This window comes from Mycobacterium sp. NGS56 (assembly GCF_059812425.1).
The window spans coordinates 170,200-283,766 of the sequence record NZ_JCALCQ010000005.1; the positions used below are offsets into that span (position 1 = coordinate 170,200).

At 67.1% G+C, this 113,567-nt stretch carries 106 protein-coding genes and 4 pseudogenes (2 of these 110 only partly in view); 52 read left to right on the forward strand and 58 right to left on the reverse strand.

The genetic code is table 11. From position 1 onward, the window contains the following. On the reverse strand, positions 1-206 hold the beginning of the coding sequence (locus tag AC5Y4F_RS15505; RefSeq protein WP_499997531.1) for a glycoside hydrolase family 16 protein. The gene continues 616 nt to the left of window position 1, outside the view; 206 of the gene's 822 nt are visible here — the first part of the coding sequence; it begins with the start codon at positions 204-206; the stop codon falls past the left edge of the window. Between the two features lie 313 nt (positions 207-519). Further along, a complete protein-coding gene (locus AC5Y4F_RS15510) occupies positions 520-1,539 on the reverse strand; it encodes an NADP-dependent oxidoreductase (protein ID WP_499997532.1) in 1,020 nt (339 codons plus the stop codon). 57 nt (positions 1,540-1,596) lie between these two features. On the opposite strand from AC5Y4F_RS15510, the gene AC5Y4F_RS15515 reads away from it, so the two are divergent. Beyond that, complete coding sequence (locus tag AC5Y4F_RS15515; RefSeq protein ID WP_067938253.1) at positions 1,597-2,292, forward strand: DUF3060 domain-containing protein; 696 nt, start codon at positions 1,597-1,599, stop codon at positions 2,290-2,292. Positions 2,293-2,304: 12 nt separating this feature from the next. On the opposite strand, the gene AC5Y4F_RS15520 is transcribed toward AC5Y4F_RS15515, so the two are convergent. The 4 genes from AC5Y4F_RS15520 to AC5Y4F_RS15535 all read right to left on the reverse strand — a co-directional run bounded on the left by AC5Y4F_RS15520 (position 2,305) and on the right by AC5Y4F_RS15535 (position 7,754). Then, a complete protein-coding gene (locus AC5Y4F_RS15520) occupies positions 2,305-2,721 on the reverse strand; it encodes an Rv0313 family protein (RefSeq protein ID WP_067938255.1) in 417 nt (138 codons plus the stop codon). A gap of 65 nt (positions 2,722-2,786) precedes the next feature. Next, a complete protein-coding gene (locus tag AC5Y4F_RS15525) occupies positions 2,787-4,247 on the reverse strand; it encodes a DUF7159 family protein (protein ID WP_499997533.1) in 1,461 nt (486 codons plus the stop codon). Between the two features lie 132 nt (positions 4,248-4,379). Further along, entirely contained in the window at positions 4,380-6,371 is a 1,992-nt protein-coding gene (locus AC5Y4F_RS15530) for an Hsp70 family protein (protein WP_499997534.1), read from the reverse strand. 153 nt (positions 6,372-6,524) lie between these two features. Further along, positions 6,525-7,754, reverse strand: a complete 1,230-nt coding sequence (locus AC5Y4F_RS15535) for a hypothetical protein (protein WP_499997535.1) — start codon at positions 7,752-7,754, stop codon at positions 6,525-6,527. A gap of 38 nt (positions 7,755-7,792) precedes the next feature. On the opposite strand from AC5Y4F_RS15535, the gene AC5Y4F_RS15540 reads away from it, so the two are divergent. Together AC5Y4F_RS15540 and AC5Y4F_RS15545 are read left to right on the forward strand one after the other, a co-directional pair. After that, positions 7,793-8,413 carry a TetR/AcrR family transcriptional regulator gene (locus AC5Y4F_RS15540; protein WP_499997536.1) on the forward strand — a complete coding sequence of 207 codons (621 nt, stop codon included), beginning with the start codon at positions 7,793-7,795 and terminating at the stop codon, positions 8,411-8,413. Further along, positions 8,400-8,894: a nuclear transport factor 2 family protein gene (locus tag AC5Y4F_RS15545; RefSeq protein ID WP_499997587.1), complete on the forward strand. Its 495-nt coding sequence runs from the start codon at positions 8,400-8,402 to the stop codon at positions 8,892-8,894. The genes AC5Y4F_RS15540 and AC5Y4F_RS15545 overlap by 14 nt, the downstream gene beginning before the upstream one ends. Positions 8,895-8,897: 3 nt before the next feature. Here the strand turns inward: AC5Y4F_RS15545 and AC5Y4F_RS15550 are convergent, their stop codons facing one another. Both AC5Y4F_RS15550 and AC5Y4F_RS15555 read right to left on the reverse strand, forming a co-directional pair. Beyond that, positions 8,898-9,557, reverse strand: coding sequence for a L,D-transpeptidase family protein (locus tag AC5Y4F_RS15550; protein WP_067932157.1), 660 nt, complete (start codon positions 9,555-9,557; stop codon positions 8,898-8,900). A 99-nt stretch (positions 9,558-9,656) separates the two neighbouring features. Further along, on the reverse strand, positions 9,657-10,334 hold the full coding sequence (locus AC5Y4F_RS15555) for a phosphatase PAP2 family protein (protein ID WP_499997537.1): 678 nt from the start codon (positions 10,332-10,334) through the stop codon (positions 9,657-9,659). Positions 10,335-10,414: 80 nt separating this feature from the next. On the opposite strand from AC5Y4F_RS15555, the gene AC5Y4F_RS15560 reads away from it, so the two are divergent. Further along, a complete protein-coding gene (locus AC5Y4F_RS15560; protein WP_067932119.1) occupies positions 10,415-10,897 on the forward strand; it encodes a hypothetical protein in 483 nt (160 codons plus the stop codon). On the opposite strand, the gene AC5Y4F_RS15565 is transcribed toward AC5Y4F_RS15560, so the two are convergent. Next, the gene (locus tag AC5Y4F_RS15565) at positions 10,881-11,165 is read right to left on the reverse strand and encodes a hypothetical protein (RefSeq protein ID WP_067932121.1); all 285 of its coding nucleotides are present in this window, start codon (positions 11,163-11,165) and stop codon (positions 10,881-10,883) included. The two genes, AC5Y4F_RS15560 and AC5Y4F_RS15565, sit on opposite strands and share 17 nt — an antisense overlap. 69 nt (positions 11,166-11,234) lie before the next feature. Between AC5Y4F_RS15565 and bluB the strand changes: the two genes are divergently transcribed. Then, positions 11,235-11,903 carry a 5,6-dimethylbenzimidazole synthase gene (bluB, locus tag AC5Y4F_RS15570; RefSeq protein WP_067932123.1) on the forward strand — a complete coding sequence of 223 codons (669 nt, stop codon included), beginning with the start codon at positions 11,235-11,237 and terminating at the stop codon, positions 11,901-11,903. Between the two features lie 83 nt (positions 11,904-11,986). Next, the gene (locus AC5Y4F_RS15575; protein ID WP_499997588.1) at positions 11,987-13,393 is read left to right on the forward strand and encodes a sulfatase family protein; all 1,407 of its coding nucleotides are present in this window, start codon (positions 11,987-11,989) and stop codon (positions 13,391-13,393) included. A 60-nt stretch (positions 13,394-13,453) separates the two neighbouring features. On the opposite strand, the gene AC5Y4F_RS15580 is transcribed toward AC5Y4F_RS15575, so the two are convergent. Beyond that, on the reverse strand, positions 13,454-14,239 hold the full coding sequence (locus AC5Y4F_RS15580) for a trans-aconitate 2-methyltransferase (protein ID WP_067932125.1): 786 nt from the start codon (positions 14,237-14,239) through the stop codon (positions 13,454-13,456). A gap of 163 nt (positions 14,240-14,402) precedes the next feature. On the opposite strand from AC5Y4F_RS15580, the gene AC5Y4F_RS15585 reads away from it, so the two are divergent. Then, entirely contained in the window at positions 14,403-15,602 is a 1,200-nt protein-coding gene (locus AC5Y4F_RS15585) for an alpha/beta hydrolase family protein (RefSeq protein ID WP_499997538.1), read from the forward strand. Here the strand turns inward: AC5Y4F_RS15585 and eccE are convergent. The 14 genes and pseudogenes from eccE to mrf all read right to left on the reverse strand — a co-directional run bounded on the left by eccE (position 15,592) and on the right by mrf (position 33,320). Continuing rightward, positions 15,592-16,611: a type VII secretion protein EccE gene (gene eccE / locus AC5Y4F_RS15590; protein WP_499997539.1), complete on the reverse strand. Its 1,020-nt coding sequence runs from the start codon at positions 16,609-16,611 to the stop codon at positions 15,592-15,594. The two genes, AC5Y4F_RS15585 and eccE, sit on opposite strands and share 11 nt — an antisense overlap. After that, a complete protein-coding gene (mycP, locus tag AC5Y4F_RS15595) occupies positions 16,608-18,008 on the reverse strand; it encodes a type VII secretion-associated serine protease mycosin (RefSeq protein ID WP_499997540.1) in 1,401 nt (466 codons plus the stop codon). The genes eccE and mycP overlap by 4 nt, the downstream gene beginning before the upstream one ends. Beyond that, positions 18,005-19,423, reverse strand: a complete 1,419-nt coding sequence (gene eccD, locus AC5Y4F_RS15600; protein WP_499997589.1) for a type VII secretion integral membrane protein EccD — start codon at positions 19,421-19,423, stop codon at positions 18,005-18,007. Before eccD ends, mycP begins: the two co-directional genes overlap by 4 nt. Positions 19,424-19,498: 75 nt before the next feature. Continuing rightward, positions 19,499-20,386 carry an ESX secretion-associated protein EspG gene (locus tag AC5Y4F_RS15605; RefSeq protein ID WP_067932130.1) on the reverse strand — a complete coding sequence of 296 codons (888 nt, stop codon included), beginning with the start codon at positions 20,384-20,386 and terminating at the stop codon, positions 19,499-19,501. Between the two features lie 20 nt (positions 20,387-20,406). Then, complete coding sequence (locus AC5Y4F_RS15610; RefSeq protein ID WP_067128585.1) at positions 20,407-20,697, reverse strand: WXG100 family type VII secretion target; 291 nt, start codon at positions 20,695-20,697, stop codon at positions 20,407-20,409. A gap of 32 nt (positions 20,698-20,729) precedes the next feature. Next, positions 20,730-21,023, reverse strand: a complete 294-nt coding sequence (gene esxG, locus AC5Y4F_RS15615) for a type VII secretion system protein EsxG (RefSeq protein ID WP_007768837.1) — start codon at positions 21,021-21,023, stop codon at positions 20,730-20,732. A gap of 62 nt (positions 21,024-21,085) precedes the next feature. After that, on the reverse strand, positions 21,086-22,543 hold the full coding sequence (locus AC5Y4F_RS15620; protein WP_067932132.1) for a PPE family protein: 1,458 nt from the start codon (positions 22,541-22,543) through the stop codon (positions 21,086-21,088). A 42-nt stretch (positions 22,544-22,585) separates the two neighbouring features. Then, positions 22,586-22,894: a PE family protein gene (locus AC5Y4F_RS15625; protein ID WP_067932134.1), complete on the reverse strand. Its 309-nt coding sequence runs from the start codon at positions 22,892-22,894 to the stop codon at positions 22,586-22,588. Positions 22,895-22,937: 43 nt separating this feature from the next. Then, complete coding sequence (gene eccCa, locus AC5Y4F_RS15630) at positions 22,938-26,921, reverse strand: type VII secretion protein EccCa (RefSeq protein WP_499997541.1); 3,984 nt, start codon at positions 26,919-26,921, stop codon at positions 22,938-22,940. After that, positions 26,918-28,525 (reverse strand): type VII secretion protein EccB, encoded by a 1,608-nt coding sequence (eccB, locus tag AC5Y4F_RS15635; RefSeq protein ID WP_499997542.1) that lies wholly within the window; start codon positions 28,523-28,525, stop codon positions 26,918-26,920. The genes eccCa and eccB overlap by 4 nt, the downstream gene beginning before the upstream one ends. After that, a complete protein-coding gene (gene eccA3, locus AC5Y4F_RS15640; protein ID WP_067932143.1) occupies positions 28,522-30,363 on the reverse strand; it encodes a type VII secretion system ESX-3 AAA family ATPase EccA3 in 1,842 nt (613 codons plus the stop codon). Before eccA3 ends, eccB begins: the two co-directional genes overlap by 4 nt. 417 nt (positions 30,364-30,780) lie before the next feature. After that, a pseudogene (locus AC5Y4F_RS15645) lies at positions 30,781-30,972 on the reverse strand (PPW family C-terminal domain-containing PPE protein); the annotation flags it as partial. Positions 30,973-30,997: 25 nt separating this feature from the next. After that, complete coding sequence (locus AC5Y4F_RS15650; RefSeq protein ID WP_067932163.1) at positions 30,998-31,903, reverse strand: class I SAM-dependent methyltransferase; 906 nt, start codon at positions 31,901-31,903, stop codon at positions 30,998-31,000. A gap of 217 nt (positions 31,904-32,120) precedes the next feature. After that, complete coding sequence (mrf, locus tag AC5Y4F_RS15655) at positions 32,121-33,320, reverse strand: ribosome hibernation factor-recruiting GTPase MRF (protein WP_067932145.1); 1,200 nt, start codon at positions 33,318-33,320, stop codon at positions 32,121-32,123. A gap of 105 nt (positions 33,321-33,425) precedes the next feature. Between mrf and rpmB the strand changes: the two genes are divergently transcribed. Genes rpmB through AC5Y4F_RS15680 form a run of 5 tightly spaced genes read left to right on the forward strand, consistent with a single transcriptional unit; the run spans position 33,426 to position 34,780 of the window. After that, the gene (gene rpmB / locus AC5Y4F_RS15660) at positions 33,426-33,662 is read left to right on the forward strand and encodes a 50S ribosomal protein L28 (protein ID WP_067932146.1); all 237 of its coding nucleotides are present in this window, start codon (positions 33,426-33,428) and stop codon (positions 33,660-33,662) included. Beyond that, on the forward strand, positions 33,662-33,826 hold the full coding sequence (rpmG, locus tag AC5Y4F_RS15665) for a 50S ribosomal protein L33 (RefSeq protein ID WP_067932147.1): 165 nt from the start codon (positions 33,662-33,664) through the stop codon (positions 33,824-33,826). Before rpmB ends, rpmG begins: the two co-directional genes overlap by 1 nt. Positions 33,827-33,828: 2 nt before the next feature. Continuing rightward, positions 33,829-34,134, forward strand: a complete 306-nt coding sequence (gene rpsN, locus AC5Y4F_RS15670; protein ID WP_067932149.1) for a 30S ribosomal protein S14 — start codon at positions 33,829-33,831, stop codon at positions 34,132-34,134. Then, positions 34,134-34,397, forward strand: a complete 264-nt coding sequence (rpsR, locus tag AC5Y4F_RS15675; RefSeq protein WP_067932151.1) for a 30S ribosomal protein S18 — start codon at positions 34,134-34,136, stop codon at positions 34,395-34,397. The genes rpsN and rpsR overlap by 1 nt, the downstream gene beginning before the upstream one ends. Next, positions 34,394-34,780, forward strand: a complete 387-nt coding sequence (locus AC5Y4F_RS15680) for a hypothetical protein (RefSeq protein ID WP_067932153.1) — start codon at positions 34,394-34,396, stop codon at positions 34,778-34,780. The genes rpsR and AC5Y4F_RS15680 overlap by 4 nt, the downstream gene beginning before the upstream one ends. Positions 34,781-34,844: 64 nt before the next feature. On the opposite strand, the pseudogene AC5Y4F_RS15685 reads toward AC5Y4F_RS15680, so the two are convergent. Next, a pseudogene (locus tag AC5Y4F_RS15685) lies at positions 34,845-34,991 on the reverse strand (TIGR03943 family putative permease subunit); the annotation flags it as partial. A gap of 100 nt (positions 34,992-35,091) precedes the next feature. Beyond that, on the reverse strand, positions 35,092-35,475 hold the full coding sequence (locus AC5Y4F_RS15690; protein ID WP_499997590.1) for a PPW family C-terminal domain-containing PPE protein: 384 nt from the start codon (positions 35,473-35,475) through the stop codon (positions 35,092-35,094). Positions 35,476-35,536: 61 nt separating this feature from the next. Between AC5Y4F_RS15690 and AC5Y4F_RS15695 the strand changes: the two are divergent. Then, positions 35,537-35,614: pseudogene (locus tag AC5Y4F_RS15695) on the forward strand (hypothetical protein); the annotation flags it as partial. A 572-nt stretch (positions 35,615-36,186) separates the two neighbouring features. Here AC5Y4F_RS15695 and AC5Y4F_RS15700 read toward each other — a convergent pair. Beyond that, a pseudogene (locus AC5Y4F_RS15700) lies at positions 36,187-36,678 on the reverse strand (PPE family protein); the annotation flags it as partial. 90 nt (positions 36,679-36,768) lie between these two features. Then, positions 36,769-37,677, reverse strand: a complete 909-nt coding sequence (locus AC5Y4F_RS15705; protein ID WP_499997543.1) for an oxygenase MpaB family protein — start codon at positions 37,675-37,677, stop codon at positions 36,769-36,771. Between the two features lie 90 nt (positions 37,678-37,767). Between AC5Y4F_RS15705 and AC5Y4F_RS15710 the strand changes: the two genes are divergently transcribed. Further along, positions 37,768-38,421, forward strand: a complete 654-nt coding sequence (locus AC5Y4F_RS15710; RefSeq protein WP_369829676.1) for a TetR/AcrR family transcriptional regulator — start codon at positions 37,768-37,770, stop codon at positions 38,419-38,421. A gap of 45 nt (positions 38,422-38,466) precedes the next feature. Here the strand turns inward: AC5Y4F_RS15710 and AC5Y4F_RS15715 are convergent, their stop codons facing one another. Then, on the reverse strand, positions 38,467-39,015 hold the full coding sequence (locus AC5Y4F_RS15715) for a hypothetical protein (RefSeq protein ID WP_499997544.1): 549 nt from the start codon (positions 39,013-39,015) through the stop codon (positions 38,467-38,469). Between the two features lie 30 nt (positions 39,016-39,045). Continuing rightward, entirely contained in the window at positions 39,046-39,627 is a 582-nt protein-coding gene (locus AC5Y4F_RS15720; RefSeq protein WP_067931800.1) for a VOC family protein, read from the reverse strand. Between the two features lie 96 nt (positions 39,628-39,723). Here AC5Y4F_RS15720 and AC5Y4F_RS15725 point away from each other — a divergent pair, with 96 nt between their 5' ends. The 3 genes from AC5Y4F_RS15725 to AC5Y4F_RS15735 all read left to right on the forward strand — a co-directional run bounded on the left by AC5Y4F_RS15725 (position 39,724) and on the right by AC5Y4F_RS15735 (position 43,839). Continuing rightward, complete coding sequence (locus AC5Y4F_RS15725) at positions 39,724-40,377, forward strand: TetR/AcrR family transcriptional regulator (protein ID WP_067931798.1); 654 nt, start codon at positions 39,724-39,726, stop codon at positions 40,375-40,377. Beyond that, a complete protein-coding gene (locus AC5Y4F_RS15730) occupies positions 40,374-41,504 on the forward strand; it encodes an alpha/beta hydrolase (RefSeq protein WP_067931796.1) in 1,131 nt (376 codons plus the stop codon). Before AC5Y4F_RS15725 ends, AC5Y4F_RS15730 begins: the two co-directional genes overlap by 4 nt. 133 nt (positions 41,505-41,637) lie before the next feature. Beyond that, positions 41,638-43,839: an acyl-CoA dehydrogenase family protein gene (locus AC5Y4F_RS15735; RefSeq protein WP_067931794.1), complete on the forward strand. Its 2,202-nt coding sequence runs from the start codon at positions 41,638-41,640 to the stop codon at positions 43,837-43,839. 131 nt (positions 43,840-43,970) lie between these two features. On the opposite strand, the gene AC5Y4F_RS15740 is transcribed toward AC5Y4F_RS15735, so the two are convergent. Then, on the reverse strand, positions 43,971-44,267 hold the full coding sequence (locus AC5Y4F_RS15740) for a hypothetical protein (RefSeq protein WP_499997545.1): 297 nt from the start codon (positions 44,265-44,267) through the stop codon (positions 43,971-43,973). Between the two features lie 552 nt (positions 44,268-44,819). On the opposite strand from AC5Y4F_RS15740, the gene AC5Y4F_RS15745 reads away from it, so the two are divergent. Beyond that, entirely contained in the window at positions 44,820-45,182 is a 363-nt protein-coding gene (locus AC5Y4F_RS15745; RefSeq protein ID WP_067931790.1) for an ATPase, read from the forward strand. 34 nt (positions 45,183-45,216) lie between these two features. On the opposite strand, the gene fadD2 is transcribed toward AC5Y4F_RS15745, so the two are convergent. Further along, on the reverse strand, positions 45,217-46,896 hold the full coding sequence (fadD2, locus tag AC5Y4F_RS15750) for a long-chain-fatty-acid--CoA ligase FadD2 (RefSeq protein ID WP_067931823.1): 1,680 nt from the start codon (positions 46,894-46,896) through the stop codon (positions 45,217-45,219). A gap of 57 nt (positions 46,897-46,953) precedes the next feature. Here fadD2 and AC5Y4F_RS15755 point away from each other — a divergent pair, with 57 nt between their 5' ends. After that, positions 46,954-48,234 (forward strand): DNA polymerase domain-containing protein, encoded by a 1,281-nt coding sequence (locus AC5Y4F_RS15755; RefSeq protein WP_499997546.1) that lies wholly within the window; start codon positions 46,954-46,956, stop codon positions 48,232-48,234. A gap of 14 nt (positions 48,235-48,248) precedes the next feature. Here the strand turns inward: AC5Y4F_RS15755 and AC5Y4F_RS15760 are convergent, their stop codons facing one another. After that, positions 48,249-49,655 carry a NarK family nitrate/nitrite MFS transporter gene (locus AC5Y4F_RS15760; protein ID WP_499997547.1) on the reverse strand — a complete coding sequence of 469 codons (1,407 nt, stop codon included), beginning with the start codon at positions 49,653-49,655 and terminating at the stop codon, positions 48,249-48,251. Between the two features lie 196 nt (positions 49,656-49,851). Here AC5Y4F_RS15760 and AC5Y4F_RS15765 point away from each other — a divergent pair, with 196 nt between their 5' ends. The 8 genes from AC5Y4F_RS15765 to AC5Y4F_RS15800 all read left to right on the forward strand — a co-directional run bounded on the left by AC5Y4F_RS15765 (position 49,852) and on the right by AC5Y4F_RS15800 (position 57,669). After that, the gene (locus tag AC5Y4F_RS15765) at positions 49,852-50,436 is read left to right on the forward strand and encodes an acyl-CoA-like ligand-binding transcription factor (RefSeq protein WP_067931821.1); all 585 of its coding nucleotides are present in this window, start codon (positions 49,852-49,854) and stop codon (positions 50,434-50,436) included. Between the two features lie 55 nt (positions 50,437-50,491). Continuing rightward, entirely contained in the window at positions 50,492-51,496 is a 1,005-nt protein-coding gene (locus AC5Y4F_RS15770; RefSeq protein ID WP_067931784.1) for an ABC transporter substrate-binding protein, read from the forward strand. Positions 51,497-51,607: 111 nt separating this feature from the next. After that, positions 51,608-52,282, forward strand: a complete 675-nt coding sequence (locus AC5Y4F_RS15775; protein ID WP_499997548.1) for a 5-oxoprolinase subunit B family protein — start codon at positions 51,608-51,610, stop codon at positions 52,280-52,282. Between the two features lie 66 nt (positions 52,283-52,348). After that, a complete protein-coding gene (locus tag AC5Y4F_RS15780) occupies positions 52,349-53,260 on the forward strand; it encodes a 5-oxoprolinase/urea amidolyase family protein (protein ID WP_499997549.1) in 912 nt (303 codons plus the stop codon). A gap of 442 nt (positions 53,261-53,702) precedes the next feature. Beyond that, positions 53,703-55,133: a nitrate/nitrite transporter gene (locus AC5Y4F_RS15785; RefSeq protein ID WP_067931777.1), complete on the forward strand. Its 1,431-nt coding sequence runs from the start codon at positions 53,703-53,705 to the stop codon at positions 55,131-55,133. A gap of 89 nt (positions 55,134-55,222) precedes the next feature. Next, positions 55,223-56,374: a uroporphyrinogen-III synthase gene (locus AC5Y4F_RS15790; protein WP_499997591.1), complete on the forward strand. Its 1,152-nt coding sequence runs from the start codon at positions 55,223-55,225 to the stop codon at positions 56,372-56,374. After that, the gene (locus tag AC5Y4F_RS15795) at positions 56,365-57,138 is read left to right on the forward strand and encodes a sirohydrochlorin chelatase (RefSeq protein ID WP_499997550.1); all 774 of its coding nucleotides are present in this window, start codon (positions 56,365-56,367) and stop codon (positions 57,136-57,138) included. The genes AC5Y4F_RS15790 and AC5Y4F_RS15795 overlap by 10 nt, the downstream gene beginning before the upstream one ends. Before the next feature lie 78 nt (positions 57,139-57,216). Next, entirely contained in the window at positions 57,217-57,669 is a 453-nt protein-coding gene (locus tag AC5Y4F_RS15800) for a TetR/AcrR family transcriptional regulator (RefSeq protein WP_499997551.1), read from the forward strand. 12 nt (positions 57,670-57,681) lie between these two features. Here the strand turns inward: AC5Y4F_RS15800 and nirD are convergent, their stop codons facing one another. Next, complete coding sequence (gene nirD / locus AC5Y4F_RS15805) at positions 57,682-58,050, reverse strand: nitrite reductase small subunit NirD (RefSeq protein WP_499997552.1); 369 nt, start codon at positions 58,048-58,050, stop codon at positions 57,682-57,684. Positions 58,051-58,060: 10 nt separating this feature from the next. Beyond that, a complete protein-coding gene (gene nirB / locus AC5Y4F_RS15810) occupies positions 58,061-60,640 on the reverse strand; it encodes a nitrite reductase large subunit NirB (protein WP_499997553.1) in 2,580 nt (859 codons plus the stop codon). 228 nt (positions 60,641-60,868) lie between these two features. On the opposite strand from nirB, the gene AC5Y4F_RS15815 reads away from it, so the two are divergent. Continuing rightward, positions 60,869-61,309, forward strand: coding sequence for an Hsp20/alpha crystallin family protein (locus AC5Y4F_RS15815; protein WP_067931765.1), 441 nt, complete (start codon positions 60,869-60,871; stop codon positions 61,307-61,309). A gap of 70 nt (positions 61,310-61,379) precedes the next feature. On the opposite strand, the gene AC5Y4F_RS15820 is transcribed toward AC5Y4F_RS15815, so the two are convergent. Continuing rightward, positions 61,380-62,141: an isocitrate lyase/PEP mutase family protein gene (locus tag AC5Y4F_RS15820; RefSeq protein WP_067931763.1), complete on the reverse strand. Its 762-nt coding sequence runs from the start codon at positions 62,139-62,141 to the stop codon at positions 61,380-61,382. A gap of 106 nt (positions 62,142-62,247) precedes the next feature. On the opposite strand from AC5Y4F_RS15820, the gene AC5Y4F_RS15825 reads away from it, so the two are divergent. From AC5Y4F_RS15825 to AC5Y4F_RS15845, 5 genes are all read left to right on the forward strand, one after another. After that, positions 62,248-62,562, forward strand: a complete 315-nt coding sequence (locus AC5Y4F_RS15825) for an Rv0250c family protein (protein ID WP_067931761.1) — start codon at positions 62,248-62,250, stop codon at positions 62,560-62,562. Between the two features lie 80 nt (positions 62,563-62,642). Then, positions 62,643-63,470 carry a succinate dehydrogenase subunit SdhC gene (gene sdhC / locus AC5Y4F_RS15830; RefSeq protein WP_067931760.1) on the forward strand — a complete coding sequence of 276 codons (828 nt, stop codon included), beginning with the start codon at positions 62,643-62,645 and terminating at the stop codon, positions 63,468-63,470. Positions 63,471-63,513: 43 nt separating this feature from the next. After that, positions 63,514-65,445: a fumarate reductase/succinate dehydrogenase flavoprotein subunit gene (locus AC5Y4F_RS15835; RefSeq protein ID WP_067931758.1), complete on the forward strand. Its 1,932-nt coding sequence runs from the start codon at positions 63,514-63,516 to the stop codon at positions 65,443-65,445. Continuing rightward, complete coding sequence (locus tag AC5Y4F_RS15840; RefSeq protein ID WP_499997554.1) at positions 65,442-66,188, forward strand: succinate dehydrogenase/fumarate reductase iron-sulfur subunit; 747 nt, start codon at positions 65,442-65,444, stop codon at positions 66,186-66,188. The genes AC5Y4F_RS15835 and AC5Y4F_RS15840 overlap by 4 nt, the downstream gene beginning before the upstream one ends. Before the next feature lie 130 nt (positions 66,189-66,318). Beyond that, complete coding sequence (locus tag AC5Y4F_RS15845; protein ID WP_197520478.1) at positions 66,319-66,483, forward strand: hypothetical protein; 165 nt, start codon at positions 66,319-66,321, stop codon at positions 66,481-66,483. A 25-nt stretch (positions 66,484-66,508) separates the two neighbouring features. Here the strand turns inward: AC5Y4F_RS15845 and AC5Y4F_RS15850 are convergent, their stop codons facing one another. Both AC5Y4F_RS15850 and AC5Y4F_RS15855 read right to left on the reverse strand, forming a co-directional pair. Next, positions 66,509-66,997 carry a flavin reductase family protein gene (locus AC5Y4F_RS15850; protein ID WP_067931753.1) on the reverse strand — a complete coding sequence of 163 codons (489 nt, stop codon included), beginning with the start codon at positions 66,995-66,997 and terminating at the stop codon, positions 66,509-66,511. A gap of 83 nt (positions 66,998-67,080) precedes the next feature. Beyond that, positions 67,081-68,112: an isopenicillin N synthase family dioxygenase gene (locus AC5Y4F_RS15855; protein ID WP_499997555.1), complete on the reverse strand. Its 1,032-nt coding sequence runs from the start codon at positions 68,110-68,112 to the stop codon at positions 67,081-67,083. Between the two features lie 200 nt (positions 68,113-68,312). Between AC5Y4F_RS15855 and AC5Y4F_RS15860 the strand changes: the two genes are divergently transcribed. Further along, entirely contained in the window at positions 68,313-70,148 is a 1,836-nt protein-coding gene (locus AC5Y4F_RS15860) for an acyl-CoA dehydrogenase (protein WP_067931750.1), read from the forward strand. Between the two features lie 326 nt (positions 70,149-70,474). Here AC5Y4F_RS15860 and AC5Y4F_RS15865 read toward each other — a convergent pair whose 3' ends face one another. Further along, complete coding sequence (locus AC5Y4F_RS15865; RefSeq protein WP_499997556.1) at positions 70,475-71,809, reverse strand: acetyl-CoA C-acetyltransferase; 1,335 nt, start codon at positions 71,807-71,809, stop codon at positions 70,475-70,477. 149 nt (positions 71,810-71,958) lie between these two features. Here AC5Y4F_RS15865 and AC5Y4F_RS15870 point away from each other — a divergent pair, with 149 nt between their 5' ends. Both AC5Y4F_RS15870 and AC5Y4F_RS15875 read left to right on the forward strand, forming a co-directional pair. Next, positions 71,959-73,323, forward strand: a complete 1,365-nt coding sequence (locus AC5Y4F_RS15870) for a 3-oxoacyl-ACP reductase (protein WP_067931745.1) — start codon at positions 71,959-71,961, stop codon at positions 73,321-73,323. Between the two features lie 19 nt (positions 73,324-73,342). After that, complete coding sequence (locus tag AC5Y4F_RS15875) at positions 73,343-74,185, forward strand: MaoC/PaaZ C-terminal domain-containing protein (protein ID WP_067931743.1); 843 nt, start codon at positions 73,343-73,345, stop codon at positions 74,183-74,185. A gap of 122 nt (positions 74,186-74,307) precedes the next feature. Here AC5Y4F_RS15875 and AC5Y4F_RS15880 read toward each other — a convergent pair whose 3' ends face one another. The 3 genes from AC5Y4F_RS15880 to AC5Y4F_RS15890 all read right to left on the reverse strand — a co-directional run bounded on the left by AC5Y4F_RS15880 (position 74,308) and on the right by AC5Y4F_RS15890 (position 77,462). Next, positions 74,308-75,561 carry a chloride channel protein gene (locus tag AC5Y4F_RS15880; RefSeq protein WP_499997557.1) on the reverse strand — a complete coding sequence of 418 codons (1,254 nt, stop codon included), beginning with the start codon at positions 75,559-75,561 and terminating at the stop codon, positions 74,308-74,310. Between the two features lie 25 nt (positions 75,562-75,586). Further along, a complete protein-coding gene (locus AC5Y4F_RS15885; RefSeq protein WP_499997558.1) occupies positions 75,587-76,237 on the reverse strand; it encodes a TetR/AcrR family transcriptional regulator in 651 nt (216 codons plus the stop codon). Between the two features lie 67 nt (positions 76,238-76,304). Further along, positions 76,305-77,462, reverse strand: coding sequence for a glycoside hydrolase family 3 N-terminal domain-containing protein (locus AC5Y4F_RS15890; RefSeq protein ID WP_499997559.1), 1,158 nt, complete (start codon positions 77,460-77,462; stop codon positions 76,305-76,307). 109 nt (positions 77,463-77,571) lie between these two features. On the opposite strand from AC5Y4F_RS15890, the gene AC5Y4F_RS15895 reads away from it, so the two are divergent. The 4 genes from AC5Y4F_RS15895 to AC5Y4F_RS15910 all read left to right on the forward strand — a co-directional run bounded on the left by AC5Y4F_RS15895 (position 77,572) and on the right by AC5Y4F_RS15910 (position 83,954). Then, a complete protein-coding gene (locus AC5Y4F_RS15895; RefSeq protein ID WP_067931734.1) occupies positions 77,572-77,775 on the forward strand; it encodes a DUF2613 family protein in 204 nt (67 codons plus the stop codon). 84 nt (positions 77,776-77,859) lie between these two features. Then, a complete protein-coding gene (locus AC5Y4F_RS15900) occupies positions 77,860-78,033 on the forward strand; it encodes a DUF2613 domain-containing protein (RefSeq protein WP_007769006.1) in 174 nt (57 codons plus the stop codon). 157 nt (positions 78,034-78,190) lie between these two features. After that, entirely contained in the window at positions 78,191-82,414 is a 4,224-nt protein-coding gene (locus AC5Y4F_RS15905) for a DUF3367 domain-containing protein (RefSeq protein ID WP_499997592.1), read from the forward strand. An 88-nt stretch (positions 82,415-82,502) separates the two neighbouring features. Continuing rightward, the gene (locus tag AC5Y4F_RS15910) at positions 82,503-83,954 is read left to right on the forward strand and encodes a lipase maturation factor family protein (protein ID WP_067931732.1); all 1,452 of its coding nucleotides are present in this window, start codon (positions 82,503-82,505) and stop codon (positions 83,952-83,954) included. A 13-nt stretch (positions 83,955-83,967) separates the two neighbouring features. Here the strand turns inward: AC5Y4F_RS15910 and AC5Y4F_RS15915 are convergent, their stop codons facing one another. Next, a complete protein-coding gene (locus AC5Y4F_RS15915) occupies positions 83,968-85,122 on the reverse strand; it encodes an NAD-dependent formate dehydrogenase (RefSeq protein ID WP_067931730.1) in 1,155 nt (384 codons plus the stop codon). Between the two features lie 103 nt (positions 85,123-85,225). Continuing rightward, positions 85,226-86,137, reverse strand: a complete 912-nt coding sequence (locus tag AC5Y4F_RS15920) for a LysR family transcriptional regulator (protein ID WP_067931818.1) — start codon at positions 86,135-86,137, stop codon at positions 85,226-85,228. A gap of 111 nt (positions 86,138-86,248) precedes the next feature. Here AC5Y4F_RS15920 and AC5Y4F_RS15925 point away from each other — a divergent pair, with 111 nt between their 5' ends. Then, positions 86,249-86,461 carry a hypervirulence associated TUDOR domain-containing protein gene (locus AC5Y4F_RS15925; protein WP_067931816.1) on the forward strand — a complete coding sequence of 71 codons (213 nt, stop codon included), beginning with the start codon at positions 86,249-86,251 and terminating at the stop codon, positions 86,459-86,461. 18 nt (positions 86,462-86,479) lie between these two features. After that, complete coding sequence (locus AC5Y4F_RS15930) at positions 86,480-87,040, forward strand: DUF488 domain-containing protein (RefSeq protein WP_499997560.1); 561 nt, start codon at positions 86,480-86,482, stop codon at positions 87,038-87,040. Between the two features lie 9 nt (positions 87,041-87,049). On the opposite strand, the gene AC5Y4F_RS15935 is transcribed toward AC5Y4F_RS15930, so the two are convergent. Beyond that, positions 87,050-87,523: a DUF309 domain-containing protein gene (locus AC5Y4F_RS15935; protein WP_067931726.1), complete on the reverse strand. Its 474-nt coding sequence runs from the start codon at positions 87,521-87,523 to the stop codon at positions 87,050-87,052. Positions 87,524-87,542: 19 nt separating this feature from the next. Then, on the reverse strand, positions 87,543-89,189 hold the full coding sequence (locus AC5Y4F_RS15940) for an acetolactate synthase large subunit (protein WP_067931724.1): 1,647 nt from the start codon (positions 89,187-89,189) through the stop codon (positions 87,543-87,545). Positions 89,190-89,280: 91 nt separating this feature from the next. On the opposite strand from AC5Y4F_RS15940, the gene AC5Y4F_RS15945 reads away from it, so the two are divergent. Further along, positions 89,281-90,699 carry an NADP-dependent succinic semialdehyde dehydrogenase gene (locus AC5Y4F_RS15945; protein ID WP_067931722.1) on the forward strand — a complete coding sequence of 473 codons (1,419 nt, stop codon included), beginning with the start codon at positions 89,281-89,283 and terminating at the stop codon, positions 90,697-90,699. 16 nt (positions 90,700-90,715) lie between these two features. Here AC5Y4F_RS15945 and AC5Y4F_RS15950 read toward each other — a convergent pair whose 3' ends face one another. The 3 genes from AC5Y4F_RS15950 to AC5Y4F_RS15960 form a co-directional block, all read right to left on the reverse strand. Then, entirely contained in the window at positions 90,716-91,657 is a 942-nt protein-coding gene (locus AC5Y4F_RS15950) for a R2-like ligand-binding oxidase (RefSeq protein ID WP_067931720.1), read from the reverse strand. Continuing rightward, a complete protein-coding gene (locus AC5Y4F_RS15955; RefSeq protein WP_067931718.1) occupies positions 91,654-92,349 on the reverse strand; it encodes a TetR/AcrR family transcriptional regulator in 696 nt (231 codons plus the stop codon). Before AC5Y4F_RS15955 ends, AC5Y4F_RS15950 begins: the two co-directional genes overlap by 4 nt. Positions 92,350-92,474: 125 nt before the next feature. Then, a complete protein-coding gene (locus AC5Y4F_RS15960; protein WP_499997561.1) occupies positions 92,475-93,443 on the reverse strand; it encodes a GlxA family transcriptional regulator in 969 nt (322 codons plus the stop codon). Positions 93,444-93,517: 74 nt separating this feature from the next. Between AC5Y4F_RS15960 and AC5Y4F_RS15965 the strand changes: the two genes are divergently transcribed. After that, positions 93,518-93,976: a tautomerase family protein gene (locus tag AC5Y4F_RS15965; protein ID WP_499997562.1), complete on the forward strand. Its 459-nt coding sequence runs from the start codon at positions 93,518-93,520 to the stop codon at positions 93,974-93,976. A 43-nt stretch (positions 93,977-94,019) separates the two neighbouring features. On the opposite strand, the gene AC5Y4F_RS15970 is transcribed toward AC5Y4F_RS15965, so the two are convergent. After that, on the reverse strand, positions 94,020-95,720 hold the full coding sequence (locus AC5Y4F_RS15970) for an acyl-CoA dehydrogenase family protein (RefSeq protein WP_499997563.1): 1,701 nt from the start codon (positions 95,718-95,720) through the stop codon (positions 94,020-94,022). Between the two features lie 124 nt (positions 95,721-95,844). Here AC5Y4F_RS15970 and AC5Y4F_RS15975 point away from each other — a divergent pair, with 124 nt between their 5' ends. Together AC5Y4F_RS15975 and AC5Y4F_RS15980 are read left to right on the forward strand one after the other, a co-directional pair. Beyond that, on the forward strand, positions 95,845-96,825 hold the full coding sequence (locus AC5Y4F_RS15975) for a phosphotriesterase family protein (RefSeq protein WP_067931710.1): 981 nt from the start codon (positions 95,845-95,847) through the stop codon (positions 96,823-96,825). Beyond that, positions 96,818-98,308: an AMP-binding protein gene (locus AC5Y4F_RS15980; protein WP_499997564.1), complete on the forward strand. Its 1,491-nt coding sequence runs from the start codon at positions 96,818-96,820 to the stop codon at positions 98,306-98,308. The genes AC5Y4F_RS15975 and AC5Y4F_RS15980 overlap by 8 nt, the downstream gene beginning before the upstream one ends. Here the strand turns inward: AC5Y4F_RS15980 and AC5Y4F_RS15985 are convergent. Next, a complete protein-coding gene (locus AC5Y4F_RS15985) occupies positions 98,305-99,537 on the reverse strand; it encodes an acyltransferase family protein (RefSeq protein ID WP_499997565.1) in 1,233 nt (410 codons plus the stop codon). The two genes, AC5Y4F_RS15980 and AC5Y4F_RS15985, sit on opposite strands and share 4 nt — an antisense overlap. 121 nt (positions 99,538-99,658) lie before the next feature. Here AC5Y4F_RS15985 and pgfA point away from each other — a divergent pair, with 121 nt between their 5' ends. Together pgfA and AC5Y4F_RS15995 are read left to right on the forward strand one after the other, a co-directional pair. Beyond that, on the forward strand, positions 99,659-100,963 hold the full coding sequence (gene pgfA / locus AC5Y4F_RS15990; protein ID WP_197520477.1) for a cell envelope lipid trafficking protein PgfA: 1,305 nt from the start codon (positions 99,659-99,661) through the stop codon (positions 100,961-100,963). Between the two features lie 21 nt (positions 100,964-100,984). Further along, entirely contained in the window at positions 100,985-102,703 is a 1,719-nt protein-coding gene (locus tag AC5Y4F_RS15995; RefSeq protein WP_499997566.1) for an MmpA family trehalose lipid delivery protein, read from the forward strand. Here AC5Y4F_RS15995 and AC5Y4F_RS16000 read toward each other — a convergent pair. Then, positions 102,683-103,849, reverse strand: a complete 1,167-nt coding sequence (locus tag AC5Y4F_RS16000) for a glycosyltransferase family 4 protein (RefSeq protein ID WP_499997567.1) — start codon at positions 103,847-103,849, stop codon at positions 102,683-102,685. The genes AC5Y4F_RS15995 and AC5Y4F_RS16000 overlap by 21 nt on opposite strands. 143 nt (positions 103,850-103,992) lie before the next feature. Continuing rightward, the gene (locus tag AC5Y4F_RS16005; protein ID WP_499997568.1) at positions 103,993-105,222 is read right to left on the reverse strand and encodes a TerC family protein; all 1,230 of its coding nucleotides are present in this window, start codon (positions 105,220-105,222) and stop codon (positions 103,993-103,995) included. A gap of 103 nt (positions 105,223-105,325) precedes the next feature. On the opposite strand from AC5Y4F_RS16005, the gene AC5Y4F_RS16010 reads away from it, so the two are divergent. The 4 genes from AC5Y4F_RS16010 to AC5Y4F_RS16025 all read left to right on the forward strand — a co-directional run bounded on the left by AC5Y4F_RS16010 (position 105,326) and on the right by AC5Y4F_RS16025 (position 108,784). Beyond that, positions 105,326-106,099 carry a class I SAM-dependent methyltransferase gene (locus tag AC5Y4F_RS16010; RefSeq protein WP_156749943.1) on the forward strand — a complete coding sequence of 258 codons (774 nt, stop codon included), beginning with the start codon at positions 105,326-105,328 and terminating at the stop codon, positions 106,097-106,099. 107 nt (positions 106,100-106,206) lie between these two features. After that, a complete protein-coding gene (locus AC5Y4F_RS16015; RefSeq protein ID WP_499997569.1) occupies positions 106,207-107,676 on the forward strand; it encodes an aldehyde dehydrogenase in 1,470 nt (489 codons plus the stop codon). A gap of 299 nt (positions 107,677-107,975) precedes the next feature. Further along, entirely contained in the window at positions 107,976-108,107 is a 132-nt protein-coding gene (locus AC5Y4F_RS16020) for a hypothetical protein (protein ID WP_255404998.1), read from the forward strand. Between the two features lie 23 nt (positions 108,108-108,130). Beyond that, positions 108,131-108,784, forward strand: coding sequence for a TetR/AcrR family transcriptional regulator (locus AC5Y4F_RS16025; protein WP_231986290.1), 654 nt, complete (start codon positions 108,131-108,133; stop codon positions 108,782-108,784). A gap of 5 nt (positions 108,785-108,789) precedes the next feature. Here the strand turns inward: AC5Y4F_RS16025 and AC5Y4F_RS16030 are convergent, their stop codons facing one another. The 5 genes from AC5Y4F_RS16030 to AC5Y4F_RS16050 all read right to left on the reverse strand — a co-directional run. Next, complete coding sequence (locus AC5Y4F_RS16030; RefSeq protein WP_067931694.1) at positions 108,790-109,086, reverse strand: hypothetical protein; 297 nt, start codon at positions 109,084-109,086, stop codon at positions 108,790-108,792. 20 nt (positions 109,087-109,106) lie between these two features. Further along, positions 109,107-110,633 carry a class I adenylate-forming enzyme family protein gene (locus AC5Y4F_RS16035; RefSeq protein ID WP_067931692.1) on the reverse strand — a complete coding sequence of 509 codons (1,527 nt, stop codon included), beginning with the start codon at positions 110,631-110,633 and terminating at the stop codon, positions 109,107-109,109. A 205-nt stretch (positions 110,634-110,838) separates the two neighbouring features. Beyond that, positions 110,839-111,630 (reverse strand): crotonase/enoyl-CoA hydratase family protein, encoded by a 792-nt coding sequence (locus tag AC5Y4F_RS16040; RefSeq protein WP_067931690.1) that lies wholly within the window; start codon positions 111,628-111,630, stop codon positions 110,839-110,841. A 140-nt stretch (positions 111,631-111,770) separates the two neighbouring features. After that, complete coding sequence (locus AC5Y4F_RS16045; RefSeq protein WP_499997570.1) at positions 111,771-113,180, reverse strand: WS/DGAT/MGAT family O-acyltransferase; 1,410 nt, start codon at positions 113,178-113,180, stop codon at positions 111,771-111,773. A gap of 44 nt (positions 113,181-113,224) precedes the next feature. Beyond that, positions 113,225-113,567 carry the 3' end of an alpha/beta hydrolase gene (locus tag AC5Y4F_RS16050; RefSeq protein ID WP_067931686.1) on the reverse strand. The gene runs 863 nt beyond the window's last position, so only the last 343 of its 1,206 coding nucleotides appear in the window; the start codon falls outside the window, past its right edge; it ends in the stop codon at positions 113,225-113,227.

Below are 113,567 nucleotides of genomic sequence, written 5' to 3' on the forward strand. Positions count from 1 at the left end.
TCGTCCTGCCAGGTCTGGATGGTCCACTTGCCCGGATCGGGAGCCGAACCCGCCGGACCGTCGAACTCGTCGGCGAAGATGAAGGGCCCGCCCCCGGCGGACGGCGGCGCTTCGGGCGCCGACGGCGTAGCCCAGGCACCCGGCAAGCGCATCGCAGCCCCGATCATGCCCAGGCCCGACATCAACATCATGCTGCGACGATCCATCTAAACCACCAATCGTTTAAAGCCGGCTCGTCAAGCCCGGCGAACTCTCCCCAGGCAACTCTCGCAAACGGTGCTATGAAACCACGCGGTGGGGTGACACGCATCCCGCGGTGGAGCTCGGCGCGCGATGCGCGCACCCGATCCACGCGCGGCGTTCCCGCTCACGACCCGCGCGTCGGTCCGTCGTCGCCATCCCCCTGGCATAAACAAGCGACGATAGCAGCCGCAGGGCGCACTTCCAGGAATTTCACGCCGCAATCATCAATCTGGTTGACATCGACCGGCCCGACGGCATCGAGGAGCTTGGTGGTTCCTAACGCGAACTGGGTTCGCTCAGCCTGACCAGCGTCTTGCCCACGTTGACGCCGGTGAACAGGCCATTGAGGGCATCGACACACGACTCGATGCCCTCAAAGATGGTCTGCCGGTGGTGAAGTCGGCCTTCGGCCTCCCACCGGCGCAGCGCGGCGAATGCCTCGTCGAAGCGGCCCCACTGATCGAGCGCGTTGAACCCCTGCATCAGGGCGGTCTTCGACAGCAGGTTCACGTAATTGGCCGGCCCGGGATGCTCCCCGGTCAGGTAGCTGGAGATGACGCCGCACAGGACGACGCGCGCGCGGGCGGCCAGCCGGCCCAGCACGGCGTTGAGGATGGGCCCGCCCACGTTGTCGAAGTAGACGTCGACGCGTTGCGGGCAGTGCTTTTTCAGCGCCGCCGCGATGTCTTCGTTTTTGTAGTCGATGCACGCGTCGAACCCGAAATCCTCCACCACCGCCCGGCATTTCTGCGGACCGCCTGCGATGCCCACCACCCGGGCGCCGGCGATCTTTGCGATCTGGCCGGCGACCGATCCGGTGGCGCCCGCGGCCGCCGACACCACCACCGTTTCTCCCGGCTGCGGCCGGCCGATGTCGGTCATCCCGAAATAGGCGGTGGCGCCGGTCGGCCCGTAGACGGACATGATCGCCAGCTGGTCGTTCTCGCCCGGGATCGGCGTGCTGAACAGGTCGTCGCGGATGATCGCGTACTCCTGGAAACCGGTCAACGTGGTGACGACGTCGCCGACGGCGTACGCGTCGCACCGCGACGCGACCACCTCGCCGATGCCGGCCGCGCGGATGACCTCGCCCAGCTGTACCGGCGGAAGGTAGCTGGGCTGGTCGTCGAGCCAGGTGCGGGCGGCGGCGTCGATGCCGACGTAGGTGGTGCGCAACAGCGCCTCGCCCTCGGCGGGTTCCGGCGCCGGCGTGGTGACCACTTCCGTGTCCTCCGGTTGGACCAGCCCGCAGGGACGGCGACGCAACAGGACCTGGCGATTCGGCAAATCGGGCACGATCGTAAAAACTACCGAACGGCCCGAAAAGCCAGAAGCGAATGGCATATTCAATGCATGGCAGCAAACGAAGACCCGGAAGACCGGATCCGGGAACTCGAGCGCCCGCTCGCCGATGCGGCGCGGGCGTCAGAGCAGGGCGGCTCGCAGGCCGCCGGCCAGTACTCTCAGCCCGGCACGTCCGGCGCGCCACCCGGGCCGCCGACCCCGTGGACCTACGGCGGACCGATGCCCGGGTTGCCCCAGCAACGCCCCTCGAGTAACCGCGTCTGGTGGATCCTCGGCACCGTCGTCGTGATCGGCGTACTGGCCCTCGCCGGTGGCATCGCGGCATTCGCCGCACACCAGCTTTCCGGCGTGAAGTCGGTCATCGCCTCGCCGCCGACCATCTCCAAAACGTTCAGCTCACCGAACATTTCGACGAGTCCCGGCCCATCGACCACCCGCCGGACATCACCCTCGCCGTCGACCTCGCCCGCCGCACCCCCGGGCTCCGAACTCAGCGTCGCCGGTATCAACGAGAACCGGACCATCGCCTGCAACGACAACATCGTCCGCGTCAGCGGGGTATCCAACACGGTCACCATCACCGGCCATTGCACCCGCCTGTCGGTGTCCGGAGTCCAGAATTCGGTCACGGTCGAGGCCGTCGACAGCATCGAGGCGTCCGGCTTCAACAATAAAGTCACCTACCGCTCGGGCGCGCCGAAGATCAGCAACTCCGGCGGGTCCAACGTGGTGGAGCAGGGCTGAGCTAACCGACTGTTATGCAGGCTCTTCGGTGTCGTCGCCGCCGCGGACGCTCTCGGTGTCGTCGTCATCGAGGACGCTGGCCGCAATGCCGTAGGGCAAGAACCGCACCTTGCGTTTGGGATCGACGTTGTCCTTGTTCGCCCGCAGCGCGTCGAGTTCGGTCGCATAGACCTGTTCGACGCGCGCGCCGCCGTCGGCGTCCACCGTGTAGATGGCCCACACGCCCTCACCGGCCTCGCCCGCGGTTTCGGGGGCACCGCGCGGGCGCCGCGACAGGTCATCGAAAACGGCGGACCACCCCGCGCGGGCGCCGGGAGCGACCACGAACTTGCTGACCCGCTCGAAAATGTCGCGCAGCCCCTCGCTGCCTTCCCTGATCATTCGATCGAACTCTTCGGGATCGAATCCGAATCCACTGTGCTCGCCCACGCGACCTCCCTGGCGCTTGTTCGTAACTGCCAGTGTGCGCTCAGTGGAGGTGGTTTGCCACGTGCTTACTGCCCAGGCGGCGGCGGTGGGGTGATCGGGATCGGCACCGTGACGAACGGGAAGTGCAGATACATCGTCACCGGCGGCTGCTGTGGCAGCTGCGGCGCCGCGGGCGGGGGAGCCGCGGGCGGCGGCGGTGGTGGTGCGGCCGGTGCGGGCGCGGGCACCGCGGCCGGCGGGGGCGCCGCCTCTTGGACGGGCGGCGGCACGTGCTGCGGCGCCGCCTCTTGGACGGGTGGCGGCACGTACTGCGGCACCGACCGGGCGGGGGCACGACGGACCGGTGCCGCGGGCGGCGGAGTGACCGCGGTCTGCGGTGCGGGCTGCTGCACCGTCGACGGTGCGGGCGCCGGGGCGGCCACCTCGGACGGGCTCGGCGGGGGCGCCGGCGGAGGTGGCGCCGCGCTCGGGGCGGGCAGCTGCGCCTGCGGCGGGTTGCTCGGCGGGGCCGCCGGCAGCTGGACGGCCGGCGTGGCGACGCTGACGCCCGGATTGTGCCGACCGTCGGACCCCGGGCGATCCGATGTCAACGTCACCAGCACCACCCCGCCGATCGCGGCAACGATGCCGACCAGGGCGCTACCCGCGAGCAGCATGGACCTGGGCCGGCCTGGAGGCCTCTCGTCGTAGTCCGGGACGGCGCTGTAGGCCCGCGCGTCGGTGCCGACGTCGGCATCGTCCCAGTCGTCCAGGTAGGTCGGGCTGATCGCGGGGAGACTCAGCTCCCCGGTGCCAGGGTCCAGCGCATAGGCCAGGGCGGCGGTCGACGATGCGAACAGCGGGGCGTTCGCCGAGGCCAGCGCCGCGCCGCGGGCCAATGCCATGTCCGGCTCTTCGGGGCCGGTGACCGGGAGTGGGGTGGCGGCCTCGAGCGTGGATTTCAGCGCCACGATGTCGGTTCCGCAGCCGATCAGGAACACCCCGTCGGCCCGGGAGCCACGAGCGTCCAGACCGGAGACCATCGCCGCCAGTTCGGCGGCAAGGCCTCCCGCGCTACCGTCGCCGATCTGGCGCCGGTGCAGATCGACGATGGAGCCGTCGGCGACGTCGACAACGGCCAGCGTCGCATTCGCCGGTTCGACGAACAGCATCGCGAGGCGTTCGTAGCCCAGCGCATAACCCACGGTCTGGGCCAGCACGGCCGCGGCGAGCAACGGTGCGACCAACATCACGCCGTCCAGCTCGTGGCCGGCAATCGCCTCCCGCAGCGCGCCGACGCCGGCAGGATCACTCCAGGTGACCCCGGTGGCGGTCAATCGGTGACCGCCCTCCAACACGCCTTCGCGGCTGCCGATGATCGCATCGATCACCTGATCGACAGCGTCGGCCGGCGAATCGACCGAATTTCCTGCGGCCCCAACCTCGAACTCTTCTTGTTCGACGGTCACGCCGTCAGCATTTTGGCCCTCGATAGCCACCAGGCGGACTGTCCTGGGAGCCATCGACACCCCAAGCACGATGTCCACGTAACGCCTCCAAGGTCCTTTTCAACGCCCTCAGCGAGGGCATGACGGGATGATCCCCGCCCGAACTTGGTGACATAAACGTTACGCGCGTGTGGCTAGTCGCGCAGGCGATGCGCGTAAGCAGGAAGGACGCTAATACCCCGGCCCGAAGTACGGATTCTGCGCGTTCCCCGGGTACTGGGGATACTCCGGGTACTGCGGATACTGCGGGTACTGCGGGTACTGCGGGTACTGCGGATACTGCGGAGTCGCGGGAGCCTGCTGCTGCGGAACCGGAACCGGAATCGGAACCGGCAGCAGCGGAACATGGATCCATTCCGTCGTCATCGGCACCGTCGTAGTGGTGGTTGTCGGCGGCGGAGGCGGCGGTGTGGTGGTTTCCATCGAAGGCGGCGTCACCGTCGTGGTGACCGCCGGTTGCGGCGGCGTGGTCGTCGGCGGCGCGGTCGTCGGCGGCGCGCTCGACGGCGGTGCCGTATGCCTCGGGGTGTAGACGGGCGCCGGCGGCGCGGTGGTGACCACCGCGGGCGGCGGCGGGGGCGGCGGTGACGGCGGCGGGGGCGGGGGCGGCGGTGACGGGGCCGGGCTGGGAATGGGTTGCGCGCTCGGCGGCGGGGGCGGCGGTACCGCGGTGGGCGGCGGGGGCGCGGCCGGATGCGGCGCCACCGAGTTGGCCGGTGGCGCCGGAAGGGGCGCGACCGAGGGCGGTGCGGACGGGGCCGGACGGTTTTCTATCCCGGTCAGCGTGTAGGCCACGCCGCCGATCGCTGTCATGGCGACCACGGCCGACATACCGATGATCAACTGGGAGAACCGAAGGCGCAGCCACGGCCGCCGTTCCCGCGGCGGTTCGATGACATTGAGCCGCATCGACCAGCCCGCCGGACCGTCCTCGTCGTAAGTTTCCCCACCGAACCGCATGCGGAGGTCGCCGGGGTATTCGGTTTGCGACCAAGCTAATTCGCGATCGGTAAGCGCCTCATCATCGATCACCAGCACATCGCCGGCACCCAGGTCGACCACGTCACCGGCGGCGTCGGCCGAGGCGAGCAGCCCGATAGACGTCCGCGTGCGCAGATCCAGCTGGCCGCCGCGCGAAGCCAGGATGAGTGCCCCGCTGGCCGCGGCCAGGGCCGGCTGCGACGGCGTCAGGATCGGCATCCGGCCATGCATCGAAAGCCGTTCGGTGACAAGCGGAATGCGTGCTCCCCCACCGACCGTGACCACTGCGACGAGGTCTGACCAACTCGTACGATAGCGCACCAGCATGTCGTCGAAGGCGTAGATGAAGCCGGTCAGCCGATCCTGAATCATCTCTTCGAGGTCGTCTTGCGTCAAAGTCAAGCTGCAATTGCGCCCGCCCAGCACCGCGATGATTTCGGTGGTCATGTCGGTCGAGAGCCGCTCCTTGCCCACGCGGCATTGTTCCTTCAGTTCCACGAGCTGCCCGACACCGGCGGTGCTGGCCGGGTCGAGGCCGCTGCCATGCCCCAGCTCCTCGAAGGCACGCAGCTGTAACTCCTGATCAATCTCGTCACCGGACAACGCGGCGTAACGCATGGTGGCGCTGACGAGTTCGAAGTCGCCAGCGACATTGACCAAGGTGGCCGAGGCACCGCTGCCGCCGAAGTCGAGCAGACCCACCACACCCTCGTCGGGAAGGCCGAGCTCGGATTTCACCGCGGTCAGTGACGCGATCGCGTCGCTGACCAGCCGCGGCGCCATACCGCTGCGCACGAAGCCCAGATGGGTTCGCAGCGCGTCCCGCAACGCCTGTACCGTCGTGGGTTTCCAATGCGCCGGCACGGCGATGGAAATTTCCGAGCACGCGGCGTCAGCGCCGGCCGCGAGCACCATCGCGTCCAGTGCCTCCACCGTGAGCAGTTCCGGGTCATGCGCGGAACCGTCGGGTGACACCAGCGCAACGGAATCACCGATGCGCTCGATAAAGCCCCTCATCGGTACGCCAGGCTCGGTTAGGTACGGGTTCTCTTCGGGTGCACCGATTTTCGGTGCACAGTGCGGGTAAAGGGTGAGCACAGACCGGCGGCTAACCGGTGGGCTTCCATTACGCGCAGCGACCAGGTTCGTGGTCCCGATCGACAACCCGAGTGGGTCGTACATAGAGCGAAACCTTCGTCTATAGGGGTCGGTGGCCAGCGTTAACCATAGCCGCGGACACGCGGAAAGCCGATGCTTCGCAATGTCATTGGTATCCGCTCGATGCGCTTGCGTCACCGAAGCGGTACCGAAAACCCCTTGACAAAAAGCCTTTCGCTACAACACCGTCAGCGGCAGCGAATGCCTGGGCTCGAACTGGAAGGTCGAGCCCCCACTCACTCTGACCACCGAAACCTCTGGCAGCTCCTCGGTGGCGGTCTCGGTTTCAACCAGTTCGGCCGTCCAGTCGGTGGCCGTTCCGCTAACTCGAACCTCGACGTGCGGGTCCACCGCGGTGGCGATCGCCTGGAGCGGCTGCACGGATTGCGGCGAGCACAGCGAGATCCAGGATCCGTCGTCATGGGCCGGCGATGCGTGCACACGCAGCCGGTTCGATTCCGTCTCGGCGACAACGTAGCCCGCGGGATTCAGCAGCGGGTGCAGTTCGAGGACGCGCAGCACACCGTCGATTCCGCTCGGAAGTTTCAGTGCGCGGTGGATGCGCTCGGCGGCCATGCCCGCGATGCCGATCAAGCCGCGGGTGCGCACGCCGACGGCTTCGTCGTCGCTGGCGGCTCGCGCGGCCACCGCGATCGCGAACGACAGGTACAGCAGGTGCATCTGCAGGCATACCTCGTCGGCCATCCGGACCAGCGCCGAATGCGAGAACGCGGCGAAGTCGAAATCCGAAAGCAACGGCCCCGAGTAATCCGCCTGTCCCTCATCTTCGGGGTCGACGGGATCGAGTTCCCAAGTCGCGGCGCGTGTTCGGCTCACGATGTCGAGTGCCGGGATGCTTTGCGCTTCGGGATGGGACTCGTCGATGATGACGGTCCATGCGCAGTGCGGGTGCCGGTCCGCCGGCGTCCGCGGCGGGCGGTGGATCGGGCGCACCTGGGCACGCGGATTGGTCGCGATCGCGGTGGCGTCGAAGGTCGGGTCCTCGATGGTGTGGCACATGCCGAACACGTACTGCTCGCCCATCGGCTCGACGTCGAGTAGGGCACCGCAGTGGTCGAGGCGGAATTCGCCGTGCCAGCGATCGTGAACGGTGTAGCGGAAGTCCATGAATTGCGGCGGGGCCCCGATGTCGAGCTGTAGGCCCTTGAAGATCGTCACCACATCGTCGCCCTCGTAGTTCAGCGCTTTCTGCATGCGCCGGGTGTAGATCGGGCTACAGCCCGCCCACTCCTCGATGGCGATTTGAATCATCTCCTCGCGGCCGAAAGCGGAGATGCACCAGGCCATTCCGGATCGGTCGATCAGCTGACCGATCAGCAGCAATTCGGGTACCAAGACGACGAGCTCGTCGCGGGACAATTGCGCGTATCGCGAGGGGCCGCTCACGTCCCAAAAATAGACTTGGCTATGTTATAAAGTCAACAATGCACGTAGTCGCCGGTCAGACGCCCGATCGCCGGGTTCGCCCCACCCGGCGGACCACCGCGCCACGCAAGCGCGGCGATGACACTCGGGCGAAGATCATCGATGAGACCGTGCGCTGCATCGTGGAGGAGGGATTCTCCGCGGCCACCGCCAAGCACGTGGCCGAACGTGCGGGCGTGACCTGGGGGGTCATCCAGTACCACTTCGGTGATCGCAACGGCCTGCTGATGGCCGTGGTGGACGACGGGGTGGCCCGGCTCGTCGACAGCCTGTCGTCGGCCGACGTCAGCGAGCTCCCCTTGCGCAGGCGCATCGAGGTGGTCGTGGACACAGCTTGGAGCTGCTACAGCAGCCCGACGTCGATGGCCGCCTTCGAAATCCTGCGCGAAACCCGCGGCGGCTCGGACCCGTCCTCGCGCCGCCACCTGCTCGACATGAATGCCGCGGTCGGCCAGCTGGGGAGGTTGATCAGCACGGATCCCGCGCATGCCGGTGTGGCGGAAGTCATTTGGGCCACGCTGCGCGGTGTGGTGCTGGCGCAGATGGTCACCGGGACCGCGATCGATTGGAGCCTGGAACGACGTGCCCTCGTCGACATGGTCACCCGTGTGCTGCAATGACCTGGTGACCCTCGACGACCTCGCCGACATCGAAGCGATAAAGCAAGTCAAATACCGGTATCTGCGCGCGCTGGACACCAAGCACTGGGACGACTTCACCGACACCCTGGCCGAGGACATCAAGGCCGACTACGGGCCGTCGATCGGCAACGAGCTGCATTTCACCAACCGTGCCGACCTGGTGGAGTACATGCGTACCTCGCTGCCTTCCAACGTGATCACCGAACACCGGGTGACGCATCCGGACATCACTGTCGACGGCGACACCGCAACGGGCAGTTGGTATCTGCAAGACCGCGTTATAGTCGCCGACTTCAACTTCATGTTGATCGGGGCCGCCTTCTACCGCGACACCTACCGTCGCACCGAGGCGGGCTGGAAGATCAGCGGCACCGGCTACGACCGAACCTATGACGCCACAATGTCTTTGGAGGGCCTGAACTTCACGCTCAAACCCGGTCGCGCCGTCGCCGCGGACTGAAGGCTACTTCGTGATGGCGATGACCGCGCCCGGCCGCAGCCATTTCATGATCGACACCAGCTGAGCGTCGTCCACCGCCACGCAGCCCTCGGTGGGCTTCCCGTCGGTGGTGTGAAAGAAGAACGCGGCTCCACCACCCGGGGTCTTGTCCTTGTTGACGCCCATCACGACGGCGTGCTTGTACTGCGGGATCTGCAGGTTCTCGCTGTCACCGGTGTTGAACGGGCACTGCGCCTTCTGGCACACCTGCATGGTGTTGAACGTGGGACTGTGGTCGTCGCCGCTCCACCAGTAATTGGCACCGGACACCTGGGTATAGGGCAACCCGGTGCCTGGATTCGGCGCCGTGCCGAACGCGGAGTCCAAGCTGTACACGCCCATCGGGGTGGCCGGAACACCGCTCTTGGCCTGCGGTGCCATTCCCGCCGAACCGACGTGGGTGGGAATGCCGGACCGCAGCGACTGCCAACCGGTGCCGGTGCGCTGGAAGATCTCCATGGTCGCGTTGGAACCGCCGGTGCTCACCACCGAAACCACTTGGGTCGCATTGCCAACCGAGTTCGCGAACCACGGGGCGCCCGCGGCCGCACCGGTCGGCGCCAGCACCACCGAGGCGAGAATTACGCACGCCGCGACGCACAGCGAAGTGAGCAGTCGGTGCATGCGCTCCATCGTCGAACGGGCACGTCCTCAGGGTCAAGTAAATGTTTAGCCGCGGTTGGGTCACCGCGTCGTGATCAAACATGCACCGGGACGGCGTTGTTAAGGAACTGCGGCGGTTTCGGTCGCACGCCGCGGGCTGACGAGTCGCTTCATCGAAGGCCGGAAAATCAACAGACACAACAGGAAATACAGGTATCCCAGCGACCAGCCGGCCAGCACGTCGGACGGGTAATGCACGTTGAGCGCCACCCGGGCGATGCCGACCGTCACCAGCGCCACCGTCACCACCGCGACCGCGATGCCGCGGGCCATCCGATGCAGCATCGGAAAGAAAAAGCACAACACGGCGAGCAGCGCGGCCATCGCCTCCAGCGCATGCCCGGACGGAAAGGACGTCGAGGGCGCGGCGACCAACATGCTTGGCGGCCGGGGACGGTTGACCAGCGCCTTGGCCGCCGCGGTCACGAACTCGTTGAGCGGCCCGCACGCGAAAGCCAGCACCAGCGCGGCCCGCAGATTGCGCAGCACCAGGGCGGACACCGTCATCACAACGCCCAGCACGGACATCGGGACGGGGCCCACCGCATAGGACACGACTTCCCAAAAGCGAAGCCACAGCGGATGTTTGAGCGCGAGGTCGCGAGCCGCGTTGAGCAAGGACCAATCCGTCCGGTACAGCCAATTCCAGTGTTGGCGGTAGCCGACCCACATCGCCGCATACACGGTGGCGGCCAACGCGGCGATCAAGGCGGCCACCGGTGTCCGGGGGCGAGTCATGACCAACCGATACCAGCACCGCCTTCGCCGTCACCGTGCGGCCCGCCCCCTCGGAGTCGCGGCCGCGTCATACTGTCGATATGGCCGTCTTCGTCCGTAGGTTGTTCGGCATCGGCAAGCTGCCCGACCAGCTGCATGCCGAGGTCGAGTCGGAAGGCCTGATCTACCTCGCCGATTATGTAGCCGTGACCCGCCGATTCAGCGGCACTATCCCGGGCGTGCGGTTGCCGCACAGCGTCGCCAGCTACACGGGTTCGCTGGTCTTCACCTCGGAGCGGGTGCTGGCAACGCTGTCCATGCTGCCCCGGCTGGCCGGCCCGACCGTCAACGTGCGCTGGGACGCGCCGCAGACAGGAGGGGCGCAGGTGGAGATATCGCCGACCGGACTGCAGGTCAACGCCGACGTCTCCCGAGTCGACAAAAAGTTCACCGGCGAACTGTCGCTGCACTACAAGGTGACCATTCCGGACGATGTTCTCAGCCGCCTGCCCCGGCGGTCGCTGGCGTTCGACATGCCGCCGGAATACGTGTTCCGCGCGGTCGGGGTTACCTATAGTCCCTGATCGTGATCCGCGGCCAGGGCGGCTGCCGCAGCACCGCGAGGGTGCCGATTACCGCGGCCAGCAGGCCGGTGATCACCCCGATCAGCGCGATCCGGCCGTTGTCGACGGCCGGCGTCCAGGTGGCCTGCCCGTCACGGATGGCGAACACCCCCAGCGGCTTGGTGACCACGATGACGGTGGTGCCGTCCGGGGTCTGATAGGGCTCGCCGTAACCGCGGCCGGCGCTGGGCTCGGCAGCCAGCTGATCGAGCACATCGGAAGGCTTCACTTCAAAACCACTCCCTTCCCGGGGGCCTTGGGGGCAAGGCACGATCAACGCTAACGCCGATTTCCTACGATGGCAGACGTGACCGGTGACGCATTCAGCTCGCATGAGCGGCGGGCGGTCTATCGCGTCATCTACGAGCGTCGTGACATGCGCCGATTCGTTCCCGGTGCGGCGGTGGACGAGGCCGTATTGGCGCGCCTGCTGCAGGCCGCGCATGCGGCGCCCAGCGTCGGGCTGATGCAGCCGTGGCGCTTCATTCGGATCACCGACGCCTCGCTGCGGCGACGCATTCATGCCCTGGTCGACGAGGAGCGTCCGCGCACCGCGGAAGCCCTGGGCGAGCGATCCGACGAGTTCCTGGCGCTCAAGGTGGAGGGCATCCTCGAGTGCGCCGAGTTGTTCGTGGTGGCGCTGGGCGACGGCCGCGACGCGCACGTCTTCGGTCGGCGAACGCTACCGCAGATGGACTTGGCGTCGGTGTCGTGCGCGATCCAGAACCTGTGGCTGGCGGCCCGGTCCGAGGGCCTCGGGATGGGCTGGGTGTCACTTTTCGATCCGCAACGGCTGGCGGCGCTGCTCGGGATGCCGTCGGGCGCCGAGCCCGTGGCCATCCTGTGCCTGGGACCGGTACCCGAATTTCCCGATCGGCCGGCGCTGGAACTGGACGGCTGGACCGTTGGGCGACCGTTGTCGGAGTTCGTCTGCGAGAACCGATGGGGTCAGTTGCCGACGCCCTGACGCAACAGCACTCAGGAATCCCGCGGGGAGGTTGCGGTAACGTCGCCGGTCGCAAGGCAATGTGAGAGGTGACGCCATTGGAGATAGCGGAACAAAACCGGAATACGGGCTCTTTGGACAACGTGCTGATCGTGCACTGGCACGACCTGGGGCGCTACCTCGGCGCCTACGGCCACTCCGACGTATCGAGCCCGCGGCTGGACCGCCTTGCCGCCGAGGGCATCCTGTTCACCCGCGCGCACGCCACCGCGCCGCTGTGCTCGCCGTCGCGCGGATCGCTGTTCACCGGTCGCTACCCGCAAAACAACGGCCTCATCGGGCTGGCCCACCACGGCTGGGAATACCGTGACGGCATCCGGACCCTGCCTCAAATCTTGTCTGAATCGGGCTGGTATTCAGCGCTTTTCGGTATGCAGCATGAGACCTCCTACCCGAAGCGGTTAGGATTCGACGAGTTCGACGTGTCGAACTCCTACTGTGACTACGTCGCCGACAAGGCCGACGAATGGCTGCGGCAAAGCGCCGAAGGCCTTGTCGGACAGCCATTTTTGTTGACCGCCGGGTTTTTCGAGACCCACCGGCCCTATCCGCACGACCGTTACACGCCGGCGGACAGCGCGCAGGTCGATCCGCCCGACTACCTGCCCGACAGCCCCGAGGTGCGCGGCGACCTCGCCGACTTCTACGGGGCCATCAGCACCGCCGACGCCGCCGTGGGGCGACTGCTCGACGCGCTGGCCGACACCGGTTTGGACGCCAACACCTGGGTGGTGTTCTTCACCGATCACGGCCCGGCGTTTCCCCGGGCGAAATCCACGCTGTATGACGCCGGTACCGGCATCGGCATGATCATCCGTCCGCCCACCAACCGGGCGGTGGGTCCACGCATCTACGACGAGCTGTTCAGCGCCGTCGACTTGGTCCCGACGTTGTTGGGGCTGTTGGGGATTGACACTCCGGTCGATGTCGACGGTGTATCACACGCGTCCGTGCTGCTGGAACCGGATCCGCCGACCACACCACCGGTGCGCGATCACGTCTACACCACGAAGACCTACCACGACTCGTTCGACCCGATCCGCGCGATCCGCACCAAGGACTACAGCTACATCGAGAACTACGTGCCCCGCCCGCTGCTCGATCTGCCGCTGGACATCGAGGAAAGCCCGTCCGGGCGGGCCGTCGCGCCGTTCGTCAAGTCGCCGCGGCCCGAGCGTGAACTCTACGATCTGCGCACCGATCCCAGCGAGACCACCAACCTGCTGGCCGATGACCGAACCGATGCGAATGAGGTCGCAGCTGATCTTGCTGTCAGACTGCACGATTGGCGTCAACGCACCGGTGATGTCATCCCGTCGGAGTTCGCCGGCACCCGCATTTCCGCGAGATACACCGAGACGTATCTGAAGATCCATCGGTCGAAGCCGACCCCCCGCTCGGCCATAGCCGCTGACCGCGGCATCGAAGAAGGCAAGCCAACGCAGCGTTAGTCACCGTTGACCCAAATTCGTTGCCGCGCCGGGGATCGGCGGCCGGTGGGCGCTGCCGGGTTACCCGGCTGAACGGCTCGACCCGCCCACCTCGGCGATGACGAACACCCGCCGGAACGGGAAGATCGTCGCGCCGTCGGACCGCGGTGGGTAGGCGTCCCGCAGCAACGGGATCAGCTCCTCGCGGAACTTCTCCCATGCGTCGTCGTCGAGCCGCTCGCGCACGGGAACCAGCGCGGTGCCGGTGATCCACTCCAGGACTGGATGCTCGCCGGTCAGCTGGTGCAGATAGGTCGTCTCCCAGACGTCGACCTTGCATCCCGCGTCGAGTAGCAGATTGGCGTAATGCGCCGGGGGCTGAACCACCGCCCCAACCCGAAATGGAATGTCGCGCAGCAACTTCGCATACGGCTCCCGGCGGGCGAGCGCCCGCACCGCGGCGTAGGACGGCGACTCGAAGTTGCCCGGCATCTGGACACCGATCCACGATCCAGGCGCCAGCTCCCCCGCCCACCGCAGCAGCAGGTCGGCGTGCTCGGGCACCCAGTGCAGGGCCGCGTTGCTGACCACCACGTCGGTGTCGGGTTTGGGCTTCCAGTCGCGCAGGTCACCGGTGACGGCGTCGATGCCGCGTTCCTTCGCGGCGGCAACCATCTCCGGCGAGCTGTCCATCGCCTCGATCACCGCGTCGGGCCAACGCCGGGCCAGGTACTTAGTCAGGTGCCCCGGACCGCAACCGAGATCGACGACGCGACGCGCGCGCTCGGCACCCACCCGCGACAGCAAGTCGTAGAAGGGGCGGCCGCGATGGTCGGCGAAGGCCAGGTAAACGTCCGGATCCCACATGTCGATCCTCCCGATCCTCGCGCCGCCGCAACCGGCCGATAGCAAACCGTATAACTCCTATGGTGCGCCGACGCGGCCCGGATGGTCCCGGGATAACACCGCGTTGACCGAAACGGACAAAACGCCCAGGAAGCCCGTGGCCGTCGGGCTACCATCGGCGTTCGTGGCGCCCGACTCAGATCCGATCGACCCGCCCATCCCCGTTCCCGACGTTTCCGGCGCCGATCTCCCGGCCGGCGCCGGCGGACTACCCCCTCGCTCGGCGTTGTCGCCCCGCCAGCGAATGGTAGTCGAGGCATCGGCCCTGGGTGATCTGGCCCTGCGCACCTGGGTGGCCTCGCTGCTCTCCAGCACGGTGGCGCCGTTCGTGGTGGCAAGTACGCTGCGGCAATCCCATTCCGCCACCGAGCGCGACAACCTCGACTTCTATGCGGAGATGGGGGCGGCGAAAGACCCGGCGCGATCCTTTCCGCCACCCACCGAGATCCCCCGGGTCGCATCGCGGCGGGCCAGCCCGCTGGCGCAGTGGATCGCGCACGGCACGGTCGACAACATCGCATTTCCCAGCAGCTTCACCGCCGTCAACCCCGCCATGCGCCCGCAGTGGGGCGCCTGGCGGGCCAACAACACCGTGCGGGCGCAGCATTGGCGCCACGACGACGGGCCGCGTCCCACCCTGTGCGTGATCCACGGCTTCTTGGGATCGTCCTATCTGGCCAACGGACGGTTCTTTTCGTGTCCCTGGTACTACCAGTCCGGCTACGACGTACTGATGTACACACTGCCCTTTCACGGCAAGCGGGCCGAAAAATATTCACCATTCAGCGGTTTCGGCTATTTCGCCGGTGGACTCAGCGGTTTCGCCGAGGCCATGGCACAGGCCGTGCACGACTTTCGCTCCATCATCGACTATCTGCGCCACACCGGGGTCGACCGCATCGCGCTCACCGGCATCTCACTGGGCGGCTACACCTCGGCGCTGGTGGCCTCGGCCGACGCTCGGCTCGAGGCGGTGATCCCCAACTGCCCCGTCGTCACCCCGGCGACATTGTTCGACGAATGGTTCCCGGCCAACAAGCTGGTGCGGCTGGGTCTGCGGTTATCCGACATCAGCCACGACGACCTCGCGGACGGGCTGGCGTACCACTGCCCGCTGAACTACCGGCCACTGGTGCCGCGGGAACGCCGGATGATCATCACCGGACTCGGCGACCGGATGGCGCCGCCCGACCATGCCGTCAAGCTATGGCAGCACTGGGATCAATGTGCGCTGCACTGGTTTCCGGGCAGTCACGTGCTGCACATCAGCCAGTTGGACTACCTGCGCAGGATGACCGCTTTCCTGCGGGAGGTCATGTTCTGACCACCTCGACGGTGTCGGCGTTGTCGCCGGTTTGGCCGGGCGAGGCGCGGTGCGCTCCGCCGAGCAGGGTGGGCCAGTGCAGCTGCGCGAGCAGGTTCTGCGGCGCTGCGGCGTGTCCGTCCAGCCGACGCGTGGACAACAGGTCCAGCGCCGTCAACGCCGGCAGGTGGTTTCCGCGTTGCGGGGTCAGCCCACCGACCGGCGGTTTGCCATCCGGGGCGGTCTCGGTCTGGAACGCACACGCCACCGCGACGGTGAACCGGTCTGTGTCACCGGCGATCTCCAACGCCGTGCAGGTTTCGCGCGCGGGATAAGACCGGATCGCCTCCAAGGTCTCCGGCAGTGTGTCGTCCACCCGAATTTCGTATGCTGCAAGATAATCCGAGGCGCCGCGCTGCACTCCCCGCCACCTCTCGCGGGGGTTGGACGTCAGTAGCCGGGGGACATCGTCGGCGGCGACGGTAGTGGCTTCCCAACCGATCTCCCTCAAATGGTCCGCCAGCCGGCGAGCCGCGACCTGAGCGGTCTCGTGCAACGGGATTCGCGGTGAGCGGGCCTGCAGCGCAGCCAGATTATCCCGCGCCGATACCGTGAGACCGATCCAGGTCTCGCGTCGTGACAGGTCGGAGGTGTTGTCGCGGCTGGTGATTCGGATCTTGTCGGCCCGGATGCCGTAACGATTGAGGTAGCTCGCGATCAACGGGAGCGGCAACGCGTCGGAGTCATCCTCCGGTGTGCCGAGGCGAATCAGCGCGGTTGCCGCCGTGTCGGAAGTGCTCGCCGGGACGGCGTTACCGCGTCCGATCATCGCCACTCGGCGGCGCAGGATGGTGGTGAAATGCAGACCGTGCCACCAGCCGAACAACACGATCACGACGGCGGCCGCGATGCCCAGTAACCAGTAGTCACGCGGCGGTCGCCACGGGTAGGCCATGACCGCGGGCACAACGGCCAACAGCGCCAACGTGATTCGACCGCTCCCGGGAGTCGGTATCCGATGCTTGCTCACGGGGTGGGGTCCTTTCGTCGGCGTGCGGCGATTGCGGTGACTGCGCCGGCCACCGCGACCAGCACGGCCAGCGCGGCGGTGCCGGCCACCGCGACGGTCCGTGGTTTGGTGTCCTTGGGCGCGGGGGCCGGCGGCACGGTCACCGGCTTCACCGATGCCGCCCCGGGCTGGTTACCCGCGGGCAGTTCCCAGGTCAGGGCCGCCACCGGATCCACGCTGCCGGTGCCGACCACGTTGGACGGTTCACGCGCGCCGTTGTGCGCGGTTGCGGTGATGCGACGCTGCACTGCGGTGGCGTTCAGGTCGGGATACTTACTGCGGACCAGCGCCGCGACACCGGCCACGTAGCTGGCCGCATACCCGGTTCCGCTGACAGCGGCGAGTTGCTGGTGCCCGTCAGGCAGGCCGTTGGCCAGTCCGCCGCCGTCGGCGTTGCCGATCGACACGATGCGTTCGCCGGCCGCGGCGACACCCACCCACGGTCCCGCCACCGTGAATTTCGACGGCTGGCCGTCCGGGGTCAGCGACGCCACCGACAACACGTACGGCTGCCACCACGAGGGGATGGACACCGACGTGACACCGGCCCAATTTCGCGGATCGTTGGGGCGGCTCAAGTCGGTGAGCGGGTTCGACTCACACGAGGCGCCGCCGGCGCCCGCACCGCTGTCACCCGCGCCGGCCACGAGTACCGCGTCCTTGTCCACCGCCGCGTAACGGACCGCCGCGCCTAAAGCGGCCTGATCAACCGGTCGGTCCACGGGCAGGCAGGTGGCCGACCCGATATCGATCACCCGCGCACCGAGGTCGGCCGCATGCACGATCGCCCGGGCGAGTGTCGACACCTCGGCCGACACTTGCGCCATCAATGGATCACCACCCGGCGTTCGTGGCGAGAACTTGGCCGACGTCGTCCTGATCGACACCACGCGCGCCGCGGGTGCCACGCCGGAGAACCCATCGTCGGGCGAGGGCTGACCGGCGATGAGCCCGGCCACCAACGTTCCGTGTCCGTCGCAGTCGGTCAGCCCATCGGTCGTCTCGACGAAATCGCCGCCCGGTTCGACGTTGGGCAGCCTCGGCCCCGGCCGCACTCCCGTGTCGAGCACCGCCACCAGCTGCCCCTCGCCGCGCGAGAACTGCCATGCTGCAGGGAGATTCAGCATCGACTGACTGGGCGTGATCGCACCGGGGTCGCTGCCCGGCACGACACCGGAGGTGCTGCAGGGTCCGCGCTGCTCCATCGGCTGCCCGGGCCCCGGCGCGCCGCTGGGCGGTGGGGCGCCGGGATCCACCGTCGGCGGGCTGATCGCGGATGCCGGCGCACTCGTCCACGTCGCGGCGGCGGGCAGCAAAGCCAATGCCGCTGCGGCGCAGGCTGATGCCGGCCGAATCATCGATTGAGCACCAGGGCGAACAAACCGACGACGAAAGCCATCGCGGGGATGAGCGACGCGTCGAGTCCGGTCGCGACAAAGCCCACCAGCCGGCGCACCGGCAGCGAGTAGCTCTCCGGCGCGGCGATACCCGGGTTCATCGCCACCACGATCCAGACCAATACGAGCACCAGAACGACCAGTGCGGCGCCCAGGGCGGCGGCGTAGCGTCCGGTGGAGGTGTAGAACACCAGCAGCACGCCGGCGGCCAAGAAGGGCTGGGCGAGCAGCCACGCCTTGCAGGCGGCGGAGTCCCACACCCTGGCGCGCAGCACCGACGTCGCGGCGGTGGCCGCCACTACGTACCAACCCGCGCCGCTGAGCGCCTCGGGCCGCAGGCCGATCACTACCGAACCCAGGACGCTGAGTAGCACTGCGCCGGCGATGAATCCGCTCTGATGTGCGTCGCTGATCCGGACCCGGCGCGGCAGGTCCTCGAGCACCTGCAGCGACGGCGCCGACGGGGTGGGGTCCCCGGGTGCCGGAATGACCGGCAGCGGGAAGCGCGCCCACAGTGCAGACAGTTGAGGCGTCTCGATGGTGACCAGCAATGCCGCCACGATCAGCCCGCAGCCGATGGCGATCGGCTCGAGATGCCAGAGCAATTCGGCGCCGGCGGCCAGCAACACCCCGGCGCCGACCACCGCGGTCGCGGTGAAAAAGCCGGCGATGCGTTCACGCTCGGAGCTGGGCGCCATCAAGGCGATCAGCGACCACGCGGTGACACCGGCCGCGGCCAGGGTCAGTTGGGCGGCGCCGAACTTGCCCGGCACGGCCAGCGCGAGCGCCGCGGCGATGGGAGCGAGTGCGGCGATTGAGAGCGTCATGCCGGTGCGCGCCGAGCGAGCGGTGACCAGCAGTCCGACGGTAGCGGTCACCGCGGCGACGGCGCTGACCGCGACCAGTCCCAGCAGCGCACCGGTGGCTACCCGGTAGGTAACGGACAACCCCGTCACCAGGAACGTCACCGCGATCGCCGCGGCCAAAGCGCCACGCCGGATATGCGTTGTGCCCCATGGCTTGAGCCGGGAAGTCGAGAAGATCATGGCCGCATCGGCGATGTCCTCGACGATGCCGGGCGCCGCCGGACCCAGCGGAAGCGCCTGGAGCGCCAGGAGGTCGCCGTCCACGACTCCGACCGTGTCGAGGCTGGCGTCCAGACTGAACGGCGCACCACCGATCGGGGCCAGGCTCAGTTGGGTCGCCGCACCGACGTCGGCGGCACCGCGCGAGGCGGCGCCGTCTTCCGAACCGCCGTTGGTCGGAACCACCAAACGCTGGACAGCCGGCAGGATTTCGCGCAGCGGCAGCTCCGCAGGCAAGGCCATTTCCGTCAACCTGCTGTCCGCGAGGATTGCCACACGGACGATCGGCATGACGGTTCCGGATGTCACCGGATCTCCGAAAAGTGTTGTGGCCGTTGCTGGAACATCGTTCTCTCTTCTTTCGTATTACGAGTTTTGTACGGAAAAATCTCGGGCCAACCGGTGTTCGCCGAACCATCCGGCATCTGGCAGTAGGGCGGTCAGTTGTTCGATCGCGACGGCGATCGCGAACGGTGTTCCCGGCGCGAAGGTCGAAACCCACTCGCCGTCGAAGGCCAGGGACGGACTGACCAGCACCCGCCCCTCGCGTGCGTCGACAATGCTCATCCCCACCTCGGTGGTGGAGTGCCGGCCGTCGCAGCGGCAGCCGGCGACGATCTCGACGTAGCTGCGTGGTCCTTCGAACACCGATTCCACCACCTTCCGTGCCGATTGCGGGATACCCAAGTAGTCAAGGACTTCAGCGAGCGGGGCACCCGAACGCAGTCGCTCGTCGGCTCGGGCACCAACCCGCATCGGCATGCTGAACTCGTCGAACCGCGCGGGCGCGCGGTTCGCGAGACCGACGGTGAGCACCGGCACGAGCGCGCGCGGATGGTCGATGTCCATGACGGTGAACGTGATGAGCTGCGCGCTGCGCAACGCGACCACTGTGATCGACGGCTTGCCGGCCACACCGGTGCGCTGCGCGACGATGCCCCGCAGCAACCCGGCGTCGCCTTCCGCACCGGTGTCCTTGGCCGGACCGATGTAACGCATGTCCAGCCACCGCTGCGGAAAACACACCACTTTGATCCACTCGGCGACCGCTGGGTTGACCAGGCCGCCTTCTGAGACCAGACCCAGTTCGGTCAGCTCAGCTTTCTGACGGTCGAGGAACGCGCTGCGTTCCGCGGCATCACGATAGGGCGAGGTGATCGCCAATACCCAGGGAAAGCTCCCCGCCCCAATCGTTTCCGCGATGAACCAAGCGTGATCGACCGTCAGCTCGACGGCGTTGGGCGCTCGGTCCATCAGGTTCGTTCAGTCACGACCTAGCCGCCCCACTTGGCGGCTTCGGCCTGGTCGCGGGCCAGCATCGACATGGTGTTCGCCTCGTGGGTGCTCGCCATTGACTGGTAGGCGCGCACGAGGCTTTCCATCGCCTGGTTCCACTGGGCCTGCCACACCTGGTAGGTCATACCGGTGTCACCCTGCCAGGCGTTGGACAACGTGGCCTGCTCGCTGGCGATGTCGGAACCGAGCCCCTGCATGGTGCCGGCGTAGCCCGACATGTCGGCGGCGTGGTTCAACATCGCCGGGTAGTTGTACATGATCTGCGACATGACAAGTCCTTTCGCGGTTGCTAGCGGTGAGATCAGAACGCGGTGTAACCGGACGCGGCGGCTGCATCCGCGGCCACGTAGGTGCCGGCGGCGTCACCGAGGTTGGCCTGGGCGATGTCCAGCAGGGTGTTGACCCGGGCGGCGACCTCGACGAATCGCGCGTGCGCGGCCTGGAAGGCGGCCGAGGACTCGCCCTGGTGGAACGCCTGCGCCGACATCGCTTCCTGCTCGGCCTGGCTGATCGTGCTGCGCATCAACGCCGCCTTGGCGCTGAAGGCCGACTGTGCGGCTACCAACTGCGGAATGTGAGCGTCCAACATACTCATGCTGATTCCTTTCTGTTGCTTCCATTGGGGTTTCGGTAATTCACCTTCACTGGCTGACTGCCTTAACCCCCTTTCCCGGGCTCGGTTGGGTGTGCTCCGTTACCGGCTTCCTGCTCCCACGTGCCGGGCACCATCGGCATGCGTGGGCCACCACCGAAATCGTCCTCGGCCAGCTTGGTCAATCCGGCCGCCTGGAAGGCTTTCTGTCGCCGCGTGGTTCCGGCGAACCCGAGTGGCCCCGCCCCCTGGGCGGATGCGACGGCCGCGGCCAGTTCCTCCTCGTCGCCGAAATCGGGGGGGACACCGAAATCGGAGTCCATGTCCGCGTACTCGTCGGCGTGATCGTGCAGCGTGGCCCGCCGCCTGCGCCGTGCGCGCGACTCGGCGCGGTTCGCCGCTGCGGCACCCGCTGCCGGGATGGTCGCCGCCGGAGCCTTGACCCCGCCGCGGCCGCCCAACGTGGGTCCGACGCCCGCGTCCGGGTCACCGCCCATGGCCACCAGGTAGGCGAAGTTGGTCGCCGCCGCCGCCGGCGCCGGCGCCGCGGGCGCACCGGAGCCCGCGGCAGCCGTGGTGGCCGGTGCCCCGGCCGGAGTCGCCACCGTCGGGGCCAACGCGACCGCCGGCATCATGGTCGGTTTGTTCGACGTCAGCACGGGGGCCACGACGGCGGGGGCGGCGTCGGCATCCGGCTCGACGTCAACGGGTGTGGTGAGCAGGGAACCGAGCCCGATGCCCAGCAGTAGCGGAATCAGCAACGGCGCGGTCAGGATCGCACCCCAGGTCGGCCAGCCGACGGCGTTGAAAAACACTTGGTAGGCAACGAAGAACAGCAGCGGCCCGTTGGCCGCCAGCAGCGCCGGCAGGTTCTGCAACAGCTGCTGGATGTTCTGGAGGAAGTCCTGCAGAGATTTGGACAACTGCTGGAAGAAGTTCTGCAACCAGTCGCCAGGGCTGTTCTGCGCGGCGTTGGCCGCGAGGCTGTTCGTTTGGCCGCCGGGATTGACGATGGGAGGCGCCGGCGTGGTGCGCGGCGACGCGGCCAGGGCCGAGCCCGCGACGGCCTGGTAAGTGCCCATGGTGGTGGCCGCCTGGACCCACATCCGCGCATAGTCGGCCTCGTTGACCGCGATCGGAATGGTGTTGATGCCAAAGAAATTTGTCGCTACCAACACCCCGTGCACGGTGTGGTTGGTGGCCAGTTCCGCGAGCGTCGGCATGGCCGCCAAGGCGGCCGTGTACGCCGTGGCCGCGACCTCTTGCTGTGCGGCCGCACCCGCGCTGTCGGCGCTCGCCTGCTGTAGCCACGCCAGATACGGCAGATGGGCCGCCACATACTGCTCGGCGCTTGGCCCCTCCCAGGCACCGGCCTGGGCCTCCCCCAGTAGCCCACTGAGTTCGGCTGCCGCCGAGGCGTATTGGGTGCTCAGCGCGGTCCACGCGCCGGCGGCCGCCAGTAGCGGCCCCGGCCCAGGACCGGCGCTGAGCAACGCCGAATGCGCCTCGGGTGGCAAAGCCATCCAGATAGTGGACCCTATGGGGGCCAGAGGGCCAGTCATTTGTCAGGCGCCCGCGATTCCGAACGTCGCAGCGGCCGCGGTGTCGCCCGCGAGGTAGCTTGCGCCGGCCTCGCCGACGCCGACGCCGGCGCGGCCCAGCTCTTCGACACCCTGGGCCGCCATGGCGGAGTGCTCCTGGCCCTGAGCGCTGAATCCGGCAGCCGTTTGCAGCGATACCGGGTCTACCGCCGGCGGCACCACCGCGGTGATCGCCGGAGCCGCCGCCGCGTGCGCGGCCGCCAGCCGTGCCGTCAGGGCCTCGACCGCAGCGCTGGTCGCGGCCAGACCTTCGGGAACCACTCGCAGGGTCATGGTTACTCCTTTCCTAGTCCTTCTCTACGGACTTGCGTAAACATCAGTGGGCGAAACCTTCGGTGGCGCCCTCTATCACGGACTCCCCGACCAACGGGTTGACCAACTGCACGTACGTCGGAGCGTCGCTGTCGCCCAGCAAGATCGCCCGCCCGGCAGGCAACCGGCCGAATCGCTGACCGCGGATCTTGCCGCTGTCCTGCGGATTACCCGCCAGCATCAACGTGGTCGCCTGCAAGTCGTTGAACCGGCGCAGCAGCGGATTGGTCATCAAGACGTGCCCCGAACCCGTGGCACGTGCGGTAACGATCACCCGCAGCCCCAGATCGGCCGCCTGCGAAAGCAATCCGATCAGCGGCGTCCACGGGCGCTGCCCGACGTAGGGCCCGCTCATCGCGGGCGAATCCGGTATCTGATCGACGTCGTCGATGATCAGGTAGTGGGTGTGGCCCGCGTAGCGCCAATGGGCCAGCTCCCCGGGTGGCAGTCCGGCCGGCGGTCGGCGCGATTCGATGATATTGGCCAGGCCCAGCATCGCCGGGGTGATCCGGTCGATGTTGGCCGTGTACTCGTTGTCGGCGAACAGCGGCTCGTCGACGAGGTGCAGCCGCCGATCCAGCACCGTGAACGCAACCTGATCGGGCGTGGAGTGTTCGCGCACGGTGCGGATGAGGTGGCGCAGCAGCGTGGTCTTTCCAGACTTGCTGTCGCCGAACACCATCAGTAGGGGGTTCTCGACGAAGCTGATCACGACCGGCGCGAGATCTTCCTCGCGCTGGCCGATCACGACCTGCTCCGGCCCGCGATACAACGACCCGACCGACTCCGGCGCGAGGTTGGTCGGCAGCAACCGCACCGGCGGCGCGGCCAGGCCCGGGTAACGCGCGTTGAGCGCGGCCACCTGGTCCAATTCCGGCGCGGCGAACAGGAAATGCTCTGCGGCCATGGTCAATCCGCGACCAGGCTGATCGTGGGGCACCGCTTCGGCGGGCCGGCGCAGCGCACCGACTACCCGCACGTTGCTGTCCCGTGGATCGTGCAACTTGAGCTCGAGCCGCAATCCGAGGCCATCGCGCATGGCCAGCGGCACCTCCAGCCAACTGGGTGTGGTGATGACGACGTGGATGCCGTACGCGAGGCCGATGTTGACCAGTTCGCTGACCCTGGCCAGCAACGGGTTTCGGGTGTTGAACTGGTCCGTGTTGTCGCGGCCGAAGGCGTAGAGGTTGTCGATGACCAAAAACACCTCTCCGAACCCGTCGTCGGGGGCGGCGCCATGCTTCTCCCGGAACGCCTCTCGCCGCTGCCGCGACAACAGCAGCTGTTCGAGTTCGCCGAAGGTACGCCGGATACGTTCGGGCTCCAGCGCAGAAGCGACGCTGCCGACGTGCGCCAAGTCCTCGAGCGCCCGAAGCTTGCCACCGCCGTAATCCAGGCAGTAGAAGGTGACCTCGCGCGGCGAGTGCAGGTTGGCCGCGGACAGGATAAACGTCTGCAGCGCGGTCGACTTGCCCGATTTCGGACCGCCGTGGATGACCATGTTGCCGGCCGACGAGGCGGCGTCGAACACCAGCGGGTCGCGGCGCATCTCGAACGGCTTGTCGATCTCGCCGAGTGGCCACTGCCACTGCCGCGGCGGAACGCCGGCGCGGGCCAGCATGGCGCTCAACGGAATCGGCTCGTCCAGTGGCGGCAGCCACAGCTGCGGCGCCCGTGGGCCGTAACCGGCCAGCTGATCACCAATGGTGGCGATCAGCTTGCGTGGTGGCCCGGTCAATTCGTCTTCCTCCGGGGTTGTGATCACGGTGTCCTGATCCGGTTCCACCCGGCCGGCCGTGAAGAGCTTGGGCTCCGGAATAGACGGCACCACAAATGATTTAGCCTTGACGGGCGGCTCGTAGATGCCGTCGACATAGGTGCTGCGGAATTTGATCGGCGTCGCTCCCGGGGCGGGTACCAAGAAGCCCACGCCCTTATGCTCCTTGCCGGATTCGATGTGGTAGGCATCCTCCACACCGATGATCTGGCGAGACACGCTGGGGCTGGCCACCTTCAGACCGATGCGGTAGGAGGTGTTCTTGTCGATGTCCTTGATCTTGCCGACGTCCAGCGTCTGCGACGCGAACAGGATGTGGATGCGGAACGAGCGGCCTTTTCGCGCAACGTAATCGAACAGCTCCGCGTATTCGGGGTGATCGGCCAGCATCAGGGTGAACTCGTCGGCGACGACGAACAGCGTCGGGATGGGCGGCAGGTCGTTTCCGGCGGCGATGGCGGCCTCGTACTCCACCACCGAGTTGAACGCGCTGCCCTGCACCTGGCGGCCCGCTTCGCGGAGCAACGTTTCCCGGCGGGCGACCTCGCCGCGCAGCGTGTCGGCGAACCGATCGGCCAGCGACTTCTTCTCGGCCATGTTCGAGATGACGGCAACCACTTGCGGGAAGTTGCGGAAGCTGTCGGCGCCGGCCTCACCCTTGAAGTCGGCGTAGATGACGATCAACCGATCTGCCGAATGAGTCGTCAACAGCGACAAGAGGATCGACATCAGGGTCTGGGACTTACCCGAGCCCGTCATACCGATCATCAGCCCGTGCGGACCCATGCCGCCCTCGGCTTCGTCCTTCAGGTCGAACATCAGCGGCTCACCGGTCGCGGTGACCCCGATCGGAACGCGCAACTCGTCCTCGCGGCGGCGCGGCGCCCACAGCGTGGGCACGTCCAGCTGCGAAGCATCCGGAATGCCCATCATCGTGGTGAAGGTCGCACCGCGGGTGGCCGCCGAGCGCAGGCCGGTGTGGCTTGGGTTGGAGTCCCAGCGCGACAACTGGCGCGCGAGGTGCGCCGCCTCGTCGGCACCCAATTCGTCGGCGTTGTCGATGTAGGGCTGCCAACCGCCGGTCTGCCAGCGCTCGATGGCACCGACTCGACCGCCAGCGCCGGTGATGCGCAGGATCGGCCTTTCCGGATCCGAATACTGCTCACGGTTGGGCGCCGTTGCGCTGCGGTGCACGACGGTGACACCGGCCCGGCCCAGCGCCAGCGTCGACGCGTTCAGGTCGTAGTCGGGGTCGTCGATGATGATCAGCAGGTGACGAAACGCAGCGGCGGGCTCACCGGTGAACGCCGGGCGGTCGGCGAGGGCCGAACCCAGTTTCGCGACCAAGTCATCGGCGTTGGTGAACATGAAGCGGGCGGGTCCGACCCCGTCGAGCTCACCGGGAATGTCGATGTGCGCCAACCACTTCAGCCAGGACCAGTGCGGGCTCTCCAGATTCGGGGTGACCAGTGCGACCCCTAGCACGGTCGGGTCATGCCAGGTCACCGCCTGAGCGAGCCACGCGCGCAGCGCCCCCCGCGCCCGGTCTTCCGCGCCCAGCACGGTGATGCGGGAGACCTTTGCCACGTCGATTCCGGTCGGTACGTCCGGCACGGTCCGATGGGTGTCGAGCAGGCTGCGTAACGCGCTGTGCGACACCGGCTCCAGGTCGATTTCATCCGCGGTGTCGTTGACCCGCAAGGTGGTGGCCAGTGGCACGCGATGACGGCCGGCCCGCAGGACCAGGAAGTCGGGATCGTGGGGGTCGCGCTCCCATTGGCGGCGGGTTCCCGGCACGGCCGCGATCGCGGCGGGCTCCGGGTGGGACCACTGGGCCGCGGCGCGCTGCGCGGTGGCCTGGGTACGGATGTTGTCCCGGACCACCGAGAGGTAGCGCAGGTAGTCGGCGCGTTCGGCGTCGACCTCCTCGGTACGCGTCTTGTTGTCGTTGCCGCGGTACATCGCGGTCGCGGCGAGCAACAGCACGAACGGGAAGAACAATGTCTGCGGCGAGATCAGCCGCATCCCGGTGGCGAACAGGGCGACGACCATGCCGACGATCAGGATCACCAGCACATAGGGCATTGCCCGCCGCAGGAACGACGGCGGAATCACCCGGGGCAGCTCAGGTGGCGCCTCGATGGCGATGGTGCCCTTGCGGGTCACCGGCGGCGCCAGCCGGCGGCGCGCTTCGAAGATCAGTCGGCTCATCGGGGGGCTCCCTCGGCAGATGCCACACGGCCGGGCTTCTGATCGGGGGTCAGCCCGTCATGTGCCAGCAGCGCGTCGGCGCGCGATAACGTCGGACCATTGGCGAACAGCGACAGCACCGACCACGGGACGGGCACCGGTGAACCGCTAAGGCCCAGCGCTTCAACCGTTTTGCCATGCCCGGTGGCCGAGTGCTCGGCCTCGTTGTCGATGCCGTAGCGGACACCGGTGTCAGAAACCCAGAACAACGAGCCGGTGCCCGGTGACTCCGGGGCGCCGCCGACGGTTTGGGTGAAGTAGCCGGTGCCCGGCGCCAGGGCGACACGAGTGGCGGTTGTCGCCGCACCGCCACCTACCAGGTCGATGGTGCGGATCGATTCGGCGATCGGCAGCGCGGAGCCGGACATCAGGTTCAGCGAGCTGGTCGCGGCTCCGGCCGGCTTACTCCAATAGACGCATGTGACAGGGGATTTGGCCGCATCGACCAGGCTGACCTGTTGATCCGGATAGCGCTCGGTGTCCAGCATCCGCGACACTGGCAGCTTGGCCACCGCGTCGGCACCAAGCCGCGGCGGTTGGTCCAGCCCATAGGAATTGGTGTTGCGCAGGATCGCGGCGAGCACGGGTGAAATCTGTTGCAGGCCGTCGGGCATGACCGCGTAGTAGCGCGGTGCGCCCGACGAACTCTGATCCAGGGCGTAGGAAACCACCACCGCGCCGATCGGTGCGGGCACGGTGAACGGCGCCGGGGCACCGGCGTTCGGGATGCCCGGTGCGGCCAGCGGCGGCCCCTCCGGTATCGCGTTGAACAGGCCCAGCGCGATGGGCCGTGGCGCGGGCACCTCGGAGTTGTTCTGCCCCAGGCCGAGTGCGTTCGTGATCGCATGGTCGGTCAGGTTGATCTGCGAACGCCTGCCTTCCCATAACAGCCAGGTAGTGCCGTCCCGGTCGACAAGGACCGCCTGCCGCGACGGGAGCGTGGCCGCGCGCGCACCGCTGCTGTCGGGCCGTCCCGCGATCACCGTGACGCCGGTGCTGTGGGCGGCGTGGCCGCCCTGGGCCGGCTGGCTGACCGAGTCGCACACCGTCCAATTCGCGTCGTGCGAGGGGTTTTGCACCATGCGCTCCGGCGCGCCCGGGATGCCGATCAGGTTGCCGCGCGGAAAGCGGTCCAGCTCACTGCTTTTCACCATGGTGGGATCCACCGCATGGCCGGTGATGAGCCGGGCGGAAGTCAAGTTGAGCACCGGATGCAAGTCGTCGCCGACTCGGACGTACAGAGCGGCGGTCGACCGGTCGGCCAATACGGCGTTGGTGCCCACCGTGCCGCTGGGCCGAATCAGGGAAAACACGAAACAACCCGCCAAGCCGGTGACCAACAGGACCACCCCCATGGCCACCGCACGCGATTGCGTGCGCAGCGGATCGACCAGCATCCTGGTGTCGTGCAGTGCGATACCGGATGCGATCCGGCGCATCACGAACCGCCAGCCGCTGACCTGGTGGCGGGTGACAAAACCGCGGCGGTACTCGACCTGGTCGGGGTTGTCGTTGACCGGCGTGCGAGAGGTGAACGAACGGCGTTCGTCGGACTCGTTGCTCATGCCGGCACCGACAGGCCAAGGCCGCGCAGCAGCGGCTCCACCGACCGTTCGACGTCGTCGTCGGTGATCGTCATCAGCTCCTCGTCACTGAATTCGCCGGTTCCGGCGTGTTCGGAATGGTCGAGCCGGAACTCTCGTTCTTCTTCGGAGCGTTCGACGATGTTTCGGACGAATCGACCGTTACCGGCGATGTCGAGGTTGCGTCGCGAGATTCCGTTGGCATCCGGAGTCGACTCGGATGCCAGCTTGGTGAACAACGCCTCCATGTGTTCGAGCGCGGCCGGTTCGAAGATGCTGTCGCGCTGTTCTGCCATGGTGTTCGCGATCTCGACCAGCTCCGAGGGTGCATAAGAAGGAAAATCGATGTTGCGCGTGAATCGAGAACGCAAGCCCTCGTTGGTATCCAGGAACTTGTCCAGGTCGGCGCGGTATCCGGCGATGATGACCACCAGGCGATCGCGGTCGTTTTCCATCCGCGCCAGCAAGGTGTCGATCGCCACCAGCCCGAAGTCGTTCTTGGCGCCCGTGGCGACCAGCGCGTAGGCCTCGTCGAGGAACAGCACGCCGTCGAGTGCGCTGTCGATGATCGCGTTGGTCTTGGCCTCGGTCTCACCGATGTGCTGGCCGATCAGGTCGGCGCGGTGCACCTCTCGAATGTTCTCCCGCTTCAAAAGCCCAAGGCCGCAATAGATCTTGGCAACCACGCGGGCGATGGTGGTCTTACCGGTTCCGGGTGGCCCGGCGAAAACCAGGTGATGGGCGCGCTGGGCGACGGCGAGACCACGCTGCTTGCGGACCAGCTCCATGGCCACCGAACTCTTGAGCCGCGACACCTGGTTCTTGACCTCATCGAGACCGATGAATTCGGCGAGCTGGCGCTCGGCCTCGTGCAGCAGCACGGCTTTGCGTTCGTGCGCTGCGGGATCGACGAAATCCTCGGCGCTGGGCTCGGTTTCGGGATCCCACGGATCGGTACGGGCTTCGATGCGGGCCGCGGTGGTGGTCACAATCCCGAAACTGGTATCGGTCAGGGCCTGTTCGACTTGCTCGTTTTCGGGATGCGCGGCGTACAGATCCTGCAGCACCTCGCTCGCCGAGTCCTCGTCCACGTGTGCGCGCAGCACCAGCGCCTTGGCCAACGCGCCATCGACCGCAGCCACCGCGACGGGGCCGTCGGGCTCCTCCAGGTACGACAGCGAGGGGGCGAACATGCCAAGCCGGGCCAGCGCGGTGCCCAGGGCGATCTTGGCGGCGTGCGAGAACGCCTCGTCCAGATCCACGTCGTTGACGATCGGCGTCAGCAGCTTGACGACGTCCGACCAGCGCTCGGCGCGGTAGTTGATCACGACGGACACCCAGCGGGCCTCGCGCCAGTTCGGGCGGCGGGCGGTCAGGCCGGCGACGATTTCGTCGGCCTCAGCAAATCGTCCGGCCGTTGCCAGCGAGGCCGCGTAGGCGAGATGGAACTCCTCGGGCGTCGTGGCGCGAAACTGCAAATACAGTCCGGTGTCGTAGCGGAAGCCCAGCGACCCGGGCGCCAAATCGACTTGGCGCTGCAGCGCGCCGGCGGTCGCGACGTTGCGCGATACCGCCTCGAGCACCCGTAGGGACACATCTCCGGCAGCTGCCAGACCCGTCCACGCGTCGCACTGGTCGTGAGCGATGCGGGTCAGCGCGGTGAAGCCGGAGCGCGCGGCGGTCAGATCGGCAGGACGCTGGCGTTGATAGACGACTATTCCCAGTGCTCGGCAACACGTGGCGAACCGGCTGACGACGTCCTCGTCAACCCGAGAGTTAACCGGCTGAGCTGTGAGCATGCCGGTGTCACCGAGTTCCACGGCCGCGCCTCGTCATGTATGTAGCCTCCCCTAACCTAACCCGCCTGAAGTTAGCATTGCATAAGCTAACTGTCGAGGCGTTTGGGTCCGTCCGACTGACCACTGCGCTGCCCTTCTTTTACCGCTGTTGAGGAAGTCTTCGCAGAGATTCTCCGCATTTTCGGCATACTCACAGCCGCGTCGGGGGCGGTCTCACAGCAAGGACCAACCCTAATGAAAATCATTTTCATTATCAACTCGGCCCGCGCACCCCGCGCCGTCCGCTCCGGCCGAGCGGATAGGGATGACACCGTCCGCGCGGGCGCGGTCATAGCAACGACTCCTTGACGATCGGATGAGCTCGACGACCGTCACGACCGGTGGCCGCGGAACGATCACGCAGCCAGTAGTCGGCTGGCGGGCCAACAAAGTTCCCCGCTAGTCGCTGTCCCAACTGCCCGGCAGCATCGGCGCCGGGGGCGCGTTTCCGAACTCGTCACCGGCTAGCGTGGTCAGCCCCGTCGCCTCCGCGCTATCCACGGGCACCGTTCCAGCAAAGCCCAAAAGCCCCGCACCACGATCCGATGCGACCGACAACCCCGGATCGGGTGCGAGAACGTCATCCGGATCTCAATGAAAATCCCGACGCGGCGAGTCAGGCCTTGACGGCGCTGACCAGGGTATTGCGGGCGATCATCGGGCCGGCCTCGGTTTCCGGGCCGGGCACCGGGCGCCCAACCTGCCGAAGGTAGTCGGCCAACGGCGTGCCGACCGCATCCCAGCCGTGCTTGCCGAACCACTCGGTGGCCGGCGCATGCCGCTCGTTGTAAACCAACTGGAAGAACACCCGCCCGTCGCCCTGCGTGGTCGCCGCGCGTTCTTTTGCCACCGCGGCCTCGAAGTCCTCGGGATCCATCGGCGCACCGTCCTCGACGGCGACGTGGCTGCCCCGGCTGGCCAGACCGTCGATACCGGTGAACAGCTGCTCCTCGGCCGCGGCCGGGAGGTAGATCAAAAGGCCCTCGGCGATCCATGCCGAGGGTTTGCTGGGGTCAAAGCCGTTGTCACGCAGGGCTTGCGGCCAGTCTTCACGCAGGTCGATAGCGATCTCACGACGTTCGGCACGCGGTTGGGCGCCGGCACCGGTGAGCACCTCGCGCTTGAAGTCGAGCACCTGCGGCTGGTCGAGCTCGAAGATTGTCGTAGCGGCCGGCCAGTCCAAGCGGTAGGCGCGCGAGTCCAGGCCCGCCGCCAACACGACGACCTGACGCACGCCGTCGGCGGCCGCCCGGCGGAAATATTCGTCGAAGAATTTGGTGCGGGCACCCTGGAAGGTGACGAAATTCTCGCCGAAGTCGGCCGTCTTCAGCTGGTGGTTAGGGTCCTTGCCGTCGAGGACGTCCGCCCACGCACCGCCCACGGCGCGGCAGAAAACCTCCGCGAACGGATCCACGGCCAACGGATCGGGCTTTTGCGCCTCCAATGCCCGCGCCGCTGCCACGAACAACGCGGTCGAACCCACGCTCGTGGTGATGTCCCAGGTATCGCCTTCGCTACGCACCCCGCCCACACTACGCCGCGCCACCGACACACCGTTTCCGGTGGCGCACAACGGTAGTGGCGCATGTCGCGGCTACCTGCCACGATGGCGGCGATGGAACTTCTGCGCCTGGCCCCGCGGGGGTTTGCCACTCGGCGATGCGCGAACTCGTGCGCTGGGGTCAGGAGCATCGCACCGATGGTGACGTCCGGGAACACGACCGGGTGAACGCCGGATTTCACGGCGGATCGCCGTCCTGCCGGATTTGCCGGACCGCGTTGTCGGCGACTTCCGCCCGGTCGGCGCACGGCTCCTCGTGCCAGTCGCCGAACGGGTCGTCGTAGCGGATCCAGCCGCGTGGGCACCGCATCTCCTCCTCGGTCAGCAGCGCGCCGTGCAGCGCGTCCAGGATGTCGGCGGGTTTTGCGCCGCACACCAGGATGACCATCGCTGTGTGCCGATCGCCGTGCCGGTCGTCCCAGCTCAGTTCGGCAAAGGCTCTTCGCTCAGCGTCGATGCCGCTCAGCTCGATGTCGTTGAGGACGGCCAGCCACTTGCCGGCCGAACTCACCCGCAGCCCGGCGCCGGCCGATTCCAACCACATCGCCCGGTCGGGTTGGCTGGCCAGCCAGAGCCGCCCCCGGGTTCTAATCACACCGTCGAGCAACAGATCCAGGCAGGCGTGCAGGCGTTGGGGATGGAAAGGTCGCCGAGAATTAAACTCCACCAGGCTGATTGGTCCGCGCGAGTCCAGTGGCGGCTGCCCGGTCAGCAGCGGGCCGTGCGGGTCGTCGCTGCGGCCGCGGCGCGCGTCGCGATACAGATTGTTGAGCTCGTCCTCGATGCCGTCGGCTCCCACCCGAACACGAGCCCGCGGGGACAGCCGGCGCAGCACGGCCGCGACGAACGGATTGGGCTGATTGAGCACCACCACATCGGCGAATTCGGCCTGGCCGATCACCACCTGCGCCTCTGTGCGCCCGTCGGCCAATTCGTCCTCACCCAGCGCCCGGTTCAGCCACGTCGGCGAATCGACGCAGGTCACCACGGCGGCGATCGACACGTCCAGCGCCGCGGGTCCATCGACGTAACCCGGCGCCACGCGCACCCGAACGTGCTTGATCGCCAGGCAGATTGGTTCGGGCTCCAGCCAGGGGCCCAAGTGCACGACGATCCGGTCGACGTCGTCACGACGGTGCAACTGACGCAACAAGACCAGCAGGTCGTTGCGGATGGTGCATGAAACGCAGCCGTGCGCGAGCTCCAAGCCGGTCTCATCGGACGTCAAGACGCCACCGGAAAGCGTGGCCGTCGTTCGGCGCACCACCTGACCGTCGAACCGGTGCTCGACCACCAGCGTTCCCGGGGTGCGCAGCAATGCACCCGCGACCGGGTCGGTGTCCCTCTGCCCCACGATCAGGATGACGGGCGTCCGCATCGTGCCCCCTTATTGATAATCGTTTTCATCTGGCTCGCACATACGGTACCGTTCGTGCCGAGCCTTGTCGAAAATGATTTTCAATAAGCAGTATGGAGGTGCAGCATGTCCGCCCACTGCCAGGTGACCGGGCGGCGACCGGGTTTCGGTAACGCGGTGTCGCATTCGAACCGCCGCGCGTCGCGGCGCTTCAACCCCAACGTTCAGCTCAAGACGTACTACCTGCCCTCCGAGGGCCGGCGGATCCGACTGCGCGTCAGCGCCAAGGGCATCAAGGTGATCGACCGCGACGGCATCGAAGCGGTAGTCGCCCGGCTGCGCCGCGAAGGACAGCGAATCTAGTGGCACGCAACGAGATTCGCCCCACCGTCAAGCTGCGCTCCACCGCGGGAACCGGCTACACCTACATCACCCGCAAGAACCGGCGCAACGACCCCGACCGGCTGGTGCTGCGCAAATACGACCCCGTCATCCGCCGCCACGTCGAGTTCCGCGAGGAGCGCTGAGCATGGCCAAGAAATCCAAGATCGTCAAGAACGATCGCCGTCGTGCGATCGTGGCGCGCTACGCCGAACGCCGCGCCGAACTCAAAGAGATCATCCGCGCACCGCAGAGCACCGCCGCGCAGCGGGCGGCGGCCCAAAACGAGCTGACGCGCCAGCCCCGCGACGCCAGCGCGGTGCGGGTGCGCAACCGTGACGCGGTCGACGGGCGCCCACGCGGCCACCTCCGCAAGTTCGGGCTATCGCGGGTTCGGGTCCGCGAACTGGCGCACGCCGGGCAGCTACCCGGTCTGCGCAAGGCGAGCTGGTAATGGCCGGGAAAGCCGCGCGCACCCGCCGGCCCGCGCTATTCGCCGGCCGCCCACCCAGAAGGAATCTGCTGCACAGCCTGGGGCTGGATGCGGTCGACTACAAGGACACCGCGACGCTGCGCGTGTTCATCTCCGAACGCGGCAAGATCAGGTCCCGCCACGTCACCGGCCTGTCCGTTCAGCAACAACGACGGGTCGCGAGGGCCATCGAGAACGCCCGTGAAATGGCGCTGCTGCCCTACCCCGGACGGCACGCGCGATGACGCCGCACCGCCCAGGTACCGACCGCCCGTTTACCGTGATCGTCTGCGCCGCTTGCGCTGTCGACCACTTGTCGGTGATCGACGAATTGCGTCCCACCATCCGTCGGTGTCCGCACTCCATGCTGGTCTCGGCCGCCTGCATGCTCGGACACCTCACCTGTGCGTCTCGGCCGACCGGCGGGGGCGTCATGGCCGTGGTGCAACCGTGCACCAACGATCGGGTGGCCTGCGGCCCGGCGCATTGGATAGGCCCTATCACCGACCGTGCCGCGGCCGCCGAACTGCGCGATTGGCTGGAGCTCGGGCAGTGGGAAATCACGCCCCTCCCAAGCCAACTCACCCAGCACGAGCGGTGGACACGCGGCTCAAGCCGATGCAACTGACCGCTCAATACGGGTAGTCATAGGGCTTAGGCGGGGCGTCGATGCGGGTGACCGCGGTGCTCTTTCATATCGGAATCATCGGCGAATTCGGTTGTCTCGGTGCGGGTATGACTAGGCCCTGGACGCGAATCCAGGTGTTGTCCGGTAGACCGGCCGCCCCTGCGACGGCCGGGCCGCGCAGGTGGATGCGGGCCAGCTGAGCGTCGGCCGCACCCCTTCAGCGTGCCCACCGTGTCATTTTCGCAGCGCACACCAGCTCGGAAATTTCGGGACAATTCGACGACGTCGCCATGGCCAACAGGTTCGCGGTGCTAGTCGTCCCCCACATCGCCGCGAGGCGCCCCGCTGCCGGAGCCGTCCGGGCTCCAGGTGGCCGGCATCATCGGCAACGTTGCGCCGCCGCCGGGCTCGTCACCGGCCAGCGTCGTCAATCCGGCCGCCGCCGCGACCGCATCCCGGCGCGCCGTCCCGGCGAACCCCAATGTGCCCGCGCCCCGGTCCGACGCCAGCGAAGCGTCCCAGTCGGGGTCGACGTCGACGTTCATATCCATGACCTCGTCACCATGGCCGCGCAATGTCGCGCGTCGCCGCCGGCGGACCCTGGCTGCTTTCCGCGCTGCGGCCGCCGTCGCGGCCGCAGCGCTATCCGGCTCGGGCGCTTTGCGTTTCGCGCTGGAGCTCGCGCTCGCGCTCATGCCCCAGCCCGTGCCAATCCCCGGGGGGCCGATGACGTAGGGAGGAAAGAACCCCGGCCCGGGGGCAGCCGGGGCCGGCGGTGCCGGTGGCGCACTGGTCACGGTGCTCGTTGTGGGGGTGGGCGCGGGCGCCGGGGCGGAGGCAGGTGCCGCGGCCGGTGCGACGGGGCCGGGGGCGGTGGCGACGACCGGCAAGGCGGGGGGCGCCGGGGCGGGCCCGGGCACGGGCGCCGGGACGACCACGGGGACGGGCATGCCCGCCACGCCGGCTATCGCGGCGAAGCCGCCGACGGCGCCGAAGGGAGCGGCGGCAAGCAGGAACGCGGGCGCCAGCAACTCTGGCATGCTGGTGAAGATCTCGAGGATGTGCGTCGGCCAATCGAACAGCGCGAGCTGGACCAGATACTGGAAAGCCAACGCCGGATTGTGCACCAGGTAATAACCGAACTGCTCGAAATCCTCCAGCAGTTCCAGGGCGCGCACCACCCAGAAGATGGGGTCCCAGGCGTTGGTGTAGGCGTCATAGTCCAGCCCGTTCACCGTGCCCTGGGCTGGGTTCCAGTCGATCCCGAAGTTTCGCAGGATCTTCGCGATGAAGTCGTTGAGCGGATTGTCGATCGTCGGGTCGTGGTCCGGACCCGATGAATCATCGCTGGCATCATCGGATTTCACGATGGCCGGCGCCGGATCTGATTGCGGTGTCGACGCGACGGCCGCGGTCGTCACCGCTTGATAGGTCGACATGGTGGTGGCCGCCTGGGTCCACATTCGCGCATAGTCGGCCTCGTTGACGGCAATGGGAACCGTATTGACCCCAAAGAAATTCGTGGCCAGCAGAGCCCCGTGCACGGCGTGGTTGGCGGCCAGTTCCGGCAGCGTGGGCATGGCGGTCAACGCCGCGGTGTACGCGGCCGCCGCCACCTCGTGTTGACTGGCGGCCGTCGCGCTGTCGACGCTCGATTTCGTCAACCAGGCCAGGTACGGAGCGTGCGCGACGGCGTAGGACTCGCTCGTGGGTCCCTGCCATGCCCCTGTTTGGACTGCCGCCAGCAGCGCGCTCAATTCGTCTGCGGCAGAGGCATATTCGGTGCTCAGTAGCGACCAGGCACCGGCCGCAGCCAGCAACGGCCCGGGTCCGGGGCCGCTGCTGAGCAGCGCGGAATGCAGTTCGGGCGGCGAGGCCATCCAAATTGGCGCCGTCATAAGGCACTCCTCAGGCTGGAAGGGTTACCAGACCGAGGAGCCTAATGAATATGATTATCGTTTTCAAGCCGTGCTTTGCCCTGCCGCGCGCTACACGAGCGGACGGCCCTTCTTGATCCTGCGGTCCAGGTCCCACAGCATCAGGTTGAAGGGGAATTGCCGGATGATTCGCGGCAGCTTGCGGTTCACCGCACCCACCACCGCCATCAGGCGGTCGAAGCGCCGCTGCATGGTGGCGTCCCAGGGCAACCGCATCTCGTCGCGGAACCTCTGCGGCAAAAAGCCGGTGGTGATCAAGAGATTGAAGCTCTCCATCCGTTCCCGTAACCGGCGGGGGAGGCGCAAACCGCGTACCCGGGAGACGGCGATCGGGTAGAGGAACTCGCGCACGGTGTCGTCGATGCGCACCTTGGCCAACGACTCCTGCCAATACCGGTCGAAGGCCGCCCGGTCCGCCGGCCACATCTCCGGCGGCACCTGCAACGTGGTGCCCAGCGTCATCGCCTCGCGGTACAGCCGGTCGGCGTCCGCGTCTTCCATCTCGCCGACAAAAGTGCGGTAGATGTCGATCCCGCCCTTATAGATGCAGGCCGCGACCCACAACTGCAGCTCGGGATCGAACGCGTTGTACTCCACCGGGTCGCCGGGCCGTGAGTAGACCTCCGCATGCGACCGGTTGACGGCGCGGCGATAGGCGGCCTTCTGCTCATCCGTCCCGGCATTGGCGACAGCGATGTAGGTGAACGTGGTGCGGGCCCGCTTGATGGGATGGCGGTCGATGCGGCCGCTCTCGACGCGGCTTTCCGCGACGCCATGGCCGACGCCGGGGCGCGACAACTCCATGATCACGTTGGCCGGGCCGGCCAGGAGCGCGACACCCATCAACCCGTAGTCCTCGGACACTCGTCGGGGCCGTCGAGCCGGATGCGGCCGGGGCGGGTCAGCCATCGGCCGCTCGACGTGCGGGATGAGCGGTTGAATCGTCTCTTGGATTGCCATCCAAAGGCCTCCCCGGCACGGGTGACTAAATCTGATAACGTCTGTTTCCCGATATTGCCCCGGACTGCCGCCGCTGTCAAGATGGAGCACATGTCCGAGGACCCGCGCGAGCGACCGTACGGGGGCGTCGATGCCGGCAGGCGGGTTGCCGACCGCCGCGCCCGGTTGCTGAGCGCCGGCCTGGACGTCTTGGGAACCGAGCAACGGGGCACCGCCGCGTTGACGGTTCGCACCGTGTGCCGCCAGGCCGGGCTGACCCCGCGCTACTTCTACGAAAGCTTCGCCGACAAGGACGAGTTCGTCGCCAGCGTCTTCGACTGGGTGGTGGCCGAGCTGGCCGCTACCACCCAGGCCGCCGTCGCGGCGGCACCAGCCGCGGAGCAGGCGCGCGCCTGCATGGCCGACATCGTGCGCAGCATCACCGAAGACCCCCGCGTGGGGCGACTGCTGTTCAGCACGCAACTGGCCGATCCGGTGATCGTGCGCAAACGCGTCGAGTCCAGCGCGCTGTTCGCCATGCTATCCGGTCAGCACGTCGGCCAGGCGCTACAGGTCCCGGCCAACGAACGCATCAAGGCAGCCGCGCATTTCGTGGTCGGCGGTGTCGGACAAACCATCAGCGCCTGGCTGGCCGGTGACGTCCAACTCGAACCGGACCAGCTCATCGATCAGTTGGCCGCACTGCTCGACGAGCTCGCCGAGCCGAAGCTGTACCGCCTCTTCGAAACTCGTGCGGACACCTAGCTCACCCGGGCTCACACCCTGGCTGAGCCCGAACCGATCGTTCGCTCAAGGAAACAGCGGCAGATCCCAGAGCCGCATGCCGGGATGCAGCAGCCACAACCGCATCATGGTGAGCCGCATGATGCGCACCGCGCTGGTGATCATGAAGATCGCCAACGGCACTTCGACCAGCACCGCCGTGATGACCGACAGCCAGATGTCTTTGGGGCCGGCGGTCATCAGGTCGAACCACGCGTCGCAGATCAGCAGGACACCGGTGGTGAAGGCGGCGAGCACCAGCAGCTGACGACGCAGATACCCGAGTGCGGCCGTCGTCAGCATGAAGGCGACCAGCAGCACGTCGAAACCGATCCAGGTGATGGGCCAGTTGTGCGCGACGTAGTTCTCGGGCAGCGTCACCGCCAGATACACCAGCCACGGCACCATCGCCATTGAGCCACCGACCATCAGACTCAACCGGATCCGCCGCACCCGCGCCAGGAACTCCGGGTCGATCACGTCACCGAGTGGCTGCTCCAGCCGGGTGATCAGTTCCCGCCGTTGCTCGGCCGTCAGCGCCGCGATCTGCGCGTCGGTCAAAATGCCGTCGGTCATGAAAACATCCTGCGGCTCGGCCCGGTGGGATCAGTGAGCGGCACCCACTGGAGGTCGGCGGTCCGCCGCGGTCTTGGGCTCCGCTTGGACGTCGCTGCTTGCGAATTCCTTTACCCAGCAGGCGAATTCGAGGGTGATGCCGTCCGGGTCCTGGAAATAGAATGAGCGCACGTAGACGCCGGGATGCACAGTCGCGGACACCTGCATGGGGCTTTCGTCGTGGTTGAGCACCGGCCCGACCCGCACCCCTTTGTCCTTGAGGCGCTGACGATAGGCGTCGAACTGCTCGGCCGGCACGTGGAAAGCCAGATGGTTCATGGTGCTGACCGCGCTGGTGATGTCGCCGATGCCCGGGATCGCGCCCGGCGACGAAATCCCCGGCACCCTATCGGGAGCGTCGGCGAACCAGAAGAACGCGACGCAGTCGCCGTTGCCGGCGTCGAAGAAGAAATGCTGGCCCGCGCCGTTGGGTAGATCCAGCGATTTGATCAGCGGCATGCCGAGGACATTGCTGTAGAAGTCCACGGTTTTCGCCATGTCGGAACAGACCAGGGCGACGTGGTTGATCCCGCCGAGTTCGAATTCCGTGTTGGTGTTGTGCGGCTTGATCATCTGGTGGCTCCCCTCGGTCCCCGGCTTGACGATCCTGGCCAAGATCCAAATCTGAATCTAACATCAGTTTCAGTTTCGGCCCAGGGAGGTGCGCAGGTGTCGACCGTGGCGTCCCCTGCTGGCCGGGACGGCCAGCCCGCCGAGCTTCCCACCGTTCGGGGCAGGCGCACGCAGGCGGCCATCGACGCGGCCGCCCGGACCGTCATCGCGCGCAAGGGCGTCCTGGCCACGACCATCGCCGACATCGCCGCCGAAGCCGGGCGGTCGGCGGCGTCCTTTTACAACTACTACGACTCCAAAGAGGCGATGGTGCGTCAGTGGGCGCTGCGCTTCCGTGACGAGGCCAACGAACGCGCGCTAGCGGTGACCGAACATGGTCTGTCCGATCGGGAGCGTGCGCACGCCGCCGCTTCCGCGCACTGGCACACCTACCGCAACCGGCTCGCCGAGGTGATCAGCGTGTCGCAGCTGGCGATGATCAACGACGACTTCGCCCGATACTGGGCCGAGATTTGTGAAATACCAATATCTTTCATAGTCGAATCGGTCCGACGTGCCCAGGCTGACGGCTATTGCCCCCACGACGATCCGCGGCTGCTCGCCGAAGCCATCGTGGCGATGTTCAACCAGTTCTGCTACATCCAGCTCGGCGGCGCACGCGCGGTGGAACCCGACGACAAGGCTTGCATCCGCACCATGGCCAACATCTACTACCGAGCCATCTATGCGCGAGAGGGGCCGCTGAATTGACTCGTCGTACCGGTGCCGGAGTCATCCGCGAATTCGTCGGGCTGCCGTCGCGCACCGCGGGGCGCGCGGGCGCGGGTGGGCACCCGTGCCAGGGCCTGTATCACCGGGGGGTGGGACGCAAACCGAAGGTGGCGATGATCGCCACGCACTACCAGATCGACTTCTCCGAGCACTATCTCGCCGACTACATGGCCACTCGTGGCATCGGGTTTCTGGGTTGGAACACCAGGTTTCGCGGCTTCGAAAGCAATTTCCTGCTCGACCACGCGCTGGTCGACATCGGCGTCGGTGTCCGCTGGCTGCGTGAGGCTCAGGGCGTGGATACCGTTGTGCTCCTGGGTAATTCGGGTGGTGGCTCACTGATGGCCGCCTACCAGTCGCAGGCCGTCGAGCCCAACGTGACCCCGCTGGACGGGATGCGCCCGGCCGCCGGGCTGACCGAATTGCCACCCGCCGACGGTTACGTCGCCACCGCCGCTCATCCCGGCCGTCCGGAGGTGCTCACCGCGTGGATGGACGCCGCCGTCGTCGACGAGAACGACCCCGTCGCCACCGATGCCGACCTTGACCTGTTCAACGAGGGCAACGGCCCGCCCTACTCGGCGGAGTTTCTCGCCCGCTACCGCAGCACGCAGACGGCGCGTAACCACGCGATCACCGACTGGGCGGAGACCGAGCTCAAACGCGTTCGCGCGGCGGGATTTTCCGATCGTCCGTTCTGCGTGATGCGGACCTGGGCCGATCCCCGCATGGTCGACGCCAGCATCGAGCCCACCAAACGGCAACCGAACATGTGCTACGCAGGCGTCCCTGCCAAGGCGAATCGCTCGGCGCACGGCATCGCGGCGACCTGCACGCTACGCAACTGGCTGAGCATGTGGAGCCTGCGGGTGGCGCAAACCCGTGCCGAACCGCACCTGGCCCGAATCAGCTGTCCCGCCCTGGTGATCAACGCCGAAGCCGACACCGGGGTGTTTCCCTCGGACGCCCAACGCATTTTCGACGCACTCGCCAGCACCGACAAATCGCGGGCCACGGTGGACACCGACCACTACTTCACCACCCCGGGGGCGCGGGGCGAGCAGGCCGACACCATCGCCCAATGGATCGGCAAGCGGTGGCGCTGAGTGTTTTCGCCCATCTCGTTGCCGGCCGGTGTACGACGGACACCCGCTGGCCCATCTCGTCAACCAACCGACTGGTTGTTAGCTTGGAAAGGACTTGGCCGAGACGGCCTCCTGCAGCAACGGAAGGCGACCAATGCCGATCGCAATAAATCCTGAGCATCATGACCTGGCCGATTCGGTGCGATCGCTTGTCGCGCGCATCGCGCCATCCGAGACGTTGCATGCGGCCATGGAGACCCCTATCGATAACCCTCCGCCGTACTGGCAGGCCGCGGCCGACCAGGGGCTGCAGGGCGTTCATCTCGCCGAATCCGTGGGCGGGCAGGGCTTCGGCATCCTCGAGTTGGCCATCGTGCTGGCCGAATTCGGTTACGGGGCGGTGCCGGGCCCGTTCGTGCCGTCGGCGATCGCCAGTGCCCTGATCTGTGCGCACGACCCGGACGCGAAGGTGCTCGCCGAGCTGGCGTCAGGCGCCGAAATCGCCTCCTACGGCCTGAATTGCTGCGCACTGACCGCCACCCGGCAGGGCAATTCACTGGTGATCCGCGGCGAAGTCCGGGCGGTCCCCGCCGCCGCGCAGGCCACGCTGCTGGTGCTGCCCGTCGCGATCGACAGCGGCGAGGCCTGGGTGGTGCTGCGCGCCGACCAGCTCGAAATAGAACCGGTGAAAAGCCTGGACCCGCTGCGCCCCATCGCCGATGTGCGAGCCAATGCCGTCGAGGTCGGCGACGACGTCGTGCTGACCGACCTGAGCAAGGCGACGGCGCACGCGCTGATGACCACGCTGCTGTCCGCTGAAGCCATCGGTGTGGCCCGCTGGGCGACCGACACGGCCTCTCACTACGCCAAGGTTCGCGAGCAGTTCGGCCGCCCGATCGGTCAGTTCCAGGCCATCAAGCACAAGTGCGCCGAAATGATCGCCGACACCGAGCGGGCCACCGCGGCCGTGTGGGATGCCGCCCGCGCGATCGACGAAGCCCGCGAAAACAATTGGGACACCGCAGGTTCGCACGTAGATTTCGCGGCAGCCGTGGCGGCGACGCTTGCGCCCGCAGCCGCCCAGCGCTGCACCCAGGACTGCATTCAGGTGCACGGCGGCATCGGCTTCACCTGGGAGCACGACGCGGGCGTGTACTACCGGCGGGCACTTATGCTGGCCGCCTCCTTCGGTCGCAGTTCGGATCACCCGCAAAAAGTCGTCGACACCGCCACCACCACCGGCATGCGCGCGGTGGACATCGACCTCGACCCCGACACCGAGAAATTGCGAGCACAGATCCGCGCCGAGGTCGCCGCGCTCAAGCGGATGGAGCGGGAGCAGCGCAAGGTTGCCATAGCCGAGGGCGGTTGGGTGCTGCCGTATCTCCCGAAGCCATGGGGCCGCGCCGCCAGCCCGGTGGAGCAGATCATCATCGCCCAGGAGTTCGCCTCCGGGCGGGTCAAGCGCCCCCAGACGGGGATCGCGACCTGGATCGTCCCGTCGATCGTGGCGTTCGGAACCGAGGAGCAAAAGCAGCGCTTCCTTCCGCCGACCTTCCGCGGCGAGATGATCTGGTGCCAGCTGTTTTCCGAGCCGGGCGCCGGATCGGATCTGGCCAGCCTCACCACCAAGGCCACCCGGACCGACGGCGGCTGGCGCATCACCGGCCAGAAGATCTGGACCACCGCCGCGCAGTTCTCGCAGTGGGGCGCGTTGTTGGCCAGGACGGACCCCAGCGCCCCGAAACACGCTGGCATTACGTACTTCCTGTTGGACATGCACAGTGATGGCGTCGATGTGAAGCCGCTGCGCGAGCTCACCGGCAACGCCATGTTCAACACCGTGTACATCGATGACGTGTTCGTGCCCGACGAGTGCGTGCTCGGTGAGGTCAACCGGGGCTGGGAGGTCAGCCGTAACACCTTGACCGCGGAACGGGTATCGATCGGCAGCAGTGAAGCAAACTTCTTGGCCACGCTGGCACAGTTCGTCGAGTTCGTTCGCGACGGCCACTTCGATCAGATCGCCCAGCATCGGGCGGGGCAATTGATCGCCGAGGGTCACGCGGCCAAGGTGCTCAACCTGCGTTCGACGCTGTTGACGCTGGCCGGCGGCGACGCCATGCCGTCGGCGGCGATCTCCAAACTCCTGTCCATGCGCACGGGCCAGGGATATGCCGAATTCGCGGTCTCATCGTTCGGCACCGATGCCGCGATCGGCGACCCGGATCAACTGCCCGGCAAATGGGGCGAATACCTGTTGGCCAGCCGCGCCACCACCATTTACGGCGGCACCTCCGAGGTGCAGCTGAACATCATCGCCGAACGGCTCCTGGGCCTGCCCCGGGACCCGTAAAGCGTCGCAACAGGGCCCGAACAGGGCCATGCCGACCTGACTAGGTCAGGCCGGCATGGTTCCCCCGGACGCGGTCGGCCATCCCGAGGGTTGGCGTGTCGGCGATGGCCGCTACCGCGCGGAGATGGTGGTTACCACCACCAGTTCCACCGGTGCTGGGGGCCCCAGTAGCCACCGCCACGGCCCCAGTAGCCGTGCCCCCAATCGCCATGTCCCCGACCATCATGGCCGCCCCATCCGCGATCGCCGGGACGATCGGGGATGAAGCCCGGTCCGCTTTGCGGCCCAGCACCGGTGAAACTCGTGGTGAGTGCGGACGCAGGAGCAGCTTGAGCGATGGGAGCGCCGCCGGAGAGCAGCGCGCCGGCCAAGGCTCCGGCGCCTATGACGCCTGCGGCCGCGCCGCGCAATGATCGCGGGGAGATCATCGAAGTCATTCCTTCCAACCACTTGCTTTCGCCAGTAAGAACGTTAGTCGTACATTTACTGGCAAACAAGATTAATTGCTTGTTAGACGTGTGAATTGGATAACTACCGCCGAAAGTTCTGCCGGTTTCGATCCGTATTTACGCTGCGAATCTATCACCAAATACTGATACTTCTCGACGACACTAGTGCTATTTGAGCAGGACACATGCCGTCTACTGAGGTACTGTTCACAGGTCACGTAGCTACTGATGTCAGGTTCTCCACATTAGCGGATACTTTGATTAATGAATATTCAAAAGTAGCCCACCGCGTCATCGTCGACGCTCTTGCAAGGGTTTTCGAGCAAACAGTTGCTTTCACAATTTGCGGCCCGACATGCGGTGGAAGGCGCCATTGTGTCCCGTGACTGCGTTATCAGTTGTGCGGCGCCAGACCGGGGACGGAGGCGGCCGGGCGACGCGACTTACGCCGGCGTCGGTGACAGAATCAGTATTGACACAACGGCACCGAGCGCTGATTTACTGATTCGCACTCACGAGGAAGACACCGAAGTGAATTTCAACAGCAGCCACAGCGGACCCAGCGCCGGAGCCTTTCGCGCCCCCAACTCGGCCGGCGGACCCACGGGAGACGCGGCCCCCACCGAGCGTCTCAGCCTCGGGCAGCCGAGCGGACAGCGGATCGCCAGCCCGCCGCCGGGGGCCCAGGCCGGGCGTACCCAGCGGACGCGTCGAACCGTCGACCTGCCGGCACCCACCCACCGCGCCCTCGACATCTGGCAGCGTGAGGCGGCCGACCGGCTGGGGGTCGCCCGGGTGACCGGGCAAGAGGTCCTTACCGCGCTCATCGACCAGCTACTGGTCGACCCGAAATTGACCGCGCAGATCACCCGCGCCATCAAAGACCGCCGCTGACCCCGTCACCGACGCGGCACCCGCCCGAGCGAGGCTAATCGACGTCCATTTCGCGCAACTCGCGCTTGAGGACCTTGCCCGTTGGGTTGCGCGGCAGCTCGTCGAGGAAGACCACCTCGCGTGGCACCTTGTAGCGGGCCAGGTGGTCGCGGACGTAGTGCTTGACCGTGTCCTCGTCGAGGTCGGCGCCGTCCTTCTTCACCACGAAGGCGCGCAGGCGGTGGCCCCATTCCTTGTCTTCGACGCCGATCGCGGTCGCCTCCACGACGTCCGGATGCCCCGTGAGGAGGTCTTCGACCTCGGCCGGGAAGACGTTCTCGCCACCGGAGACGATCATCTCGTCGTCGCGGCCGCTGATGAACAGCAGGCCGTTCTCATCGAAGTAGCCCACGTCGCCCGAGGACAACAGCCCGTCGATGATCTGCTTCTTACCCCCACCGGTGTAACCCTCGAACGGGAACGCGTTGCCGACGAAGATGCGGCCCACCTCGCCCTGCGGCAGCTCCTTGCCGTTGTCGTCGTAGATCTTGACCTTCACGCCTTTGACGACCGGCCCGACCGTCGACGAGTTGTACTCCAGGTGCTTTGGTTCGGCGATGGTGGCGAACGCGATCTCGGTCGAGCCGTACATGTTGTAGATGACCGGCCCCAGGTCCTTCAGGCCCCGTTCGGCCAGGTCGGCTCCCAGCGCCGACCCGGAGACGAACACGATCTTCAGGCTGGACAGGTCGGGTTTCTTGTCCATCTTCTCGACCGCGTCGAGGATCCGCGACAACATCACCGGGACCACCACCATCGCAGTCACCTTGTGCTTCTCGATGTCTTCGAGCACCAGCGGCGGCTTGAATTTGCGGCGCAGCACCAGCGTCGAGCCCAGGAACATCGCGATCGTGCCATGTAGGAAACCCAGCGCGTGGAACATCGGTGCGGGCAGCGACGTCACCTCGCCGGCCTTGAACGGAACGTGCGACAGGATGCCGCCGATCGGCGCCAGCGTCGGCGGGGTGCTGCGATTCGCGCCCTTGGGGGTGCCGGTGGTTCCGCTGGTCAGGATGATGATCGAGGAGTGCTTGCTCGCCTTGGGCGCGGGCTTCTTGTCGCTGCGCTCGATCAGATCGGCCAGCGTCTCGTCCTTGCTGCCCGACTTCTCGTCACTGTCCGGGTTGGTCCCGAGCGCCCGCAGCTTGCCCAGCTCCGGCTCGGCCTTGCTGACCGCCTTGGTGTACTCGTCGTCGTAAATGATCAGCTTGGCGCCCTCGCGCTCCGACACCTCTTTGATTTGCGGACCCGAGAACTCGCTGTTCAGCAGGATGATGCGAGCCCCCACACGGGCGGCGCCGAAATAGGCGATCAGGAACCAGCGGCTGTTGCGGGCCAGGATGGCGACGCCGTCGCCGGCCTTGACGCCCTTCTCGATCAGCCCGTTGGCCACCGCATGCGCGGCCTCGTCCAGCTCTTTGAAGGTGAATTCGCCTTCTTCGTCGATGCAGGCCGCGCGATCGGGATGGCGCCTGGCGTTGAGAGCCGGCAGCATGCCGAACTCGCCCCACTTATAGATGTCGGCGGCCATCGCGGCGTAGTTCTGCGGCGGCTCGATCCGAAACGCGCCCGACTCGAAGATCTTTCGCACGTAGTGCAGTTCCGCGGAGCCGCGTTCGAGGTACTGCTGAACTTTTGCGGCGGCCTGACCGGGCAGGCCGAGGAGGTTAGGCATGAAATCCACCTTATGTGACGTCCGTCTCAGTCCGGCCGGAATTCCCGGCCAATTAGCATGAACCGCATGACCCGTCCGGTTTCGCTGGAGGTGGCCGGGCGCCAGGTCACCATCACTCATCCGGACAAGGTGGTGTTCCCCCGCACGAGCAGCCGCGAAACCACCAAGCGCTCCGTCGGCCCCTACACCAAGCTCGACCTGGTCCGTTATTACCTGTCCGTGGCCGACGGCGCGCTGCGCGGTGTCGCGGGCCGCCCGATGATCCTGAAGCGCTTCGTCAAGGGCATCACGGAAGAGGCGGTGTTCCAGAAACGCGCGCCGGCCAAACGGCCGGACTGGGTCGACGTTGCCGAACTGCGTTACGCCCGAGGCACTTCCGCCGCCGAGGCGGTGATCCACGACGCCGCCGGGCTGGTCTGGGCGGTCAACCTCGGCTGCGTCGATCTCAACCCCCATCCGGTGCTCGCCGACGACCTGGACCACCCCGACGAACTGCGGGTGGACCTGGATCCGATGCCCGGGGTCTCCTGGCGGGGCATCGTGGACGTCGCGCTGGTGGCCCGGGAGGTGCTCGAGGACTACGGCCTGACCGCCTGGCCGAAGACGTCGGGGTCGCGCGGCTTCCACATCTACGCTCGCATCGCCCCGCGCTGGGAGTTTCGTCAGGTGCGGCTGGCCGCGCAGACCGTCGCCCGCGAAGTCGAGCGGCGCGTGCCCGAGGCGGCGACCAGCCGCTGGTGGAAGGAAGAACGCGAAGGGGTGTTCGTCGACTTCAACCAGAACGCCAAGGACCGCACCGTGGCATCGGCGTACTCGGTGCGGGCGACCCCCGATGCCCGGGTCTCAACACCGCTGCGGTGGGACGAAGTCGCCGGCTGCAACCCCGAGGCGTTCACGATCGACACCGTGCCCGCCCGGTTCGCCGAAATCGGTGACCCCTGGGCCGGAATGGACGACGCCGTCGGCGAGCTCGACCGGCTGCTGGTGCTCGCCGAGGAGATGGGGCCGCCCGAACGGGCGCCGAAGGGTGCGGGCAAGCGCGGAGCGGGAGGCCGAAGGCAATCCACGATGCCGCTGATCGAAATCGCCCGCACCAAGACCAAGGACGAGGCGTTGGCGGCGCTGGATGTCTGGCGCGAGCGCTACCCGGCGGTGGCCCGGCGACTAGAACCGGTCGACATCCTGGTCGACGGGATGCGCGGGCCCAGTTCGATCTGGTACCGGATCCGAATCAACCTGCGGCACGTTCCCGAAGACCTACGACCACCCCAGGAAGAGCTGGTCGCCGACTACAGTCCCTGGGACGGATATGGCGGGAAGCAGAAGCCGTCAAGTTGACGCTTGGCCCCCGCCTAGATTCCCACTCGCGTTACCGCGTTCTGCTTGCGCAGGTAGCAGTACCACGTGACGCCGAGCAGACCGAGGAAGAACACGACGTAGAACCGCAACGCCGGTTCGATGCCGCCGAACTGCGACTTTGACCACGCGTATGCCAGCGGAACCACGAATCCACCGAAGGCACCCACCGCCGAGATGACGCCCAGCGCCCCGGCCGCCTGCCGGCGCATGCCCGCCATGGTGTCGGGATCGCCCCCGGCCAGCTCGCCCTTGATCTTGAAGATTCGCGAAATCATCCGATAGGTCGAGCCGTTGCCGATCCCGGTGGCTACGAACAGGAACATGAAGCTGGCGAAGAACGCCGGCAGGTTGACCGCCTGCACCGACCACAGCGCGGCCGCGGCCCCGATCGCCAGCATCACGAAGCTGGCGGCGGTGATACGAGCGCCGCCGATCCGGTCGGCCAGCCTGCCGCCGAGGGGCCGGATGACCGATCCGATGGCGGCGCCCAAAAAGGCCCACGCCAGGGCGATGTCACCGCGTCCGAAAACCGTCTTGAGCAGGGTCGGGAAGGCCGCCGAGTAGCCGATGAACGACCCGAAGGTGCCGATGTAGAGCAGCGACAAGATCCAGGTGTCGGGATGCCGCAGCGACTCCAGCACCGGCTTCACGTCGGCTCCCCCAGTCTTCGAGGCCTCGGTGAGGTTGTTCATGAACACAAACGCGCAGACCGCGGCGGCCACCGCCAGCGGCACGTAGCACAGTCCGGCGCGTGACAGCGCCATCCCACCGCCGGCGATGACGATGGGCGGAATGATCTTCTGCACCACCGCCACGCCGATATTGCCACCGGCCGCATTCAGGCCCAGCGCCCAACCCTTGTCTTTCTCCGGGTAGAAGAACGAGATGTTAGCCATCGACGAAGCGAAGTTGCCGCCGCCCAAGCCGGCGGTCGCGGCGATCGCCACCAGCGCGCCGAACGGAATGCCGGGATGGCTCACCGCCCACGCCAGCAGCAGACACGGAATGAGCAGCAGCGCCGCCGAGATGGTCGTCCAGTTGCGGCCGCCCAACAGCGGGACCGCGAAGGTGTAGGGCAATCTCAGGAAAGCTCCGACCCCGCTGGGGACCGCGACCAGGCACAGGGCCTGACTGGCGGTCAGCGCCCATCCGGACGCGGCGGGGTGGCCGGAGCCGCCGGGCGCGGTCATCTGAACCACCACGATGCTCCACAACATCCACACGCTGAACCCGACGTGCTCGGCGAAGATCGAGAAGGTCAGGTTCCGGCGAGCGATCTGCTTGCCCGAGGTCTCCCAGAACTCGGGGTCTTCGGGCCGCCAGTCATCGATCCAGTGCCGTCCCGTATGGCGCTCACGCGGGGGCGCGGGCTGCGATACGGGGCTAAGCGTCGTGGTCATCTGGTGGGACTCCTGAGTTGATTGAGGCGCGGGCAGTGACCATTCGACGCTAAAGACGCACTGTTACCGGGCGGGGTGTGCACAGTTACGTGGGCGATACGCAGAAATCGCAGCCGCCCGTACCCGTTTGTCAGAACTCCGCAACGCAAGGACGTCGCGCGCCCACCTCGGGCCGTCGATGGGCGACAATCGGCGCATGCAGGCGACTGAGCCTCCCCTGGGCCTACGGGAGCGCAAAAAGATCAAGACCCGTCGCGCCATCAGGCGCGAGGCGTTTCGCCTCATCGAGCAGAACGGGTACGCGGCCACCACTGTCGAACAGATCGCTGAGGCGGCCGACGTGTCACCGAGCACCTTCTTTCGCTATTTCCGATCCAAGGAATCGCTGCTGCTGGCCGACGACTTGGACCCGCTGATCCTGGACGCGCTCAAGGCCCAGCCGCGCAACCTGTCTTTAGCGCGGGCTTTCCGCCGGGCCTACGAGGCCGTCATGGCCCAGCTGCCCGACGACCAGCTGGAGTTCGAGAGCACCCGGCAGCGTCTGATGTTCTCGATCCCCGAGCTCAAGGCGGCGATGTACGACGAGTACTACCGCACCGTGACCGTCGTCGCCGGGGCGATCGCCCACCGGATCGGCCGTGCCGCAGACGATTTCGAAGTCCGAGTGTGCGCAGGGGCATTGACGGGCGCCATGATGGCCGCCTTCGACGGCGCGCCGAAGACGGCAGACACGATCTATCGCGCGCTGGATTTCATGGACGCCGGCATGCCGCTGGGCTGAAGGGTCTCACGCGCGGCGACGCATCTGCGCGGGGGGAACGCGATACTCTCACGCGATGCGACAGGGATGGAATCGACGAGGATTCTTGCAGTTCGCAGGGGTTGCCGGGGTAGCCGCGATCGGCGGCGCGACCGCGCTCGCTACCGGGTGCTCGTCACGCAAACCGGCTCCGGGGGCCACCCCGGGATCGGTGACGGTCACCCACCTGTTCGGTCAGACCGTCATCAAAGAACCCCCCAAGCGTGTCGTCAGTGCCGGCTACACCGAACAGGACGACTTGCTCGCGCTCGGAGTGGTGCCGATCGCGGTGACCAACTGGTTCGGTGACCAGCCCTTCGCGGTCTGGCCGTGGGCCGCGCCCAAACTCGGCGGTGCGCGGCCGGCGGTGTTGAACCTGGATAACGGCATTCCGGTGGACCAGATCGCCGGTCTCAAACCGGACTTGATCGTGGCGGTCAACGCCGGGCTGGACGCCGACACGTATCAGAAACTGTCCGCGATCGCACCGACCGTCGCGCAATCGGACGGCGACGCCTTCTTCGAGCCGTGGAAGGAACAGGCCACCGCCGTCGGCCAGGCGGTCTTCCAGGCCGACCAGATGAAGTCGTTGATCGACGGCGTCGACCAGAAGTTCACCGACATTGGCAAAAAGAATCAGCAATGGACCGGCAAAAAGGCCCTGCTGATGCACGGCACGCTGACCCAAGGCACCGTCGCCGCAACCATGGCGGGCTGGCGCACGGATTTCCTGAATCAGATGGGACTCGTCATCTCCGACACCATCAAGCCATTCGCCACCGGTCAGCGGGCCGTCATTCCGCGCGATCGGATCAAATCGGTGCTCGAGTCCGCCGACGTGGTGATCTGGACAACCCAGAGCCCGGACGATCAGAAGGCGATACTGGCCGACCCTGAAGTGGCCGGGTCGCTCACCACCGCGCAGAACCGCAACATCTTCACGACGAAGGACCAGGCCGGCGCGATCGCGTTCGCGTCGCCGCTCAGCTACCCCGTCATCGCCGACCAACTCCCTCCGCTGATCACCAAGATTCTGGGCTAGTCACGCTGCTTGCCGTGGCTGTTTGAGCGTTTGCTAAGGCAGCTCTGGCAGTGCTCGAAAATCCGTCTTTACCCCTCGCACAGGCCGCGATCCCGGAGTTACCGTCGAGTAATGAGCGTGACGGACCTTAGCGGCGACCTGGCCCACAACCTGCCGACGGAGCTCGTCGGCAACACGGTTGTGGACTACGGCGACCGCGCGCTGATGGTGCAATGCGGCAGTACCGCCGAGGTATTGGCGTGGACGGACGCGCTGCGTGCGGCGGCGATGCCGGATGTGGTCGACATCGTCCCGGCGGCCCGCACGGTGTTGGTGAAGCTAAACGGCCCCCGCCACCAAGGCGTCATTCGCCAGCGGCTGCGCAAGCTGCGCATCGCGCCCGCCCCGGACGTCCCCTCGGAGCGCCACGCCGACGTGGTCATCGACGTCGTCTATGACGGTCCCGACCTGGCCGAGGTCGCCCGCCACACCGGTCTGACCATCGCTGCGGCGATCGACGCCCACACCGCCACGCTGTGGCGGGTCGGATTCAGCGGATTCGCGCCCGGTTTCGCCTATCTGATCGACGGCGACCCGCGGCTGCGGGTGCCGCGGCACCCCGAGCCGCGTACCTCGGTGCCGGCCGGCTCCGTCGGGCTGGCCGGCGAATTCAGTGCTGTATATCCGCGCCAGTCCCCCGGTGGTTGGCAACTCATCGGCCGCACCGACGCCGTGCTATGGGATCTGCAGCGCCCCAATCCCGCATTGTTGACCCAAGGCATGTGGGTTCAATTCCGGGCAATCTAGCCGTGACGATCGCATGCGCGGCGCAGCCGGGCCAAGCGGGTCACGACCATAACTAAGGAGACAGCCGTGCCAATCCTGGAGATCCTCCGCACCGGACCCCTTGCCGTTGTCCAAGACCTCGGCCGCCCGGGACTGGCCCACCTGGGGGTGAGCCGGTCCGGCGCCGCCGACCGGCGCGCGCACAAACTGGCCAACCGGCTGGTGGCCAACCCCGACGACTGCGCCACCGTGGAGGTGACGTTCGGCGGTTTCGCGGCCAGGGTGCGTGGCGGCGACGTCGACATCGCGGTGACGGGCGCCGACACCGACCCCACCGTCAACGGAATCAAGTTCGGCACCAACAGCATTCAACACGTGCGCGACGGCGAGGTGATCTCGCTGGGAGCTCCTCGCGCCGGCCTGCGCAGCTACCTGGCGATCCGCGGTGGCATCTGCGTGGAGCCTGTGCTGGGCTCGCGCAGCTATGACGTGATGTCGGCCATCGGCCCGTCGCCGCTGCAGGCCGGCGACCGGCTGCCGATCGGCGAACACACCGACGCCTACCCAGAACTGGACCAAGCTCCCGTCGAAGCCATCAGCGCCGACGTCGTCGAGCTGTCCGTGGTGCCCGGACCGCGCGATGATTGGTTCGTCGATCCCGACGCCCTGGTGCACACCGATTGGGTCGCATCCGATCGCAGCGACCGGGTGGGAATGCGGCTTACCGGCCGGCCCCTGCAGCACTGTTACCCAGACCGCCAGCTCCCCAGCGAGGGAGCCACCCGTGGCGCAATCCAGGTGCCGCCCAACGGTTTACCGGTGATATTGGGTCCCGATCATCCGGTCACCGGCGGTTATCCGGTGATCGGCGTGGTGGTCGACGAGGACGTCAACAAGATCGCGCAGGTGCGGCCCGGCCAAACGGTACGATTGCACTGGGCGCGGCCCAGAACTCTGGCGGGCGCCCAGTCCGGTGCCGCGAGTTGGCCGTTCTCCTAACGTAATTCGTGGCAAAACCATCGGCATCTGAACGACAGATGTATTTGAGCTCACACACCGCGGCGTGCATGCGTGAAATCACTTGACGGCGCCGCCGATTCGGGCTGGATGAACCTTACATCCGCGCGGACGTCACTCCTCAGGGATCTACCAGAAAATTGGTAAACAACTAACAGGCGATAATGGCCCGTTCCGGTTGACCCGCTCGCGTCCTAAATGTGAGCATCGGAGCGTACGGCGGGGCATGCCCCATTACTCGGGGCGCCGAAGCGTCGAAAGCCAGTCTCCAAACAGCTCTCCCGATGTCGGGCGAGCGCGATGACCCCTGGCACGGCGGCGGCCGGATGCGGCGATACGTGGGGCCTGACGAGAGGATCTGTATGCACGCCAACCGGTTCGACGCCGTCACGGCACCGGCGATTCGCGCGACGAGCGGACGCGCGTGAACGTCACGCCGAAGAATGGCGGCGCCCGAACAGGCCGCAACCACCGCATCCCCGACTGGAATCCGGAAGACACGGCAGCCTGGGAGGCCGGCAACAACAAGATTGCCCGGCGCAACCTGCTGTGCACCATTGCCGGTGACCACGTGGCGTTTTCGATCTGGACCCTGTGGCCCGTGATGGCGCTGTTCATGCCCGGGTCCGTCTACGGGTTCTCCGCCGGTGACAAGCTGCTGCTGGGCGCGGTCGCCACCCTGGTCGGTGGTTGCGCCCGAATCCCTTACACCTTGGGCATCGCCGCCTTCGGCGGCCGCAACTGGACGACTTTCTCGGCCTTCGTGTTGCTGATCCCCACGGCCGGCACGATCGTGTTGCTGGCCAATCCCGGTCTGCCGCTATGGCTGTTCGCGTTGTGCGCGGCCATGACCGGGCTGGGCGGCGGCAATTACGCGGCCTCGCTGGCCAACGTCAACGCCTTCTACCCGCAGCGGCTCAAGGGCGGCGCGCTGGCCCTCAACGCCGGGATCGCCAACCTGGGGGTCGCGGTGATCCAGCTCGTCGGCCTGCTGGTGCTCGCCACCGCCGGACACGAAGCGCCCTACTGGGTGTGCGCGGTGTACCTGGTGTTGCTCGCCGTCGTCGGCATCGCCGCCGCGCTGTTCATGGACAACGTCAACCACGGTACCCGGCTGAGCACTATGCGTTCGATCCTGTTCGAGCGCGACACCCATGTGATCTCACTGCTCTACATTGCCACCTTCGGCTCCTGGATCGGCTTCTCATTCGCCTTCGGGCAGGTGATGCAGGTCAATTTCCTGGACAGTGGGGAAAGCCCGAAACATGCGGCGCTGCACGCCGCGCAGGTGGCCTTCATCGGGCCTCTGCTGGGCTCGCTGGCGCGCGTCTACGGTGGCCGGGTGGCCGACCGCTTCGGCGGCAGTCGGGTCACACTGGGCATCCTCGCCGGCATGACCCTGGGCGCCGGATTCCTGGTCACCGTCAGCACCCTGGACGATCACCACGCCACGACGCACTCCGCCAGCATGATCGGCTACGTCACCGGCTTCATGGCGCTGTTCATCCTGTCCGGCATGGGCAACGGGTCGGTCTTCAAGCTGATCCCCTCGGTCTACGAGGCGCGCAGTCGCTCGCTGGACAAGAGCGAGGACGAACGCCGTCTTTGGGCCCGCGCGATGTCGGGATCACTGATCGGCATCTGTTCGGCCGTCGGGGCGGTCGGGGGTGTGGGAATCAACCTGGCGCTGCGCCAGTCCTACCTGAGCACCGGCACGGAAACGTCGGCGTACTGGGCGTTTCTGGCCTCATACGTGGTGGCGGCGATCATGACCTGGATGGTCTACGTGCGCCGTCCCGTCTCGGCTCCGAGGCTGTCGGGGTCGGCGCCGGAAACCGAGGCCGCCCGTGTGTGAGCGGACTCGCAACACGGGCAATGCCACAGCAATTGAGCGGTAACGCAACCGAAACGTCGCAGGCATACACAATTCATATGGCCCCCCAACTGGCCCCACCGGGCTCCGCGCCGCTGACCGGCTACCGGATCGCCGTCACGTCGGCGAACCGCGCGGAGGAACTGTGCGCGTTGCTGCGCCGTAACGGCGCGGAGGTGTCCAGTGCCGCGGCCATCAACATCATCGCGCTGCCCGAAGACGCCGAGCTGCAGAGCCACACCGAAGCGGTGATCGCCCAACCCCCCGATATCCTGGTGGCGCACACCGGAATAGGTTTTCGCGGCTGGGTCGCCGCCGCCGACGGCTGGGGACTGGCAACCCAATTACTGGCGTCGCTTGCCAAGTCGCGGATCGTAGCCCGCGGTCCGAAGGCGACCGGCGCGCTGCGCGCTGCCGGTCTGCACGAGGAGTGGTCACCCAAATCCGAATCTTCGCGCGAAGTCCTGCGCTACCTCCTCGAATCGGGCGTCGCCGGCAAGCGCATCGCCGTCCAGCTGCACGGTGCTGCCGACGGTTGGGATCCGTTCCCACAGTTCATCAAAGGATTGCGCGCGGCGGGCGCTCAGGTGGTCCCCATCCACGTGTACCGCTGGAAGCCGACGCCGACCGGCGGCGATTTCGACCAGCTCGTCGCCTCGGTCGCGCGGCGGCAGTTCGATGCCGTGACCTTCACCTCGGCGCCCGCCGGCGCGGCGATGCTAGAACGCGGCCGCGAGCTGGGCATCGAAGATCAACTGCTGCAAGCCCTTCGCAGCGACGTGCACGCGATGTGTGTCGGCCCGGTCACCGCGCAACCATTGATCCGGGCGGGGATCCCGACGTCGTCACCCGAGCGAATGCGGCTGGGGGCGCTGGCCCGCCACATCGCACAGGAGCTGCCGCCCCTGCGGTCGTGCACCGTCCGCGCGGCCGGACACGACATGGAGATCCGCGGAACCTGTGTACTGGTCGACGGCTCGGTGAAGTCGCTGTCGGGATCGAGCATGGCGACCCTGCGCGAGCTGGCGCAACGACCCGGCGATGTCGTCGCGCGCAACGACTTGTTGCGAGTACTTCCGGGAAACAGCAATGACCCCCATGCTGTCGATACCGCGGTGCTGAGGTTGCGAACGGCGCTGGGCGACAAGAACATCGTCGCGACGGTCGTCAAGCGCGGCTACCGGCTCGCGATCGACCATCCGAGTGATTCCCAATGGCATTGATCCTGGTAGCGCACGGCACACGCAGGCCGGAGGGCGTGGCAATGATCGAAACCCTTGCGGCACAGGTTGGTACGCTTGTCAGTGACACGGTGGAGCTTTCCTTCGTAGACGTGGTGGGCCCTACTCCCAGCGAAGTCCTGTCACGGGCAAAGGCCGCCGACCGGCCCGCCATCGTGGTGCCCGCGTTCCTATCGCGCGGATACCACGTTCGGGCAGACCTGCCCTGGCACGTCCAGATCAGCGCCCACCCGAACGTGATCGTCACCCCCGCTTTGGGTCCGAGCGGTCAGATCGCCCGGATCGTCGGCGATCAGCTGTTGAAATGCGGTTGGCGACCGGGTGATTCGGTGATCCTGGCGGCCGCGGGAACATCAGACGACAATGCCCGCACCGATCTGCACACCACCTCGACGTTGTTGTCGGCGCTGACCGGATCGCGGGTGAGCCTGGCGTTCGCGGCCACCGGCGACCCGCGGCTGCCCGAGGCCGTGGATCGGGCACGGGCTCGGGCACACCGCGCCGGCGGGCGGGTCGTGGTCGCCTCATATCTGCTGGCCGACGGCCTGTTCCAACAACGGTTGCACTGTTGCGGCGCCGACCTGGTCAGCGAGCCGCTGGGCACTCACCCCGGATTAGCGCGGCTGGTTGCGAACCGGTTCCGCCGCGCCCTGCCGCCGGTACTCGCGCCCACCGCCCGGCACGCGTCGCGCCGATCGGGTCCGCATCAACTGGCCCATGCGCGCCCCGCGCGTTCCATTCCCTAGCCCAAAACGCCTGCTGGCGAGGCGCGCCGATGTCCGTCGTTCCTTGATCTTTGCTCGCAGACGGGCGATCCTGGCACCATGCCCCGTCGCGAAGAGCCGCCGCATGGGATCCTCGACCCGGTCGCCAAGATGCTGCGGTTGCCCTTCGGCACACCGGAATTCATCGACCGGATCGTCACCGGCGGGGTCAACCAGGTGGGCCGGCGAACCCTGCGCATGCTGATCACGACGTGGGACGCCGCCGGCGGCGGACCGTTTGCGGCCAGTGCCGTCGCGTCGACGGGGATGGCGAAGACCGCCGAAATCGTGCAGGGCATGTTTATCGGCCCCGTCTTCGGCCCACTGCTGAAGATTCTGGGCGCCGACAAGGTGGCGCTACGGGCCTCGTTATGCGCCTCGCAGTTGGTGGGCCTGGGCATCATGCGCTACGGCATCCGCTCCGAGCCGCTGCACTCCATGTCGGTGGACGCACTCGTCGACGCGATCGGGCCCACGATGCAGCGCTACCTCGTCGGCGACATCACCCGCTGAACGCGGTGAGGTTCAGGCGGCCCGCGGCTGGTAGTCGCGCGCGACCTGCACGTAGCCGTCGTCGGTGACTCGAACCGGGTATACCGGCACCGAAACGGCCGGATCGTCCAGGCAGGAGCCGTCTTCGAGCGAGAAAGCCTGCTTCAAGATGGGCGACTGAACCGTGACGCGGCCGTCGCGGTCACCCACGATTCCGCGGGAGAGCACCGCGGCCCCGGAGAACGGGTCGACGTTGCCCACCGCGTACACCGAGCCGTCGTCGAGTCGGAACAGCGCCGCCTGGGAACCGTCGTCGAGCAGCACGCCGACGCCGCGACCCGGAATGAGGTGCTCGTAAGCGCACGCGTTGGTCCACACCGCAATGTCGTTGAGAAGTGTCATGATTCCTTCCTCATTCCTCCGTTGTCGCTGTACGGACCCGCGGCATGCCAATGGACACAGGGATTTTGCGGCCGGCATGCTCGGTGAACGTCACCGTTGAGTCGACGGCGTCCGGGGCGTTGACGAACGACACGAACCGCGACAGCTTGTCCGGGTCGTCCAGCACGCCCTTCCACTCGCACTTGTAGTTCTCGACATGCCGCTCCATTGCGGCTTCGAATTCGCCGGCCAAGCCGAGCGAGTCGTCGCACACGACCTCGCGCACGTGGTCGAGTCCGCCGTCGAGCGATTCGACCCACGGCGCCGTGCGTTGCAGCCGGTCGGCCGTCCGGATGTAGTACATGACGAACCGGTCGACGTAGCGGACCAGGGTCGCGGTGTCCAGATCGCTGGCCAGCAGCTGTGCGTGCTTGGGCGTCATCCCGCCGTTGCCCCCGACGTACAGGTTCCAACCCTTTTCGGTGGCGATGACACCGACGTCCTTCGAGCGGGCTTCGGCGCATTCGCGCGCGCACCCCGAGACACCCATCTTGATCTTGTGCGGCGCCCGCAAACCTCGGTAGCGCAGTTCCAAATCGATGGCCAGCTGCACCGAATCCTGCTGCCCGTAGCGGCACCAGTCGGTGCCCACGCAGCTCTTCACCGTGCGCAACGCCTTGCCGTACGCGTGGCCGGATTCCATGCCGCCGTCAACCAGCCGCTTCCAGATCTCCGGAAGCTGGTCCACCCGGGCGCCGAACATGTCGATCCGCTGCCCGCCGGTGATCTTGGTGTAAAGCCCGAAGTCCTGGGCGATCTGGCCGATCAGGATCAGATGCTCTGGCTTGATGTCGCCTCCGGGCACCCGCGGCACCACCGAGTAGCTGCCGTTCTTCTGGATGTTGGCCAAAAAGTGGTCGTTGGAATCCTGCAGCGAGGCCTGCTCGCCTTCGAGGATGTGGTCCGACCCGGTGGAGGCCAGGATGGAGGCGACCACGGGTTTGCAGATGTCGCAACCCTTTCCGCGACCAAAGCGCTCCAGCAGCCCCGAGAAGGTGCGGATCTCGGTCGCGGAGATGATTTCGAAAAGCTCCGCGCGCGACTGGCTGAAGTGCTCGCACAGCGCCTTGGACTGTTCCACGCCCTCGGCTTCCAGCAGCTGCTTGAGCAGCGGGACGCACGACCCACACGCCGTGCCGGCCGAAGTGCACACCTTGAGCGCGGGGACATCGGCGCAGCCGTCGGCGATCGCACACTTCAGATCGCCCTTCGTGACGTTGTTGCACGAGCAGATCTGAGCCGAGTCCGGCAGCGCGCCAACCCCCAACGCGGTACCGCTGCCCGAGGAGGCCGGCGCGATCAGCGCCAGCGGGTCGCCGGGCAGCTCGCTGCCGACCATGGGACGCAGCACCCCGTAGGACGAGGCGTCGCCGACCAGCACGCCGCCGAGCAGCGTCTTGGCATCGTCGGACAACACGAGCTTGGCGTAGGTGCGATTGACCGCATCGTTGATGACAACTTCGAGGCAGTCCGGTGTCGTCCCCATCGCGTCGCCGAAGCTGGCCACGTCGACGCCCAGCAGTTTGAGCTTCGTGGACAGGTCCGCCTCACCGAATTCCGCCACGCCGTCCAGCAGTCGGTCGGCCACCACCTCGGCGGAGGTGTAACCCGGCCCCACCAGGCCGTAGCACCGCCCGCCGATGGCGGCGACCTCACCGATCGCGTAGATGTCGGGATCGCTTGTCCGACAAGACACGTCGGTGAGAACCCCGCCACGCTCGGCGCGCGTCAGCCCGGCGGCCGTCGCCAGCTCGTCGCGCGGGCGGACGCCCGCCGCGAAGATCACCAGGCCGGCGTCGATGACCTGCCCGTCGGTCAGGCTCACCCGCACCGACGTGGTGGCGTCCGGATGGTCGACCGGCTCGATCGATTCGGTTCCGGTGCCGACGTGCACCGAGATGCCGAGTTCGCCGATCATCCGTGCCAGCAGCGCACCGCCGGCCTCGTCGATCTGCTGGGCCATCAGCCGCGGCATCATCTCGACGACGTGGGTCTGCAACCCGAACTGGCGCAGCGCATTAGCCGCTTCCAACCCGAGCAGGCCACCACCGATCACCACACCCGCGCAGGCGTGCGAGGTTGCGACCGTGCGCTGGGCGTCGGCGCGGATGGCGTCGAGGTCGTCAAGCGTGCGGTACACGTGACATGCGGGTAGCTGGTGGCCCGGCACCGGCGGCACGAAGGCGTACGAACCGGTCGCCAGGACCAGGGTGTCGTAGCCGTGTCGCTGACCGTCGGCGGTCACCACCGTCTTTGCGGCGCGGTCTATTTCGGTGACGCGCTGGTTGAGCACGAGCCGGACCTGATCGTCACCCTCGTAATCGTTGCCGGGCAAGGCCAATAGCTTGCGATCCCAGCTTTCGGTGTAGGAGGTCAGGCCCACGCGGTCGTAGGCCGCGTCAGCCTCCTCGGCGAAAACCGTGATGCGCCACAACCCCTCGGTGTCGCGGGCGCGGAGCGCCTCCACGAACCGATGCCCAACCATGCCATGTCCGACTACGATGATGTGACGAGGCGCACAGCTGGCGCGCGAAATCCCGTCTGCAGACATGGCTTTGAGACTAACGGCCAGAAATTACGTTCTTTTCGCACAATGTGACGGTCCTATGACGAGGATCTCACAACTCACAGGGAGGCCTGTGATTGATCGTTCGCTGCCGGCGAACGGCGAGGTGGAACTTTAGCGGGGTCGACTCATGTTTCTACCAGTAGCCGGTCGCAGAGGCACCGGTCACAGGAATCTCACAATGATGCTCAAGGAAGTAGAAGGGAAAGCACGATGAATACCCTCGCATTGTGGTCGCGACCGGCCTGGGACACCGACCGGTGGTTGCGCGACTTTTTCGGCCCCGCCGCCGCGGCGGACTGGAACACCCCCGCGACCAGCGGTTTCAGGCCTGCCGCCGAGATCGTCAAGGACGGCGACGACGCGATCGTGCGGCTCGAGCTGCCGGGCGTTGACGTCGACAAGGACGTCAACGTGGAGGTCGACCGCGGGCGGTTGGTCATCCACGGCGAGCACCGCGATGAGCGTTCGGAAGAGAAGGAAGGCCGCACGCTGCGCGAGATCCGGTACGGATCGTTCCGCCGGTCATTCCAGCTGCCCGGCCACGTCACCGGCGACGCCATCACGGCGAGCTATGACGCTGGTGTGCTGACGGTGCGCGTCACCGGTGCGTACGCCAACAACCAGGCGCAGCGCATCGCGATCACCAAATAGTGATCGACGGGTTGACGAGAAAAGTCGCTGAATCCGGCCGAGCCACAACGGTTCCGCCGGATTCGGCGCGTCAGCCCCAGCGGGCCAGCAGCTCCTTGGCGCGGGTCGCCAGCGCGGCTTGCAGGAACGGTCCGAAGCTGATTCGCGCCACGCCCAGCGGTGCGAAGGACGCCGGGTCGTCCTGGTCGGGCAGCGCGATCGCGTTGACCGGCAACTCCAGCTCGGCGGTCAAGCGCCGCAAGGTGTCGGGGTCGTGGCGGCCCACCGGATACAGCACATCGGCGCCGGCGGCCGCGGCCTGATTCAGGCGCGCTACCGCCCGCTCGACGCGATCGGACGCCTCGCCGTCCTGGCGAAGGAACAGATCCGTCCGGGCGTTGATGACGACGTGCACCCCGGCCGCGTCGGCGGCCGACCGCAGCGCCCGGACCAACTCCGCGTGTTCGTCGGCCGACCGCAACCGCTTGCCCTCCGCGTGCACGGTGTCCTCGATGTTCAGCCCGACGGCTCCGGCGCCCAGCAGGCCCTCGATCAGCCGGCCGGCCGGCTGCCCATAGCCGGATTCGATGTCCACCGACACCGGGACGTCGACCGCCGCGGTGATCTGTGCGACCCGCGCGAGGACGTCGTCGAACGACATGCCCTCGTTGTCGGGTTTGCCGATCGAGTCCGCCAGCGGGTGACTGCCCACGGTGAGGGCGGCGAAGCCGGCGTCGGTGGCCAGCCGCGCCGACCAGGCATCCCACACGGTCGGCAGGATGACCGGATCGCCCGGCCGGTGCAGTTCCAGCAGCGTGGCGGCCCGCTCAGCCGGTGTGGCGCGTCCCGTCATCAATGTTTGCTCCCTCGGCATCCGGGTTCAACAGACTGACGTCCGGACTGTGCCGTGGATACTATCGAGGGCGTACTGTGATCCAAAACACTGCCGAGGAGATCCGTTGACGAGCACGCCGAGCACAACTGGCACGACCGAATTCGCCGAACTCCACGACCTCATCGGCGGCCTGCGGCGGTGCGTGAGCTCCCTGCGGGCCCGATACGGTGACAGCCCGGCCATGCGGCGCATCGTCATCGACGCCGACCGCATCATGTCCGACGTCGACCTGCTCGATTCCGATGTGTCCGAATTGGATCTGGCCGGAGCCACCGTGCAGCAGTCCGGCGAGAAGATCGTCATTCCAGACACCCAGTACGACACCGAATTCTGGCGCGACGTCGACGACGAGGGTGTCGGCGGTCACCACAGGCCCTGAACAACCCAAGCCCCCCAGAAAAGGGGGGCTTGTATCTGTGTACCCTTCGACAGACAGCCCGTTCGAAGAGGAACAACTAGATGAGCGCACCTACGGCGAACCGTCCTGCGTCCGGTGTCTTTTCACCCACGCGCGCCCGCATCGAACAGCGGACCCTACGCACCGACCGGTGGTGGATATCGCCGCTGCGGATCGACTTGGGCTTCGCCGCATTCCTTATCTATGCGATAGCGCGCGGATTGCAGAAGGACTACTTCTTCGTCCACCAGTACCACTACCTGACGCCGTTCTACTCGCCGTGCATGAGCAAGGCCTGCGGTGCGGCCAGCGACTTCTGGCCCCAGTTCCTGCCGAACTGGTGGTTTGTGCCATACGCGGCGATGTCGCTGCCGTTCCTGCTGCTGTTCCGGTTGACCTGCTACTACTACCGCGGCGCCTACTACCGCACGGTGTGGCAGTCGCCCAGCGCATGTGCGGTGGCCGAGCCCCGCGCCCATTACACCGGCGAGACCAGGTTCCCGCTGATTGTTCAGAACTCGCACCGGTACTTCTTTTACATCGCAGGCATCATCTCGGTGATCAACACCTACGACGCCATCGTCGCGTTCCACTCCGACAGCGGCCCCGGCGGATTCGGCTTCGGTCTGGGCAATCTGATCCTGCTCGGCAACGTCATCATGCTGTGGATCTACACGCTGTCCTGTCACTCCTGCCGCCACGTGACCGGCGGGCGGCTGAAGCACTTCTCCAAGCACCCTGTGCGTTACTGGATCTGGACCCAGGTCAGCGTCATCAACACTCGGCACAAGCTGTACGCGTGGATCACGCTGGGCACCCTGATGGTTACCGATTTCTACATCGCGTTGGTGGCCAGTGGCACAATTCCTGACCTGAGATTTGTTGGCTGACAGGCCATTTCGATATAAATCAGATTTAGCTAGCGAGGGTTTCATGGTTGAGATCGAGCGGCACACGTTCGATGTGGTCGTGATCGGTGCCGGCGGCGCCGGGTTGCGCGCGGTTATCGAAGCGCGCGAACGGGGTTTGCGGGTCGCGGTGGTATGTAAGTCCCTGTTCGGCAAGGCCCACACGGTGATGGCCGAGGGTGGCTGCGCGGCGTCCATGGGCAACACCAACCCGAAGGACAACTGGGAGACACACTTCGGCGACACCATGCGCGGCGGGAAATTTCTGAACAACTGGCGCATGGCCGAGCTGCACGCCAAGGAAGCCCCCGACCGCGTGTGGGAGCTGGAAACCTATGGCGCGCTGTTCGATCGCCTCAAGGACGGCAAGATCAGCCAGCGCAACTTCGGCGGGCACACCTACCCGCGGCTGGCCCACGTCGGTGACCGCACCGGCCTGGAACTGATCCGCACCATGCAGCAGAAGATCGTCTCGCTGCAGCAGGAGGATTTCGCCGAGCTCGGCGACTACGAAGCACGGATCCGGGTGTTCGCCGAAACCACGATCACCGAGCTGGTCAAGGACGGCCCTGAACAAGGGGGGCGAATCGCCGGGGCATTCGGCTACATCCGCGAAAGCGGAAACTTCATCTTGTTCGAGGCGCCCGCGGTGGTGCTGGCCACCGGCGGAATCGGCAAGTCGTTCAAAGTCACCTCGAACTCGTGGGAGTACACCGGCGACGGCCACGCGCTGGCCCTGCGGGCGGGCGCGTCGCTGATCAACATGGAGTTCGTCCAGTTCCACCCGACGGGCATGGTGTGGCCGCCGAGCGTGAAGGGGATCCTGGTCACCGAGGGCGTTCGCGGCGACGGTGGGGTGCTGAAGAACTCCGACGACAAGCGGTTCATGTTCGACTACATCCCGTCGGTGTTCAAAGGCCAGTACGCCGAAACCGAACAGGAAGCCGACCAGTGGCTCAAGGACAACGACTCGGCCCGCCGCACTCCGGACCTGCTACCGCGCGATGAGGTCGCGCGGGCGATCAACTCCGAGGTCAAGGCCGGGCGAGGCAGCCCACACGGCGGCGTCTTCCTCGACATCGCGTCGCGGCTGACGCCGGCGGAGATCAACCGCCGCCTGCCGTCGATGTATCACCAGTTCAAGGAGCTGGCCGGCGTCGACATCACCAAAGAACCGATGGAAGTCGGGCCGACCTGCCACTACGTGATGGGCGGCGTCGAGGTGGACGCCGACACCGGAGCTGCCACAGTCCCCGGACTCTTCGCCGCCGGCGAATGCTCCGGCGGCATGCACGGCTCGAACCGGCTGGGCGGCAACTCGCTGTCGGACCTGCTGGTGTTCGGCCGGCGGGCCGGTCTGGGCGCAGCCGACTACGTGCGGGCGTTGAGCAGCCGTCCGACGGTCGCCGAAGGCGCCGTCGACGCCGCGGCGAAGCGGGCGCTGTCACCCTTCGAGGCACCGGCCAATGGCGCGGCCGCGGAGAACCCGTATTCCCTGCAACTCGAACTGCAGCAGTCGATGAACGACCTGGTCGGCATCATCCGTAAGGCCGACGAAATCTCGGAGGCCCTGGCACGGCTCGACAAGCTGCGTGCGCGGTTCAAGAACCTCCATGTCGAGGGGCAGCGGCGATACAACCCGGCCTGGAACCTCGCCATCGACCTGCGCAACATGCTGCTGGTCAGCGAATGCGTCGCCAAGGCCGCGCTGCAGCGCACCGAGAGCCGCGGCGGGCACACCCGCGACGACCATCCGTCGATGGACTCGTCCTGGCGCAAGGTGCTGCTGGTTTGCGAGGCAGCGGGCGGCGACGAGGCGATTCCCGACATCACCATCACGAAGAAGGATCAGACGCCGATGCGGCCCGACCTGCTCGGGCTGTTCGACATCGCCGAGCTGGAGAAGTACTACACCGACGAAGAACTCGCCGGGCACCCAGGACGGAGTGGCAAATGACCTACAACGCGACGCTGCGGGTGTGGCGCGGCGACGACGTCGGCGGTGGTCTGCAGGACTTCACGGTTGAGGTCAACGAGGGCGAGGTCGTCCTCGACATCATCCATCGCCTGCAGCAGACCCAGACGCCCGACCTGGCGGTCCGGTGGAACTGCAAGGCGGGCAAGTGCGGCTCGTGTTCGGCGGAGATCAACGGCTATCCGCGGTTGCTCTGCATGACCCGGATGTCCACCTTCGCCGAGGACGAGGTCGTCACCGTCACGCCGCTGCGGACGTTCCCGGTGATTCGCGACCTGGTCACCGACGTCTCGTTCAACTACGAAAAGGCCCGCGAGATACCGTCTTTCGCGCCGCCTAAGGACCTGCAGCCCGGGGAATACCGGATGGCGCAGGAGGACGTCGGACGCTCCCAGGAATTCCGCAAGTGCATCGAGTGCTTCCTCTGCCAGAACGTGTGCCACGTGGTCCGCGACCACGAGGAGAACAAGAAGGCGTTCGCCGGTCCACGCTTCCTGATGAGGATCGCCGAGCTGGAGATGCACCCGTTGGACACCCGGGACCGGCGCAACGACGCTCAGGACGAGCACGGTCTGGGCTACTGCAACATCACTAAGTGCTGCACCGAGGTCTGCCCGGAAAACATCAAGATCACCGACAACGCGCTGATCCCGATGAAAGAGCGGGTCGCCGACCGCAAGTACGACCCGGTTGTGTGGCTCGGTAACAAATTGTTCCGTCGCTGAGCTGCCAGGCCGCTCTGATCCAGTCCGATCCCGTCGTCACACGTCAGGCCGTTGCGGCACCCGGGTAACCGAACTGCATCCTGTCGGGCCGCCCCGTGCGGCCGTGTGTGCACGACCGGAAAGGCAGTTCATGGAACCCATGCGAGAAACCGCCAGCATCAACAACATTCGCACCGCGATTCGGCAGTTGTCGGTCCGCGCCCAGCTCGCGAACAAGGAAGGCCGGTACAGCGACGCCGCCGAACTCGAGCGCCGCATCCAGGGCTTTCGAGAAGAGCTGAGCCACCGCCCGTAGCCGGTCCGCGGCCCAGGCGCAGCTGTTACGCACCGAGACGGCGAAAGACGCTCCGATGGAACACGATGGGCGCAACGTCGGCGTCCACCGTCACCTCGCTGACTCGCAACACCACGATCGTGTGGTCCCCGGCCGGGATGAGCTGCTCGATCGAGCTTTCCAGCCAGAGCCCGGTGCCCTTGATGAACACCGCACCGGTGGACCGCGAAACCGTCTCCAATCCGGCAAACCTGTCGCCGGTCTTGGCGGCCAGCGCGCGCGCGGCCTCGTCATGCTCCTCGCCGAGCACACTGATGCCCAGCATCGGCAGGCCCTTGAGCTTGGGCCACGTCGTCGACGTGTTCTGCACGCAGAACGACACCAACGGGGGATCCAGCGATACCGGCACAAATGTGCTGGCCGCCAGGCCTTCCCGGGTTCCGTTCACCTCGGCGGCGATCGCCACGACACCGGACGGGAAATGACCGAAGGCCTCCCGAAGTGACGACGCTGTCAGCTTGTTAGTCGAGTTCACCGGACTGATTCGCCCCTAGAGCCGGAGACGGGATTTATCGGATGTGACCCTACCCGGCGTCGCCCGCTCGGGCACGGCCACCCTTAGCCGTTTTCTAAGCATTCTGTCGAATACCCGTGTGCCGCGGCGACATCCGGATGGGCCCGCAGCCTGCTCTTCCAGGCATTGCGCCCGTAGACCGCGAAGATCGGATCGGATGGATCATCCACGCGCTGCGCGCGCGCCTCGAGTTCGTCGGGCAGTGACAGCACCGGTATCCGCGCGTCCAGGCGGGGGTTGAAGAAGAACGGCACCGAGATGCGGTCGCCGGCGGACCCCTGCAGGTTGACCCGGTGCTGCGTGGCGCGCAGGTACCCGCGCGTCGCCACCTCCAGCAGTTCACCGATGTTGACGATGAACGCGCCCTCGCGCGGTGGCACGTCGATCCAAGCGCCGTTTGAATGGTCCATTCCGGGCGGCAGCACCTGCAAGCCCGTGCTGTCGGGATCGGCCAGCAACAGCGTCAGCACCCCGGAGTCGCGGTGCGCTCCCACGCCCTGCGCGCTTTCCGCGCGGCGGGGGTAGCGGATGATCTTGATCAACGTGGCCGGCGCGTCGGCGAATGCCGCGTCGAACACGCCGGGGGGACTGCCCAGCGAGGCCGCCCAGTGCTGTAGCAGGGTGCGGGCGACCGCGGACAGCGCGGTGTCCCACTCCGCGACGATTCCCGGCAGTTCCGGCAGCGCGGGCGGCCACTGATTGGGGCCCTGCAGCCACCGATAGTCGGACCTGTCCAGCCCACCGATCGGTGGGCGCTGCGGCCCGACGTCGATCTGCTCGCGCCAATCCACCTGTCCGCGGGTCAACTCGCCGCCGAGCCGCGTGTACCCGCGGAAGTGCGGGCTGCGCACCATCGCGACGGCGTCCTTCTCCCGTTGCGGCAGCGCGAAAAGCCGGCGGGCGGCGTCCAGGACCCGCTTCACCAACTCCGGCGGCACGCCGTGACCGGTGAGATAGAAGAAGCCGACCTCGTGCCCGGCCGCGCGCAGCTCACCTCGCAGGCGGCCCGGGTCGGCCCGCAGGTCCACGGTGGGCAGCTCCAAGGGCGGCGCAGTGACGGGACGCGCACCGGTCATGTGGGCATCGTTGCCGCAGGTAAATCGGATTTCAACCCCATGACCTGCAGCTTCCCAACCGGTTGGTTAATTAGGCAATGAAATCTAGCTCACATTGGCTTGCATACTGCTGACGCTAACGATAGTTTGGCGGTGTTACTGGTGGGTAACTTAGACCTAGTACCCAACCACAAGTGGCATTCTCAACGAGGAGGACCGTAGTGAGCCACTACAAGAGCAACGTCCGCGACCAGGCGTTCAACCTGTTCGAAGTTCTGGGCGTTGACCAGGCATTGGGCCAAGGCGAATACACCGATCTGGACGCCGACACCGCCCGCGAAATGTTGAACGAGATCAGCCGGCTGGCCGAAGGCCCGATCGCGGACTCGTTCGTCGAGGGCGACCGCAACCCGCCGGTCTTCGACCCGAAGACGCACTCGGTGACGCTGCCCGAGTCATTCAAGAAGTCGGTTCACGCCGTCATCGAGGCCGGCTGGGACAAGGTCGGCATCGACGAGGCTCTCGGCGGTGTCGCGATGCCCAAGTCGCTGCTGTGGGCGCTGCACGAGCACATCCTGGGTGCCAACCCGGCCGTGTGGATGTACGCCGGTGGCGCGGGCTTCGCCAACATCCTGTACCACCTCGGCACCGAGGAGCAGAAGAAGTGGGCCGTGCTGGCCGCTGAGCGCGGCTGGGGCTCGACCATGGTGCTCACCGAGCCGGACGCCGGTTCCGACGTCGGCGCCGGGCGCACCAAGGCGGTCCAGCAGGAAGACGGTTCCTGGCACATCGACGGCGTGAAGCGGTTCATCACCTCCGCCGACTCCGGCGATTTGTTCGAGAACATCTTCCACCTGGTACTGGCGCGCCCCGAGGGTGCCGGACCGGGCACCAAGGGCCTGTCGCTGTTCTTCGTGCCCAAGTTCCTGTTCGACTTCGAGACCGGTGAGCTGGGCGAGCGCAACGGCGTCTACGTCACCAACGTCGAGCACAAGATGGGCCTGAAGGTATCGGCGACGTGTGAGCTGAGCTTCGGCCAGCACGACGTCCCCGCCAAGGGCTGGCTGGTCGGCGAGGTGCACAACGGCATCGCGCAGATGTTCGAGGTGATCGAGCAGGCCCGCATGATGGTCGGCACCAAGGCCATCGCGACCCTGTCGACGGGTTACCTGAACGCGCTGGAGTACGCGAAGTCTCGCGTCCAGGGCGCCGACATGACTCAGATGACCGACAAGACCGCACCGCGGGTGACCATCACGCATCACCCGGACGTGCGCCGGTCGTTGATGACCCAGAAGGCCTACGCCGAGGGTCTGCGCGCGCTGTACCTGTTCACCGCGACCTACCAGGACGCGGCGGTGGCCGAGGCCCTCCACGGTGTGGACCCCGAGCTGGCGGTCAAGGTCAACGACCTGATGCTGCCGGTCGTCAAGGGAGTGGGCTCGGAGCAGGCATACGCCAAGCTCACCGAGAGCCTGCAGACCTTCGGTGGGTCCGGCTTCCTGCAGGACTACCCGATCGAGCAGTACATCCGGGACGCCAAGATCGACTCGCTCTATGAGGGCACCACCGCCATCCAGGCGCAGGACTTCTTCTTCCGCAAGATCGTCCGCGACAAGGGCACCGCACTGGCTCACGTCTCCGAGCAGATCCAGAAATTCGTCGACAGCGAGTCGGGCAATGGCCGCCTGAAGACCGAACGGGAGCTGCTGGCCAAGGCACTGGACGACGTCCAGGCGATGGCGGCGACGCTGACCGGTTACCTGATGGCGGCGCAGGAGGACGTGACCAGCCTGTACAAGGTGGGTCTGGGTTCCGTGCGCTTCCTGATGAGCGTCGGTGACCTGGTCATCGGCTGGTTGCTGCAGCGCCAGGCGGCGGTTGCCGTGGCGGCGCTCGACGCCGGGGCCAGCGGTGAGGAGAAGTCCTTCTACGAGGGCAAGGTCGCGGTGGCGTCGTTCTTCGCGAAGAACTTCCTGCCGATGCTGACCAGCACCCGCGAGGTCATCGACACCCTGGACAACGACATCATGGAGCTCGACGAGGCCGCCTTCTAAGCCGACTCGAAGACCACGCAAATCCCCCGCTTCGCCCGCGAAGCGGGGGATTTGTCGCTTCGCAGAACCGCTGCAAGATGCTGGACAGCAAAAAGGCCGCCGCTGGATCCCCTCACTCCAGCGGCGGCCCTTCTCGCACGCCAGTCCTCAAGGGGCCGGCGCTCGCATTCGGGGGATGCCCCGTATTGCCGTCGGGGTCGGGGGGTCAGACCACAACACGGGGCCATCCGGTGGGTCGGGTACCCGTTAGCCCGATTCGGCTAACCAGGCGTGAGTCAACTCATTCGGAGTGTCGAGTCGGCATGGACGGCGCGCTGACTGCCCGCTCAGGCCTCCAGAATCGCGGCGACACCCTGGCCGCCGGCCGCGCAGATCGAGACCAGGGCGCGCACTGTGCCGTCGCCCTTCTGCTCGGCCTTGCGCTGGGCAAGCTGTTTGGCGGCCTGAGCCAGGATTCGTCCGCCGGTGGCCGCAAACGGGTGCCCGGCGGCCAGCGAGGAGCCGTTGACGTTGAGCTTGGACCGGTCGATCGAACCCAGCGCGGCATCCAGGCCAAGGCGCTCCTTGCAGTACTCCTCGGATTCCCACGCCTGCAGGTGACACAGCACCACCGACGCGAACGCCTCGTGGATCTCGTAGAAGTCGAAATCCTGCAGGCTCAGGCCGTTGCGGGCGAGCAGCCGCGGCACCGCGTAGGTCGGGGCCATCAGCAGGCCGTCGCGCCCATTGACGTAGTCGACCGCTGCCGTTTCCGAATCCACGTAGTAAGCCAGGGGGGTCAGCGAATGCGCGGCCGCCCACTCGTCGGTGGCCAGCAGTGCCACCGACGCGCCGTCCGTCAGCGGAGTCGAGTTACCGGCCGTCATCGTCGCGTCACCGGCCTTCACGCCGAACACCGGACGCAGCTTCGCCAGCTTTTCCGCCGATGAGTCCGCGCGCAAGTTGTCGTCGCGGTACAGCCCCAAAAAAGGCGTGACCAGGTCATCGAAGAAGCCACGGTCGTAGGCGGCGGCCATGTTGCGGTGGCTGGCGGCGGCCAGCTCGTCCTGGGCGACGCGGCTGATGCCCATCTTCTTGGCGGTCAGCGCCTGGTGCTCACCCATGGACAGCCCGGTGCGGGGTTCGCTGTTGACCGGGATCTCCACTCCCAGCGTCGCGGGCAGAGTGCCCGCCAGCTTCAGCCGCTGCACGTTGGACTTGGCGCGGCGCAACTTGAGCAGCGTGCGCCGCAGGTCGTCGCCCAGACCGATGGGCGCGTCGGAGGTGGTGTCCACGCCGCCGGCAGCGGCCACGTCGTAGCGGCCAGCCGCAATGCCCTCGGCGGCGGTGACGGCCGCCTGCAGCCCGGTCCCGCAGGCCTGCTGCAGGTCGAACGCGGGTGTGTGCGACGACAGCTGCGAACCGAGCACGCATTCACGCGTCAGGTTGAAGTCCCGGCTGTGCTTGAGCACGGCGCCGCCGACCACCACACCCAGCCGTTCGCCGGCCAGCCCGAAACGATCCACCAGCCCTTCGAGCGCCGCGGTGAACATGTCCTGGTTGGACGCCTCCGCGTAGGCACCGTCGGATCGGGCGAAGGGGATGCGGTTACCGCCCAGGACGGCCACGCGTCGACGCTCGGAACTGCGCTGGTTACTTGCCTGAGAACTTGCAGGGGCCACTGTTTTCTCCGTGTTTCTGCGGTCTATCGGTTTGGATCGCCCGTCTGGGGCCATACTACTCACTGTTCTTACTCTGCAGTAAGTTCGTCCTCGATACGGTTGTGCTGTAGGCATACCCCGAATTCGAAAGAACATGGAAGGTAGCTCCGGTGGCTCCCAAGGCTTCATCCGATCTGTTCTCTCAGATCGTCAATTCCGGTCCTGGATCGTTTCTCGCCAAGCAGCTCGGCGTTCCCCAACCCGAGACGCTGCGCCGCTACCGCGCCGGTGAACCGCCGCTGGCCGGGGCCCTGCTGATCGGCGGGGAGGGTAGGGTCGTCGAGCCGCTGCGCGCGGCGCTGGACGCCGATTACGACCTGGTGGGCAATAACCTGGGCGGCCGGTGGGCCGACAAGTTCGGCGGGCTGGTGTTCGATGCCACCGGCATCACCACGCCCGAAGGGCTCAGGGGGCTGTACGAGTTCTTCACCCCCCTGCTGCGCAATCTGGGTCATTCCGCGCGCGTCGCCGTGGTCGGGACCACGCCCGAGGCCGCGGCCAGCCCGCACGAGCGGATCGCGCAGCGCGCCCTGGAAGGCTTCACTCGCTCGCTGGGCAAGGAGCTGCGCAACGGCACCACGGTGGCCCTGGTCTATCTGTCGCCGGACGCCAAACCCGCTGCGACGGGCCTGGAATCGACGATGCGGTTCATCTTGTCGGCCAAGTCCGCCTACGTCGACGGCCAGGTCTTCTACGTCGGGGACGCAGACTCCACGCCCCCCGCCGATTGGGAGCGCCCGCTGGACGGAAAGGTCGCCATCGTCACGGGCGCGGCCCGGGGAATCGGCGCGACGATCGCAGAGGTGTTCGCCCGCGATGGTGCGCGCGTGGTCGCGATCGACGTCGAATCGGCCGCCGAGGCGCTGGCCGAGACGGCCAGCCGGGTGGGGGGCACCGCGTTGTGGCTCGACGTCACCTCCTCCGACGCCGTCGACAAGATCACCGAACACCTGCGCGAACACCACGGCGGCCGCGCCGACGTGCTGGTCAACAATGCCGGCATCACCCGCGACAAGCTGCTGGCCAACATGGACGACGCTCGCTGGGACGCCGTCCTGGCGGTCAATCTGCTTGCACCGCTGCGTCTTACCGAAGGGCTGGTGTCCAACGGCACCCTCAGCGAGGGTGGCCGGGTGATCGGCCTGTCGTCGATGGCCGGCATCGCCGGCAACCGCGGTCAGACCAACTACGCGACAACGAAGGCTGGGATGATCGGCCTCACCCAGGCGCTGGCCCCGGAGCTCTACGACAAGGGCATCACGATCAACGCCGTCGCGCCGGGATTCATCGAAACCCAGATGACGGCCGCCATTCCGCTGGCCACCCGCGAGGTCGGACGCCGGATGAACTCGCTGCTGCAGGGCGGACAGCCCGTGGACGTCGCGGAAACCATCGCCTACTTCGCCAGCCCAGCTTCAAATGCGGTGACAGGTAACGTTATTCGCGTTTGCGGCCAGGCCATGCTGGGCGCATAGGCCGGCGAGGAGGAACGCCATGAACCAGCCAAGCGGCCTGAAGAACATGCTGCGGGCAGCCGCCGGGGCCCTGCCGGTGGTGTCGCGTGGAAGTGAACTGCCCACCCGCACCGTGACCATCGACGAACTGCCGATCGACCGCACCAATGTGGCCGAGTACGCGGGGGTGACCGGTCTGCGCTACGGCAATCATGTCCCATTGACCTACCCGTTCGCGCTTACCTTTCCGGCGCTGATGTCGCTGGTGACCGGATTCGACTTCCCTTTCGCCGCAATGGGATCGGTGCACACCGAAAACCACATCACGCAGTACCGCCCGATTGCGGTCACCGATACCGTCGGGGTGCGTGTGCACGCAGAAAATCTCCGCGAACACCGCAAGGGTCTGTTGGTCGATTTGGTGACCGACGTCAGCGTCGGCAACGACACCGCGTGGCACCAGGTGACGACCTTCCTGCACCAGCAGCGGACCAGCCTGTCCGACGAACCCAAGCCGCCCCCGCAGAAACAACCCAAGCTGGCGCCCCCGTCAACCGTGCTGCGCATCAGCCCGGGGCTGATCCGGCGCTACGCGGACGTCTCGGGCGATCACAATCCGATCCACACCAACTCGGTCGCGGCAAAGCTGTTCGGGTTCCCGACGGTGATCGCGCACGGAATGTACACCGCGGCAGCCGTATTGGCCAATATCGAAGCGCTGATTCCGGACGCGGTCCGGTATTCCGTGCGGTTCGGCAAGCCGGTGGTGCTGCCCGCGACCGCAGGCCTCTACATCGACGAACACGATGGCGGCTGGGATATCGCGCTGCGCAACATCGCCAAGGGCTACCCGCACCTGACCGGAACGGTCCGGCCGCTTTAGACGCCCGGCTCCGCCGCGCTCGCGATCGCCAGAACTGACCGTGGCGACCCGCATCGCCCGGCTCCGCCGCGCTCGCGATCCGCCGCTTTAGTCGCCCGGCTCCGCCGCGCTCGCGATCGCCACTAGCCGGCGTGCGTCGTACTGCGGCCCTGGGCAAGCACTTTCAAACCGTGGGCGGTGGTCGCGGTGAGCAGGAAAAGCAAAAACAGCCACAGGGGCGGCCGGGCCAGTTCCCAGACGAAGATCGCCGCCCAGATCGGTGAGCCCTGCGTCACCGCGAGCACGCCCGCGGCGCCGGCCAGCGACACCGCCGGCACATGCAGGTGTGTCCCGGTCGCCCAATTGATCATCAACACCAGCGCCGCCCCGGCGGCGGCGCCGGTCGCCAGCGAGGGCGTGAGCAATCCGCCAGCCCCACCGGCCCGTAGAAACAGTGCGGTCAGCAGGGGTTTCAGCGCCAGAATCGCCAGCGCCGACAGCAATGTCAAGCCGCTGTCCAGGCTGACCGTCAGGATGCTTCGGCCGTTGCCGGGCAACTCGGGCCACCAATGCGAACAGATCCCCATCACCAAGCCCGCCCCGGCAAGCGCGGGGATCAGCAACGCGGTCCGCATCGGGCGGGCCGGCCGTGCCGCGGCCATCAACCGGTTGAACGCCAAACCCACCGCGAAAGTCACCGGCGCCAGCAACAATCCGTGCGCGGTCAGCAGATACGTCGACTCCTCGATCGGCCACTGCAGGTTGGGCTGATCGCGGGTGGTCGCCGAACCGACCGCCACCGCCAAGCCGGAGGACAGAAGCGCCGCGCCCACCGCGCGCGGCCGCCACGTGTTGAGCAGGATGCGCACCGAGAACAGCGCCCCAGCCAGCGGAACCGCATACACCGCGCCCAGCCCGGCCCCCGCCGCGCAGGCCAGCAGGACCTCACGATCACTCGGAGAAAGGCGCTTGAGCCATCCCGTTCCCAAATCGCTTAGCGCTGTGGCGAATTGACGCGGGGCCCCTTCCCGTCCCAGCGACGCGCCCGATCCGACGAGCAGCACCTGAAGCAAAGCGTCGACGCTCCAGGAAAGCCTCGGCACGGGTTCACGCGCGGCGATGGTCGGCGCAAGTGGCGGCACCTGCGCCCGGCGCCGCAACAGCCACCATCCCAGGCCCGCTAGCGCGGCGCCGATCATCGGGCCGACGATGCGGCGGATCGGGCTGCTGGCGGCCACCCCCGCCAGCAGCGCGCCGAAACTGTAGTTGTAGGTGGCGTGCTGGACGGCGCGCAGCACGAACGTCGTCACCAATCCCGCAACTCCGGCGAGCAACCCGACGATGGTTACCGCGCAAAAGAAGTCGAGGTTGCCGCGGTCCGAGCCGGGCGCGCCCATACCGGCCACCGGAACGAATGCGGGGCTAGTCGGCGGCGGCGGCCGAGCCGCCCGGATCGGGGTGGGCCGCGGCCGCCTCTTGTTCCGCCGGTGAGCCCTTGAGGCCGTACCAGAACAGGTCAGTCATCAGCTGGGCGGCCTCCTCGACGTCGACGTCGCCGGTGCTGAGCCGGTTGGCGACCGCCTCGCCCGCCCCCACTAGGGCCACGGCCATCATCTCGTGCTCTCGCTCGGAGCGTGGGTTGCGGCTACCGGCCCGCATCAGCCCGGCCACCAATTCGATGATCTGCTCGCGTCCCTCGCGGACCATGTGGGCGAACGCTTGCGAGCTGGTGGCCTGGGTGTACATCACGATCCAGGACGCCCGGTTGGCGTCGATGTAGCGCATGAACGACGCAATGGTGTTGCGCAACATGTCCCTGGGGCTCTGCCGGAAATCGACGTCTGCGCGCACCACGTCGATGAACCGGCCCATCTCCCGGTTCAGGCAGGCGCCGAACAGGTCCTCCTTGGAACCGTAGTACAGGTAGAGCATCGGTTTGGAGATCTGCGCCTCGGCGGCGATGGCGTCCATCGAGGTCTCGTGATAGCCGTTGACCGAGAACATCTGCACGGCGGCGTCGAGCATCTGCTGCTCGCGGACGGCACGCGGTAACCGCTTGGTACCACCCGCCATCGCTAACCTCTCCGTCTATCTGACTCAAGAGTAAGCAACGCCCTGCCGCGGCGCTCGCGATCACCGGCTAGTGCCCGCAGGTGGCGCTGCGGCCCTTCATGGTCGCCACCCGCACCAGCGACTCGTCGACCTGCTGAGCCGGCAATTCGCCTGACGCCACAGCCTTTTGCAGCCGGTCCAAGACCGCCGGCACCTCGTCGGTGGTGACCCACAGTGCGACGTCGACCCCGGCCCGCAGGCTGCGCAGCACCGCCTCCGCTACCCCGTACCGATCGGAGATGGCGGCCATGCTGGACAGGTCGTCACTGAACACCGGGCCGGTGAACGGCGGGCCTTTGTAGCCGACGCCGTTGCGCAGCAGTTGCACCGCTTCGGGGCTCAGGCTGGCGGGGACGTCACCGGTGAGTCCGGGAACCTGCAAGTGACCCACCATCACCGCGACCGGCGCCGCGGCCACCAGGGATCGATACGGCACCAGATCGCTGTTCTGCAGATCGTCTAGCGGCGGCGTAACGACGCCGCCGGTGTGCGAATCGCCCGAGCCGTGGCCGTGGCCGGGGAAGTGCTTGAGCACGGGAAGCAGCCCGGCCTCCCGCAGCCCCTGCGCATAAGCCCCGGCGTAGTCGGTGACGGCGGCCGGATCCGCGCCGAACGACCGGTTGCCGATCACGGCGTCGTCGGGCTCGTCGCTGACGTCGACGACGGGCGCGAAGTCCACCGTGATGCCCAGGTCGTGCATTTTCTTGCCGCGGTCGGTGGCCAGGTCATGCACCTGCTGGACGGTCTGCGTCTGCGCCAGCTCGCGAGGCGACGGCGACGTGCCGATCAGCGATTTCAACCGCGAGACCCGGCCGCCCTCTTCGTCGACGCTGACGGCCAGCGGCAGCGGCCCCGCCTTGGCCGCGATGTCGGCCAGCGGCCCCTTGAAGATCGACAAGTCGGTCCAGCTGCCGATGAAAATGCCGCCGACGTGGTAGCCGTTGACGACGGCACGGGCGTCGTCGGCGTTCTTGACGCCGACCATCAACAGCTGCGCGAGCTTGTCCCGGATGTCCAAAGTGGCCGGAACCGCCGACGGGTCGGCGCACACGGGTGGCGCGGGGGCGGCCACCGGCCTGCTCGGCGTGGACGTCGAGGGGCGAGGCGGGTGCGCGGTGTGGTGGCCGCAGCCGGCCACCAGCGCCGACGCGGCCGCGAGCACGGCGAAGGTGCGCGAAAATGCCATCGGGCCATGCTTTCACGACGGGCGTTTCGTGCCCGGCTCCAGGGTGCGTCGGCGGTACCTTGCTGATCAGGGGGCTGCGCGCCCGTTGACTGGCAGGGAGGAGCCAGCGATGACCGGTTTCACGTTGGCCGCCGCGGTCAGCGTCGCGGTGGGGTTGTCCGCCGGGGTCGCGACGACCGTCGGAGTCACGCTTGCCGTGGCCGACCACAGCCGGGTGCAGGTTCCGACCCTCCAGCGCCCCGCCCTCCCCGCCGGTCCCTATCAGGTGGAATACGGCGACCGCTGTGTCCACGGACACTGTCTGCACTGGTGACCAGCGCCCCGGTGGCCGCGCGGGGTTCTGCTAGGTTAGCTAGGTTGAAAGTCCCGACCGCAAGCCGACACTCAGGAGCCGTCGATGAACCGGATCGTTGCGCCCGCCGCAGCGAGTGTTGTGGTTGGCCTGTTACTCGGCGCGGCCGCGATCTTCGGAATCACGCTGATGGTCCAGCAAGACACGAAGCCGCCACTTCCCGGGGGCGATCCGCAGTCGTCAGTGCTCAACCGGGTCGAGTACGGAAACCGTAGCTAGCGGCGATCGCAAGCGCGGCGAAGCCGGGCGCAGCGGGCGCAGCGGGTCGCCGCCGTCGGATCGCGGCGATCGCAAGCGCGGCGAAGCCGGGCGCAGCGGGTCGCCGCCACGGCAATCCGCGCCGGGGGCGGAGACCGGAATGCCGTTCTCATGCTCGATGACTGGGCCGGTGTCGCGCCGGTGGTTATGGCTGATCGGTGCCATCGCGCTGGGTTTGACGTTCATCCAATCCCCCGGGCGGATCTCTCCCGACACCAAGCTTGACCTGACCGCGAACCCGCTGCGCTTTCTGGCCCGGGCGACCAATCTGTGGAACAGCGAGCTGCCGTTCGGGCAGGCGCAGAACCAGGCCTACGGGTACCTGTTTCCGCACGGCACCTTCTTTCTGCTCGGCCATGCGCTGGGGGTGCCCGGCTGGATCACCCAACGGCTGTGGTGGGCGCTGCTGCTCACCGTCGGCTTCTGGGGGCTGTTACGGGTCGCCGAGGCGTTGCGGATCGGCAGCCCGGCGTCACGGGTGCTCGCTGCGGTCGCGTTCGTGCTGTCGCCGCGCGTGCTGACCACACTCGGATCGATCTCGTCGGAGACGTGGCCGATGATGTTGGCGCCGTGGGTGTTGTTGCCCACGATCCTTGCCCTGCGGGGCTCCACGGGATCAACGTCAGCCCGGTCGGTGCGGGCGCTGGCCGCGCAAGCGGGTCTCGCCGTCGCGCTGATGGGCGCGGTCAACGCCATCGCGACACTCGCCGGATGCCTGCCCGCGGTGATCTGGTGGGCTTGCCACCGGCCGAACCGGCTGTGGTGGCGCTACACCGGGTGGTGGCTGGTGGCGCTGCTGTTGGCCACGCTGTGGTGGGTGGTGGCCCTGGTGATGCTGCGCGCCATCAGCCCTCCGTTCCTGGACTTCATCGAATCCTCCGGCGTGACGACGCAATGGTCGTCACTGGTCGAGATGTTGCGCGGTACCGACAGCTGGACCCCTTACGTTGCGCCGACCGCAACCGCGGGCGCTCCGCTGGTGACCGGATCGGCGGCCGTGTTGGGGACCTGCCTGGTCGCGGCGGCCGGACTGGCGGGCCTGGCCAGCCCGGCCATGCCGGCGCGCGGGCGGCTGGTGACGATGTTGCTGGTCGGCGTGGTGTTGATGGCTGCCGGATACAGCGGCGGGCTGGGCTCGCCGGTGGCCCACGCGGTGCAGGCCTTCCTGGACGCAGGTGGCGCCCCGTTGCGCAACGTGCACAAGCTCGGCTCGGTGATCAGGATCCCGGTGGTGCTGGGCATCGCGCAGCTGCTGGGCCGGATACCGCTGCCGGGCAGCGCGCCGACGTCGGCGTGGCTGCGGGCCTTTGGGCACCCGGAGCGCGACAAACGGGTCGCGGCGGCAATCGTCGTCGTGACGGCGTTGATGGTCAGCACGTCACTGGCATGGACCGGCCGGCTGAGTCCGCCGGGCACCTTCACTGCGATCCCGCGGTATTGGCACGAGGCCGCCGACTGGCTCACCGAGCACAACACCGGGACACCGACACCCGGACGGGTACTCGTGGTTCCGGGTGCGCCGTTCGCCACCCAGGTATGGGGCACCAGCCACGACGAGCCGCTGCAGGTGCTGGGTGCCAGCCCCTGGGGGGTGCGCGATTCCATTCCGCTGACCCCGCCCCAGACCATTCGGGCGCTGGATTCGGTGCAGCGCTTGTTCGCCGCCGGCCGCCCCTCGGCCGGCTTGGCCGACACCCTTGCCCGCCAGGGTATTTCCTACGTGGCGTTGCGTAACGACCTGGACCCCGACACGTCGCGCTCGGCGCGCCCGATCCTGGTGCACCGCGCCATTGAAGGATCACCGGGGCTGCGCAAGGTGGCACAGTTCGGCGCGCCGATGGGTCCCGGCACGCTGGCGGGTTTCGTCGCGGACAGCGGACTGCGGCCGCGATACCCGGCGGTTGAGATTTATCGAGTCGGCGGCGACACCGATCCCAGCGACCCCGCCACACCGTATTTCGTCGACACCGACCGGCTGGCCCGGGTCGGCGGCGGGCCCGAGGCGCTGCTGCGCCTTGACGAGCGCAGGCGGCTCCTGGGTCAGCCGCCGCTCGGTCCGGCGCTGTTGACGGCCGACGCGCACGGCGCCGGGCTGCCGGTGAGCGCCGGGGTGACCATCACCGACACCCCGGTGGCCCGAGAGACGGATTATGGCCGGGTTGACCACCATTCATCGGCGACCCGCGCGCCCGGCGATGCGCGACACACCTACAACCGGGTACCCGACTACCCCGTCCCAGGTGCCGACCCGGTGGTCGGCGCCTGGACCGGCGGACGGATCACGGTATCGAGTTCGTCGTCGGATTCCACCGCGATGCCCGACGTCGCACCGGCAAACTCGGCGGCCGCCGCGATCGACGGCGACTCGGCAACCGCCTGGGTGTCGAACTCGCTGCAGGCCGCCGTCGGTCAATGGATGCAGATCGATTTCGACCACCCGGTGACCAACGCGGCGATCACTCTGACGCCCAGCGCCACCGCCGTCGGCGCCCAGGTGCGTCGTATCCTGATCGAAACCGCCACCGGCAGCACCACTTTGCGCTTCGATGAGCCGGGCAAGCCGCTTGCCGCGGCGCTCCCCTACGGCGAGACCCCGTGGGTGCGAATCACCGCCGCGGGCACCGACGACGGATCCGGCGGGGTGCAGTTCGGCATTACCGACCTGTCGATCACCCAATACGACGCGTCCGGATTCGCCCACCAGGTCGAACTGCGGCACACCGTGCGGGTGCCCGGACCGCCACCGGGATCGGCGGTCACCGCGTGGGACCTGGGATCGGAACTACCGGGCAGACCGGGCTGCGCGCAAGCACCCGACGGTATGCGCTGCGCGCCGTCGATGGCCCTGGCCCCAGAGGAACCGGTCAACTTCAGCCGGACGCTGACCGTGCCGACGGCGACGTCGGTGACCCCGACGGTGTGGGTGCGGCCGCGTCAGGGACCCAAGCTGGCCGACCTGATCAACGAGCCGAATACTACAGTCGCTCATGGTGATTCGGATACCGTCGATGTTCTCGGCTCCGCATATGCTGCCGCCGACGGCGACCCGGGCACCGCGTGGACGGCGCCGCAGCGGGTGGTGCAGCACAAGACCCCCCCGACCCTGACCCTGACGCTGCCCCGCCCCACCGAGGTCACCGGCGTGCGACTTGCCCCGAGCCGCTCGGCGCTGCCCACGCACCCGACGATGGTGGCCATCAATCTCGGCGATGGCCCGCAAGCCGCCGCGGTGCGCCGGGACGGGGCGCAGATCGTGCCGCTGAAACCGCGGGTAACCGACACCGTGACCATCAGCCTGTTGAATTGGGAAGACGTCATCGACCGTAACGCCTTGGGTTTCGACCAGCTCAAGCCTCCCGGCTTGGCAGAGGTCGCGGCGTTGGGCGCCGACGGAAAGCCGATCGCGCCCGCCGACGCGGCCCGCAACCGCAGCCGGGAAATCACCGTCGGCTGCGACCACGGACCCGTCATCGCCGTCGCGGGCCGGTTCGTGCACACCGCAGTCCACAGCACCGTGGGGGCCATTCTGGATGACGCGCCGCTGGCCGCGGTGCCCTGCGAGCGCGACCCGATCGCCTTGCCCGCGGGCCAGCAGGAGTTGCTGGTCAGCCCCGGCGCTCAGTTCGTTGTGGATGGAGCCGAGCTGTCCGCCTCCGTCACGCCCGAAGTCGCACGGCCCACGAGTGTTTCGTCATGGCGGAGCTGGGGTCCCGCTCGCCGCGAAGTGCAGGCGCCCGCCTCCGCCACGTCCCGGGTTCTGGTCATCCCGGAAAGCATCAACCCGGGCTGGGTGGCGCACACCAGCAACGGAGCCCGCTTGACGCCGATCGCCGTCAACGGATGGCAGCAGGGCTGGGTGGTGCCCGCGGGCGACCCCGGCACCATCACGCTGACGTTCGCCTCCAACTCGCTTTATCGCGCGGGACTGGCGGTGGGGCTGGCCCTGCTGCCGCTGTTGGCGATGCTCGCGCTTTGGCGAACCCGACGCAAAGGCGACGAAGCCGCGCCCGCGCGGCCATGGCGGCCCGGTGCATGGGCGACCGCCCCGGCGCTGGCCGCCGCCGGGTTGATCGCCGGCTGGGGCGGCGTCGTGGCGATGGGTGTCGCCCTGGGCCTGCGCTACGTGTTGCACCGGCGGCGTTGGGAGCGTGTGAGCGTGGTGTGCAGCGCCGGCGGGCTGATCCTGGCCGGGACGGCGTTGTCGCGGCAGCCCTGGCGGTCCGCCGACGGCTACGCCGGCCATTCCGCCGGTGTTCAGCTGCTTGCCCTGATTTCGGTTGCGGTGCTTGCCGCTTCGGTGGTTGCGGTGCCCGCACGTGCGCGAGGACTCCGCGACCAATAGTCGGCCGGGCTATTGGCTAGCCGTTTACCGGCTGATTGACTGGATACGCGGGTTGGCGTAACCGTCACCAACCGAGGAGTCGAGCGCCATGGATTGGTTTTCCGCACCCGACTATTGGGTGGGCAGACTGGTGCTCGAGCGCGGCGCCGCGGTGATTTACCTGCTCGGCTTCGTCGCGGCCGCGGCCCAGTTTCGTGCGCTCATCGGCGAACGCGGCATCCTGCCCATTCCGCAGTTCTTGGCGCGGCAGTCCTTCTGGCGCACGCCGAGCCTTTTCCATTTGCGTTATTCCGATCCGCTGTTCTCGGCCGTCTCGTGGTTCGGCGCGGCGCTGTCGGCGGCCATCGTTGTCGGGGCGGCCGACGCGGTGCCGCTGTGGGCGGCGATGTTGATGTGGTTGACGCTGTGGGTGCTTTACCTGTCGATCGTCAACGTCGGGCAGACCTGGTACTCGTTCGGCTGGGAATCACTGCTGCTCGAGACCGGCTTCTTGATGATCTTCCTGGGCAATCACGACGTGGCGCCACCGGTGCTGACGCTCTGGATGGTTCGACTGCTGTTGTTCCGCGTCGAGTTCGGTGCGGGACTGATCAAGATGCGCGGCGACCCGTGCTGGCGTGATCTGACGTGTTTGTACTACCACCATGAGACACAGCCGATGCCGGGGCCGTTGAGCTGGTTCTTCCACCATCTGCCCAAACCACTGCATCGGATTGAGGTGGCAGGCAACCATTTCGCGCAGCTGATCGTGCCGTTCGGATTGTTCACGCCGCAGCCGGTGGCCGGCGTTGCCGCCGCGATCATCATCGTCACTCAGCTCTGGCTCGTCGCCTCGGGCAATTTCGCCTGGCTCAATTGGGTGACGATCCTGCTGGCGTTCAGCGCAATCGACGACGCGTCGGTGGCGATGCTCCTGCCGCACGGCCTGGTACCAGCGCATGCCGGTCTGGCGCCAACGCCGCTGTGGTTCGTCGGCCTGGTGGCCGCAATCACCGCCGCGGTGTTGTTCATGAGCTACTGGCCGGTGGCAAACATGCTGTCGTCACGGCAGCGAATGAATATGTCGTTCAACTCGTTTCATCTGGTCAACACCTATGGGGCGTTTGGCAGCATCGGACGGATCCGCCGCGAGGTGGTGATCGAAGGCACCGACGAGACGCTCCTCACCGCTCAAACCGTCTGGAAGGAATACGAATTCAAGGGCAAGCCGGGCGCGCTACGACGGCTGCCGAGACAATGGGCCCCATATCATCTGCGCCTGGACTGGCTGATGTGGTTCGCCGCCATCTCGCCGGGCTACGCGCAGCCGTGGCTGAAGCCGTTCATGCGGCGGCTGCTGGAAAACGATCGAGCGACCCTACGCTTGTTGCGCCACAACCCTTTCCCCGACTCGGCGCCCCGGTTCGTACGGGCTCAGCTCTACCAGTATCGCTTCACCACGCTGGCCGAGCTGCGCCGTGACCGAGCCTGGTGGCATCGCGAACTGGTGGGCGGCTACGTGCCACCGATGGCCCTGTCGAGGGCGACCAGCGCCGGTTGAGCGGCTTTGACACCTACTTCTGGTAGGACAGCGCCCCGGTGCCCGCGAGCCTTCCGCCTTCGACGATCAGGTATTCGGGACGAATGGGCGTGCCGGCGAACCAGCTCTCCAGAATCTCCCGGGTGCCGGCGGCATAACGTGCCTGAGCGGACAGCGTGGTACCCGAAACATGCGGCGTCATCGCATTATTCGGCATCATTCGCCACGGGTGATCGGGCGGCGGCGGCTGCGGATACCACACGTCTCCGGCGTAGCCCGCCAGCTGCCCGGATTTCAGGGCGTCCGCGATCGCCTCCGGAACGGTCTCCTCGGCGCGGGCGGTGTTGACGATGTAGGACCCCCGCCGCATCGTCGAGATCAACTGCTCGTTGAACATCCTGCGGGTGTCGTCGTACAACGGCGAGTGGATGGACACCACGTCGACGGCCTTGACCAGCGACTCGACCGTGGGGTGAAACGTCACGTTCAGTTGATTCTCCACGTCCGGTGCCAGCCGGCGCGTGTCGGTGTAGTGCAGGTTGACGTCGAACGGCGCCAGCCGGCGCAGTACCGCACGCCCGATCCGGCCGGCGGCGATGACGCCGACATCCATACCCTCGAGGTCGTAGGCACGCTCGACGCAATCGGCGATGTTCCAGCCTCCCTCGGCGGCCCACCGATGCGACGGCACGAAATTGCGCACCAGCGCGAGGATCTGCATCACCGCGTGTTCGGCGACACTGATGCTGTTGCTGTATGTCACCTCGGCCACGGTGATGCCGCGCTCTTTCGCCGCGTCCAGATCCACATGGTCCGAGCCGATGCCCGCAGTCAGCGCCAGCTTGAGTTTGGGCGCCTTGGCGATGCGTTCCCTGGTCAGGTAGGCCGGCCAAAACGGTTGGGAGATCACGATCTCGGCGTCGGCCAGCTCACGCTCGAATTCCGAGTCGGGGCCCTCCTTGTCCGACGTCACGACCAATTCGTGTCCGGCATCTTCGAAAAACTTGCGCAGCCCGAGCGCGCCCGAGACGCAGCCGAGCAGCTCACCGGGCGTGAAGTCGATCTTGGACGGAGTCGGCACCGTGCTGCCGTCGGGATATCCGTGAATCGTCGGGATGCTGTCGCGCGCGTAGCTCGGCGGGTAGCCGTCGACGGGGTCTGGGTAGAGCACCATCACACACTTGGCCATTGAAGTCCTCCTTGGACGGAATCCACCCCAGTCTCGGAGGGCGCCACTCGGGTGTCAAAGACGCCTTTCCGACCGGCTGATAGGCAGCGCCGATCACCGGCCGCTAGGGCAGCTCGCTGAGCGTCGCGCCGATACGGGCCTCGCGGGCGGTCCGCCGTAACGCACGAGCCAACAACGAGCCCGGCTCCGCCCTGTTGGTCACCAGCGCGATCAACGAGGTCACCGAGGGACGCCGCAGCCGCAGCACGCTGACTCCACCGGGTACGCCCAGGGTGTGAATCCATGGTTGCGGAACGATGCTCGCCCACCGGGCGGTGCGGACGTGGGCGAACAGCGCGGCCACGGAATCGGTTTCCAGCTGCGGGGTGACCTGCAGGCCGTGGGTAGCCAGCGCGTCGTCGATGAGCCGGCGGCCCCGCATCCCCTGCGTCAGCAGACACAGCGGTAACTGCACGGCGTCGGACCACGCGATGGTTTTCGCCTCGCCACCAAGCAGTTCGGCGGCGGCGATGAGCACCGGCTGCTCGTGGTACAGCGGGGTGACCAGCAGATCGGCCGTGTCCTGCTGGTCCGGATACAGGATGCCCGCGTCCAATTCGAACTTGCGGACCCGCTCGACGATCCCCGCCGAGCGCAGGTTGACCTCGAGCTGAACCCGCACCAATGGGTGCGCAGCACAAAACGGATCAGTAAGCAGCGCAACGGTGGTCGAGGCGGCCGGCACCACGCCGAGCCGCAGTTCGCCGGTCAGTCCGGCCCGCAGCGCGGTGACTTCCTGTTTCAGGGCGTCGCGGTCGGCCAGAATGCGCCGCGCCCACGGCACCAGCCGCTCACCCTCGGGAGTGAGGCCCTCGAACCTCTGTCCGCGCCGCACCAGCGGGACGTTGAGTTCGGATTCGAGCTTTCGGATGGCTTCCGACAGCGCGGGCTGCGATACGTAGCAGATGCTTGCGGCGCGGGCGAAGTGACGCTCTTGAGCGAGCGCGACGAAGTATTCCAGCTGACGGAACAGCATGAGCCATTCGATCATGCCGCCAGCTGTTAGCGGGTACCCGTCTTGGTGGCCGCAGCGGTTCAGCGCCATGGTTGGCGAAACGAGGCAGCCCACACGCGAAGGAGGCGCACCGTGCCGAAACATCTCGAGGTCGGAGATCACGTCAGATGGAACTCGGAGGCGGGCCAGGTCAGCGGCACCATCGTGAAGAAGCACACCCGCGACACCGAGTACAAAGGCCACAAACGGCATTGCACGAAAGACGATCCGCAATACGAGATACGAAGCGACAAAACCGACCACATCGCGATGCACAAGGGCGACGCCCTGGAGAAGATCGACTAGACCGAGCGCGACACCACCATGGGCGATCAACACGAAATCTGGACCATTGGGCACTGGACATGTCCGGTGCCGACCTTCCTAGAACCCCTGGATCACGCCCTCATCAATCTGCTCGCCGACGTGCGCGCGCAACCAGGCTCGCGCCGCAGCCCGCAGTTCGGAAGTGCAGAGATGTCGCGCTGGCTCGGAGACGCCGGTATCCGTTACATCCACCTCCCCGAGCTCGGCGGACGCCGTCGTCAGCAGAACGTCGATCCCAGCATCAACGCGGGCTGGCAAAACGCGAGCTTCAAGAACTACGCCGACTACACCCTTTCCAGCGAATACCGGCGCGGCCTCACCCGACTGATCACTCTCGCCCGCTCCCACCGACTGGCGATAATGTGCGGCGAACCCATGCCATGGCGATGCCATCGTCAACTGATCGCGAACAGCCTTGTCGCGCAAGGATGGACGGTATGGCACCTGATGAGCGGATCCGCCCCGCGTCAGCACCGACTAGGTCAATGGGGCGCCACGCCCGTGATCGACGAGCGAAAGCGCGTGACCTACCCGGCGGCGCCGATGCCGGCCGGCTAGCCGGACCGATCAGAGCAGGAGGCGGGGCCGTAGCCGCGACGCGCTGATGTCGACCCCCGCGACAAGATCGTCGATCAGCGTATCGACGTACTCCACCAACCCGCCGACGTCGATACCGTGCGGTGCCGGCCGATTCGCGTGGGCGAGGTGGCCGGAGGCGCGGCGAAGCAGAGCGGTGGCACCGTTTCGGTTCCCCCGCTGGACGTGGGTGATCCCGACCGCTAGCTGCGTCAGGCCTTGCCAGAGCGCCTGCTCGTTGGCCGGACCGCTCTTCCACGCGGCCTCTAAGACCTCGTGAGCGTTGAACGCGAAACCTCGATCCAGCAGATCTTGGGCATACGCGAGGGTCTCGGCCGGTGCGAGCTCCAGGTCATCCGGAACGCGTGGCACGCCTGCGCTGCCGGGGGGTAGCGGTCGGCCCAGCGCATCGCGCGGTCGGGCATTTCGCGGCCGACCCGTCTCGTCACGATCACGCTCTGCCATCTGCAATGGGTTCTTTGACCTATAGCGTTTCGTCCAGCTCGCCGAGACGGTCGGTCAACCGCAGATTCTCGGAGTAGTCGACCGGGCAACTGATCAGCGAGACGCCGTCGTCGTTGAGCGCGGTGCGCAGCGTCGGCAGCAGCTCCTCGGCGCTGTTGATGCGATATCCCTTGGCGCCGAAGCTTTCCGCGTAGGTCACCACATCCGGGTTATTGAACTTCACGTAATGGTGTTCTCCGAGTTCGAGGTCCATCTTCCATTCGATGAGGCCATAACCGCCGTCATCCCAAATCAGCACCACCAGCGGGATCCGCTCGCGGACCGCGGTCTCGATTTCTTGCGAGTTCATCAGGAATGCGCCGTCGCCGACGACGGCCAGCACCTTGGCCTCCGGCTGCGCCAGCTTGACGCCCAGCGCTCCGGGAAGGGCAAAGCTCATGGTGGACAACCCGTTTGAGATCAGACAGGTGTTCCGCTCGTACGTCGGATAGAGCCGGGCCATCCACATCTTGGTCGCGCCGGTGTCGACCAGGACGACGTCGCTGCGGCCCAGCGCCGCGCGCGTGTCGGCCACCACTCGCGCCGGCGCCAGCGGATAGCGCGAATCCTCTTGTCCCCGTTCGAATTCCTCATGAAGAAGACCAGAACCGGGGATTTTCGGGTCAGCCTCGAAGACATGGTCCTCGAGCGCCTCGGTCAGCGCGTCCAGCGAAGCGCTGATGTCGCCGATAATTCCGACGTCGACCGAATAATGCGCGTCGACCTCGGCCGGGAAGCGATGAACATGGATGACCTTCTTGTCGGCCGTGGGGTTGATCCGCACCGGGTCGAATTCCTGCAGCTCGTAACCGACAGCGATGACGGCGTCGGCGTTGTCGAACCCGAAGTTCACATAGTCGTGCCGCATGAACCCGAGCGTCCCGATGCTGTTGGGGTGATCGTCGGGCATGACGCCCTTGCCGTGGAACGTGTTGGCCACCGGGATGCCGAATTTTTCGGAGAAGCGCACGAGGGCCTTAGTCGCGTCGGCACGGGCCGCGCCGTGACCGGCCAGCACCACCGGACGACGCGCATTGCGCAAAATATCGACCGCGCGTGCCACCTGGCGGAACGCCGGCGCGTCGGCGCGGACGACGTTGCGCGGCAAGGGCGTCAGGTCGTAGTCGGCCTCGTCGGCGTCGATGTGTTCCGGCACGGCGAGATAGACCGCCGCCGGGCGTTCGGTCTCGGCCTGTTTGAAGGCTTTGCGCACCATCTCCGGTATGGCGCGCGCGGTCGGAATGTCGGCGGCCCACCGGGTGATCGGCGCGAACATGGACACCAGGTCGACGTACTGGTGTGACTCCTTGTACTCGCGGTCGTGACCTACCTGGGCGGAGATCGCCACCAGCGGGGTGCTGTTGGTGGTGGCGTCGGCGACCCCCAGTTGCATGTTGATGGCACCTGGGCCCAGCGTCGAAGACACCACCGCCGCTCGGCCGGTGACCCGCCCGTACATCTCCGCCATGAACGAGGCGGCCTGCTCATGCCGGGTGAGCACATACCGGATGCTCGACGACGCCAGCGCTTGCACGAAACGAATGTTCTCCTCGCCGGGCAACCCGAATACGACGGCGACACCCTCGTTTTCCAGGCACTTGACGATCAACTCAGCGGCTCTGCTCATCCGACACCTCCCTTAGGGGAACGATAGTGGCAGGCTGGGTGTTGGACTTTCCGCCACCGAGCAAGACAAACCCAATGAAGGGAGCGCCGACGTGCCCATCGCCACCATCAACCCGGCTACCGGCGAGACAGTGAAGACCTTCACCCCGGCCACCGATCAAGAAGTCGATGCCGCGATTGCGCGCGCTTACGAACGCTTCCTCGACTACCGCCACAACACGACGTTTGCCCAGCGCGCCCAGTGGGCAAACGCGACCGCCGACCTGCTGGAGGCCGAGGCCGACGAGGTCGCCGCCATGATGACGCTGGAGATGGGTAAGACCCTGAAGTCGGCCAAGGCCGAAGTGCTGAAGTGCGCCAAGGGTTTTCGCTACTACGCCGAAAACGCCGAGCAGATGCTGGCCGACGAGCCGGCCGACGCCAAAGCGGTAGGCGCGAAGCGGGCCTACATCCGCTACCAGCCGCTCGGGGTGGTGCTGGCGGTGATGCCGTGGAACTTTCCGCTCTGGCAGGCCGTGCGGTTCGCGGCGCCGGCGCTGATGGCCGGCAACGTCGGGATCCTCAAGCACGCGTCGAACGTTCCCCAGACCGCGCTCTACCTTGCCGACGTCATCGCCCGCGGCGGCTTCCCCGAGGGGTGTTTCCAGACCCTGCTCGTCTCCTCGAGCGCGGTCGAGCGCATCCTGCGCGATCCCCGGGTGACTGCGGCCACGCTGACAGGCAGCGAACCGGCCGGCCAGTCGGTGGCGGCCATCGCCGGCGACGAGATCAAGCCGACCGTGCTCGAGCTCGGCGGTAGTGACCCGTTCATCGTGATGCCGTCGGCGAACCTGGACGAGGCCGCCAAGACCGCGGTCACCGCCCGGGTGCAGAACAACGGCCAGTCCTGCATCGCCGCGAAGCGGTTCATCGTGCACACCGACATCTACGACGCGTTCGTCGACAAGTTCACCGAGCGGATGAAGGCGCTGACCGTCGGCGACCCGACCGACCCGGACACAGACGTGGGCCCGCTGGCCACCGAATCGGGCCGCGACGAGATCGCCAAGCAGGTCGATGACGCCGCCGCGGCGGGCGCCACGATCCGGCTCGGCGGCAAGGCCATCGACGGACCGGGGTGGTTCTACCCGCCGACAGTGGTCACCGACATCACCAAGGACATGGCCCTGTACACCGAGGAGGTGTTCGGCCCGGTCGCGTCGATGTATCGGGCGGCTGACATCGACGAAGCCATCGACATTGCCAACGCCACCACGTTCGGCCTGGGGTCCAACGCCTGGACCAACGACGAGGCCGAGCAGCAGCGGTTCATCGATGACATCGAGGCCGGCCAGGTCTTCATCAACGGGATGACGGTGTCCTATCCCGAATTGGGGTTCGGCGGCGTCAAGCGGTCCGGGTACGGACGCGAACTCGCCAGCCTGGGCATCCGTGCCTTCGTCAACGCCAAGACCGTGTGGGTCGGGGAATCCGAGAACGGCTCCTCGAGCGGCGGCGACAAGGTCGAGTGAGCCGGACCGCCGAGCGCTAGGCGGAGGCCCCTGCCAGCGCTCGCTCGTCCTCGTCGGCGAAGGTGTCCTCGAGCTGCAGCGGGGAGTAGTCGACATCGATCTCGCCGAGCGGACGTCCGCGGGCGCTGGAGATGGTGCCGAAGCGTCGCATCCCCTTGTCGGCGGCGTACTGCATGAACTCATCCACCGACAGGCCGAAGGGCATTGGGTCGTAGAGGGCGAAGCCTTCCTCGATCAGGCGCAGGCCGAGCGGCATCAGCTCGTTCATCCGCGTTTCGAAGACGCCCCAGTTGGCGTCGTCGGCGGCAACGTGGCGCCGGCAGGTGAAGGTGCCCCACGCCATGTGCCGGCGCTCGTCGTCGCCGATGCGCCGCACCAACTCCTGCATGCCGGGCAGGATGCCGCGTTCCACGCAGATCTTGTGCCAGCCGAAGTAACCGGTCAGCGCCAGCATGCCTTCGACCATGTGGTTATAGGTCACCGACGCCCGCACCTGGGCCGCCGGCGACGGATCAACCGTCAACGCGTTCAGGCAGTCCGGCAGTTCCTCGTAGAAGATCGTGCGGTAGGTCGGCACGTCCTCGAGGAAATTGTGCAGATCCTCGGTGATCCCGACGGCGTCGAGCCACATGCGGAACACCTGGACGTGCTTGGCCTCCTCGAACGCGAACTGCGTCAGATACATCTCGTCACCGAGCCGGCCTTCGGCCCGCATCGCGGCCATGAACGGCTGGATGTCCTGGGTCACCGATTCCTCGCCGGCGATGAACTCGGCGCACAGCCGGGTCGCGTAGTGGCGTTCGTCGTCGGTGAGGCGTTCCCAGTCTTCGCGATCGCGGGAGAAGTCGATGTCGGCGGGATTCCAGAATTTCGCGTTGCCGCCCGCAAACAGCTTGAGCGGCAAGCTGTCCCAGTTGAGACCGCCCTCGGCCATCGAGGCTATACGGGTTCTGTTCATGTGACCTCCTCAGATCGTTTAGGGGCTGAGCCGACCGGCGGGGTTTTCGGCGCAGCGGAGAACGCCACCGCCAGCACCGCGACGAGTCGGCGCACGGCCAGCGCCGGCTGCTCCGGGGTGGGCTCGTCGAGCCCCAGAACCGGATCCAGGCCGCGCATGTAGGGCGCCAATGCCAGGTGCGGAAAGATCAACAGCAGCAACGACAACAGCGCATCGGTGTCGGAATCCGCGCGAAGGTCGCCGCGGACGTGCGCATCGCGGACCAGCGGCCGCATCACTTCCAAATAGTGACGGTGGATGACGTTCTGCACGCTGACGCGGGCTTCGGTGTCGACCTCCAGGGTCGCCGCGGCGTGCAGCGCGCGTTCGTGCGGATGGTCCGCGAAGTAGGCCACCCACGCGTCGAGCCAATCGGTGAGAAAGTCGAAGAACGGCCGGCTCGGGTCGAGTTCGCGGATGCGATCTTCCATATAGGCGCGCACCCGCTGGCTGGCGATGTCGGCGATGAACGCATACAGGTCACGCTTGTCCGCGAAGTACTGGAACAGGCTGCCCTTGGCGACCCCGGCGCGGCGTGCGATGACATTCAGGCTGCCCCGGGAGAACCCATGGGCCCCGAATTCCGACTCCGCGGCCTCGATGATCGCGGCCCGGCGGGCGGGATCGACGCGCGCCCAAGTGACCGTTGGCAATGCCCCTCCTCAACTGAATGACCACTGGTCATCCTACTGTGAGGAACTTCACAGTCAAGGGGTTCGTGCCGGCCTTCTCGCCGAGGCGTGGGGCGCGAGACCGATCGTATGCGGACAGCTCCTAGCTACGCCGACTTCGGCCGGGCGCCTGGACGCAATGCGCCGGGCGATCGGCCGGTGTGTCGCTTGACCAGTCGGTACAGCGTCGCCGGGTCGGCTAGGCCCACCGCAGCGGCGATTTCTTCAAGGGGCATCGGGGTCGTCCGCAGAAGATGCAGCGCACGTTCAAGGCGCACCCGTTGCACAAGCTGCAGTGGGCTGAGTCCGGCCGCCTTCCTCGTTCGTCGCGCCAGCGTCCGCGGGCTCAGCCGGCACCAGTGGGCCAACGAATCCAGCGTGTGTGCCTCGTTCAGATGGGAGCGTACGAATCTCTCCAGCCCGGCAACGGTTTCGTCGCGGGCCGCCAGGTGTGAGGGAATGAGGAACCCCGCTTGCGATGTGCGCTGATCGGCGACGAGTCGGTTGGCGAGTTCGTCGGTCAACGCCGCCCCGCCGAGGTCGCGCATGAGCGCCAGCATCAGGTCGATATGGGCGAACGCGCTACCCGCGGTCCAGATCGGTCCGTCGCGGACCACCATTTCGTCGATCACGACCCGGGCGCCCGGCGCGAGACGGGCAAGATCCGCGCCGAGCCACCACGTGGTCACGCAGCGTCGTTCGTCCAGCAAACCGGCGAAGCCAAGGACGAACACTGCTGTGCACGAGGCGGCGATGTCGGCGCCGCCGGCACGGGCCCTCCGCAGCCATTCCGCAGCGGCGCTCACGTCCGCGGCACCGAGTCGGTCGGCGATCTCGGCGGGTTCGGCGGCACCGAGGCCGGGAATGACGACCACGTCTCGCGGTTTCGCCCGCGCCAGCGGCTGACCCGTGGCGATCAGTCCGCCACGCAGGGCAACGAGGCTTTCGGGCGCCACGAACCGCAAGTCAAACGAACTTCTGCGGTGGATTCGATTCGCCGCATGGACGACGTCGATCGTGGCGCCCACTGCGCTGGCGCTGGCCCCATCGAGGACAAGAACATCGACACCGATCATGTGGCGAATTATGCAAGGAAATTGTCCGCCCTGCCACTAGCTTCTGGGGCGCCCAGCGCCGCAGGGTGGTTCTCATGCCCTTACTCCGAGTGACCCTCACGTCCGGTGCTTTCGACGATGCTCAGAAGGCGCGTCTCGTGGCAGCGCTCACCGAGGCGGCCTGTGATGCCGAGTCCGTGCCCGACGAGCCCCACCATCGGATTCGCGCATTGGTGCTGCTGACGGAATTGGCTCCGGGAGGCTTCTATTCCGCCGGCGCCTCCGCGGACGCCGGGGTCGCCGGCGTGTTCGTCGATTGGCAAGTCAGCAGCGGCGTGCTCGACGGCGCGCGCAAAGCGCGTTTCGCCCACGACCTTCAACAGGCGGCCGCCTCCGCCGCGGGCACGCACGGCAACCGGACGGTGGTCACATCGTGCGTCATCCACGAGGTGCCCGAAGGTCAATGGGCCCAGAACGGCGCGATCCGCCGCCTGCCCGAGGTGGCCTCGATGGCCGGCTTCGAACACCTGGTTCCGATCGCATCGCGCGGATAGCCGCGCCACGGCAGAACTGCCCCGGCGTTTCCCGCCAGGCGCCTCAGGGGCGCATCCGGTAGGCGCCGTTCAGCGGCAGGACGTGATCCTTCCAAATCTGGTCGTAGCGCGCGGGGTCGTGGACGGGGCGGCGGATCATCCGCAACGCAAAGCGCGCCTGTTCGTCCGTCGTCGCGGGCTTGTCGGACAGCTCCACCGCGTAGGCGTTGAAGTCGCGGACCAACACGGCGAAGATCTCGTCGATCAACCCCTCGTCGACGCCCGATAGCGCAGCCTCCTCCAGGATGAGCTGGGCGTAGGGAACCGTCGCGAACAGCTGACCGACGGCGAAGGCGAAGTCGATGTCCTTCTGCTGCGTGGCGTCCGGGGTGGCGCTGGCCAGCATGTCGGCGAGCACGTCGATCTGCGAGCGCAGCAGCGCGACGTTGGGCAGGTGTCCGAAGCCGTCGAAGGGCGCGCGCCAGTCGTGGAAGCGCACCTTGCCCAGGCCGCCGGTCGGCCCCTGCGCGAACAGGAAGGCGTCGTCGGCGTCGTCGTCGCGGCGGCCGATCAACGGCAGCCCGCTGTTGGGGGCGAACAGGAAGTTCGGCATGAACTTGGCGAGCAGCCCGATGTTGATGTGCACGGTGCCCTCCAGCCTTGGCAGCAGGCCGATTTCGCGCGTCATCGCCTCGAAGATGGTGTCCTTCTCGACGCCTTTGGCGGCGATGACGTCCCATAGCGCGGTGATGACGCGTTCGCCTTCGCTGGTGATCTTCGCCTTGGTGAGCGGGCTGTACAGCAGGTAGCGGCGGTCGGAGGCCGACGCGCTGCGCATGTAGTCGCAGGCCCGGGTGGCGACCAGCCGCATCGCGACCAGCCGCGCATAGGCATCGGTGAGCAGCCGCCGCACGTGGGTGAAGTCGGTGACGACCGTCCCGTACAGGATGCGGTTGGACGCGTGGGTGACCGCCTCGTACATCGCGTGCGTACACATGCCGACCGCTCCCCAACCGAGGTTGTACTTGCAGACGTTGACGGTGTTGAGGGCGGCGTGAAAGGCCTCGGCGCCGCGGTGCAGGATGTCGGCCTCGGTGACCGGGTAGTCGCGCAGCGCATAGTTGGCGACGAAGTTCTGGGAGTTCACCACGTTCTTGATCAGGTGGTAGCGATCATGCTGGGAGTCTGCGGCGAAAAACACGTATTCGTCGGTGCCGTCGAACTTGCCGAAGGTGGAGACCATCCGCGCCACGTTTGCGTTGCCGATGTAGTACTTTTCCCCGGCGGCCGTCCAGCCTCCGTCCGGCGAGGGTGTCAGGTTCATGTCAGTCTGGTAGACGTCCGCGCCGTGCGTCTGCTCCGACAGGCCGAAGGCGAAGACCTCGCCCGCCTCGAGCAACGCGGCGGCCTTGCGCTTGGCGTCGGAGTTGGCACTCATCCAGATCGGGCCCAGGCCCAAGGCGGTGACCTGGAAGGGGTACCAGTAGTTCAGCCCGTAGAAGCCGACGATCTCGGCGAACGCACTGATCCGGTAGGTATCCCAGCGGCAATCTCGTGACCCGTAGGCGCTGGGGGTCAGCAACGACGCGAAAATGCGCTCGCGACCGATATGGTCCAAAAACTCCGAGTACCACACCCGTTCGTGGTCATCGGACTTCAGCCGGGCCTTGCCCCGGGACTCGAAGAAGTCGACCGTGGCGGACATGATTTCCGCCGAGCGGTGGTCTGGGTACTGGCGTTGCAGGTGGTTCGGATTGAGCAACATGACGTGACTCCCAGCGGGCTCTCGACGAAGACGAGGGTGACGGTACTGCAATAGCGTGGCCGCCGGGGTCCCCGCAACAAAACGACCCTGTTGGTCACGTACCAGTCCACCTAGCATCAGTGGCGTGTCAGAACTCAATACCGCTCGCGGGCCCATCGATACCGCTGCATTAGGCGTGACCCTCATGCATGAGCACGTGTTCATCATGACCACCGAGATCGCGGAGAACTATCCCGAGGCGTGGGGTGACGAAGATCAGCGTGTCGCCGACGCCGTCAACCGGCTCAACGAGCTGAAGGCCCGCGGCGTGGACACCATCGTCGACCTCACGGTGATCGGCCTGGGCCGCTACATCCCGCGCATCGCCCGGGTCGCAGCGCAGACCGAACTCAATATCGTTGTGGCAACCGGGCTTTACACCTACAACGACGTCCCGATGTACTTCCACTACCTCGGCCCGGGCGGCGAACTCGGCGGCCCGGAGATCATGACCGACATGTTCGTCCGTGACATCGAGCAGGGCATCGCCGACACCGGCATCAAGGCCGGAATCCTCAAGTGCGCCACCGACACGCCGGGCGTCACCCCCGGTGTGGAGCGGGTGTTGCGCGCGGTCGCCCAGGCGCACAAGCGCACCGGAGTGCCGATCTCGACCCATACCCACGCCGGGCTGCGGCGCGGCCTCGAACAGCAGCGCATCTTCGAAGAAGAGGGCGTGGACCTGAGCCGAGTGATCATCGGGCATTCCGGCGACAGCACCGACATCGGTTATCTCGAGGAGCTCATCGCGGCCGGGTCCTACCTCGGGATGGACCGCTTCGGAATCGACGCGTTCCTGCCCTTCGAAGACCGGGTGAACACCGTGGCGCAGATGTGCGAGCGCGGCCACGCCGACAAGATGGTGCTGTCTCACGACGCTAACTGTTACTTCGACGCGCTGCCCGACGAGCTGGTGTCGCAGGTGATGCCGAACTGGCACTACCTGCATATCCACAACGACGTGATCCCGGCGCTCAAGGAGCGCGGCGTGACCGACGAACAGCTGCAGACCATGTTGGCGGAAAATCCGCGCCGTATCTTCGAGCGACAGGGCGCATATGAGTGAGCCGATCCCGCCGATCGGTACGCAGATTTCGGCGTTGGCCGAACTCGCTCCCGAAGAGCCGGCGGTCACCTGCGACGGAGTGACCCTGACCCGCGCCCAACTCGACCGTTCGACGAATCGACTGGCGCGTGCCTACGCCGAGCGTGGTGTGGGCGTCGGCGACTACGTCACGATGGTGCTGCCCAACTCGGTCGAATGGATCCAGGCCGCGGTGGCGTGCTGGAAACTGGGCGCGGTGCCGCAGCCGTTGTCCGCGCGGCTGCCCGACGCAGAGTTGGCGGGCCTGCTCGAGTTGCGACCGCCGGCCTTGCTGGTGGGCCGCGAACATCCCGAGTTTCCCAGTGTGTCAGCGGGTTTCGAACCCAATCCGACGTTGTCGGACGCCGCAGTGCCGGAGGCGGTGTCACCGGTGTGGAAGGCGATGGGATCCGGCGGCAGCACCGGTCGGCCCAAGCTGATCGAATCCGGCGGCGACAGCCGCATACCGCCGGCGATCGGCTATCCCCTGGGGGCCCAGGAGGGCGACACCACACTGATACCGGTACCGCTGTCGCACAACACCGGCTTCACCACCGCCACCATCGCGCTGCTGATGCGTCATCACCTGGTGCTGATGAGCCGCTTCGACCCCGAGCGGTTTCTCCGGCTGATCGCCGACCATCGGGTCAGCTTCCTGACGACGGTGCCGACGATCATGCAGCGGACGCTGCCGGTCTACCAGGCGGACCCGGACCACTACGACCTGTCCTCGATCCGGCGGTTCTGGCATTTGGGGGCGCCCTGTCCGCCCGCCATCAAGCAGGCATGGATCGACCTGCTGGGCGCGGAGAAAGTTTGGGAGCTCTACGGCGGCACGGAATTACAAGCGCTGACGTTTATCTCCGGCGACCAATGGCTGACGCACCGCGGTTCGGTCGGCGTGGTGGTCGCCGGAGAGATGAAGGTGCTCGACGACGACGGCAACCCCTGCCCGCCCGGCGTGGTCGGCGAGATCTACATGCGGCCCGGTCCGGGCAGCGCGCCCACCTATCGTTACGTCGGTGCCACGGCGAAAAGCCGCGACGGCTGGGACTCGCTGGGCGACCTCGGCTATTTCGATGCCGACGGCTTCCTGTACCTCTCGGACCGGCGCGTCGACATGTTCACCGTCGGCGGACGCAACGTCTATCCCGCCGAGATCGAGAATGCGTTGTCCGCGCACCCGGACGTGCTGTCCTGTCTGGTCGTCGGGGTCCCCGACCCGAACGCCGGTGACCTGGGGCAAGTACCCTACGCCCTGGTATACACGACCGATGGCTCGGCGCTGGATTCCGTTGGCGTGCAAGAATTCCTGCGCGAGCACCTGGCAGGGTACAAAGTGCCGCCCACCCCTGACTTCATCGAATTCGTCGACTCCCCCTTGCGTGACGACGCGGGCAAGGCCCGTCGGTCGGCGGTCCGCGCCCAGATCATGGAACGCTTGGCGCTCGCGGAGGCCGGCTAGGGCGCGATCGCGTCCGCCTCGAGGTCGACGGCCTGGGGCGTTTCGCCCGGCTTCTCGCGTTTCTCCCAGCGGCGCAACGCTTCTCGACACGGCGACTCGACCAGCGCGTAGCTGACCGCGGCGATCGCGAATCCGAAGATCAGCGTCAACGCCAACACCGCGGGCATGCGGCCGGTGAACGGGAATGTCCCGAGCACCGGGAACACCATGGCCAGCGCCGCCAAATGCCACACGAACAGCCCGTAGGACCAGCGCCCCAGGGTCACCATCGCGGTGGTGCCCAAGACACGATGCGGCGTGTCCATCCGGTCCAGCACCAGCGGGGCGACCAGCGCGAAGGCCACTACGGAGCCCATCGCGGTCTTCAGTGCGAATTGCGCCGGGGTGCCGGGCACCAAACCTTCGGGACCGGCCAACGGCGACGCCGCGATCAGGTAGGCGATGACCGCGACGGCGGCCATCACCGGCCGGCCCCCCTTTTTCTGCGCCAAGCGCACTGGCAATCCGATCCCACTGTGCACCCACTCGGCCAACAACATGCCCGCGGCGAACCACGAGAAGAACGCCGGCGGCCAGTTGAGCGGATTCGTGCCAGACCCGGAATGGATTGGCACCCAGCCCCACACCCAGCTCAGCGCCCCCAGCGCGGCGATCGCCGGCACCCGGGCCCGCGCCGGCAGCCTGCGGGCCAGCAGGGCGAGAACCGGCAATGCCAGGTAAAAACTGACCTCGACCGACAGGCTCCACATCTGGGTCAGCCCGCCGGTCAGCGTCAGCGGCACGTAAATCTGGGTGAGCGTCAGGTTGGCCAGCCACACCGTCGGGCTGGCGTGGTCGGCATCGGGCAACAGGCTCAGGATCACGATGACGGCGACCACGTAGGCGGGCATGATCCGGACCACCCTGGACCGCAGGTAGTGGCCGGTGGCCGGGCGGGGTCCTAAACCCCTTGCCGCCGCGGCATGTCCGCGCCACAGCAGAAAACCCGACAGCGCGAAGAACACCGCCACGGCAAGGTCGAAGCGGCCGAAGAGCCTGCCGATGGCGCCGCTGGAGTGCCCGGTCTGGAACGCGACGTGCGTGACGACGACACCCATGGCCGCGCAGGCGCGCATGCCTTCCACGGCGGGCAGGAAGCTGCGCACCCCGCCCACCCGCTGGTCATCGCTCACCACCACAGTTTGCCTGTGCCGCGTTGCCCGGCGAACGGGTACACCCGACGGACCCACCACCAGGTTCGTAAGCCGACGCCTTACTTTCTGCTGTTAGGGTCAGACGAGTTTGCCCCGGGCTGCTGCTCGGGTCGGGTCGCGGCTGATGAAGCAAGGAATCGAGGGAGGGCACAGCGACGTGAACCGAGCAGTCATGTTGCGGTTCGCCGCATGCGGGATCATCGGACTCGGAGCTGCCCTGCTGATCGCCGCGCTGCTACTGGCGACGTACACCACCAGCAGGATCACCAAAGTTCCCCTGGACATCGACGCCACGCTGGTCGGTGACGGCACCGGGACGGCACTCGACTCCGCGTCGTTGTCGACCGACCACGTCGTCGTCAACCAGAACGTGCCGCTCGTCTCCCAGCAGCAGATCAGCGTCGAATCGCCCGCCAACGCCGACGTGGTCACCCTCCAGGTCGGAAGTTCGTTGCGGCGCACCGACAAGCAGAAGGACAGTGGGCTGCTGCTCGCGATCGTCGACACCGTCACGCTCAATCGAAAGACCGCGCTGGCCGTCTCGGACGACACCCACACCGGGGGCTCGGTCCAGAAACCACGGGCCGTCAACGACGAGAACCCGCCCACCGCGATGCCGCTGAAACACGACGGGCTGTCCTACCGATTCCCCTTCAACACCGAGAAGAAGACCTATCCATACTTCGATCCGATCGCGCAGAAGGCGTTCGACGTCAACTACGAAACCGAGGAAGACGTCAACGGGCTTTCCACCTACAAGTTCACCCAGAACGTCGGCTACAACGCCGACGGCAAGCTGGTTGCCCCGGTGGCATACCCGTCGCTGCTAGCCGGCAACGAGGACGCCAAGCAGACCACGTCGGCGTCGATGTGGGGCGTCCAGGGCGGCGATCCGAACGAGCAGATCACCATGACCCGCTACTACGCGGCGCAGCGCACATTCTGGGTGGACCCGGTGTCGGGCACCATCGTCAAGCAGACCGAGCACGCCGACCACTATTTCGCCCGCGACCCGCTCAAGCCGGAGCTCACCCTTGCCGACTACAAGGTCGCCTCGAACGAAGACACCGTCGAATCCCAGGTCAACGCGGCCCGCGATGAGCGCGACCGGCTGGCGCTGTGGTCGCGGGTGCTGCCGATCACGTTCACCGCGGTCGGTTTGATCGCACTGATCGGTGGTGGGCTGCTGGCCTCGTTCAGCCTGCGCAGCGAGAGCGCTCTGACCGACCCGGGCCTGGACCGGGGCGACCAGGATTTCTTCGGGCGCAGCGGCCTGGAGGAACCGGTGCCCGGAGCCGAAGCCGAGACCGAGAAGCTGCCCACCCAGCGTCCCGAGGCCCCTCAGGAGTCCGGTCCGCCCGGGGTCGACCGTCCCGTCCCGCCCGGGTCGGCCGGCCCGGACGAACCGACCGAGGCGGGGCCGGCCGAACCCAATCCGCCCGGTCCGCACGACCGCGAATAGCCCAGCCCGGATGCGTTGACCGTGCGGTGGACCCGCCCCGGGTACGCACTGGTCTTGGCGCTGCTGGTGGTCGGGCCGCTCTTGGCGCCCGGCTACCTGCTGTTGCGTGACGCGGTTTCCACGCCGCGGTCCTATCTGTCCGATACCGCGCTGGGGCTGACGTCGGCGCCACGCGCCACCCCCCAGGATTTCGCGGTGGCGCTGGCCTCCCATCTGGTCGACGGCGGCGTCGTGGTGAAGAGCCTGCTGGTTCTCGGGCTGTGGCTTTCCGGGTGGGGCGCAGCCCGGCTGGTCGCGGTCGCGCTGCCATGCGCGGGCATTTCCGGCCAGTTCGTGGGTACCACCGTGGCGATCTGGAATCCCTATGTCGCAGAACGGCTGCTGCAGGGACATTGGAGCCTGTTGGTCGGTTACGGCTGCCTGCCGTGGGTGGCCGCAGCCATGCTGACACTGCGGACGACGGCGGCGAGCCGGTTGGTGTTCTGCGGGCTGGCCTTCTGGATCGCGCTGGCCGGGCTGACCCCGACCGGGCTGCTGCTCGCCGCGACGGTGGCGCTGGTCTGTGTGGCGGCGCCCGGTACCGGCCGGCCGCGCCGGTGGTGCGCCGCCGCGGCGCTCGGTGCCGCACTGGTGGCCGCGCTGCCATGGCTGACGGCGTCGGCGATGGGCTCGTCGCTAACCGCCCACACGGCGGCGAACCGGCTCGGGGTCGAGGCATTCGCGCCCCGCGCCGAGCCCGGGTTGGGCACCCTGGCCAGCCTGGCCAGCCTCGGCGGCATCTGGAACGGCGACGCCGTACCCGGTTCGCGCACCACGCTTTTCGCGGTGTTCTCGGCCGTGGTGCTGCTGGGTGTGGTGGTCGCGGGCCTGCCGACGGTCATCGGGCGCCCGGGGGCGGTGCCCGTGCTGGTGCTGGCGGCGGTGAGCGTGCTCGTCCCAGCGGCGCTGGCGACCGGCCCGGGCCTGCGGCTGCTGAGCACGGTGGTCGACGCCGTGCCCGCGTTCGGGGTGCTGCGTGACGGACAGAAGTGGGTGGCGCTGGCGGCGCCGGGCTACGCCCTGGCGGGTGCCGGCGCGGTGCTGACGCTGCGCCGGTGGCTACGGCTTTCCGGGACCGCCGCCCCTGCGCTGGTCTGTTGCCTGGCGCTGCTACTGGCGCTGCCCGACCTGGCCTGGGGGGTGTTCGGCAAGGTGACGCCGGTGCACTATCCGCGCGGTTGGACCGCGCTCGCCGCGGCGATCGACGCCCAACCGGACGCGGTCGCGACGCTGCCCGCCGGCACCATGCGGCTGTTCTCCTGGTCGGGTCCCGCACCGGTGTTGGACCCGCTGCCCCGGTGGGTGCGCGCCGACGTGCTCAGCACCGGTGACCTGGTGATCTCCGGCACCACCATTGCCGGGGAGGGCACGCAGGCGCGAGCGGTGCAGAGGCTCTTGCTCTCCGGGCCCGATCCGGCGGCACTGGCCGCGGCCGGGGTGGGCTGGCTGGTGGTGGAATCCGACAGCGCCGGCGACATGGGGGCGTCCGGCCGGACGCTGGCCGCGCTGTCCCCGGTCTATCGGGACCACGAGATTGCGCTCTACCGCATCGGCGGGCAGACCCCAGGGGTGTCGGCCGGGCGGCGGACGACGACGATGGCCGCGCATCTAGCGTGGCTGGCGCTGCTGATCGGCGGCGGCGCCGGCGCGGTGATGGGTGCGTGGCGGCGTCGCGCCGGCTCAGTCCCGCCCGGTGACTAGCCCGTTGACCTTGCGGCCGGCCTGCACCGCTTCCAGCACGCCGCACATCGCGTCCGCGCTTTGCGCCCAGGAGAATTCAGCGCAGCGAGTGTGCGCCTTGGCGCCGAGTTGATCGCGCAGCACCGGATCGGCGAGCAGTTCTTCAAGCCGATCCACCAGCTCGGCGTGGCTGTCCACCAGAATCCCGGTGACCTCGTCGACGATCGAGTCCGACAGGCCGCCCGAGGACCGGTAGCCGATGGTCGGCACCCGGTGCTGCGCCGCCTCGACGACGGCCAGACCCCAGCCCTCCTTGCGTGACGGCAACAGGTGCACCCAGGCCCCTTGCAGGACATGGTGTTTGGTCACGTCGTCGACATGCCCGTAAAACGTCACCGCCGAAGTGATGCCGAGCCGCCGCACGTGCTCGACGAGTCGCTCGCGCCACCAGCCGTCGCCGACGATGTCCAGGTGCAGGCCGGGGAGCCGCGGCAGCAGCCGCGCGACCGCCTCCAGGGCGTCCTCGATCTGCTTGTGCGGTACCAGCCGCGAGAGCACCACCACCCGCGGCGCCGCCGACCGTGGGCCCGTCAGCGATTGCGCAGGCGCTCGGTCCAGGCCGTTGCGCACCACCGCGATCTGCGAGCCGTTGACGCCGAGGGTGACCAGGTCACGCGCGGACGGCAGCGACACCGTGACGTACTGGTTGTGCCGGTTCACCCGCGGCGACAGCGTCGACTCGACGAACCAGCCGAGCCGGCCCAGCACCGGCCCGGCCACCGGCCACTGCTCGCGGTGACAGTGGTGCACCAACACCACCACCCGGCGGCCGTAGACCAGCCGGGCCAGAAAGGGCAAGCCGTTCTGGGTGTCGACGACCACGTCGGGCCGGACGTCGCGCAGCGATCCGACACCCAGCCGCGCCGAGGCCATCGCCAGCAACGCCCAGACGTACACCGAGTAGCGGCCACCGGCCCGGCTGATCCGCACGCCGTCGACGACCTCGCCGCGCGGCGCGCCGGGATAGCGGGCGGTACGTAGGGTCACAGCGATCCCCGATGCCGCCAGCTGGGCGCCGATCCGCTGCAAATAGGCTTCGCTGCCACCGCCCTGCGGGTGCCCGGTATCGCGCCAGCACAGCAGCAGGACCGAGCGCAGAGCAGACATCACCGGTCAGCCTAATGGGGAGGGGTCGGTGCGCCATGGCGAGGCGGCTGCGGCGCGCCTGCGCCTTCCGGGCCGCCACGAGTGGCCGAGCGCATCAAGCAGGGAGTCGAACACGAGAGCGCAACCCTGAACAGCGGCCATGGTCAGGAGGTCAGCCCCATCCTGGTGAACGGCTCGGCCTCGCCGCGGCCGACGGCTTCGTCGTGTTTGGCCGCGGCGCGGTCGAACAGGTTGATCAGGGCCGGCTCGTCGCGCACCAGTTGGCGGTACTTCGGACCGAGAGCGAGTATCTGGTCGCGCTCGCCCAGCAGCTTGCGGAAGATGCGCTCGCGTTCGTCGGGATCGTGGGTGTATTCGGAGTCGAGGTAGGCCGTCGCGTGCCGCCGCGCGCCGGCGATCGCAGTCCGCGCTTTGCCCATCGGGCTGAGCAACGACGCGACGACGGTGACGGAGAGGACACCGACGATCACGCCCAGCGACAGGTAAGTGCTGAACTCGACCAGGGTGACCGGCTCGCCGTCATTGATGAACGGGACGTTGTTCTCGTGCAGCGCATGCAATATGAGCTTGATGCCGATGAAACCGAGGATCGCCGCCAGGCCATACGAGAGGTAGACGAGTCGGTCCAGCAGGCCCTCGATGAGAAAGTACAGCTGCCGCAGTCCCAGCAGCGAGAACGCAGTCGCGGTGAAGACGATGTAGACACTCTGGGTGAGGCCGAAGATCGCGGGGATCGAGTCGAGTGCGAAAAACATGTCCGTGCCGCCGATGGCGACCATCACCAACAGCATGGGCGTCAACGCGCGCCGGCCGTCCACCGTTGTCAACAACTTGTCGCCGTCATAGTGCTCAGAGGTGTGGACGACCTGCTTCGCCACCCGGATGACGACGTTGTCGGCCCTGCGGGACTCCTCCGGGTCCTCGGGCCGCAGGATGCTGCCGGCCGCAATCAACAGGATCAACCCGAACAGGTAGAAAACCCACGCGAAAGTGTTGATCAGCGCGCCACCGAGAAAAATGAGGCCGGTGCGCGCGGTCAGGGAGAAGACGATGCCGAACAGCAGCACCTTCTGCTGATCCTCGCGCGGGACGCGGAAGCTGGCCATGATCATCAGGAACACGAAGAGGTTGTCGACCGACAACGCCTTTTCGGTGACGTACCCGGCGAAATATTCCGGTCCCTGCTCATGGCCGCCCCACACGAGCAGGCCCACGCCGAACAGCAGCGCGATGCCGATGTAGGCGGCCGACCAGACCGCCGCCTCCCGCACCGTCGGGACGTGCGCCCTGCGCACGTGAAAGAAGAAATCGAAGGACAACAGGCCGACGATGCCCAGGAGGGTCAGGGCCCACACCCAATTCGGGACGTCCATTCGCTGCCTGAGCCACCTTCGTCGGAGCCGCGTCGTCTGTGCTTCCGTACCCTGTTTGCCGCCACAGTATGTGCGCCGTCGGCCGTAGGGTTGGCCGGTGGCGGTGACCCCGGATTGCACGCGAGTTTTTGCTCGCCGGGCGACGCTGGCCCGCTCGGTGCGGCTGCTGTCGGAGTTTCGCTACGAGCAGGCGGATCCGGCCCGCTTCTATAACACCCTGGCGGCCGATACCGCTGCCATGGTGAGCGATCTGTGGCGGGCCACCCACGGCGAGCCGGCTTCCGGTCGCACGCTGCTCGATGTCGGCGGCGGGCCGGGCTACTTCGCGGCGGCCTTCACCGATGCCGGGCTGCGCTATGTGGGGGTCGAACCCGACCCCAGCGAGATGCATGCGGCCGGGCCCACCGTCGCCCGGGGGGCGGGAACCTTTGTGCGCGCCTCGGGCATGGCGCTGCCCTTCGCCGACGACTCCGTGGACATCTGCCTGTCCTCCAACGTCGCCGAGCACGTGCCGCGGCCCTGGCAGCTCGGCGGCGAGATGCTGCGGGTGACCAAGCCCGGTGGCCTGGCCGTGCTCTCCTACACCGTGTGGCTGGGCCCGTTCGGTGGGCACGAGATGGGCCTGACCCATTACCTCGGCGGGCCCCGCGCCGCCGCCCGCTACGCCCACAAGCACGGCCATCCAGCCAAAAACGACTACGGGTCGTCGTTGTTTGCGGTGTCGGCGGCCGAGGGGCTCAGCTGGGCCGAGAACACTGGGGCGATGGTGGCCGCTTTTCCCCGCTACCACCCACGATGGGCGTGGTGGCTGACGGGCGTGCCGATGCTGCGCGAGTTCCTGGTGAGCAATCTGGTGCTGGTCTTGCAACCCCAATAGTGAAACGTGTTCTCGTTTCGCGTCGGTTTGGGTAGGGTGGCGCCCAGGCCCGCCGACGACGACAAGCAGGGCAGTGCGATCTGGAAGGGTAGGAGGAGCGGCGGAATATGTCCGACACCAAGACCGAATACGACAAGCTTTTCATCGGCGGCAAGTGGACTGAGCCATCGACCGACGAGGTGATCGAGGTGCGCTGTCCGGCCACCGGCGAGTACGTCGGCAAGGTGCCGCTGGCGGCGGCCGCCGACGTCGACGCGGCGGTCGCCGCGGCCCGCGCCGCGTTCGACAACGGACCCTGGCCCACGACGCCGCCCAAGGAGCGCGCGGCCGTGATCGCCAACGCGCTCAAGCTGATGGAGGAGCGCAAGGACCTGTTCACCCAGCTGCTCGCGGCCGAGACCGGCCAGCCGCCGACCGGCGTCGAAACGATGCATTGGATGAGCTCGATCGGGGCGCTGAACTTCTTCGCCGGCCCCGCCGTCGACCAGGTCAAGTGGAAAGAGATCCGCACCGGCGGCTACGGCCAGAGCATTGTCCATCGCGAGCCCATCGGCGTGGTGGGCGCGATCGTCGCGTGGAATGTGCCCCTGTTTCTGGCCGTCAACAAGCTGGGGCCGGCGCTGCTGGCCGGCTGCACGGTCGTGCTCAAGCCGGCCGCGGAAACCCCGCTGAGCGCAAACGTTTTGGCCGAGGCCTTCGCCGAGGCGGGACTGCCCGAGGGCGTGCTGTCGGTGGTGCCCGGCGGGATCGAGACGGGGCAGGCGCTGACGTCCAACCCCGACGTCGACCTGTTCTCCTTCACCGGCAGCTCGGCCGTCGGCAAGGAGATCGGCCGGCGGGCCGCCGACATGCTCAAGCCCTGCACCCTGGAGCTCGGCGGCAAGTCCGCCGCCATCGTCCTCGATGACGTCGACTTGCCCTCCGCGATCCCGATGCTGGTGTTCTCCGGGATCATGAACACCGGACAGGCCTGCGTGGCCCAGACCCGCATACTGGCCCCACGCTCGCGCTACGACGAAATCGTGGACGCGGTAAGCGCTTTCGTGCAGGCGCTGCCGGTGGGCCTCCCGACGGACCCGGCGGCCCAGATCGGATCGCTGATCTCGGAGAAGCAGCGCGCCCGGGTCGAGGGCTACATCGCCAAGGGCATCGAGGAGGGCGCGCGGCTGGTGTGCGGCGGCGGCCGCCCCGAAGGCCTGGACAGCGGCTTCTTCGTGCAGCCCACGGTCTTCGCCGACGTCGACAACGAGATGACGATCGCCCAGGAAGAGATCTTCGGTCCAGTGCTGAGCATCATTGCTTACGACACCGAGGAGGACGCGATAAGAATCGCCAACGACTCGGTGTACGGCCTGGCCGGCAGCGTGTGGACCACCGACATCGACCGCGGCATCGCGGTCTCGGAGAAGATCCGCACCGGCACCTACGGCATCAACTGGTACGCGTTCGACCCCTGTTGCCCCTTCGGCGGCTACAAGAACTCCGGGATCGGCCGCGAGAACGGGCCAGAAGGCGTCGAGCACTTCACGCAGCAGAAGAGCGTGCTGATGCCGATGGGTCACACGATCGAGAGCTAGGCCTCGCGCGCGTCGACCGTGCACTCATGGCGAAATTTCTGCCGATTTTTCGCCGTGGGTGCACGTTCGGCGTTTTGCGGTTGGTGCCGGACGACGCGGGTTGGCCGACGGTCAGCTCGAGATTATGCAAAAAATCATAATTTGGACCGAATACGCGCCCGGGTCGGGCGTGCAGCCCAGGTCCACCCAGCGAATTTATGCGGCGTAGATCACACCTCGGCTGAGAAATAGATTAATTTACGGATGTCTTATATGGTTCATAGCATAATCAAGGGCCGCACACAGGCCGGGAGAACATCATGTGGATCATCGAGCTCAACGTCGCCGGCTATCAATTCACCCGCGAGATGCCGGACTTGCCGCGCCGCAAATTCCGCTTCGGCCCGCGTCATATGCACTGGCCGGCGGTGCGGCACTCGCACGCCGCATGACCCCAGCCATGACAGGTACACGCATGACCGCTGACGGTGCGGCCGCCTCGGAACAAGGCCCGGCAAAACGCGGTGGCACCCGGACGAAGATGCTGGCCAGCGCGGCCGAGGTGATGCGCGAACGCGGAGCCGCGGGAGTCACCATCGACGCCGTGCTCGCCCGCAGCGGCGCGCCACGCGGCTCGGTTTACTACCACTTTCCCGACGGGCGCAACCAGATCCTGATCGAGGCGCTGCGCTACTCCGGCGACTCCATTACGGCCATGATCGACGACGCCGCAGACCGGGGTGCGCGGGCGTTGTTGCAGGAGTTCGTCGGGTTCTGGGAGCGGCTCCTCACCGACGGCGGATTCACCGCCGGCTGTCCGGTCGTGGCGGCCGCGATCGGTTGTTCGGGCGACGACGGCCCCAAGCTGTCCACCGAGGCAGGCGCCATCTTGGGCCGCTGGTGCGCCGCGCTGACCCGAGCATTCGTCAACGACGGTTTTGACGATGCCGATGCCGCGTCGCTGGCCGTGATGTCGATCGCCGCGCTGGAGGGCGCGATCGTGCTCTCCCGCTCCACTCGCAATGCGGGCCCGCTACACCAGGTGGGTGAGCAGCTCGAATTCCTGATCAAGGCAAAGGAATTCGTGGCCCGGAACAAGATTCCGGGAAGGCAGGGCGCCGCGCGGTGACACGCTCAGTCGCTGGCCGGTAGCGGCTTGACCTCTTTGAGCTGCAGGGCAGTCTGCCCGATGCTCAGGCTCCCCGCGCCCGGCTTGGTCACCAGCACCTCGGCGCCGGTTTCGTCGACGTAGCGCTTACCCATCACCGTGCCCTCGGCGAAGGCCGGGTCCAGTTCGCCCGACCGCTCCCCCCCGACCGGCACCATCGGCACACCTCCGCACCGCAGGTCGTCCAGGCTGTCGGCACTTCTGACGACGATCACCTGCGTGTCACAAACCTGGCTGGCGAGACGAGTTCCGTTCTTGATCATTGATTTCCGTCCTTGATCGCTTACTGCTGGGCCGGTGCGGCGCGCAATCCGGTGAGGGCCTGGATGATCTCTCGCCGCAAGACTTTGCCGGTGGGGGTGGTGGGCAGCTCGTCGCGAAACACTACCTCGTCTGGGGTGCGCGATCCGCGCAAAGTCTTGCGGACGAAGTCGCGCAGTTCTTCGGGGTCGGGTTCGGTGCCCGCCGCCGGCACCACTACAGCGACGATCGCCTGGCCCCACTGTGGGTCCTCGACGCCGACCACGGCGACATCACGCACATGGGGGTGCTCGACCAGGACCTCTTCCAGTTCGGCGGGCGCGATGTTCTCGCCGCCGCGGATGATGGTGTCGTCGCTGCGCCCGCCGATGAACAGGTAGCCCTCGTCGTCGAGCATGGCGATGTCCTTGGTGGGGAACCAGCCGTCTTCGTCGAGCACCGAGCCGATACCGGTGTAGCGGCCCGAGACTTGCTCGCCCCGCACGAACAATTCGCCGGTCTCGCCCGGCGGTAGGACATTGCCGGCCTCGTCGCGGATCTGCAGTTCGATGCCGGCGACCGCTTGCCCCACCGAGCCCAACCGGCGGACGACATGGTGCGCCTGCGCCGCCTGCGCCGCGCGATGGTCGTCGGGTGTCAATACCGCGATCGTCGAGCTGGTCTCGGTAAGGCCGTAGGCGTTGACGAAGCCCACGTTGGGCAGCAGCCCGAGCGCACGACGTACCAGCGGCAGTCCGACTTTGGAGCCACCGTAGGCCAGGTTGCGCAGCGATGGCAGCTCGATGGGCGGCCCGTCGCCGTTTTCCAGCACGGTGACGATGCGGTCCAGCATGGTGGGCACCACCGTCGCGGTGGTCACGTTCTCGGCGTTGATCAGCCGAACCCATTCCTGCGCATCGAAATTGGGCAGGTATACCATCTTGCGGCCGGCATACAGATTCGACAGCGCGGCGCTGACCCCGGCGATGTGGTACGGCGGGACGCAGATCAGGGCGGCGTCGGAGTCCTCGGCCGCTCCGAATTCCACTGTCCCGGTGACGTAACTGGTCAGGTTGTTGTGTGAGAGTTCGACGGCCTTGGGCTGCGACGTGGTGCCGGAGGTGAACAGCACGATGGCGACGGAGTCCGGGTCGGGAAACGCGAGACTTTCACTGTCGGGTTCGGCGGTGCGCGCGGCCGCCAGGAAGTCGTCGGAGACCATCACCCGGTCTGCGGCGTTGCCGACGGCGTCGCGGTAGCGGCTGTCGACGATCACCAACGGCTCGGGTAGCCGCTCGATCAGCCCCTGGATGCCGTCCGCGGAGAGCCGATAATTGATCGGCGTAAAAGCAACCCCGGCGCGCGCCGCGGCGAAGATCAGCACCGGCAACATCGCGCCGCCGGTACCCACGTACGCGACGTGCTTGGCGTTCGACCCGGCGATCACGCATGCGCCACCGTCGGCCAGGTCGCTGAGCTGTTGCGTGGTCAGCCGCAGGTCGCCGGACACCACCGCGGTGCGCTCCGCGTTGCCCGACGCGGCCATCTCGAGCAGCAGCGAAATGCTCATCCTCGATCTTTCTCCGGTATCAACGCGTTACAAAGCTGGCCAAAAGTGTCATGTCCGCTTGTAGTTTAGATCATCCAACTATCGCGCGGCCCTCCCACCGGCGGCCCGCCGGTGCGCGGGCCGCCGTGCTGCCTCGGGCCCGGGGCACCCGCGCGCTCAGCAACCCGGCAAGCCTTGCGGCAGAAGAGGATCCGGCTACCAGATATCAAGTGCCCGTCCATTTGGGTGGGCGCTTCTCCGCGAACGCGATGGCGCCTTCCTTGGCGTCGTTGGACGTGAAGACCGGCAGTTGGATCTTCATCTGCTCGGCGAACATGGTGTCGCGGCTCCAGCCGCGCGATTCGACGATGATGCGTTTGGTCGCCGCCACCGCGAGCGGTCCGTTGGCAGTGATCTTCTCGGCCAGTGCGATGGCCGCCTCCAGCACTTTCCCCGGCTTTGCCAAGACGTTGACCAGACCCAGCGCATGCGCGCGCTCGGCCAACAGCTGGTCGCCGGTGAGCGCCAGCTCCATGGCGATCGCATACGGTATGCGCTCCGGCAGCCGTAATAGGCCCCCGCCGGCGGCGACCAGCCCACGCTTGACCTCCGGAATCCCGAAGACCGAGTCCGTACCCGCCACGATCAGGTCGGTGGCCAGCGCCAGCTCGCAACCGCCGGCCAGGGCGAATCCCTCGACGGCGGCGATGAGCGGCTTGGCCGGCGGCCGTTCGGTGAAGCCCATGCCGCGGCCCTCGACGACGACGTTCTCACCGCGGGCGAACGCCTTGAGATCCATGCCCGCGCAGAATGAGCCGCCCGCCCCGGTGACGATGCCCACCGAGAGATCGGAGTCGCCGTCGAGGCGATCCATCGCGTCCGCAAGTCCCCGGCTGACCGCAGCGTTGACCGCATTCTTGGCCTTGGGCCGGTTGATCGTGATGATGAGGATTCGATCCCGTTGTTCGACTAGAACTTCGGGTTCTTCGGTGCCGGCCTCTTGGTTTCCACTGCTCACGGTGCGGCAGCTCCTTACACGGATCGGTGGCTCTGAGATTGCTCCTGTCGGACCGATGGTAACGGTCGGCGGAAACGACGTTAACGTCCCGGAGAGATTCGGCTTACCGCCGGAGCCGAGCGGCTAGGAATCCGTGCCGATCACGCCGGCGCCATCGCGACCTCGATGACCGTCAGATCCTCGGAAAGCCCTGCGGCCCTGCGTATCTCGATGAAGTCGGCGACCATCGCCTCGGAAACCTCGTGCGGGTCCTCAAGCGTGGACCCGTCCGAGAGTACCGAGATGTTGAGCTGGTCGACATAACTCCACACGGTGATGTTCAGGCCGCTGCCTGCGGTCAACGGGCCCACCGAATAGATCTCGGTGACCAGCGCCCCGCCCACCCGGCCACGTTCCCGGGGGCCGGGGACGTTGGAGATGTTCAGGTTGAGGATCTTGTTGTGTCCGTCGCGTCCGGAGGCCCACCGGAAGAAGGCCTGGGTGGGCGCCGGTGGCATGTAGGCCGCCCACCTGCTGACCAGCTCCGGCCCCATCAGCTGGTTGCTTTCCTTGGCCGCGATGGCGTTTTCGTGGCAGCACCGCACCCGCTCCAGCGGGTCGTCGGAATCGGTCGGCAGGCCCACCAGCACGCCCGTGAAGCGGTTACCCGAGATCCGTTCGGGCGAGAAGTCGAAGCTCATCGGTACCGATGCCAGCAGCGGTTCGGCCTTGCCGTCGTAGCGCAGCAGCAGGGTGCGCAGGGCGCCGGTCGCCATGGCCAGCACCATGTCGTTGATCGTCGCCCCGAGCCGCTTGCCGGTCTCCTTGACGTCGGCCAGGGCCAGGGTGGCGGTCGCGAACCGTCGTTCCGGGGTGATCTTGTGGTTCATGAAAGTCGGCGGCGGCTCGAAGGGCCGCGTCAGTTCCGGGGAGAATTTGCGGGAGCTGCGGCGCACCCGGCCCAACCCCTGAGCGGTGTAGCGGATAGTGTGGGGCAGCGCTCCGATGTGGCGCATGTGGTCGGCGAATGCCGACGCCATGAGCTGCCGCGTGGTCGGTGCCGGGTCGCAGACGTACGGCCCGCCCTCAGGGCCAGGTTGCAGGTCCATGCCCCGCGCCAACAGGTTCGCCGACGCGACGCCGTCGGCCAGCGCGTGGTGGATTTTGCCGACGACCGCAATCCGGTTGTTGGCCAAGCCTTCCACGAAGTACATCTCCCACAACGGTCGGCTGCGATCGAGCGGGGTGCTGGCGATTTGCCCGATGGCCTCGTCCAGTTCGCGGCGGCCGCCGGGCGGCGACACCCGCCAGGGGCGGATGTGATAGTTCAGGTCGAGTTCGCAGTTCTCCCGCCACATCGGGTGGTGCAGGTGCAGCGGCACCTCGACGAGCTGGTAGCAGAACGGATCGAGCTTGTTCAGCCGCCCGGCGATGACTTCGCGAAACTCGTTGACGTCCAGCGACCGGCGGTCAGTGTCCAGCTCGATGACGGCGGCTTTGATGGTGTGCATGTGCACGTTCGGTGTTTCGCTGTAGAGCAGCACAGCGTCCCACCCGCTAAGCCTCTTCACGCTGCTTCTTTCCCATAGAGGGGACCATACTCAGCGGCGGCGGTTCAGATGACCTCTTTTGCTCCGACCCGCGTCTTGGTGCGGTAGATGTGGTTGAGGAACAGCGATGAGACGTGCGCGGCGGCGCCGGCTCGCTCGCCGTCGATGAGGTCATATCCGTGGCCGGCGCCGGGAAATTCGAGGTAGCCGACCATCGAATGCGACACCGCCCGGAGCCGTTCGACGAAGCTGCGTGCCTGTCCGACGGGGATCACGCTGTCTTTGCTGCCATGAATGACCAGGAAGGGCGGCGCGTTGCGGTGCACGCGCGCGATCGGGGACGCGTCGCGGAAGATTTCGGGCCGCCGGGCGATCGACTTCTTCACCACGACGCGCTCCAAGAACTCG

What these genes read in the sequence shown, in the direction of transcription:
- AC5Y4F_RS15755 (WP_499997546.1), top strand. Translation starts at nt 46,954, where the DNA reads ATGAACCGCATGACCCGTCCGGTTTCGCTGGAGGTGGCCGGGCGCCAG.
- AC5Y4F_RS16035 (WP_067931692.1), bottom strand. Translation starts at nt 110,633, where the DNA reads ATGAGCATTTCGCTGCTGCTCGAGATGGCCGCGTCGGGCAACGCGGAG.
- AC5Y4F_RS15930 (WP_499997560.1), top strand. Translation starts at nt 86,480, where the DNA reads ATGGGCGATCAACACGAAATCTGGACCATTGGGCACTGGACATGTCCG.
- nirD (WP_499997552.1), bottom strand. Translation starts at nt 58,050, where the DNA reads ATGACACTTCTCAACGACATTGCGGTGTGGACCAACGCGTGCGCTTAC.
- AC5Y4F_RS15950 (WP_067931720.1), bottom strand. Translation starts at nt 91,657, where the DNA reads ATGAACAGAACCCGTATAGCCTCGATGGCCGAGGGCGGTCTCAACTGG.
- rpmB (WP_067932146.1), top strand. Translation starts at nt 33,426, where the DNA reads ATGTCCGCCCACTGCCAGGTGACCGGGCGGCGACCGGGTTTCGGTAAC.
- AC5Y4F_RS15740 (WP_499997545.1), bottom strand. Translation starts at nt 44,267, where the DNA reads ATGATCTCCCCGCGATCATTGCGCGGCGCGGCCGCAGGCGTCATAGGC.
- eccB (WP_499997542.1), bottom strand. Translation starts at nt 28,525, where the DNA reads ATGAGCAACGAGTCCGACGAACGCCGTTCGTTCACCTCTCGCACGCCG.
- mycP (WP_499997540.1), bottom strand. Translation starts at nt 18,008, where the DNA reads ATGATTCGGCCGGCATCAGCCTGCGCCGCAGCGGCATTGGCTTTGCTG.
- AC5Y4F_RS15515 (WP_067938253.1), top strand. Translation starts at nt 1,597, where the DNA reads ATGGCAGCAAACGAAGACCCGGAAGACCGGATCCGGGAACTCGAGCGC.
- AC5Y4F_RS15905 (WP_499997592.1), top strand. Translation starts at nt 78,191, where the DNA reads ATGACTGGGCCGGTGTCGCGCCGGTGGTTATGGCTGATCGGTGCCATC.
- AC5Y4F_RS15940 (WP_067931724.1), bottom strand. Translation starts at nt 89,189, where the DNA reads ATGAGCAGAGCCGCTGAGTTGATCGTCAAGTGCCTGGAAAACGAGGGT.
- AC5Y4F_RS15845 (WP_197520478.1), top strand. Translation starts at nt 66,319, where the DNA reads ATGGAACCCATGCGAGAAACCGCCAGCATCAACAACATTCGCACCGCG.
- AC5Y4F_RS15610 (WP_067128585.1), bottom strand. Translation starts at nt 20,697, where the DNA reads ATGTCGCAGATCATGTACAACTACCCGGCGATGTTGAACCACGCCGCC.
- AC5Y4F_RS15970 (WP_499997563.1), bottom strand. Translation starts at nt 95,720, where the DNA reads ATGTTGCTCAATCCGAACCACCTGCAACGCCAGTACCCAGACCACCGC.
- AC5Y4F_RS15680 (WP_067932153.1), top strand. Translation starts at nt 34,394, where the DNA reads ATGACGCCGCACCGCCCAGGTACCGACCGCCCGTTTACCGTGATCGTC.
- AC5Y4F_RS15540 (WP_499997536.1), top strand. Translation starts at nt 7,793, where the DNA reads ATGCACGTAGTCGCCGGTCAGACGCCCGATCGCCGGGTTCGCCCCACC.
- AC5Y4F_RS15820 (WP_067931763.1), bottom strand. Translation starts at nt 62,141, where the DNA reads ATGACGGGACGCGCCACACCGGCTGAGCGGGCCGCCACGCTGCTGGAA.
- AC5Y4F_RS15880 (WP_499997557.1), bottom strand. Translation starts at nt 75,561, where the DNA reads ATGGGCGCGCCCGGCTCGGACCGCGGCAACCTCGACTTCTTTTGCGCG.
- AC5Y4F_RS15815 (WP_067931765.1), top strand. Translation starts at nt 60,869, where the DNA reads ATGAATACCCTCGCATTGTGGTCGCGACCGGCCTGGGACACCGACCGG.
- AC5Y4F_RS15605 (WP_067932130.1), bottom strand. Translation starts at nt 20,386, where the DNA reads ATGGACCGAGCGCCCAACGCCGTCGAGCTGACGGTCGATCACGCTTGG.
- AC5Y4F_RS15795 (WP_499997550.1), top strand. Translation starts at nt 56,365, where the DNA reads ATGGCATTGATCCTGGTAGCGCACGGCACACGCAGGCCGGAGGGCGTG.
- AC5Y4F_RS16030 (WP_067931694.1), bottom strand. Translation starts at nt 109,086, where the DNA reads ATGATCAAGAACGGAACTCGTCTCGCCAGCCAGGTTTGTGACACGCAG.
- AC5Y4F_RS15765 (WP_067931821.1), top strand. Translation starts at nt 49,852, where the DNA reads ATGCAGGCGACTGAGCCTCCCCTGGGCCTACGGGAGCGCAAAAAGATC.
- AC5Y4F_RS15560 (WP_067932119.1), top strand. Translation starts at nt 10,415, where the DNA reads ATGGCCGTCTTCGTCCGTAGGTTGTTCGGCATCGGCAAGCTGCCCGAC.
- AC5Y4F_RS15960 (WP_499997561.1), bottom strand. Translation starts at nt 93,443, where the DNA reads ATGATCGGTGTCGATGTTCTTGTCCTCGATGGGGCCAGCGCCAGCGCA.
- AC5Y4F_RS15715 (WP_499997544.1), bottom strand. Translation starts at nt 39,015, where the DNA reads ATGACCGACGGCATTTTGACCGACGCGCAGATCGCGGCGCTGACGGCC.
- AC5Y4F_RS15770 (WP_067931784.1), top strand. Translation starts at nt 50,492, where the DNA reads ATGCGACAGGGATGGAATCGACGAGGATTCTTGCAGTTCGCAGGGGTT.
- rpsR (WP_067932151.1), top strand. Translation starts at nt 34,134, where the DNA reads ATGGCCGGGAAAGCCGCGCGCACCCGCCGGCCCGCGCTATTCGCCGGC.
- AC5Y4F_RS15800 (WP_499997551.1), top strand. Translation starts at nt 57,217, where the DNA reads ATGCCCCGTCGCGAAGAGCCGCCGCATGGGATCCTCGACCCGGTCGCC.
- AC5Y4F_RS15580 (WP_067932125.1), bottom strand. Translation starts at nt 14,239, where the DNA reads ATGTGGGATCCGGACGTTTACCTGGCCTTCGCCGACCATCGCGGCCGC.
- AC5Y4F_RS15980 (WP_499997564.1), top strand. Translation starts at nt 96,818, where the DNA reads ATGAGTGAGCCGATCCCGCCGATCGGTACGCAGATTTCGGCGTTGGCC.
- AC5Y4F_RS15625 (WP_067932134.1), bottom strand. Translation starts at nt 22,894, where the DNA reads ATGACCCTGCGAGTGGTTCCCGAAGGTCTGGCCGCGACCAGCGCTGCG.
- esxG (WP_007768837.1), bottom strand. Translation starts at nt 21,023, where the DNA reads ATGAGTATGTTGGACGCTCACATTCCGCAGTTGGTAGCCGCACAGTCG.
- AC5Y4F_RS15710 (WP_369829676.1), top strand. Translation starts at nt 37,768, where the DNA reads ATGTCCGAGGACCCGCGCGAGCGACCGTACGGGGGCGTCGATGCCGGC.
- AC5Y4F_RS15835 (WP_067931758.1), top strand. Translation starts at nt 63,514, where the DNA reads ATGGTTGAGATCGAGCGGCACACGTTCGATGTGGTCGTGATCGGTGCC.
- AC5Y4F_RS15890 (WP_499997559.1), bottom strand. Translation starts at nt 77,462, where the DNA reads ATGGCATTTTCGCGCACCTTCGCCGTGCTCGCGGCCGCGTCGGCGCTG.
- AC5Y4F_RS15720 (WP_067931800.1), bottom strand. Translation starts at nt 39,627, where the DNA reads ATGATCAAGCCGCACAACACCAACACGGAATTCGAACTCGGCGGGATC.
- AC5Y4F_RS15885 (WP_499997558.1), bottom strand. Translation starts at nt 76,237, where the DNA reads ATGGCGGGTGGTACCAAGCGGTTACCGCGTGCCGTCCGCGAGCAGCAG.
- AC5Y4F_RS16000 (WP_499997567.1), bottom strand. Translation starts at nt 103,849, where the DNA reads ATGTCTGCTCTGCGCTCGGTCCTGCTGCTGTGCTGGCGCGATACCGGG.
- AC5Y4F_RS15855 (WP_499997555.1), bottom strand. Translation starts at nt 68,112, where the DNA reads ATGACCGGTGCGCGTCCCGTCACTGCGCCGCCCTTGGAGCTGCCCACC.
- eccD (WP_499997589.1), bottom strand. Translation starts at nt 19,423, where the DNA reads ATGCCGATCGTCCGTGTGGCAATCCTCGCGGACAGCAGGTTGACGGAA.
- AC5Y4F_RS15840 (WP_499997554.1), top strand. Translation starts at nt 65,442, where the DNA reads ATGACCTACAACGCGACGCTGCGGGTGTGGCGCGGCGACGACGTCGGC.
- AC5Y4F_RS16020 (WP_255404998.1), top strand. Translation starts at nt 107,976, where the DNA reads ATGTGGATCATCGAGCTCAACGTCGCCGGCTATCAATTCACCCGCGAG.
- bluB (WP_067932123.1), top strand. Translation starts at nt 11,235, where the DNA reads ATGGCAGACGTGACCGGTGACGCATTCAGCTCGCATGAGCGGCGGGCG.
- AC5Y4F_RS15900 (WP_007769006.1), top strand. Translation starts at nt 77,860, where the DNA reads ATGAACCGGATCGTTGCGCCCGCCGCAGCGAGTGTTGTGGTTGGCCTG.
- sdhC (WP_067931760.1), top strand. Translation starts at nt 62,643, where the DNA reads ATGAGCGCACCTACGGCGAACCGTCCTGCGTCCGGTGTCTTTTCACCC.
- AC5Y4F_RS15965 (WP_499997562.1), top strand. Translation starts at nt 93,518, where the DNA reads ATGCCCTTACTCCGAGTGACCCTCACGTCCGGTGCTTTCGACGATGCT.
- AC5Y4F_RS16005 (WP_499997568.1), bottom strand. Translation starts at nt 105,222, where the DNA reads ATGGACGTCCCGAATTGGGTGTGGGCCCTGACCCTCCTGGGCATCGTC.
- AC5Y4F_RS15690 (WP_499997590.1), bottom strand. Translation starts at nt 35,475, where the DNA reads ATGAGCGCGAGCGCGAGCTCCAGCGCGAAACGCAAAGCGCCCGAGCCG.
- rpsN (WP_067932149.1), top strand. Translation starts at nt 33,829, where the DNA reads ATGGCCAAGAAATCCAAGATCGTCAAGAACGATCGCCGTCGTGCGATC.
- AC5Y4F_RS15895 (WP_067931734.1), top strand. Translation starts at nt 77,572, where the DNA reads ATGACCGGTTTCACGTTGGCCGCCGCGGTCAGCGTCGCGGTGGGGTTG.
- fadD2 (WP_067931823.1), bottom strand. Translation starts at nt 46,896, where the DNA reads ATGCCTAACCTCCTCGGCCTGCCCGGTCAGGCCGCCGCAAAAGTTCAG.
- AC5Y4F_RS15620 (WP_067932132.1), bottom strand. Translation starts at nt 22,543, where the DNA reads ATGGCTTTGCCACCCGAGGCGCATTCGGCGTTGCTCAGCGCCGGTCCT.
- AC5Y4F_RS15920 (WP_067931818.1), bottom strand. Translation starts at nt 86,137, where the DNA reads ATGCTGTTCCGTCAGCTGGAATACTTCGTCGCGCTCGCTCAAGAGCGT.
- nirB (WP_499997553.1), bottom strand. Translation starts at nt 60,640, where the DNA reads ATGTCTGCAGACGGGATTTCGCGCGCCAGCTGTGCGCCTCGTCACATC.
- AC5Y4F_RS15910 (WP_067931732.1), top strand. Translation starts at nt 82,503, where the DNA reads ATGGATTGGTTTTCCGCACCCGACTATTGGGTGGGCAGACTGGTGCTC.
- AC5Y4F_RS15875 (WP_067931743.1), top strand. Translation starts at nt 73,343, where the DNA reads ATGAACCAGCCAAGCGGCCTGAAGAACATGCTGCGGGCAGCCGCCGGG.
- AC5Y4F_RS15550 (WP_067932157.1), bottom strand. Translation starts at nt 9,557, where the DNA reads ATGCACCGACTGCTCACTTCGCTGTGCGTCGCGGCGTGCGTAATTCTC.
- AC5Y4F_RS15530 (WP_499997534.1), bottom strand. Translation starts at nt 6,371, where the DNA reads ATGTACGACCCACTCGGGTTGTCGATCGGGACCACGAACCTGGTCGCT.
- AC5Y4F_RS15775 (WP_499997548.1), top strand. Translation starts at nt 51,608, where the DNA reads ATGAGCGTGACGGACCTTAGCGGCGACCTGGCCCACAACCTGCCGACG.
- AC5Y4F_RS15935 (WP_067931726.1), bottom strand. Translation starts at nt 87,523, where the DNA reads ATGGCAGAGCGTGATCGTGACGAGACGGGTCGGCCGCGAAATGCCCGA.
- AC5Y4F_RS15735 (WP_067931794.1), top strand. Translation starts at nt 41,638, where the DNA reads ATGCCGATCGCAATAAATCCTGAGCATCATGACCTGGCCGATTCGGTG.
- AC5Y4F_RS15555 (WP_499997537.1), bottom strand. Translation starts at nt 10,334, where the DNA reads ATGACTCGCCCCCGGACACCGGTGGCCGCCTTGATCGCCGCGTTGGCC.
- AC5Y4F_RS15915 (WP_067931730.1), bottom strand. Translation starts at nt 85,122, where the DNA reads ATGGCCAAGTGTGTGATGGTGCTCTACCCAGACCCCGTCGACGGCTAC.
- AC5Y4F_RS16015 (WP_499997569.1), top strand. Translation starts at nt 106,207, where the DNA reads ATGTCCGACACCAAGACCGAATACGACAAGCTTTTCATCGGCGGCAAG.
- AC5Y4F_RS15760 (WP_499997547.1), bottom strand. Translation starts at nt 49,655, where the DNA reads ATGACCACGACGCTTAGCCCCGTATCGCAGCCCGCGCCCCCGCGTGAG.
- mrf (WP_067932145.1), bottom strand. Translation starts at nt 33,320, where the DNA reads ATGCGGACGCCCGTCATCCTGATCGTGGGGCAGAGGGACACCGACCCG.
- AC5Y4F_RS16025 (WP_231986290.1), top strand. Translation starts at nt 108,131, where the DNA reads ATGACCGCTGACGGTGCGGCCGCCTCGGAACAAGGCCCGGCAAAACGC.
- eccCa (WP_499997541.1), bottom strand. Translation starts at nt 26,921, where the DNA reads ATGAGCCGACTGATCTTCGAAGCGCGCCGCCGGCTGGCGCCGCCGGTG.
- AC5Y4F_RS15705 (WP_499997543.1), bottom strand. Translation starts at nt 37,677, where the DNA reads ATGGCAATCCAAGAGACGATTCAACCGCTCATCCCGCACGTCGAGCGG.